This window comes from Actinomadura rugatobispora (genome assembly GCF_042656285.1).
Classification (GTDB): domain Bacteria; phylum Actinomycetota; class Actinomycetes; order Streptosporangiales; family Streptosporangiaceae; genus Spirillospora; species Spirillospora rugatobispora.
In genome coordinates, this window is the sequence record NZ_JBHSON010000076.1 from 1 (window position 1) to 111,138 (window position 111,138).

General features: G+C 74.2%; 86 protein-coding genes, 3 tRNA genes and 1 pseudogene. 33 read left to right on the plus strand and 57 right to left on the minus strand.

Annotated features, from left to right (window positions below; all coding sequences use genetic code 11):
• Positions 1-72: 72 nt before the first annotated feature.
• The 14 genes from ACFPZN_RS39865 to ACFPZN_RS39930 form a co-directional block, all read right to left on the minus strand.
• A complete protein-coding gene (locus ACFPZN_RS39865) occupies positions 73-3,447 on the minus strand; it encodes a non-ribosomal peptide synthetase (protein WP_378287764.1) in 3,375 nt (1,124 codons plus the stop codon).
• Between the two features lie 37 nt (positions 3,448-3,484).
• Positions 3,485-4,324 (minus strand): ABC transporter ATP-binding protein, encoded by an 840-nt coding sequence (locus ACFPZN_RS39870; protein ID WP_378287765.1) that lies wholly within the window; start codon positions 4,322-4,324, stop codon positions 3,485-3,487.
• A gap of 91 nt (positions 4,325-4,415) precedes the next feature.
• On the minus strand, positions 4,416-5,486 hold the full coding sequence (locus tag ACFPZN_RS39875) for a FecCD family ABC transporter permease (RefSeq protein ID WP_378287766.1): 1,071 nt from the start codon (positions 5,484-5,486) through the stop codon (positions 4,416-4,418).
• Positions 5,483-6,523 (minus strand): FecCD family ABC transporter permease, encoded by a 1,041-nt coding sequence (locus tag ACFPZN_RS39880; RefSeq protein WP_378287767.1) that lies wholly within the window; start codon positions 6,521-6,523, stop codon positions 5,483-5,485. Before ACFPZN_RS39880 ends, ACFPZN_RS39875 begins: the two co-directional genes overlap by 4 nt.
• Before the next feature lie 65 nt (positions 6,524-6,588).
• Positions 6,589-8,103, minus strand: coding sequence for a caspase family protein (locus tag ACFPZN_RS39885; protein ID WP_378287768.1), 1,515 nt, complete (start codon positions 8,101-8,103; stop codon positions 6,589-6,591).
• The gene (locus tag ACFPZN_RS39890) at positions 8,061-8,435 is read right to left on the minus strand and encodes an effector-associated constant component EACC1 (RefSeq protein ID WP_378287769.1); all 375 of its coding nucleotides are present in this window, start codon (positions 8,433-8,435) and stop codon (positions 8,061-8,063) included. The genes ACFPZN_RS39885 and ACFPZN_RS39890 overlap by 43 nt, the downstream gene beginning before the upstream one ends.
• Before the next feature lie 174 nt (positions 8,436-8,609).
• Positions 8,610-10,730, minus strand: a complete 2,121-nt coding sequence (locus ACFPZN_RS39895) for an MMPL family transporter (RefSeq protein WP_378287770.1) — start codon at positions 10,728-10,730, stop codon at positions 8,610-8,612.
• 112 nt (positions 10,731-10,842) lie between these two features.
• A complete protein-coding gene (locus tag ACFPZN_RS39900) occupies positions 10,843-11,532 on the minus strand; it encodes a response regulator (protein ID WP_378287771.1) in 690 nt (229 codons plus the stop codon).
• A 9-nt stretch (positions 11,533-11,541) separates the two neighbouring features.
• On the minus strand, positions 11,542-12,675 hold the full coding sequence (locus ACFPZN_RS39905; RefSeq protein WP_378287772.1) for a sensor histidine kinase: 1,134 nt from the start codon (positions 12,673-12,675) through the stop codon (positions 11,542-11,544).
• Positions 12,676-12,743: 68 nt separating this feature from the next.
• On the minus strand, positions 12,744-13,901 hold the full coding sequence (locus tag ACFPZN_RS39910) for a hypothetical protein (protein ID WP_378287773.1): 1,158 nt from the start codon (positions 13,899-13,901) through the stop codon (positions 12,744-12,746).
• Entirely contained in the window at positions 13,898-17,392 is a 3,495-nt protein-coding gene (locus tag ACFPZN_RS39915; RefSeq protein WP_378287774.1) for a hypothetical protein, read from the minus strand. Before ACFPZN_RS39915 ends, ACFPZN_RS39910 begins: the two co-directional genes overlap by 4 nt.
• Positions 17,392-19,950, minus strand: a complete 2,559-nt coding sequence (locus ACFPZN_RS39920) for a hypothetical protein (RefSeq protein ID WP_378287775.1) — start codon at positions 19,948-19,950, stop codon at positions 17,392-17,394. Before ACFPZN_RS39920 ends, ACFPZN_RS39915 begins: the two co-directional genes overlap by 1 nt.
• 124 nt (positions 19,951-20,074) lie before the next feature.
• Complete coding sequence (locus ACFPZN_RS39925; protein WP_378287776.1) at positions 20,075-22,303, minus strand: beta-glucosidase; 2,229 nt, start codon at positions 22,301-22,303, stop codon at positions 20,075-20,077.
• A gap of 57 nt (positions 22,304-22,360) precedes the next feature.
• Positions 22,361-24,019, minus strand: coding sequence for a penicillin-binding transpeptidase domain-containing protein (locus ACFPZN_RS39930; RefSeq protein ID WP_378287777.1), 1,659 nt, complete (start codon positions 24,017-24,019; stop codon positions 22,361-22,363).
• A gap of 281 nt (positions 24,020-24,300) precedes the next feature.
• Here ACFPZN_RS39930 and ACFPZN_RS39935 point away from each other — a divergent pair, with 281 nt between their 5' ends.
• Entirely contained in the window at positions 24,301-25,476 is a 1,176-nt protein-coding gene (locus ACFPZN_RS39935; RefSeq protein ID WP_378287778.1) for a M20 metallopeptidase family protein, read from the plus strand.
• Between the two features lie 33 nt (positions 25,477-25,509).
• On the opposite strand, the gene ACFPZN_RS39940 is transcribed toward ACFPZN_RS39935, so the two are convergent.
• Entirely contained in the window at positions 25,510-26,556 is a 1,047-nt protein-coding gene (locus ACFPZN_RS39940; RefSeq protein ID WP_378287779.1) for a Ppx/GppA family phosphatase, read from the minus strand.
• Between the two features lie 64 nt (positions 26,557-26,620).
• Positions 26,621-27,802 (minus strand): zinc-dependent alcohol dehydrogenase, encoded by a 1,182-nt coding sequence (locus ACFPZN_RS39945; RefSeq protein WP_378287849.1) that lies wholly within the window; start codon positions 27,800-27,802, stop codon positions 26,621-26,623.
• A gap of 372 nt (positions 27,803-28,174) precedes the next feature.
• On the opposite strand from ACFPZN_RS39945, the gene ACFPZN_RS39950 reads away from it, so the two are divergent.
• Complete coding sequence (locus ACFPZN_RS39950) at positions 28,175-31,126, plus strand: hypothetical protein (RefSeq protein ID WP_378287780.1); 2,952 nt, start codon at positions 28,175-28,177, stop codon at positions 31,124-31,126.
• A 17-nt stretch (positions 31,127-31,143) separates the two neighbouring features.
• Here the strand turns inward: ACFPZN_RS39950 and ACFPZN_RS39955 are convergent, their stop codons facing one another.
• Positions 31,144-31,794, minus strand: coding sequence for a TetR/AcrR family transcriptional regulator (locus tag ACFPZN_RS39955; protein WP_378287781.1), 651 nt, complete (start codon positions 31,792-31,794; stop codon positions 31,144-31,146).
• 196 nt (positions 31,795-31,990) lie between these two features.
• Between ACFPZN_RS39955 and ACFPZN_RS39960 the strand changes: the two genes are divergently transcribed.
• The gene (locus ACFPZN_RS39960) at positions 31,991-33,331 is read left to right on the plus strand and encodes an acyltransferase family protein (protein ID WP_378287782.1); all 1,341 of its coding nucleotides are present in this window, start codon (positions 31,991-31,993) and stop codon (positions 33,329-33,331) included.
• Here the strand turns inward: ACFPZN_RS39960 and ACFPZN_RS39965 are convergent.
• Positions 33,276-35,579 carry a terpene synthase family protein gene (locus tag ACFPZN_RS39965; RefSeq protein WP_378287783.1) on the minus strand — a complete coding sequence of 768 codons (2,304 nt, stop codon included), beginning with the start codon at positions 35,577-35,579 and terminating at the stop codon, positions 33,276-33,278. The genes ACFPZN_RS39960 and ACFPZN_RS39965 overlap by 56 nt on opposite strands.
• Positions 35,580-35,761: 182 nt before the next feature.
• On the opposite strand from ACFPZN_RS39965, the gene ACFPZN_RS39970 reads away from it, so the two are divergent.
• Both ACFPZN_RS39970 and ACFPZN_RS39975 read left to right on the plus strand, forming a co-directional pair.
• Positions 35,762-36,328, plus strand: coding sequence for a TIGR03086 family metal-binding protein (locus tag ACFPZN_RS39970; RefSeq protein ID WP_378287784.1), 567 nt, complete (start codon positions 35,762-35,764; stop codon positions 36,326-36,328).
• 65 nt (positions 36,329-36,393) lie between these two features.
• Positions 36,394-36,879 (plus strand): MarR family winged helix-turn-helix transcriptional regulator, encoded by a 486-nt coding sequence (locus ACFPZN_RS39975; protein ID WP_378287785.1) that lies wholly within the window; start codon positions 36,394-36,396, stop codon positions 36,877-36,879.
• 22 nt (positions 36,880-36,901) lie between these two features.
• On the opposite strand, the gene ACFPZN_RS39980 is transcribed toward ACFPZN_RS39975, so the two are convergent.
• The 4 genes from ACFPZN_RS39980 to ACFPZN_RS39995 all read right to left on the minus strand — a co-directional run bounded on the left by ACFPZN_RS39980 (position 36,902) and on the right by ACFPZN_RS39995 (position 41,369).
• Positions 36,902-38,623 (minus strand): hypothetical protein, encoded by a 1,722-nt coding sequence (locus ACFPZN_RS39980; RefSeq protein WP_378287786.1) that lies wholly within the window; start codon positions 38,621-38,623, stop codon positions 36,902-36,904.
• A gap of 31 nt (positions 38,624-38,654) precedes the next feature.
• Positions 38,655-39,251 carry a CE1759 family FMN reductase gene (locus ACFPZN_RS39985; RefSeq protein ID WP_378287787.1) on the minus strand — a complete coding sequence of 199 codons (597 nt, stop codon included), beginning with the start codon at positions 39,249-39,251 and terminating at the stop codon, positions 38,655-38,657.
• Positions 39,248-40,372: an LLM class flavin-dependent oxidoreductase gene (locus tag ACFPZN_RS39990; RefSeq protein WP_378287788.1), complete on the minus strand. Its 1,125-nt coding sequence runs from the start codon at positions 40,370-40,372 to the stop codon at positions 39,248-39,250. Before ACFPZN_RS39990 ends, ACFPZN_RS39985 begins: the two co-directional genes overlap by 4 nt.
• A 73-nt stretch (positions 40,373-40,445) precedes the next feature.
• Positions 40,446-41,369: a MerR family transcriptional regulator gene (locus ACFPZN_RS39995; RefSeq protein ID WP_378287789.1), complete on the minus strand. Its 924-nt coding sequence runs from the start codon at positions 41,367-41,369 to the stop codon at positions 40,446-40,448.
• A gap of 57 nt (positions 41,370-41,426) precedes the next feature.
• Here ACFPZN_RS39995 and ACFPZN_RS40000 point away from each other — a divergent pair, with 57 nt between their 5' ends.
• The 4 genes from ACFPZN_RS40000 to ACFPZN_RS40015 are packed head-to-tail and all read left to right on the plus strand — an operon-like array spanning position 41,427 to position 44,377.
• Positions 41,427-42,239: a maleylpyruvate isomerase family mycothiol-dependent enzyme gene (locus tag ACFPZN_RS40000; RefSeq protein WP_378287790.1), complete on the plus strand. Its 813-nt coding sequence runs from the start codon at positions 41,427-41,429 to the stop codon at positions 42,237-42,239.
• Between the two features lie 36 nt (positions 42,240-42,275).
• Entirely contained in the window at positions 42,276-43,082 is an 807-nt protein-coding gene (gene atpB / locus ACFPZN_RS40005) for a F0F1 ATP synthase subunit A (protein WP_378287791.1), read from the plus strand.
• 28 nt (positions 43,083-43,110) lie between these two features.
• On the plus strand, positions 43,111-43,821 hold the full coding sequence (locus ACFPZN_RS40010; RefSeq protein ID WP_378287792.1) for a hypothetical protein: 711 nt from the start codon (positions 43,111-43,113) through the stop codon (positions 43,819-43,821).
• A gap of 28 nt (positions 43,822-43,849) precedes the next feature.
• Positions 43,850-44,377, plus strand: a complete 528-nt coding sequence (locus ACFPZN_RS40015) for a DinB family protein (RefSeq protein ID WP_378287793.1) — start codon at positions 43,850-43,852, stop codon at positions 44,375-44,377.
• Positions 44,378-44,395: 18 nt separating this feature from the next.
• Here ACFPZN_RS40015 and ACFPZN_RS40020 read toward each other — a convergent pair whose 3' ends face one another.
• Positions 44,396-46,753: a LuxR C-terminal-related transcriptional regulator gene (locus ACFPZN_RS40020; protein WP_378287794.1), complete on the minus strand. Its 2,358-nt coding sequence runs from the start codon at positions 46,751-46,753 to the stop codon at positions 44,396-44,398.
• A 236-nt stretch (positions 46,754-46,989) separates the two neighbouring features.
• Between ACFPZN_RS40020 and ACFPZN_RS40025 the strand changes: the two genes are divergently transcribed.
• Positions 46,990-47,898 (plus strand): LysR family transcriptional regulator, encoded by a 909-nt coding sequence (locus ACFPZN_RS40025; RefSeq protein WP_378287795.1) that lies wholly within the window; start codon positions 46,990-46,992, stop codon positions 47,896-47,898.
• 21 nt (positions 47,899-47,919) lie between these two features.
• On the opposite strand, the gene ACFPZN_RS40030 is transcribed toward ACFPZN_RS40025, so the two are convergent.
• Positions 47,920-48,510 carry a YceI family protein gene (locus tag ACFPZN_RS40030; RefSeq protein WP_378287796.1) on the minus strand — a complete coding sequence of 197 codons (591 nt, stop codon included), beginning with the start codon at positions 48,508-48,510 and terminating at the stop codon, positions 47,920-47,922.
• Between the two features lie 103 nt (positions 48,511-48,613).
• On the opposite strand from ACFPZN_RS40030, the gene ACFPZN_RS40035 reads away from it, so the two are divergent.
• From ACFPZN_RS40035 to ACFPZN_RS40060, 6 genes are all read left to right on the plus strand, one after another.
• Positions 48,614-49,402 (plus strand): universal stress protein, encoded by a 789-nt coding sequence (locus ACFPZN_RS40035; RefSeq protein ID WP_378287797.1) that lies wholly within the window; start codon positions 48,614-48,616, stop codon positions 49,400-49,402.
• Between the two features lie 145 nt (positions 49,403-49,547).
• Positions 49,548-50,522 (plus strand): CHAP domain-containing protein, encoded by a 975-nt coding sequence (locus tag ACFPZN_RS40040; RefSeq protein ID WP_378287798.1) that lies wholly within the window; start codon positions 49,548-49,550, stop codon positions 50,520-50,522.
• Between the two features lie 43 nt (positions 50,523-50,565).
• A tRNA-Gly gene (locus tag ACFPZN_RS40045) sits at positions 50,566-50,638 on the plus strand.
• 42 nt (positions 50,639-50,680) lie between these two features.
• Positions 50,681-50,751, plus strand: a tRNA-Cys gene (locus ACFPZN_RS40050).
• A gap of 22 nt (positions 50,752-50,773) precedes the next feature.
• Positions 50,774-50,845, plus strand: a tRNA-Val gene (locus tag ACFPZN_RS40055).
• Between the two features lie 885 nt (positions 50,846-51,730).
• Positions 51,731-54,304, plus strand: coding sequence for a glycosyl hydrolase family 95 catalytic domain-containing protein (locus ACFPZN_RS40060; RefSeq protein ID WP_378287799.1), 2,574 nt, complete (start codon positions 51,731-51,733; stop codon positions 54,302-54,304).
• Positions 54,305-54,400: 96 nt separating this feature from the next.
• Here the strand turns inward: ACFPZN_RS40060 and ACFPZN_RS40065 are convergent.
• The 15 genes and pseudogenes from ACFPZN_RS40065 to ACFPZN_RS40135 form a co-directional block, all read right to left on the minus strand.
• A pseudogene (locus tag ACFPZN_RS40065) lies at positions 54,401-55,348 on the minus strand (LacI family DNA-binding transcriptional regulator); the annotation flags it as partial.
• A complete protein-coding gene (locus ACFPZN_RS40070; RefSeq protein ID WP_378287800.1) occupies positions 55,345-56,421 on the minus strand; it encodes a Gfo/Idh/MocA family protein in 1,077 nt (358 codons plus the stop codon). The gene ACFPZN_RS40070 and the pseudogene ACFPZN_RS40065, both read right to left, overlap by 4 nt.
• Positions 56,414-57,316 carry an amidohydrolase family protein gene (locus tag ACFPZN_RS40075; protein WP_378287801.1) on the minus strand — a complete coding sequence of 301 codons (903 nt, stop codon included), beginning with the start codon at positions 57,314-57,316 and terminating at the stop codon, positions 56,414-56,416. The genes ACFPZN_RS40070 and ACFPZN_RS40075 overlap by 8 nt, the downstream gene beginning before the upstream one ends.
• Complete coding sequence (locus ACFPZN_RS40080) at positions 57,313-57,660, minus strand: L-rhamnose mutarotase (RefSeq protein WP_378287802.1); 348 nt, start codon at positions 57,658-57,660, stop codon at positions 57,313-57,315. The genes ACFPZN_RS40075 and ACFPZN_RS40080 overlap by 4 nt, the downstream gene beginning before the upstream one ends.
• Complete coding sequence (locus tag ACFPZN_RS40085; protein WP_378287803.1) at positions 57,657-58,136, minus strand: VOC family protein; 480 nt, start codon at positions 58,134-58,136, stop codon at positions 57,657-57,659. The genes ACFPZN_RS40080 and ACFPZN_RS40085 overlap by 4 nt, the downstream gene beginning before the upstream one ends.
• A 4-nt stretch (positions 58,137-58,140) precedes the next feature.
• Complete coding sequence (locus ACFPZN_RS40090; RefSeq protein ID WP_378287804.1) at positions 58,141-59,439, minus strand: ABC transporter permease; 1,299 nt, start codon at positions 59,437-59,439, stop codon at positions 58,141-58,143.
• Positions 59,429-61,003: a sugar ABC transporter ATP-binding protein gene (locus ACFPZN_RS40095; protein WP_378287805.1), complete on the minus strand. Its 1,575-nt coding sequence runs from the start codon at positions 61,001-61,003 to the stop codon at positions 59,429-59,431. The genes ACFPZN_RS40090 and ACFPZN_RS40095 overlap by 11 nt, the downstream gene beginning before the upstream one ends.
• Positions 60,997-61,995, minus strand: a complete 999-nt coding sequence (locus ACFPZN_RS40100) for a sugar ABC transporter substrate-binding protein (RefSeq protein WP_378287806.1) — start codon at positions 61,993-61,995, stop codon at positions 60,997-60,999. Before ACFPZN_RS40100 ends, ACFPZN_RS40095 begins: the two co-directional genes overlap by 7 nt.
• A 45-nt stretch (positions 61,996-62,040) precedes the next feature.
• Positions 62,041-63,087, minus strand: a complete 1,047-nt coding sequence (locus ACFPZN_RS40105; protein ID WP_378287807.1) for an alpha-ketoacid dehydrogenase subunit beta — start codon at positions 63,085-63,087, stop codon at positions 62,041-62,043.
• Complete coding sequence (locus tag ACFPZN_RS40110; protein ID WP_378287808.1) at positions 63,080-64,030, minus strand: thiamine pyrophosphate-dependent dehydrogenase E1 component subunit alpha; 951 nt, start codon at positions 64,028-64,030, stop codon at positions 63,080-63,082. Before ACFPZN_RS40110 ends, ACFPZN_RS40105 begins: the two co-directional genes overlap by 8 nt.
• Positions 64,030-65,379, minus strand: coding sequence for a class-II fumarase/aspartase family protein (locus tag ACFPZN_RS40115; RefSeq protein ID WP_378287809.1), 1,350 nt, complete (start codon positions 65,377-65,379; stop codon positions 64,030-64,032). The genes ACFPZN_RS40110 and ACFPZN_RS40115 overlap by 1 nt, the downstream gene beginning before the upstream one ends.
• On the minus strand, positions 65,379-66,125 hold the full coding sequence (locus ACFPZN_RS40120; RefSeq protein WP_378287810.1) for an SDR family NAD(P)-dependent oxidoreductase: 747 nt from the start codon (positions 66,123-66,125) through the stop codon (positions 65,379-65,381). Before ACFPZN_RS40120 ends, ACFPZN_RS40115 begins: the two co-directional genes overlap by 1 nt.
• A 176-nt stretch (positions 66,126-66,301) precedes the next feature.
• Positions 66,302-66,760 carry a hypothetical protein gene (locus ACFPZN_RS40125; protein ID WP_378287811.1) on the minus strand — a complete coding sequence of 153 codons (459 nt, stop codon included), beginning with the start codon at positions 66,758-66,760 and terminating at the stop codon, positions 66,302-66,304.
• A complete protein-coding gene (locus ACFPZN_RS40130; protein WP_378287812.1) occupies positions 66,757-67,302 on the minus strand; it encodes a TetR/AcrR family transcriptional regulator in 546 nt (181 codons plus the stop codon). The genes ACFPZN_RS40125 and ACFPZN_RS40130 overlap by 4 nt, the downstream gene beginning before the upstream one ends.
• A 92-nt stretch (positions 67,303-67,394) precedes the next feature.
• A complete protein-coding gene (locus ACFPZN_RS40135) occupies positions 67,395-68,108 on the minus strand; it encodes a GntR family transcriptional regulator (protein ID WP_378287813.1) in 714 nt (237 codons plus the stop codon).
• A gap of 176 nt (positions 68,109-68,284) precedes the next feature.
• On the opposite strand from ACFPZN_RS40135, the gene ACFPZN_RS40140 reads away from it, so the two are divergent.
• Positions 68,285-68,947 (plus strand): TetR/AcrR family transcriptional regulator, encoded by a 663-nt coding sequence (locus ACFPZN_RS40140; RefSeq protein ID WP_378287814.1) that lies wholly within the window; start codon positions 68,285-68,287, stop codon positions 68,945-68,947.
• A 12-nt stretch (positions 68,948-68,959) separates the two neighbouring features.
• Here the strand turns inward: ACFPZN_RS40140 and ACFPZN_RS40145 are convergent, their stop codons facing one another.
• The 3 genes from ACFPZN_RS40145 to ACFPZN_RS40155 form a co-directional block, all read right to left on the minus strand.
• Positions 68,960-70,198, minus strand: a complete 1,239-nt coding sequence (locus ACFPZN_RS40145; protein ID WP_378287815.1) for an amidohydrolase family protein — start codon at positions 70,196-70,198, stop codon at positions 68,960-68,962.
• 72 nt (positions 70,199-70,270) lie between these two features.
• Positions 70,271-70,969, minus strand: coding sequence for a TetR/AcrR family transcriptional regulator (locus ACFPZN_RS40150; protein WP_378287816.1), 699 nt, complete (start codon positions 70,967-70,969; stop codon positions 70,271-70,273).
• Positions 70,962-71,942 (minus strand): Rieske 2Fe-2S domain-containing protein, encoded by a 981-nt coding sequence (locus ACFPZN_RS40155; protein ID WP_378287817.1) that lies wholly within the window; start codon positions 71,940-71,942, stop codon positions 70,962-70,964. Before ACFPZN_RS40155 ends, ACFPZN_RS40150 begins: the two co-directional genes overlap by 8 nt.
• A 218-nt stretch (positions 71,943-72,160) precedes the next feature.
• On the opposite strand from ACFPZN_RS40155, the gene ACFPZN_RS40160 reads away from it, so the two are divergent.
• Complete coding sequence (locus ACFPZN_RS40160) at positions 72,161-72,874, plus strand: GntR family transcriptional regulator (RefSeq protein ID WP_378287818.1); 714 nt, start codon at positions 72,161-72,163, stop codon at positions 72,872-72,874.
• On the opposite strand, the gene ACFPZN_RS40165 is transcribed toward ACFPZN_RS40160, so the two are convergent.
• The 4 genes from ACFPZN_RS40165 to ACFPZN_RS40180 all read right to left on the minus strand — a co-directional run bounded on the left by ACFPZN_RS40165 (position 72,859) and on the right by ACFPZN_RS40180 (position 76,448).
• Positions 72,859-73,656, minus strand: coding sequence for an enoyl-CoA hydratase/isomerase family protein (locus ACFPZN_RS40165; protein WP_378287819.1), 798 nt, complete (start codon positions 73,654-73,656; stop codon positions 72,859-72,861). The genes ACFPZN_RS40160 and ACFPZN_RS40165 overlap by 16 nt on opposite strands.
• A 46-nt stretch (positions 73,657-73,702) precedes the next feature.
• Positions 73,703-74,833: an acyl-CoA dehydrogenase family protein gene (locus ACFPZN_RS40170; RefSeq protein ID WP_378287820.1), complete on the minus strand. Its 1,131-nt coding sequence runs from the start codon at positions 74,831-74,833 to the stop codon at positions 73,703-73,705.
• Positions 74,827-75,933 (minus strand): acyl-CoA dehydrogenase family protein, encoded by a 1,107-nt coding sequence (locus ACFPZN_RS40175; RefSeq protein WP_378287821.1) that lies wholly within the window; start codon positions 75,931-75,933, stop codon positions 74,827-74,829. The genes ACFPZN_RS40170 and ACFPZN_RS40175 overlap by 7 nt, the downstream gene beginning before the upstream one ends.
• 71 nt (positions 75,934-76,004) lie before the next feature.
• A complete protein-coding gene (locus ACFPZN_RS40180; RefSeq protein ID WP_378287822.1) occupies positions 76,005-76,448 on the minus strand; it encodes a nuclear transport factor 2 family protein in 444 nt (147 codons plus the stop codon).
• Between the two features lie 150 nt (positions 76,449-76,598).
• Between ACFPZN_RS40180 and ACFPZN_RS40185 the strand changes: the two genes are divergently transcribed.
• From ACFPZN_RS40185 to ACFPZN_RS40195, 3 genes are read left to right on the plus strand one after another with little or no spacing between them, the layout of a single operon-like run.
• On the plus strand, positions 76,599-77,951 hold the full coding sequence (locus ACFPZN_RS40185) for an ABC transporter substrate-binding protein (protein ID WP_378287823.1): 1,353 nt from the start codon (positions 76,599-76,601) through the stop codon (positions 77,949-77,951).
• Between the two features lies 1 nt (position 77,952).
• Positions 77,953-78,816, plus strand: coding sequence for an SDR family oxidoreductase (locus ACFPZN_RS40190; protein WP_378287824.1), 864 nt, complete (start codon positions 77,953-77,955; stop codon positions 78,814-78,816).
• 10 nt (positions 78,817-78,826) lie between these two features.
• Positions 78,827-79,966: an acyl-CoA dehydrogenase family protein gene (locus ACFPZN_RS40195; RefSeq protein ID WP_378287825.1), complete on the plus strand. Its 1,140-nt coding sequence runs from the start codon at positions 78,827-78,829 to the stop codon at positions 79,964-79,966.
• A 5-nt stretch (positions 79,967-79,971) separates the two neighbouring features.
• On the opposite strand, the gene ACFPZN_RS40200 is transcribed toward ACFPZN_RS40195, so the two are convergent.
• From ACFPZN_RS40200 to ACFPZN_RS40220, 5 genes are read right to left on the minus strand one after another with little or no spacing between them, the layout of a single operon-like run.
• On the minus strand, positions 79,972-81,222 hold the full coding sequence (locus ACFPZN_RS40200) for an acyl-CoA dehydrogenase family protein (protein WP_378287826.1): 1,251 nt from the start codon (positions 81,220-81,222) through the stop codon (positions 79,972-79,974).
• A gap of 6 nt (positions 81,223-81,228) precedes the next feature.
• Complete coding sequence (locus ACFPZN_RS40205) at positions 81,229-82,023, minus strand: enoyl-CoA hydratase/isomerase family protein (RefSeq protein WP_378287827.1); 795 nt, start codon at positions 82,021-82,023, stop codon at positions 81,229-81,231.
• On the minus strand, positions 82,020-83,207 hold the full coding sequence (locus ACFPZN_RS40210; RefSeq protein ID WP_378287828.1) for an acyl-CoA dehydrogenase family protein: 1,188 nt from the start codon (positions 83,205-83,207) through the stop codon (positions 82,020-82,022). Before ACFPZN_RS40210 ends, ACFPZN_RS40205 begins: the two co-directional genes overlap by 4 nt.
• Positions 83,204-84,466: a hotdog family protein gene (locus ACFPZN_RS40215; protein ID WP_378287829.1), complete on the minus strand. Its 1,263-nt coding sequence runs from the start codon at positions 84,464-84,466 to the stop codon at positions 83,204-83,206. Before ACFPZN_RS40215 ends, ACFPZN_RS40210 begins: the two co-directional genes overlap by 4 nt.
• Before the next feature lie 58 nt (positions 84,467-84,524).
• Positions 84,525-85,274: an SDR family oxidoreductase gene (locus ACFPZN_RS40220; protein WP_378287830.1), complete on the minus strand. Its 750-nt coding sequence runs from the start codon at positions 85,272-85,274 to the stop codon at positions 84,525-84,527.
• Between the two features lie 142 nt (positions 85,275-85,416).
• Here ACFPZN_RS40220 and ACFPZN_RS40225 point away from each other — a divergent pair, with 142 nt between their 5' ends.
• The 10 genes from ACFPZN_RS40225 to ACFPZN_RS40270 all read left to right on the plus strand — a co-directional run bounded on the left by ACFPZN_RS40225 (position 85,417) and on the right by ACFPZN_RS40270 (position 96,606).
• Complete coding sequence (locus ACFPZN_RS40225) at positions 85,417-86,883, plus strand: aldehyde dehydrogenase (protein ID WP_378287831.1); 1,467 nt, start codon at positions 85,417-85,419, stop codon at positions 86,881-86,883.
• Between the two features lie 10 nt (positions 86,884-86,893).
• A complete protein-coding gene (locus ACFPZN_RS40230) occupies positions 86,894-87,736 on the plus strand; it encodes an SDR family oxidoreductase (protein WP_378287832.1) in 843 nt (280 codons plus the stop codon).
• A gap of 13 nt (positions 87,737-87,749) precedes the next feature.
• A complete protein-coding gene (locus ACFPZN_RS40235) occupies positions 87,750-88,937 on the plus strand; it encodes a cytochrome P450 (protein ID WP_378287833.1) in 1,188 nt (395 codons plus the stop codon).
• A gap of 41 nt (positions 88,938-88,978) precedes the next feature.
• Positions 88,979-90,184, plus strand: coding sequence for a cytochrome P450 (locus ACFPZN_RS40240; RefSeq protein WP_378287834.1), 1,206 nt, complete (start codon positions 88,979-88,981; stop codon positions 90,182-90,184).
• 1 nt (position 90,185) lies between these two features.
• Positions 90,186-91,286: a TIGR03857 family LLM class F420-dependent oxidoreductase gene (locus ACFPZN_RS40245; RefSeq protein ID WP_378287835.1), complete on the plus strand. Its 1,101-nt coding sequence runs from the start codon at positions 90,186-90,188 to the stop codon at positions 91,284-91,286.
• A gap of 1 nt (position 91,287) precedes the next feature.
• Positions 91,288-92,328: a phosphotransferase family protein gene (locus ACFPZN_RS40250; protein WP_378287836.1), complete on the plus strand. Its 1,041-nt coding sequence runs from the start codon at positions 91,288-91,290 to the stop codon at positions 92,326-92,328.
• Positions 92,329-92,351: 23 nt separating this feature from the next.
• Positions 92,352-93,170 carry an enoyl-CoA hydratase/isomerase family protein gene (locus tag ACFPZN_RS40255; RefSeq protein ID WP_378287837.1) on the plus strand — a complete coding sequence of 273 codons (819 nt, stop codon included), beginning with the start codon at positions 92,352-92,354 and terminating at the stop codon, positions 93,168-93,170.
• A gap of 72 nt (positions 93,171-93,242) precedes the next feature.
• The gene (locus tag ACFPZN_RS40260; protein ID WP_378287838.1) at positions 93,243-94,085 is read left to right on the plus strand and encodes an SDR family oxidoreductase; all 843 of its coding nucleotides are present in this window, start codon (positions 93,243-93,245) and stop codon (positions 94,083-94,085) included.
• A 192-nt stretch (positions 94,086-94,277) separates the two neighbouring features.
• Complete coding sequence (locus ACFPZN_RS40265; RefSeq protein WP_378287839.1) at positions 94,278-95,045, plus strand: TetR family transcriptional regulator; 768 nt, start codon at positions 94,278-94,280, stop codon at positions 95,043-95,045.
• A gap of 25 nt (positions 95,046-95,070) precedes the next feature.
• Entirely contained in the window at positions 95,071-96,606 is a 1,536-nt protein-coding gene (locus tag ACFPZN_RS40270; protein ID WP_378287840.1) for a class I adenylate-forming enzyme family protein, read from the plus strand.
• 113 nt (positions 96,607-96,719) lie between these two features.
• Here ACFPZN_RS40270 and ACFPZN_RS40275 read toward each other — a convergent pair whose 3' ends face one another.
• Both ACFPZN_RS40275 and ACFPZN_RS40280 read right to left on the minus strand, forming a co-directional pair.
• A complete protein-coding gene (locus ACFPZN_RS40275; protein WP_378287841.1) occupies positions 96,720-97,322 on the minus strand; it encodes a hypothetical protein in 603 nt (200 codons plus the stop codon).
• A gap of 127 nt (positions 97,323-97,449) precedes the next feature.
• Positions 97,450-101,745: a Pls/PosA family non-ribosomal peptide synthetase gene (locus ACFPZN_RS40280; protein ID WP_378287842.1), complete on the minus strand. Its 4,296-nt coding sequence runs from the start codon at positions 101,743-101,745 to the stop codon at positions 97,450-97,452.
• A gap of 548 nt (positions 101,746-102,293) precedes the next feature.
• Here ACFPZN_RS40280 and ectB point away from each other — a divergent pair.
• Together ectB and ACFPZN_RS40290 are read left to right on the plus strand one after the other, a co-directional pair.
• Positions 102,294-103,541 (plus strand): diaminobutyrate--2-oxoglutarate transaminase, encoded by a 1,248-nt coding sequence (gene ectB / locus ACFPZN_RS40285; RefSeq protein ID WP_378287843.1) that lies wholly within the window; start codon positions 102,294-102,296, stop codon positions 103,539-103,541.
• 21 nt (positions 103,542-103,562) lie between these two features.
• Positions 103,563-103,829 (plus strand): hypothetical protein, encoded by a 267-nt coding sequence (locus ACFPZN_RS40290; protein ID WP_378287844.1) that lies wholly within the window; start codon positions 103,563-103,565, stop codon positions 103,827-103,829.
• A 49-nt stretch (positions 103,830-103,878) separates the two neighbouring features.
• Here the strand turns inward: ACFPZN_RS40290 and ACFPZN_RS40295 are convergent, their stop codons facing one another.
• From ACFPZN_RS40295 to ACFPZN_RS40310, 4 genes are all read right to left on the minus strand, one after another.
• A complete protein-coding gene (locus tag ACFPZN_RS40295) occupies positions 103,879-105,132 on the minus strand; it encodes a DUF6777 domain-containing protein (protein ID WP_378287845.1) in 1,254 nt (417 codons plus the stop codon).
• A gap of 167 nt (positions 105,133-105,299) precedes the next feature.
• The gene (locus ACFPZN_RS40300; protein WP_378287846.1) at positions 105,300-107,126 is read right to left on the minus strand and encodes a glycoside hydrolase family 3 protein; all 1,827 of its coding nucleotides are present in this window, start codon (positions 107,124-107,126) and stop codon (positions 105,300-105,302) included.
• Positions 107,127-107,216: 90 nt separating this feature from the next.
• Positions 107,217-110,576 (minus strand): DUF4132 domain-containing protein, encoded by a 3,360-nt coding sequence (locus ACFPZN_RS40305; RefSeq protein ID WP_378287847.1) that lies wholly within the window; start codon positions 110,574-110,576, stop codon positions 107,217-107,219.
• A gap of 61 nt (positions 110,577-110,637) precedes the next feature.
• Positions 110,638-111,138 (minus strand): NADH-quinone oxidoreductase subunit H (locus ACFPZN_RS40310; protein ID WP_378287848.1); only part of this gene is annotated, 501 nt, incomplete at its 5' end.

Here is a 111,138-nt window from a genome sequence, read left to right on the forward strand (position 1 = left end):
GCCGAGCCGGACCCGGAGCGCGCCTGACCGGTCCGGCCGCGCACCACCCCAGTGCGCGGCCGGACCGGAGCGTTACGAGCGGGCGAGCCGCTCGGACACCTCGTCCTCGGACATGCCCTCCACCATGAGCCAGATCTCCGCGACGGCCTCCAGCCGGCCGGGGCTCTCCTCGAGCTCGGTGAAGCGGCGCGCGATCCCCGCCACGGTCCGCTGGTTGAACACCACGCGGACCGGCAGGGACGTGGTGTCGAGGGCCTCGCGCAGCCGCGCGATGACGGACGTGGCCAGCACCGAGTCGCCGCCCAGGGCGAAGAAGTCGTCGTCGGCGCCGACGCGCTCCACCCCGAGCACGCCGGCGACGACGCGGGCCAGCACCTTCTCCACCCCGGTGCGCGGCGCGGTGTAGGCCCGGCCGCCCTCGCCGCCCGCCTCGGCGGCCAGGGCGGTCAGCGCCTTGCGGTCGACCTTGCCGTTGGCGGTGAGCGGCAGCTCGGCCAGCGGGACGACCAGCTCGGGCACCATGTGCGGCGGCAGCAGCTCGCGCGCGTGGGCGAGCAGCCCCTCGACGCCGCCGGCGTCCGGGCCGGTGACGGCGGCGGCCAGCCGCCCGGCGGCCAGCAGGCCGACCGCGCGGCCCACCTCCGGATGGCTCTCCAGCGCGGCCTCGACCTCGCCGAGCTCGATGCGGAAGCCGCGCACCTTGACCTGGTGGTCGCGGCGGCCGAGGAACTCGATCGTGCCGTCGGGCCAGTAGCGGCCCAGGTCGCCGGTGCGGTACCAGCGGGTGCCCTCGTGCTCCACGAACCGGTCGGCGGTGCGCTCGGGGTCGCCGGTGTAGCCGTCGGCGACGCCCCCGCCGCCGATCCACAGCTCGCCGGCGACCCAGTCGGGACGGTCCCGGCCCAGCTCGTCCACCACCCGGCAGGCGACGCCGCGCAGCGGCACGCCGTATGGGATCGCGTGCCGGCCCTCGGGCACGCGCGCGTCCTCGACTTCGAGCACGGTGGAGTGGATCGCGGTCTCGGTCGTGCCGCCCAGCGCGACGAACCGGGCCCCGGGGGCGCGCTCGCGCAGCAGGCCGGGCAGGTGCGCGCCGACCCAGTCGCCGCCCAGCAGCACCAGCCGCAGAGAGGGCACCGGCCCGGTCGCCAGCAGCATCTCCAGCACCGACGGCACGCAGTTGAGCACGGTCACCGACCAGCGCCCGGCGAGCTCGGCCCAGCGCGCGGCGTCGCGCCGGTCGTCCTGCTCGGGCAGCGCCACCGCGCCGCCCGACGCCCAGGGCGCGAACAGGTCGAACACCGACAGGTCGAAGTCCAGCGCGGACACCCCGAGGGTGGTGTCGGACGCGCCGAGCGCGAACCGCTCCACCAGGTCGCCGATGGTGTTCATCGCGGCGCCGTGCGACACCTCCACGCCCTTGGGCTCGCCCGTCGACCCGGAGGTGAACAGCACGTAGGCGACCTGGCCGGGACGGATCCGCACCGGCAGGTCCAGCGGCGCGGCGTCGCCGGTCTCCACGGAGGTCAGCGGGACGGTCACGCCCGCGCGCTTGCGGATCCGCTCGCGGCGGGCGGCGGGCTGCTCGGGGCCGATGGGGACGTACGCGGCCCCCGCCGCCAGCACGCCGAGCACCGCGACGGCCTGCTCCGGCCCCTTGGGCAGCTCCACCGACACGCGGTCGCCGGGGCGCACGCCGCGCTCCACCAGCCGCGCGGCGACGCGCAGCGCCCGGTCGGCCAGCTCGCCGTAGGTCAGGGTGCCGTCCAGGCCCCAGCGCAGCGCGGGCGCGTCCGGGGTGGCGGCGGCGTGCCCGAAGAAGCCCTCGGTGAGGGTGCGCGCGGGCGGGGCCTCGGTGGCGTTGAGCCCGTGCCGGACGCGCAGCTGCTCCGGCGTCGCGGCGATCCGCAGCGGCTCGTTCCAGTCGGCGTCCGGCGCACCCAGCCGGGTGATCTCGCGGGTGTAGGCGGCGAACATCGTCTCGGCGACGCCGTCGGGGAAGGCGGGATCGCGCACGTCCCAGTTGAGCAGCAGCCCGCCCGACACCTCGGTCACCTGCGCGTCCAGCAGCACCTGCGGGCCCTGCGAGACGATCCACTCCGGTTCGCCGAAGCTGCGCCGGACCCGCTCGCCGAACAGCTCGCCGAGGTTGAGCGCACTGGTGTAGACGATCGGGGCGAGGACCTGCTCGCCGCGCACCCGCGACAGGTCGCGCAGCACCTCCAGGCCGGAGTAGTCGCTGTGCGCGCCCGCGGTGTGCAGCCGCGCCTGGACGGCCCGCGCCCGCTCGACGAACGGCAGCTCCGCGGTGAGGTCGACCTCCAGCATGATCGACCCGGTGAAGTCGCCGACCACCTGGTCCACCTCGGGGTGCACCGGCTCGCGGTGGAACAGCGGCAGGTTCAGCAGGAACCGCGGCGTGGCCGACCAGGCCCCGATGACCTCGGCGAACACCGCGGCCAGCGCCATCGCGGGGGTGACGCCCTCGCCGTGCGCGCGGGCGATGAGCCGGTCCTTGTCGTCCGGGGACAGCCAGTGGTGCATCCGCACCACCCGGTCGCCGGGCTCGGGCACGACCGGCAGCTCGGGCGGGCCGGGCAGGTCGGCGAGCCGTCCGGCCCACCACTCGCGGTCGCGCTCGCGGGCCTCGGCGCGCGGGTCGGCCGCGAGGTAGCGCGCGTAGGTGTAGGTGACGGGATCGAGCGACTCGCCCTCGTACAGCGCGGCGAGGTCGGCCAGCAGGGTGCGGTAGCTCATCGCGTCCGCGGCGACCATGTCGACGTCGAGGTGCAGCCGGGCGGCGCCGCCGGGCAGCAGGCTGAGCCGGGCGTCGAAGACCCGGCCGTCCTCGATCGGGAGGCGCTGCACGGACATCTCCGCGCGCACCCGCTCAAGTTCCGCCGCCGCGCCGCCGTCGCCCGCGTCGCGCAGGTCGTGCACGGCGATGGCGGGGCCGGGACGTTCGGGCAGGACGCGCTGCGTGCCGTCGTCCGACACCGCCACGCGCAGCATCGGATGCCGCTCCACCAACGCGCGCACGGCCGCCTCGAACCGGGTCGGGTCGATCTCGCGGCCGTCGAGCTCGACGTAGAGGTGCGCGGCGACCGACCCGAGCGCCTGCCCGGCATCGCGGCCGATCCAGTACGCGTGCTGCATCAACGCCAGCGGGAACGCCTCGGCGCCGACCTCGGTCTCGGGCTCGGGCTCGGCAGCGGCCGGTTTGGGCTCGACGGCGCCGCGCTCTTCGAGGAGTTCCCACCACTGGTTCAGGGTGGGCCGTTCGGCCAGCTCGGCGAAGCGCACCTCGACGCCGCGCTTGCGCAGCCGCCCGGTCAGCCCCATGAGACGGATCGAGTCCATGCCCAGCTCGATGAGGTTGTCGTCGGGCCGGGCCTCCTCGCCCAGCACCTCGGTCAGCGCGGTGTGCAGTTCGTCCCAGGTCAGCACGGCACTCCTCTTGAAATTTAGGTAAGGCTAACCTAAATCAAGCGCCCTTGACCGTCAACGTCGCCGACGCCGGCACGGCCCCCCGCGGACGGTCCGCGCGCCGCCGGTCCACCGGCACGATCAGCGGCGTCCCGCACTCCGGATCGTCGATGACCTGGCACGGCAGCCCGAACACCCGCTCCACCAGATCCGCCGTCACCACCTCCTCCGGACGGCCCTGGTCGATGATCTCGCCGCCGCGCATCGCCACCAGATGCGTCGCGTACCGGCACGCGTGGTTGAGGTCGTGCAGCACCGCCACCAGCGTGCGGCCCTCCTCGTGCAGCCGCGAGCACAGGTCGAGCACCTCGATCTGGTGCGCGATGTCCAGGAACGTCGTGGGCTCGTCCAGCAGCATGATGGGCGTCTGCTGCGCCAGCACCAGCGCCAGCCACACCCGCTGCCGCTGGCCGCCCGACAGCTCGTCCACCACCCGGCCGGCCAGGTCGGCGACCCCGACCGCGTCCATCGCCTCGTTCACCGCGCGCTCGTCGGCCCGCGACCACTGGCGCAGCAGCCCCTGGTACGGGTACCGGCCGCGCGCCACCAGATCGGCCACCGTGATGCCGTCCGGCGTGATCGGCGACTGCGGCAGCAGCCCCAGCCGCCGCGCGACCTCCTTGCCGTGCAGCGAGGCGATCGGCGCGTCGTCCAGGAAGACCGTGCCCGCCTTCGGCTTCAGCAGCCGGGCCAGCGAGCGCAGCAGCGTCGACTTGCCGCACGCGTTCGGGCCCACGATGACCGTGAACGACCCGTCGGGGATCTCCACCCCCAGCCCCTCGGCCACCACACGCTGCTCGTACGCCAGCGTCAGGCCCTCCGCCCTCAGTCTGCTCACGCGGCCACCTCGCCTAGCGGCTCGGTGGCTGCCTCGCCTAGCGGCTCGGCCATGCGTGAGCTCCGCTGCCGTGTTTTCAAGTTCACTCCGTTCACGGCATACCCCTCCGTCCCTTCGTGGACAGCAACCAGACCAGATACAGGCCGCCCAGCACGCCGGTCACCACGCCGACCGGCAGCGCCACGGGCAGCCGCAGTGAGACCAGGTCGCCGCACACCAGCAGCGCGGCGCCCATCAGACCGGCGGACAGCAGGTGCGGCCCGGTGCGCCGGGTCAGCCGGCGCACCAGCTGCGGCGCGGCCAGCGCGACGAACGGGACCGGGCCGACCGACGCCGTCGCCGCCGCGCACAGCCCCACCCCGGCGACCACGAGCATCGCCCGCGCCCGCTGCACCGGCACGCCCAGCGCCTGCGCCGCCTCGTCGCCCAGCTCCCCCATCCCCAGCTGGCGCGCGAACAGCAGCGCCATCGGGACCAGCACCAGCAGCGCCAGGGCCAGCGGCACGGCCTGGTCCCAGCCCCGCCCGTTCAGGCTGCCGGTCAGCCAGAACGCCGCCTCGTACGCGTCGCGCAGCTCGGCCCGGGTGATGAGGTAGGAGTTGAACGCCTCCAGCATCGCGGCGGCCCCGACCCCGACGAGCACCAGCCGCATGCCGTGCACACCGCCGCCCTTGTAGGCGATCAGGTACACCGCCAGCGCGGTCACCACCGCGCCCAGCACCGAGCTGGCCGCGATGGCCACGAACCCGCCGCCGAACACCAGGATCTGCAGCAGCGCCCCGGTCGCCGACCCCGTCGTGAACCCGATGAGGTCGGGACTGCCCAGCGGGTTGCGCGACATGCTCTGGAAGACGGCCCCGCTCATGCCCAGCGCCAGCCCCGCCAGCAGCCCCACCACAGCCCGCGGCAGCCGCAGCTTCGTGACGATGAACTCGGTGGCCTTGTCGCCCTGACCGACCAGCACCTGGACGACCTCGGCCGGGGAGATGGGGAAGTCGCCCGTCCCCACCACGAAGACCGCGGCGCCGCAGGCCACGGCCAGCAGCGCGGCGCTCACCGCGGCGATCCGCGGATCGAATCGCACCGACACGCTCCCGGCGCGCACCACCCGGCCGGACCCCTTGTCCATGCGCGGCCCCGCCGAGGCACCCAGCGCCTTCATAGTTTCCGCATCCCTCCGCGCCGCACCATCAGCATGAAGATCGGCGCGCCCAGGAACGCGGTGACCAGCCCCGTCTCCAGCTCGCCCGGCGTCACGACGCGTCCCACCACGTCCGCGCCCAGCATCAGCACCGGCGCCAGCAGCAGCGAGTACGGCAGCACCCACCGCTGGTCGGGCCCGACCCACGCCCGCACGACGAACGGCACCGCCAGCCCCAGGAACGCGATCGGCCCCACCGCCGCGGTCGCCGAACCGCACAGCACCACCACCGCGACCGCGCCCAGCGCGCGCGTGCGCCCCGGCCGCACGCCGAGCGCCTGCGCGGACTCCTCGCCGAGGTCCAGCGCGTTGAGCGCCCGCGCGAGCGACAGCGCCAGGACCGTTCCCACCAGCAGGAACGGCAGCACCTTGACGAAGACCCCCAGATCGCGTCCCGACAGCGAGCCCACCTGCCAGAACCGGAACCCGTTGAACGTGCGCGGGCTCATCAGCATCAGCCCGGCCGTCAGCGCGGTGAACACCGCGTTGATCGCCGCGCCCGCCAGCACCAGCCGCCCGGGCGAGGCCCCGCCCCGGCCGTGCGCGCCGATCAGGTAGACCAGCACCCACGCCCCGGCCGCACCGGCGAGCGCGGCCCACACGTAGACCATCACCTCGTCCGTGCGGACCAGGCTCATGACCGTCACCACGGCCAGCGCGGCACCGCCGTTGACGCCCAGCAGCCCCGGCTCGGCGAGCGGGTTGCGGGTCAGCGCCTGCATCAGCGCCCCGGCCAGCCCAAGCGCGCCGCCCACCGCCACGCCGAGCAGCGTCCGCGGCAGCCGCAGCTCGCGCACGATCAGCGCGTGCTCCGAGCCGTCCGGCGCGAACAGCGCGCCGAACACCTCACCCGGCGGGATCCGCTGCGCCCCGATCGCGAAGCTCGCCGTCACCGCGACCACGAGCAGTCCCGCCAGCACGAGCAGCCCGGCCCACCGGCCGGCGCGGATCCCGCTCCGCACGGGCGGCGGGCGGTCGCTCGGGGGGGCTTTCCGCACGGACGTCAGCACAGATTTAGGCTAGCCTAAGCTAAATCGCCACGCGATCCCCCAACCCGGCATCCTCACGCGGTGCGCCGGGACCGGCGTCCCGCCAGCCGCGCCGCGACGGGCGCGAGGACCGCGATCCGCGCCGGTCTGCCCATCGCCAGGGCGACAAGGCAGTACCCCCTCAGCACGATCGGCAGCAGCAGGAACCCGGCCGTGAAGACGTTCAGGACGATGTCGTTCTCGGGCATCGGTTCATTGCCGTACCGGACCAAGCCGTAGCCGACGCCGACCATCGTGCCGACGACGGTGTAGAGGACCGTCAGCACGTCGATCGCAACGCACTGCCACGCGTGGAACCTTGCCAGGCCGGTCCTCGCCCTGACCAGCACCAGGCCGAGGAAGAACGGCAGGAAGTAGGCGGCCGCCGCCGGGCCGAGTCCTTCCCGCGCGGCGGGATGCGGCGCCGTTCCCACCGGCGGGAGAACCGGCCCGGCGCGGTGCGGAGGCAGCGGAGCACGCTGCGGCGGGACGAACGGCTGCGGAACGGGCGGGCGGGGAACGGGCGGCTGCGGAAGGGGCGGCCAGGTGGCATGGCGCCGGACGTCCTCCACCGCTTCGCGGGCCCTCGCGGAGACCTGCCGGCTGTCGTCGTGCTGCATGGCCACCAGGCGTTCGAGGGCCGTGGCCCCCGCCGGGAGGCCGTCGCGGGCGAGACGCCACAGGGCGTTCACCGCCTCCAGGCGGGACCCGGTCAGCAGGCTGCCGGCCGCGGAGAGCACCTCCTCGGGGATCGGCCGGGGCCGGGCCCCGCGCGGGCTGGAGGCGACCACCAGCTCGCCGCGCACGTCCACGAACTTGGTCGGCGTCTGGTTCGACGTCGTCTCCCGGATCCGCCCGTACGCGTACTCGTACAGCTCGTCGATGGTGACCCGGCCGTCGCCGTTGAGATCCGCCTCGCCGGTCCGCAGCCCTTGGATGACGGCGCTGGTGAAGACGGACGGGCGCGGCCCGCCGGCGGTGGGCCGGCCCGCCGACACCCGGCCGTGGTCGACCTCGAAGGAGTACTCCAGCGACGTGGACGAGCACAGCACGGCGCAGCCCGATCCTCTGAGGCGTTCGGCGACGTCCACGTTGCCGCCGGAGCGGGCGACCATGCCGCGCGTGAAGGCGCCGCTGTGGCAGCAGTCGAGCAGGAGCACGATGTTCCTGGAGCGGCTGTGCCGGAGCTGGTCGCTGACGTAGGCGGCCGGGACGGCGGTGGAGTTCGGCCGGGCGAGGCGGGTGCCCGTGGTCGCGAAGTAGAACCGTCCCGCTTCGTCCTTGTAGCCGTGGCAGGAGAAGTACAGCAGGAGGACGTCGTCGGGCTCCGCGTCGGCGAAGTGGTCTTCGATCGCCTCCATCACCAGGTGGGCCGGGTCGTTGCGCAGAACCCGCACGGAGAAGCCCCCGATGGCCTGGTCGGCCAGGACCGCCTCCAGTTCGTGCACGTCCTGCATCGGCGAGCGCAGCCGCTGGAGTCCGGGGTCGGAGTACCGATCCGACGCGATCAGGAGAGCTCGTCTCGGGTTTCGGGATGCCGCGTCAGCCATTCGATCAGTTGCTGTTCCTGCTCCGGGGACGGGTCGGAAATCTCGATGGAGTCGGCCCCGCGCGTGACCTTGATGGTCCGGTCGGGGCGGGCCGCGAGCCAGGCGAAGACGCCCTCGGCGAACGCCGCGACCACCGGGCTGGCCCCCAGGGCGACGACGAGCGCGCCCAGCGCGGCCACCGCCCCCGACTTGGCCCCCTCGGGCGCGGCGCCCATGGGACGCCGGACCCGGAGGTCGCGGTCGGCCAGATCCCGGTACAGCCGCACGGTCAGCTCGTCCAGCCGGAGAGGGTCGGCGCGGCTCTCCCTGATTTCCACGAAGGCGGTGTCCATGGTGAATTCCTGCATGCCCGTTCGACGTGGCCGCCATTGATCGCGATGGCACGAACGGTGTCTCGATTGCGAATACACTCGCAGGTAACCAAAACAAAGCCGACATTTCCGAATTGGCATTAACCATGGCGGCGGCGCCCCCCGGAGTGAGGGGCGCCGCCGTTCTTCCTTTCGTCAGTGCGCGGCCAGCGCGTCCTTCTCCGGCCCGGCGTTCGGGGCCTCGCGCGGCGGGGGCGCCTCGGACAGGGCCAGGCGGGCGTGCACGGGACGCAGCGCCCGCGGCAGCCACCAGTTCCGCCGCCCCAGCAGCGTCATGGTGGCCGGGACCATCAGCATCCGCACGACGGTCGCGTCCAGCGCCACCGCCAGCACCAGGCCCAGCCCGATCGTCTTGATGGGCGCGAAGCCCCCGGCCACGAACCCGGCGAACACGATGCCGATGAGCAGGGCCGCCGCCGTCACGATGCCGCCGGTGCGCTGCAGCCCCTCGGCGACCGAGCCGCGCGGGCCCGCCCCGGCCAGCCAGCGCTCGCGGATCCGCGACAGCAGGAACACCTCGTAGTCGACCGACAGCCCGAACGCGATCGCGCCGATCAGCACCGGGACGGTCAGGTGCACGTATCCCAGGCCCTCGCCGCCGACCAGGCCGGCGAGGTGGCCGTCCTGGAACACCCAGACCACGATGCCCAGCGCGGCGCCGATGCTCAGCAGGTTGGTCAGCACGGCCTTGACCGGCAGGATCAGCGAGCCGGTGAAGGCGAACAGCAGCAGCAGCGTGCCCAGCGCCACGACCGCGACGGCCCAGGGCAGGCGTTCGGCGAGCATCGCCCGGTAGTCCATCAGGCCCGCGGTGTCCCCGGTGACCTGGACGCGGAACGGGGCGGGCAGGTCGCGGACGGCCTCGACGGCGCGGCGGGCCGCCGGGCCCTCGGCCGAGCCGGTCGGGGTGGCCAGCACGATGGTGGTGCGCGGCGCGATCTGCTCGGCGCGCACGTCGGTGACGCCCGGCCGGGCGGCGAGCGTCCGGCGCAGCCGCTCGACGCCGGGGTCGTTCACCGGCGCGTCCGCGATCACCTGGATGTCGCCGCCGCGGCCCGACCGGTCCGGGAAGTGCGCGTTCAGGCCGTTCCACATCTGCCGGGTCTCGGTCGAGGACGGCAGCATCCGCGGGTCGCCCTGGGAGATGCGCATCCCGAACAGCGGCAGCGCCAGCGTGACCAGCACGAGGCCCGAAACGGCCAGGGTCAGCACGGGCCGCCGCTGCACGGCGCCCGCGACCCGCGCGAACACGCCGCGCCCGCCGTCCCGGCGCCTGGACGCGGAGATCCGGTGCCCGAACCGGCCCAGCAGCGCGGGCAGCAGCGTCAGCGCGACCGCCATGTCGACCACGACGACGGCGGCGCCGGCCAGGCCCATCGAGCGCAGGAACGGGTCGGGGAAGACGACGAGCCCGGCCAGCGCGACGGCCACGGTCAGGCCGGAGAACATGACGGTCCGTCCCGCGGTGGCGACCGTGCGGGCCACGGCCTCGCCCACGTCGGCCGTGGCCTGCCGCTCCTCCCGGAACCGGTTGACCATCAGCAGGGCGTAGTCGACGGCCAGGCCCACGGCCAGCATCGTGGTGATCTGGATGGAGTAGACGGAGATGTCGGTGACGGCGCTGAAGGCGAACAGGATCCCGAAGGTGCAGCCGACCCCGGCGAAGGCGACCAGCAGCGGCAGCCCGGCGGCCAGCAGCCCGCCGAACACGACCAGCAGCAGCACCAGCAGGACCGGGGTGCTGAGCAGCTCGGCGCGGACGACGTCGCGGCCGGCCTGCTCGTCGAACTCGGCGCCCGACAGCGGCCCGCCCGCGACGGTGACGCGGGCGTCCACCGCGCGCAGCCGTTCGGCGGCGGCCTCGGCGGCCCGTTCCTGGACGTCCTTGCCGGGCGCGAGGGTGATCTCGACGAGGAGCGCGGCACCGGTCGTGGCCGACGGCAGCGGCCCCTCGACACCGGTGACGCCCGGCACCGCGCGGACGGCGGCCAGCGCGGCCGACACCTCGCGGTTCAGCCGCGGGTCGTCGGCGGGCCGCCCGGTGATGACGGCGGTCAGGCTCTCGGGGCGGGGGGCGAGCCGCTCGACGCGCTGCTCGGCGCGGCTGGACTCGCTGCCGGGGACGGTGCCGACGTCGCCGACCAGGCGGCCGAACACCCCGACGCCGATGCCGAAGCCGGCGAACACGACGGCGCCCCAGAGCACGATGACGACCCAGGGCCGCCGGACGGCGAATGCGGAAACGGAACGGATCACGACAGCCTCCTACGCTTGCGTGGCTGCTCCGATGCTCCGCCGGAGACGCGTCCGGCGAATCGCCGCCAGGAGCGGACTTGCGGGCCGCTCTCAGGAGCGGCCGGCCTCACTCTCAGGAGGGGGCGGGCGGCGCGTTCTCGCCGGGCTGGACCAGGCCCGTCTCGTAGGCCAGCACCACGGCCTGGACGCGGTCGCGCAGGCCCAGCTTGCTCAGCAGGCTGCTGACGTGGGTCTTCACGGTGTGCTCGGTGACGTACAGCTCGCGGGCGATCTCCGCGTTCGACAGTCCCCGGGCCACCTGCCGGAGGGTGTCGGTCTCGCGGGCGGTGAGCGTGGCGAGCCGGGAGTCGTCGGCTGGACGCGGCGCTGCGTGCCGCCCGCCCCGTCCCACCACGTCGGCGATCAGGCGGCGGGTCACGGTGGGCGCGAGCAGCGCCTCTCCCCCGGCCACCACCCGCACCGCCTCGACCAGCTCGGCCCGCCGCATGTCCTTCAGCAGGAACCCGCTGGCCCCGGCCCGCAGCGCGTCGTAGACGTACTCGTCGAGGTCGAAGGTGGTGAGGACCAGCACCCTGGCGGCGGTGTCGCGGCAGACCGCGGCGGTCGCCTCGATGCCGTCGACGTTGGGCATGCGCACGTCCATCAGCACCACGTCGGGCCGCAGCTCGCGCGCCGCCCGGATCGCCTCGGCGCCGTCGGCGGCCTCGCCGACCACCTCCAGGTCGGGCTGCGCGGACAGGATCATGCCGAAACCGTCGCGCACGAGCGCCTGGTCGTCGGCGATGAGGACGCGGATCGGCACGCGATCAATCTAGGCCAGCGGCAGGCTGGCCGTCACGCGGTAGCCGTCTCCGCCGGGGCCCGGTCCGGCCGCCAGTTCCCCGCCGGAGGCCGCCACCCGTTCCCGCATCCCCACGAGCCCGAGCCCGGCGCCCCCGCCGCCCCCGCCGAACGCGCCGCGCCCGTCGTCGCGGACCTCCACGTCCAGCGCGCCGTCCCGCCAGCTCAGCCGCACCCGGACCTGGTCGGCCGCCGCGTGCCTGACCGTGTTCGTCAGCGCCTCCTGCACGATCCGGTACGCGGTGACGGCCAGGTCGGACGGGACCGGCCGCGGCTCCCCGTCCACCTCCAGCGTCGCCTCGAGCCCGGCGTGCCGGACGTCGTCCACCAGGGCGGGCAGCGCTTCCAGGCCGGGCGGCGGCCGCCGGGATGCCCCGCCCTCCTCCGCGCGCAGCACGCCCAGCGCCCGCCGCAACTGCGCCAGCGCCTCCCGCGCCGTCTCGGAGATGGTGTCGAACACCTCCTCCGCCTTGTCGGGATCGGTGCGCACGGCGACCGGCCCCGCCTCGGCCTGGATCACGACCATGCTCATGGAGTGCGCCATGATGTCGTGCATCTCCCGCGCGATGCGCTCCCGCTCACGGGTGGCCGCGGCGACCTGCCCCTCGGCGAGGCGCGCCGCCCGTTCCTCCAGCATCGCGATCCGGTCGCGCCGCGCCCGCGCGCCGACGCCGAGGGCGTACGCCGCCGTGAACGCGATCCCGACCAGGCCGAGGTTGAGCACCTTCTCCTGCGGCACCCCGACCGACAGCATGACGCCGACGAACGTGCCCGCCGCGGCGATCAGCCGCTCCTTCGGCGGGCACAGCGCCGCGAAGGTGTAGGTGACGACCAGCTGCGCGGGCGGCAGATCGCCCAGCGCGCCCGTCATCGCCTGCACGATCGTGCAGACGCCGACGACCTGGGTGACCCAGAACGGGTACCGGCGCCGCCACAGCAGCGCCGCCGACGCGGCCCCGGCCACCAGCGGCATGTACCAGAAGAACCGCTCGTTCACGATCGACTGGATGACCGCGTTGGCCAGGCACGCGACCGCGATGACCGCGTCCACGGCCACGGGCGGCAACGTCTGGGCCCGCGTCACAACCCGGGAGAAGAACGACACGGCCCCAAGTATCTTTTCCCGAGCCGCCCCTGTCCTCACTCCCAAGAGCGACCCCGGGCGCCCCAGAGTTAACGATCTACGCCGTAGATGACGCGGCCTCGGCGGGGGACGCCGTCGATCTCGGAGTAGAGGCGCAGGCACCAGATGACCCGGCCGGGGTGGGCCTGGCTGACCATGGGGACGTCGTCCTCGGTGAGGTCGCGGACGTCCCGGAACCGGCGGGCCGGTTCGCGTACCCGCGCCCGGCCCGGCAGTCCGGCGGCGAGCGCGAACACCAGTTCGTGGGCGCGGGACGCCAGGCCGTTCCACCAGGAGGCGGGGTCGGCGGCGGGCGGCAGGTGCGCGACCGAGCACAGGGCCTCGTCGATCGCGACGAGGGCTTCGAGCGCGCGCGACGGCCCGTCGCGGAGGGCGGCGGGGTACGCGGCGAGCCTGGTGAGCAGTTCCCTGGTGTGGTCGGCTCGGGCGGACGCCTGGGCGAGGGGGCGCGGCTGGGGGGTGAGGCTTTCGAAGTAGAGGGCCTCGGGGTCGAGCTCGGCGACGGCCAGGACCTGTGAGGCCAGCGCGGTGAGGGCCTTGCCCGTCGGGTCCTGGGGTGGGACCGGGGCCAGGGCCTGGGCCACTTCGGGGACGGGGGCGGCGCCGACGGCCGTGCGGACGCCGCGGATGCCCTGGTCGGGCCAGGGCAGCAGCAGGTCCTCCTCGGAGTCGAGCGCGGGCAGCAGCAGGGGCGCGGGGGCGTCCGGCGCCGCCGGGACGGCCCGCGCCGCCTGCTCCCGCCATGACTCGGCGGTCTTGCGGGGCAGCCGCAGCAGCGCGCAGTTGAACGCGATCCACTGCCGGGCGGGGTCGTCCTGGCGGCGGATGTCGCCGAGGTGCTCGCGGACGGCCCGGTCGGCGTGGAAGCGGTCGAGCAGGACGGCGACCGGATCGGGCGCCGGTTCGGGGGCCGGTTCCGCGACGGCCGCCGGGGGCGGCGCGGGTCCCGCGGGCACGGGCTCGGCCGGGTCGTCGAGCAGGCCGCCCAGGACGGCGCGCACGCGCGTGAACGGCTCGGCGCCCGGGTCGCCGGGATGGAGCAGGGCGGTGTGGTCGAGGGCGCGCGCGAGCAGCCTCAGCCCGTCGCGGAACGTCCCGGCAAGGTCGGAGTCGGGGGTGGCGAGCAGGCCGCGGAACGCGGCGAGGTCGTCCCCGGGGACGGTCGTGTCCGGGGTGGGTTCGTTCACTGCTCACCGCTGAACGGGTCGCGCGCCTCGTCGAGCTGCAGGGCGGGCTCGGCCAGTTCGGTGCTGAACACGGCGCCGGGGTCCTGCTCGACGTGCGGCAGGTCGTCCGCGCGGACGAACGGGGGGCCGCCCGGGTGCAGCCGCAGCAGCCCGTCCTCGTCGATGGACACCCAGCACGCCACGTAGGGCGCCTCCGGCGGCGGCCCGCCCTCGCCGACGCGCACCACGTCGGTGCTGTCGTTGAAGCGCAGGTGGAACGTCCACCCGCCCTTGCGCGGGGGGCGGCGCAGCGGCAGCGGCGACAGCAGCCCGGCGCGCACCCGGCCGTCCCGGCCGCGGAACCGGTCGGGCAGCACGGCCGGGTAGATCCGGCCGTCGGGCCCGACCGCGAGGTCGCCGAAGACGACCGATCCGCCCGCGGGTTCCTCCGGCGGGGTGTCCACCACGAGCTGGAAGCGGGGCCCGGGCTCCTCGCCCCGCGCCGCGGCCCTGCCCATGTTGGCCAGCACGTCGTGGACGTTGCCGAACGCCTCGCCCTCCACGACGTAGTGCGGCCGGTCGCCGCGCCACAGGTGCAGGGTGGGGGTGAGCTCGTGGCTCATGTCCAGCGTGGTGCGGATCTCGGCCGGCCACACCGAGGCGCTGAGGTCCTCGGCGCCCGGGCGGCTCTCGTAGCTGAACGAGCCCCAGCGCAGCGACGCCGAGCCCTCCACCTTCCGCATGATCTGGAAGCTGCGCAGCAGCGGCCCGGTGCCGTCGGTGCGGACGCGGGTGCCGTGGTCGGCGTCGACGATGTCGAGGGAGTCCCCGGCCGACAGCACCACCAGCTCCTGGCCGTCCTGCCCGGCCAGCGCGAACGAGCTGGGCAGCCCGCGGAACAGGTTCTCCACCTCGACGTCGATGACCGAGTCGTCCTCGCGCAGCCGGGCGGCGGCGTTGGCGGGCTGGTCGTGGCCGAACTGGCGCAGGCTCTCGGCCCAGCACGCGCCGATGGACGCGGCGTTCTTCGGCAGCGTCCGCTCGACCTTGATGTCGTGCGCCGACCAGGCGAAGGTCTCGTGGCCGCCGGGGCGGGCCCCGAACCCGGCGGCGAACTCCTCTTCCACCAGCGGCAGCGCGCTGGCGTTGCCGGTGAGGATCAGCTCGTCCAGCCGCTCGTCGCGGTCCCGGAACCGCTCCTCGACCAGCGCGTTGGCCAGCTCGACGACGCGCCGCACCGACGGGCGGGCCAGGTCCTCGAACTGGGCGCTCTGCAGGACCAGCTCGTCCACACCCTGCTCGGGGATCCGCGCCCGCGTGTCGGTGAGGGCGCGCAGGATCCGGCCGAGGACGGCCTTGGAGACGGTGTACGACCCGGATCCGCCGGCGGCGCCCAGCTCCCGCTTGGCCTTCTCGGCCTCGTCCCACAGCATCTCGAAGGCGCGGCGGCGGCGCGGGTGCCGCTTCCAGTGCGTCGGGACGATGTCCTCGACCAGCTCGGTGATCTCGCCGGGCAGCGGCAGCTCGTCGCCCACGTGCATGGGCAGGCTGCCGGCCAGGTAGAGGCCGTCGGGGCCGCGCAGGTCGTCGGGGAGGGAGGCGGCCAGCCGCTGGGAGTCGTGGGCGAGCAGCGCGTCGGCCAGCTTCAGCTTGAGCCAGTGGAAGACGCGCAGCGTGATGAGGTTGCCGCCGAGGTTGGCGTGGCCGCTGGAGCCGCGCAGCGTCGGGACGATCCGGTAGTAGCGGCCGGTGAAGCGCGGGTCGCCGCCGGGCAGCGGCGGTGTCTCGTCGCTGAGCACGAAGGTGATGAGCGCGATGTCGGTGGTGCCGCCGCCGATGTCGACCACCAGGACGTTGCGCTGCCAGTGGCCGGGGCGGCCGGGCAGCGGGCGGCAGCGCGCCCGCAGCGCCTCGATGCCGCTGCCCGAGCGGGCCCCGACGTCCTTCATCAGGAAGAAGAACGCCGCGCCGACCGCCTCGTCGTAGCTGGTGTAGACGGTGGAGACGCCCAGCGCCTCGCGCACGATCGGGCGCAGCTCGCCGCGCACCTTGAGCGAGGCCATCGCGGGGTAGGTGACCACGACCCGGCCGATCGGCCGCCTATCCATCAGGCGGCGGTGCTCGCGGCGGTTGGTGCGGTCGATGAGGTCGGCGTAGGAGGCGCCGATCAGGTCGCGGACGGTGAGGTCACGGCCGTCGAGGGTGGTCTCGACCTGGTCGAGGCGGTCGAAGCGGGACTTGACGCCGTAGAAGACCCGCGGGCCCCCGTCGCCGTCGCCGCCGCCGTCGGCCTCGGGGACGTCGACGGTGGCGCGGCCGAGCCGCACCCGCGGCGGGTCGACGGAGGTGACCTCGGCGCGGCTGGACAGGACGGTGTCGCCCTCGTTGGGGTCGAGCACGATCTGGTGGAGCGAGCGGGTGTCGAGGGCGGGGACCGCGAACGCCGCGTCGTAGCAGCGGTGCAGCCCGACCGCCAGCCACGACCGCAGCGGGTCGCCGGCGAACTGCAGGTCGAGGTCGAGGCGGCGCAGCATCTCGTGCAGCAGCTCGTCGCTGGTGGACCGGCGCGCGCGCAGCGCCGACACCAGGTCCCGCACCGGATCGGCGGAATCGCCGTCGCCGGGCAGGAGGGTCTCGGCGATCTCGGCGAGCAGCTCGTGCCATTCGTCGGCGGCGTCGCCGTAGGGGTCATGCCGTTCGCCCGGGACCGACTCCAGCAGCGCGACGAGCCGGTTGCGCAGCTCCTCCTGCTGGTTGGACGACATGGCGACGCGCTGCACCAGCTCGCTGTCCAGGAGCGTGACGGTGGAGTTGCTCGTGCCCAGGTCCACCGCGGCGAACCCGTGGTGCCGGTCGGTGCCGACCTCGTTCGCCACGGGCTCGGCGGCCTGCTGGGGAGCCTGCTGCGCCGCCGGCTGGGGAGCCTGCCGCGGTGGCGGAGGAGCGTGCTGCGGGGCGGGGACCGGCTGCCCGGGGACCGCCGCGAACTCCTGCACGGCCGACGGCGGCGGCGCGTACGAGGCCGGGGCGTAGGGCGGCGGGGCCTGCGCCGCCGACTGCGCCTGCGGCGGCGGGACGGGCGGCGTCCGCGACGACGACGGCCGGAAGATCACGTCGCACGCGACCCGCTGGGACATCTCGATCCCCGGGTCGCCCTTGCCCGCCGCCGGCAGCCCCCGGTAGACCACGTCCAGGACGAGCCGGACCGCGCCGGCCGCCTCCACGTCCATCGCCGGGATCGACGGGCCCGGCACCCGGATCTGCGCGTGCAGCGGCTCGGCCGGGACCCGCGCGGCGCGGTAGGCGTTCCGGACGACCTCGCGCAGCACCCGCGATCCGCTGCCGGCCTCCAGGTCGGCGGCGACGCCGGTGAGCCAGACCGGCGGGTGCGTCGGCGTGACCAGCAGGTCGGGCAGCAGGTAGCGGCCCGCCTGCTCGTACAGTTCCAGCGGCCCGCCGCCCCACTGGCCGGGCGTTCCGGCCGGCGGCGCGATCCGCACGATGAGCGGCATCAGAGATCCCCCTGTCCCTGGTCGTCGAGAAGGGCGGCGGCGAGGGCGCCCAGCGCGGCGCCGTCCGAGCGCCGCGACTGGCCGAGCGCCTCGGCCGCCAGCCTCCCGTAGTCGCCCTCCGGCAGCGCCTCCAGCCGCCGGACGAGCGCCGCGCGGACGTCGTCGACCAGCGCCCGGCGCCGCCGTTCGGCCTGGAGCATCACCTTGCGGGTCAGCGCGTTGACCAGTTCCCGGCGCACCGCCATCACCTGGATCTGGTGGCGGCGCAGCTCCAGCTCGTCGGTGGGCCAGCCGTGCGGGACCGGGTAGTCCGGGTGCCAGGGCAGGCCGTGCTCGCGGCGGAGCGGGAACTCCTGCACCTGCGCGCTCTCGCCGGGCGGCCGGTCCGCGCCGTCCGCGCCGCTCGCCGCGCTCGCGCCGTCGACGCCGTCCAAGCCGTCCGCGTCGTCCGCGGCGGCGCGGCGTGCGTGCGCGACGTCCTGCCGCACCCAGCCGAACGCCAGGAACGGCTCGACCCAGGACAGCGCCTCGGGGTCGCCCGCGCCGTCCGCGCCGTCCAGCAGCGTCCTGATCTGGCGGCGCAGGTCGTGGGCGTCGTCGTCGCGCGCCGCGATCCAGCGGTCCAGCAGCGTCCGGTCCAGGTCGACGATCTGCGACTCCAGGCGTTCCAGCGCGGCGCTGAAGCTCTTCTCCAGCTCGCCGGTGTCGTTGGGGCGCAGCTCGCGCCGGTCGAGCTGGCGGATCGGGACGACGCCGCGCTCCACCGCCTCCAGCAGCTGCCGCCATTCGGGCCAGCGGAAGACGTCGCCGACGACGCGTTCCTCCACGGCCGCGCGCAGGCCCGCGTCGCCCTCGGCCTGGTCCATCTGGGGCCGCACGTTCTGCAGCAGGCCGCGCGCGTTCCGGGCGACCTGGACGAGCAGGCGGCGCAGCTCCCGCTGCTCGGGGGTGGGGCGGCCGGCGGGGCGGCGGTCGTCGGGGCGCAGCGCGCGGGCCAGGTCGCGCTGCGCGTCGGCGCGGTCGGCGACGAGGCGGGCCATCCGGTCCAGCCGCAGCGGCATGCCGTGCTCGCCGACGTGCCGGGCGATGGTGTCGCGAAGCCGGGCGATGCCGCCGTCGGCCGCGGCGGCCTCCAGGAGGGCGCCGAGCGGGCGGCCCGGGTCGTCGGCGTTGAGCCGCTGCGCCAGCCGCCGCCAGCCGTCGGCGCACGCCCGGGTCGTCGCGGCGTTGCCCACCTCGACCGGGGACGCCTCGCCCTCCAGGCGCAGCCGCGCGTAGAGGGCGGAGGCCAGCGTGATCCGGTCGGTGTGGCCGTGGGTGACGGCCTGCTCGGCGATGCCGAGCAGGGTGCGCAGCGCGTCGGAGTGGCCGAGGACCGTCTCGGTGCGCAGCGGGTCGGGCGCCGCCTCGGCACCGTGCAGCCCGCCGGGCAGCCGGTCCAGCCGGTTGGCGACCACCAGGCAGGACGGCGCCAGCTTGGCGGAGCGGGTGCGTTCGAAACGGGTGATCAGGCCGAGCGGCGCCTCGTCGTAGGGGGACTCGGCGTCCAGCATGATGACGATCGAGGTGAGCCGGTCGATCTCCTGGTCGGCGAGGTAGGCGTCGCGTTCCTTGGAGGCCAGGCTGCCCAGCCCGGGGAAGTCGACCAGGCTCACCGACTCGGCGCCCAGGTCCCCGAGCGCCCACACGGAGGCGGGCACCAGCACGTCCAGGTGGATGCGGCGGACGAACGCGAACCCCTCCGCCAGCGCCTCCTCGGTCAGCCGGCCGCCGGGCCGGATCGGCAGGCCGGGGCCGGGCCGGGGCGGCATGTCGCCGCGGGCGGTCTCCAGGACGTCGGTGTCGAGCCGGATCGCGCTGGCGCTGAGCGTGGCGAAGTCGACCTGCTCCTCGCGGCCGAGCACCTCCCGCCCGGCCAGGCACGCGGACCGGAACGCCAGCAGCTCCAGGATCCGCAGCCGCAGCGCGGTGCTCCCGGTGGGCCAGCCGCGCTCCTCGAACCAGCGCACCAGCCCGCCCCAGCCCTCGGGGGTGAAGCGGGCGGGGCCTTCGGGCAGCAGGCCGTCCAGCTCGGCCAGGGCCCGGTCGTCGAGTTTGCCCGAGCCGCGGGCGGTGTCGCGGACCGCGTCGAAGAGCGCGGCGAGGCAGCCCGCGAGGTCGGTCTCGTTGAGGAACTCCACGCGGGCCCCGGTGAGCCGCGACTCCGCCACCTCCCCGTCGGCCGGGGCCGCCGGGCGCAGGTGCAGGACGGTCACGTTCCCGGTCGTCGGCGCGTACCCGCTGGGCAGCAGGTCGGGGCGGCCGAGCAGCATGTTGAGCAGCAGCGTCTTGCCGGTGCTGTGGACGCCCAGCACGCCGACCGTGACCGGCTCGTCGGCGCAGCGGCGGACCAGTTCGGCGCGGTCCAGGAACGCCCGGCGGGCCTCCTCGGCGCCCTGCGGCAGCTCGCCCGCCTCCGCGACCCGGGCGACCAGGGCGTCGTTGGCGCGGCGCAGCCGCTCGATCTCGGCGGCGGCCTCGGCGGGATCGCCCGCGGCGATCCTGCTCCTCGACTCCATGCTGGGTACCCCCGCGAACCCCGACGACTACGGTACGACGACCGTATCGGCTTCCGACTGACATCTCTCTCTATGTGACGCACAGTGGCAACGTCCCGATCCGGCCGATTCCGCTGCGGCGAGGTCAGCACAGGCGGTCGGTGGCGACGATGTCACGGGACGAGGTGCCGACCATGACCGACGTGCAGCCCGGGGCAGCGCGCCATGCGCCGGCGGTCTCGTCCCAGTAGGAGAAGGCCCGGTCGTTCAGGGGCATGGTGACGCGGCGGCTCTGCCCCGGGTCCAGTCTCACCTTGGCGAAGCCCTTGAGCTGCCTGGGCGGCTGGGGCGCCTCGGCCGTACCGGGCAGGCCCAGGTACAGCTGGGGGACGGCGGTGCCGCGCCGGGCGCCGGTGTTGGTCACGGTGACCTCGACGCGGTCGCGGTGGACGGCGAGGCCGCCGAACGCGAACGTGGTGTAGGACAGGCCGTGGCCGAAGGCGAACCGCGGTGTGATGCGGCGGGCGTCGTAGTGGCGGTAGCCGACGAGGACTCCCTCGGAGTAGTGGACGCTGCCGTCGCGGCCCGGGTACTGGGCGGGACCGCCGGACGCCGGGGCGTCGCGTTCGGCGGCCGGGAAGGTGACCGGGGACCGCCCGCCCGGGTCGACGTCGCCGAACAGCACCCGCGCCAGCGCGTTGCCGCCCTGCTCGCCGGGGTACCACGCCTGGACGATCCCCGCGACCCGGCCGGCCCACGGGAGCAGGACGGGGCCGCCGTTCTCCAGCACCACCACCGTCTCCGGGTTGGCGGTGGCCACGGCCTCGATGAGGGCGTCCTGGTCGCCGCGCAGCGCGTCGCCGCAGATCAGCGCCAGGCACCACTGGTCGGCGAACTCGGTGCGGGCGTCGGCCGCCACCACGACCGCCACGTCGGCGCGGCGGGCGAGCGCGGCGGCGCGGGCCCGGTCGGCGCCCGCGTCGTGGTCCACCCGGATCCCCGCGCGGGCGGCGCGCTCCCTGATCCCCTGGAGCGGCGTCACCGGCGAGCGCGCCAGGACCTGGGACGAGCCGCCGCCGCTCACGTACGCGTCCGCCGCCGATCCGATGACCGCGATCGACGCGGGCCGGTCGAGGGGGAGTACGCCGCGGTCGTTCTTCAGCAGCGTGACGCCCTCCTCGGCCAGCTCGCGGGCGGCGGCCAGGTGGGCGGGCACGTCGATGGTCTCCGGGGCGTTCGGGTACGGCGGCCGGTCGAAGACCCCGAACGCGAACATGGTCCGCAGGATCGCCCGGACCCGGGAGTCGAGGGTGGCCTGGTCGAGCCGTCCGGCGGCGATCTCGGCCCGCACCGACAGCGGGTTGAAGCGCTGCCCGATCGGCATCTCCAGATCGAGCCCGGCGCGGGCGGCGGGGGCCGTCCCGGACAACTGGGTCATCCAATCGGACACGACGATGCCGGGGAAGCGCCACTCCTCCCGCAGGACGCGTCCGAGCAGCGTGCGGTTCTCGCAGTTCCAGGCCCCGTTGACCTTGTTGTAAGCACACATGACCGTGGCGGCCCCGCCCTCCCGGACGGCGGCCTCGAACGGCGGCAGGTAGATCTCGCGCAGCGCCCGGTCCCCCACCACCGCGTCCACGGTGTACCGGTCGGCCTCCTGGTTGTAGGCGGCGAAGTGCTTGGCCGAGGCCATCACGCCCTGGGCCTGGGCCGCCCTGATCCACTCCACGCCGAGCCGCGCCGTCAGGTGCGGGTCCTCGCCGTACTGCTCGAACGACCGCCCGAACCGGGGATTGCGGATCAGGTCAAGGGCCGGGCCGAGCGTGACCTCGCTCCCCTTCCGCCGCGTCTCGTCGCCGACCAGGGCGCCGTGGCGGCGGGCCGCGGCCGGGTCGAAGGCGGCGGCGAGCGCGATCGGGGCGGGCAGCGCGGTCGCGGTGCCCTGCCGCACGCCCGCGTCGCCGCCGCTGAACCGCAGCGCCGGGACGCCCAGCCGCGGGACTCCGTTGAGCGTGCCCGCCCGGGCGTTCGGGTCCCAGCCGGAGGTGACCTGGCCGAGGAACTCGTCCCCGGCCATCAGATCGGCCTTCTCGTCCAGGGTCAGGGCGGCCAGCAGCAGCGCCGCGCGCCGGTCGGGCGGCAGCGAGGCGCGGCACCAGGGCCGTTCGGTGACGTCCCCGCACGCGGCGGACGGTGCCGCCGCGTGCGCGGGAGCGGCCGGGAGAAAGGCGGAGGCGGAAAGGGCGGGTGCGAGGAGGGCGGCGAGGGCCGTCCGGATAAACGCGGCCCTGAGAAATGTGGGGCGGAAAGATGCGCCCGGGAGGAATGGTGCGCCGGGGGGTGCGGCGCTGAGGAATTCAGGCCGGTTCCACATGTCCGGACATTAGGCCGGGACACTCCCGAATTCAATCGCCGATTGCTCCCCTTTTCCCTACAGCGAGCGGAGGAACTCCGCCGCGACGGGGGCCGCGGTCCCGGCGCCCGTGCCGCCGTCCTCGACGATGACGGCGAAGGCCAGGTCGCCCCGGTAGCCGATGAACCACGCGTGCGTGGGCGGCTCGCCGCCCTCCGGCGCGGTCCCGAACTCGGCGGTGCCCGTCTTGCCCGCCGTGCCGGCGGGGAAGCTGACCTTCGACGCGGTGCCCTCGCTGACCACGGCGGGCATCAGCGTCCGCAGCGCCTTGTGCACCGCCGGCTCCAGCCGGTGCTGCGGCTCCGGGCGGCGGCCTCCGGCGTCCACGGCCTGCGAGGCCAGCGCGGCGTCCACCAGCCGCGGCGACCGCCACGTGCCGGAGGCGGCCGCGGCGGCGACGCCCGCCATGTTGAGCGGGCTGGTCAGCACCTCGCCCTGCCCGAACGACGCCGCGGCCAGCGCGGTGGCGTCCCCGGTCGCCGGGTACGAGGCCCGCACGGCCGGCAGCCCGGTGATGAGCGGGGCGTTGAAGCCGAACTGGGCCGCCACCTGCGCCAGCCGCTTCTCGCCGAGCCGGTCCACGGTCAGCCGCGCCATGGTGGTGTTGCAGGAGTGCGCGAACGCCTCCCGGAACGGCACCGTCCCGAACGCCTCGTTCTCGGAGTTCTTGAACGTCCGTCCGCCCACGGTGGTGGTGGCCGGGCAGCCGACCGGGCTGGACACGCTCACCCCGCCCGCCACCAGGGCCGCGGCGGTGACCACCTTGAACGTCGAGCCGGGCGGGTAGCGGCCCATCAGCGCCCGGTTGTAGCCGCCCGGCTTGTTGGCGACCGCGAGGATCTCCCCGGTGGACGGCCGGAGCGCCACCATCGAGGCGGGCTTGTCCACATCGCCGAGGGCGCGGCCCGCCGCCTCCTGCACCTTGAGGTCGAGGGTCGTCCGCAGCGGCTGCCCCGGCGCGCCCCCGAACCGCTGCAGCGTCTTGACGACCGAGCCGTCCGCCCCGGTGATCTGCACGGCCATCGCGGGCGTGCCGGCCAGGCGGCGCTCGTACTGGCGCTGCAGCCCGTCGGCGCCCGCGGCGTCGCCCTTCCGGTAGGGGGCGCCGAGCTTCTTGGCGGCGTCGGCGGAGGCGGGGGCGACCGGCCCGACCAGCTGCTCGACCGAGCCGGAGGAGGAGCCGCGCAGGTCGGTGCCGTCGGCGGCCTGGATCGCGGCCCGGTCGGACCAGGCCCGGCTGGCGCGCAGCCGCTGCCCCTCGCGCAGCTCCGGGTGGAGCACCTGCGGCGACCACGCCACCAGCCACCGGCCGTCGCGCTCCACGAACGGCAGGGTGCCCTGGTAGGCCCAGGTGCGGCCGCCCGCCAGCGTGATCTCCGCGCGGTAGGAGCCGCCCGCCCGGCCGCCGTCCGGGTCGCCGACGGAGCTGACGGTGAACCGCTGCCGGACGGCGCCGAGATCGTCCCGCGTCCCGGTGACGCGCCGGTCGAAGTCGGCGGGCGGGTCGGCGGTCAGCGCGCGCATGGCCGCGGTGTCCCCGCGCTGCCAGGCGGCCAGGTACCGCTCCGCGGTCTGCTCGGGGCCGTCCCCCGAGCGCAGGAACCAGAAGATCCCCGCGCCCGCGAGCACGGCCGCCACGGCCACGGCGGCCACGATGACGGCGCCAGGTCTGCGCATTTTTGTCCCCCTTCGTCCGTCCGCTCGGCGGAGCGCCCGCGCACGTCCGGCGGGCCGCCCACAGAACACCATCTCACCAGCGGAAAGTCCAAGATCGATATCGGGGTGAGAACGATATGCGAACCCATATCACCGCAGGTGGAGCAGGAACGAGCCAGGTGAAATCCGTGTTACGGCGTGGCCGGTGTCACGCGTCCGCCATGACGATTCCGCCGCGCGCCCCTACGGTGGGTGGTCGGGCCCGCTCGCAGGAGGGTCACAGGACGGCACGGGAGGAAAGGATGCAGGTGGACAGCGTGCAGGTGGAGAAGTTCCGGGCGGCGGTCGCCGACGAGCTGCCCGCCGCGATCGAGCTGCGCCACCGGCTGCACGCCGACCCCCGCGTCTCCGGCGACGAGGGCGACACCACGCGCGCCGTCGTGCGGGCGCTGGACGCCGGCCCCGGGACGCCGGTCGCGGGCACCGGCCGGATCGTCCGGATCGGCGACGGCGGCGGCCCCCGCGTCGTGCTGCGCGCCGAGCTGGACGCGCTGCCGATCGACGAGCGGACCGGGGCGCCCTGGGCGTCCCGCACCCACGCCATGCACGCCTGCGGGCACGACGTCCACCTGGCCGCGCTGGTGGCGGTGTGCCGCGCGGCGGCCCGGGTCGGCGGCCACGCCCCGATCGCGGCGCTGCTGCAGCCGCGCGAGGAGACCTTCCCCTCCGGCGCCGCCGACGCGGTGCGGGAGGGCGCCCTGGACGGCGCGCACGCCGTGATCGGCGCGCACGTGCAGCCCCGGCTGGCCGAGGGCGTGGTGTCGGCCGTGCCCGGCCCCGTGAACGCGGCGGCCGACGAGTTCGAGATCACCATCGAGGGCCGCGGCGGCCACGCCGGCTACCCGCACACCGCCCGCGATCCGGTGCTGGCGCTGTGCCAGGCGGTGGTCTCGCTGCAGCAGGTGGTCAGCAGGCGCTTCGACCCGGTCCGCGGCGCGGTCTGCTCGGTGGGCCAGGTCACCGCGGGCAGCGCCGCCAACGTCATCCCCAGGACCGCCTCGGCGCGCGGCGGGATCCGGGTGATGGGCGACGACGAGCGGCAGATCGCCGCCGGCCTCGTCCGCGACATCGTCGAGCACACCGCCGCCGCGCACGGCTGCACGGCCGAGGTGCGGATCCACGAGATGCAGCCGTCCCTGCACAACGACCCGCCGCTCGCACTGGAGGCCGCGCGCCGGCTGACCGGGCTGGGCATCCCGGTCGACACCTCGTTCCGGTCCTTCGGCGCCGACGACTTCTCCCACTACTGCCACGTCACGCGCGGGCTCATGCTGTTCGTGGGGACGGCCGGGGAGGGCTCGCCGGACGAGGCCCCGGGCCTGCACCACAGCGAGTTCCTCCCCGACGACGCCCTGGTCGGGCGGGTCGCCGAGGCCTACCTGGCGGGTTACCTGGCCGCCTGCGACACCCACGTCTGACCGCCCGGCCGGAAGCGCCCCGGCACGGCCGGCTCAGGACGCGCCCGCCCCCACCCCGCCGACGCAGTGGAGCCGGGACCGCGGGCCGGGCATCGGGCGCAGCAGGTGGCCGATGTCGTCGTCGACGGACGGCGCCGGCCCGCCGATCTGCTGGAGGCGGCGCAGCGCGATGCCCTCGCGCAGCGCCCACGGGCAGACCTCCAGGCGGCGCAGCTCAAGCCGCCGCATGACCGCCTCGGCCACGATCGCGCCCGCCAGGAGCTGGCGGGCCCTGGTCGCCGAGACGCCCTTGAGCCCGGTCCGGTCGGCGGCGGTCATCCGGGCCAGCCGCGGGATCTGGTCGCGCAGGTCCTTGCGCCGCAGGATCCGCCGGCCCTCGGCGTCCCGCCGCCGCAGCGACCTCGCCAGCTGCGCGAAGATCTTGGACGTGGCGACCGCCCGCCCCGCGCCCGGCCCCTCGCCGGGACGCCCCTCCCACAGCCCGTCCGGGCCGTCCGGAAGCCGGTCGTCCAGATGTTCCCCAACCACGCCGCGCAACCGCTTGACGTCGCGGCGGCGGGGCGGGTCGCCGGGCAGGTGCTCGCGGGTGAGACGGCCGGCGCCCAGCGGCAGCGTCACCGCGAACCCGGGCTCGGTGCCGTCCCCGGCGGCGATCTCCAGCGAGCCGCCGCCGATGTCGGCCAGCAGCAGCGGCCCCGCCGACCAGCCGTACCAGCCGCGGGCCGCCAGGAACGTCAGGCGCGCCTCGTCCACCCCGGACAGGAACGACGGCTCCACCCCGGTGCGGGCGGCCAGCCCGGCCACCACCTCGGCGCGGTTGGACGCGTCGCGCAGCGCGGCGGTGCCGAACGCCACCAGCTCGTCGGCGCCCTCGTCCCGGGCCGCCACCAGCGCCTCCGCCACCGCCGTCGACAGCCGGCCGGAGGCCCGCGGCCCGATCCGGCCGCCCCGGGTGATCGCCTCGGCCAGCCGGGTGGGCCGCTTCACCGAGCGGATCGGCCGCACCGGCTCTCCCGGCTCGAGATCGACGACCTTCAGATGGGCGGAATTGGAGCCGATGTCCAAGATGGCAGTTCGCATGGACGGCAGTTACCCCGCCCGGAGCCGTTCCATCCCGGACCGTCCGGTCGCGGGCGGGCCGTAGTCAGGGATTGAGGACGACCTTCAGCGCGCCCTCCTGCTTCTTCTGGAAGATCTCGTAGCCGTGCGGCGCCTCGTCCAGCGGCAGGTGGTGGGTGGCCAGGCCCTCCACGCCGAGCGGGTCGGCGTCGTCGGCCACCAGCGGCATCAGCGCGTCGATCCACCGCTTGACGTGGGCCTGGCCCATCCGCAGCGTGACGCCCTTGTCGAACATCCGCAGCATCGGCAGCGGATCGGTCATCCCGCCGTACACGCCGATGACCGAGATGGTGCCGCCGCGCCGGACGATCTCGATCGCCTCCAGCAGCGCCGCCATCCGGTCCATCCCGACCCGCGACATGAGCGGGGCGGCGGCCCGGCCGGGCACCAGCCCGGTGATCGTGTGCGCGAGCCGGCCCGCCAGCGAGCCGTGCGCCTCCATGCCCACCGCCTCGATCACCGAGTCGGCGCCGCGGCCCCCGGTCATCCCGCGCACCGCGTCGCCCAGGTCGTCGGCCTCGGACTCGTCCACGACCTCGGTGCCGTGCCGGCGGGCGACGTCCAGCCGCTCGCGCACCCGGTCGATCCCGATGACGCGGAAGCCGCGGTGGCGGGCGATGCGGCAGCACATCTGCCCGATCGGCCCGAGCCCCAGCACCGCGACGGTGCCGCCCTCGGGGACGTCCGCGAACTCCACGGCCTGCCAGGACGTCGGCAGCACGTCGGACAGGTACAGGAACCGGTCGTCGGAGGGCCCCTCCGGGACCTTGACCGGGCCGAAGTGGGCCTGCGGGACCCGCAGGAACTCGGCCTGACCGCCCGGCACCTGCCCGTAGAGCTTGGTGTAGCCGAACAGGGCCGCGCCGGTGCCGTGCTCCCGCACCTGGGTCGTCTCGCACTGCGCGTACAGCTCGCGGTCGCACATGTAGCAGTGGCCGCAGGAGATGTTGAACGGGATCACCACCCGGTCCCCCGGGCGGATGCCGGTCACCGAGGAGCCGGTCTCCTCCACCACCCCCATGGCCTCGTGGCCCAGGATGTCGCCCTCGCCCATGAACGGGCCCAGCACCTCGTACAGGTGCAGGTCCGATCCGCAGATCCCGGTGCTGGTGACCCGGATGATCGCGTCGGTGTCCTCCTTGATCACCGGGTCGGGCACCTGCTCCACGCGCACATCGCGCTTGCCATGCCAGGTGAGCGCCTTCATCATCGTCCTCCCGAGAGGGCCCGCGGCGTCACCGCGCCGGGCCCGTCGCGTCGCGATCGCCGACCGGTCGTGGTCGGCCCTACCCGGCCGCCCGGACCGAAACACGACATCGGGACGGCATCGGGGCAGATCAGGGCAGATCGCAGACATCGTCCGGAAGGAAGGTGTTTGAAGCGGATGCGTCCGGTTAGAAGGGGCGGAGCGGGTCCCGCAAGGGACTCCCTCCGGCAGGCCGCCGGTCCCGTAGCGCTGCCACGGAACGGGACCGGCGGCTCTCCGCCACTCCTTCACCCCTTCTTCGCGGTCGCGCCCCCGGACGTCGGTCCCGAGCACTACCCTCCTGGCGAAGATCACCGCCAGAGGGGGACACGCATGGCCGATGAGGGCACGCAGGGCAGCACCGCCATAACGCAATGGCCGGACATCGCGGACGCGCTGGGGAGCGCCGCCGGCGATCCGCGCGGAGCGGAGGACCGGGTCGTCGCCCTGGCCGCCGGGCTGCCCGTCCGATCCCTCCCGGAGTTCTTCGAGCACGCCTGCCGCGCCTTCCACGCCGCCGGGCACACCGGCCTGGCCTCGACGTTCCTCGGCAGGGCCCGCAAGGTCGAGGAGGCCCACCGGACGCTGCTGGGCCTGGCCCCCGACACGGCGCGGGCGCACCGCACGCTGCTGGAGCTGGTGCCGACCGGCGTCATCACCCCGAGCCTGCTGCACGACCACCTCGCCGGCCTCGCCGCCCGCGTCGACCGCACGGGCTCCCAGGCCGAGGCCCGCGAGATCGTCGAGGCGTTCCTCGCCGGCGGCGTCCTCCCCTACCCCAACCTCATGGCCGACCTGGTGGCGGTGGCCGCCGCGGCCGGCGCGGCCCGCGAGGCCGAGGAGGACTGGTTCGCCGAGCGGCTGCTGCGCGGCGGCCTGCTGAGCCGGGCCGCGCTGCCGGTCTGGGAGGCCGCCGGCCCCGCGCTGCAACGGCTGTGCAGGGGCTCCGCCGAGCTGCTCGACCTGCTGGTCGCGGCCGAGCCCGCACCCGGCGTGTACGACGACGCCGACCTCGACGCCCGCCTCCGCCTGGAGTGGCTGGAGCTGCTGGACCGCGCCGGGGCGGGCGCACGGCTGTCCCGGGACTGGTTCGTCTCCCTCGGCCCCGCCCCGATCCGCCCGCTCGTCCGGCTCGCCGGCCAGGCGGCCGACCGGCTCTTCCCGCCGCCCTCGGGCGTGCGGCTCGACCCGGGCTCGGACCCGATGGTGTCGTGGGCGGGCGCGCACCCCCTGGCCTTCCGCAACCTCGACAAGAACCGCCCCCGGTTCAGCGAGGGCGGGCCCCAATGGGACCGGATCAAGGACCTCGACGAGCTGGCCGGGCGGCTGCGGGACGAGCCCGCCCGGTTCGCCGACGACATGGACTGGTTCGTCCGCACCCTCAACCACTACGCCAACATCGACTACCCCGCGGCGCTCCGCCGCGTCTGGGGGCGGCCCGAGCTGCGCGACGCGCTGTCGGAGCACGTCCGGGACTGGATCGCGGAGGCCTCGGCCGGCGACCTGCTCGGCCTGGAGATCGCGCTGCCCCACCTGGTGCCGCTCGCCGACGCCGGACACGCCGGCCTCGCCCCCGAGGCGTTCGGCGACCTGACGCTCACCGACCCCGTGGACGTCCTGTACCGGGCACTGCGCACCGGCATCCCCGAAGAGCTCGACCTCCCCGTCGTGAAGGCGGCCGACGGGGGACGCGTGTCGGCCGTCCAGCACGGCGACCTGCTCACCCTCGCGACAGACCAGGGGAAGGCCGAGGTCCACGGCCCGGACGGCGTCGTCCACCGCGCCACCGTCCCGAACGCCGGCGGCGGGACCCCCTGGTACGACGGCGAGTCCTTCTACCTCTCCGACTTCGACCGGGTCAGCAGCCTGCGCAAGACCTTCCGCCTGGTGGATGGAAAGGAGATCAGCTTCGACACCGGCGCGCTCGCCCGCTGGCCGGACGCCCCGCCCGCCGCCCAGGTGACCTTCCCGGGCGCCGCCGAGCCCGCGTTCGTCCGGCTGCACCGGGCGATGATCCACATCACGGCGCCGGACGGGACGCTGACCTCCCGCACCGCCTACAGCCCGTCCGGGCCCGCCCAGGAGCCCGTGCTGCCGCCGCCCGGCTGGTGGCCCAGGCTCGGCCCGGCCGACCCCGCCGGGTCGGCGGCGCTGCGCGGGCTCACGCGCGAGACCGCCGAGGAGCTGGTGAACGCGGCGCTGCGCGGCCCGGAGGAGCGCGCGGCCGCGATCGACCGGCTGCTCCCCTCGGTCACCGCGCCCCGCCTCAAGCAGGCGATCGAGACGCTGGTGACGCGCGCCACCGCGCTCCTCCCCCAGACGCTGCGGCTGCACGACCGGCTCGGCACGGACCGTCCGGAGCGGGTCCCGGCGCTGATCCGCAGCGAGTCGGGCCTGCGTTCGGGACGGGGGATCTCCCAGGTCGTCACGGTGCGCGTCCTGGCCGAGGCGCTGGCGGAGGCCGCCGAGGCGTCCGGCGCGGGCACGGTCCGCCCGTCGTCCGGCACGGCCACCGCCTACCCGCTCGGCACCATCGCACTCCCGCCCGGCACCGGGGGCATCTGGTTCCCTTTCGGCGAACTCGGCGGCAAGGCCCTGCTGGCCGCCTGGCCCTGGACGGTCGAGTACGAGCGCGCCCGCCTGTTCGACACCCTCCGCGCCTGGGGCGACACCCCCTGGGGCGACGGCAGCGGGCGGTGGCGGCTGCACTCCTTCACCTCGCGCGGCGGAACGCAGAAGCCCCAGGGCGAGCTGTGGCGGACCCCGTCCGGGTCACTGATCATGCTGTCGTTCCAGGGGCACCCCGACCGGGAGTCCAAGGCGGTCGAGTACTCGCCGGACGGGCGCTTCGAGCCGTTCGACATGCCCGGCTGGGCGACGCTGCGTCCCGTCGTCGCGCAGGGCTGGGGCGGCGCCGGGCGGATCGCGGAGTTCGACCGGCTGCGCGCCGAGCGCGGGCCCGCGCCCTACGACATCGACGGCGTCCGCGGCCTGGCCGCCCGCACCGGCCTGCTGCTGCCCGAGGTGGCGTCCGCGGCGTTCGGCTTCCCGTTCTTCGCGGGCCGGGAGAACGAGCGCGAGGCCTACCCGCAGGAGATCCTCGATCTCTACGACGACCCCGAGACCGGCGAGCCCGGCTCCAAGACCAAGCGGTCCTACCGGCTCGACCGCGAGCTCCGCGAGTTCCTGATGCCGCTGGACCCGGCCGACCTGTGGACGACCGGCCTCGACCACGACCGCGCCGCCGAGTGGTGGGAGACCGTCGGGAGCAAGGACGACGACTGACGCCCCTCCCCCGGCGGTCAGCTTGGGGTGCCCGTCGTGCCGGTGGTGAACGCGGTGAGCGGGTCCAGACGGCGGATGAGGCGGATGGCGGTGTCGACCACCGCGGCCGCCTCCTCCGCCGTCTCGCACGCGGCGACCTCGCGCCCCGCCTCGCCGATGACGGTGGTGAGAACGGTCACGGTCACCCGGTCCTCCGGCCCGGTGCCCGCCCCGAGCAGGACGGCGTTCTGCCGGACCCACTCGCGGCTGCGGGTGCGGCGCATCAGCTCGAACCCGGGCGGGGCGTCGCCGTCCATGAACAGCAGGATCAGGCGGCGGCGCTCCCAGCAGTCCCGCAGGAACGCCCGGGCGCCCTGGACGAACAGCTCCAGCGGGTCCTCCTCGCCCGCCGCGCGGGCCTTGGCGACGGCGCCGGCCGCGCTGCTCTCGTGCGCGTCCTGGTGGTCCTCCCACAGGGCCAGGAACAGCTCGCTCTTGCCGCCGAAGTGGTGGTAGAGGCTGCCGACGCTGGATCCGGCGCGTTCCACGACCTCGGCCACGCTGGACTCGGCGAAGCCGTGCTCGACGAACACGTCGCGGGCCGCCCGCAGCATCACCCTGCGGGTCTCGGCGGTACGGCTCCACTGCCAGGACGCCTCGCCCGTACGGCCGCTCGACTTGCGTGCCATCAGATCCCCATGTCCGTCTCTCCCGGCTCCGGCGCGCTCCGCCGGCACCGCTCACCAGATTACCGAATCGGATTCCAGAATCCCTCGGCGGCGCCCCGGATCCTGACTCCCGGCCGAACTCCCGGAAGGTCAGGATTCAGGAAGTGTTCAGGTTCGCCGGAGCATTCACGCAGCGACATGCCCTAGCGTGGCCGGGATGCCCGCAAGCACCTCGCCCTCCGCCACCGTCCCGTCCGCCTCCCGGCCCGCACCGGCCTCGACAGCGCCGCCGCCCTCGACCTCGTCACCGCCCGCCCCGGGCGGCGCGCGGCTGGAATGGCTGGACGCCCTGCGCGGCCTGGCCGCCATCGTCGTGGTCTTCGAGCACTCCCTGGACGTGCTGTTCCCCGAGATCCGCGCGGGCGCGAGCCCCTGGTTCGACTTCGGCCGCTACGGCGTCTTCGTGTTCTTCATCGTCAGCGGCTACATCGTGCCCGCCTCGCTGGAGCGGCGCGGCAGCGTGCGGCGGTTCTGGATCGGCCGGATGTTCCGCCTGTACCCGCTGTGGGCGGTGGCCGCCGTCATCGGCGTCGGGATCGGCCTGGCCGGCCTCACCTGGAGCCCGCCGCAGCAGCTCACCGACCGCCCCGGGCTGTCCGCGCTGGCGCACCTCACCATGCTCCAGGACCTGCTGTCGGTGCCCAACGCGGTCAACGTCTTCTGGACGCTGTCGTACGAGATGGCGTTCTACCTGCTCATCACGGCGATGTTCGTCGCGGGCGTGCACCGGGCCAGCGCGGGGACCGCGCTGTCGTTCGCGGCCGGCGCCGCGGTCGTCGGGGCCGTGCTGCCGACCGGCCTGCTCACCTCCCGCTTCCCGCAGGGCGGGATCGTGGCGGCCGCGGTGCTGATGGCCGCGGGCCTGCTGGCGGTGATGAGCGGCCGGCCGGCCGCCCGGCGCTGCGGCGTGGTCGTCCTCGGCGTGCTGGCGCTCGCGCTGGTCACGGTCAACAGCCGGGTCGGCGGGGTGGAGAGCCTGGCCATCATCGCCACGATGTTCGCCGGGACCGCGATCTACCGGATCCAGAGCGGCCAGGCCACCGGACGGCGCCCGGTGGCGATGGTCGTGCTGGTGCCCGTGCTCACCGTCGGCGCCGGGGCCGGGCTGGCGATCGCCGGCCGCACCGGCGCCTGGCAGGCCACCGGGGTGTGGGGGTGGCCGACGGCGGTGGCCGCCGCCTGGCTGACGTTCCTGGCCGGGCTGCTGCTGCGCCACCGCCGCTTCCCCCGCTTCCTGCCCTGGCTCGGGGTGATCAGCTACTCGGTCTACCTCCTGCACTTCCAGGTGCTGCAGATCATCTGGCAGGTCACCGACGAGCCGGAGACCCTGGGCACGCCGGTGCGGCTGCTGTGGCTGACCGTGCTGATCATCGCGGTGCTGGTGTTCGGCACGCTGGCGCACCGCCATGTCGAGCTTCCGGCGCAGCGCCTCGGCCGGCGCGTCATCCGGATGCGCCAGGACCGGCGGAGACGCCGCGCGGAAGCCGGATCCGGGTAGCGGAGGTGCCGAGCCCGTTGGGCCCGATCGGCCTGCGGAGCGCCCCGGGGGCCAGGGCTCCCGCCGTCCCGGGCCGCTCCGCGGACGCGGCGCCCGGCGAGGCGGCGGGCACGCGGGGGCCGTACCGCTCCAGGAGCTCCTCCTCCCCGTAGCGGCGCGTCTCCCGGTGCCACTTGAGGATTCCGGCCATCCAGTTGCGCAGGTCGTCCACGTAGGCGTCGAGGGACTCGCGGGCCTCGGCCTCCAGGCCGTACTCCTCGGCCAGGACGGGCAGTTCGTCGGCGACCGTCCGCTCGAACTGCCGCAGCCGCGAGGCCATCAGATCGTCGACGATCGCCACCGCCGTGTCGCGCCCGCAGCCCAGCAGGTGCTCCACGGCCACCACCCCGTTCGACCGGGCGCCCTCGAACTCGATCTCCTTCTGGTACGAGAACACGTCGTTCAGCAGGCAGGCGTAGTCCATGACCGCGTTCTCGACGCCCTCGATCGTGCGGCTGCGGTAGAGCTCGGGCGGGATGCCGCGACCGCGCCGGATCCGGGTGAGGTTCAGCGTCAGCTCCGACCCGAAGGCCTGGCGCCGCATCTCCAGGTAGTCGACCGGGTCGGGGATGCGGTCCTGCATGTGGTTGTGCAGCTCCCAGAGCCAACTATCGACCATCGCCTCCACGGCGGCGCGGAACCACGCGCGGTCCTCCCTCGCCATCGGCTCCGCCGTACGGCGCCAGAGGTCGGCCAGCCCGGTCTCAACGGGGCCGGTCGGCGGAGGGACGGCGCCGCAGTCCAGCGGCATGAACAGCGGCAGCCGGGCCGCGAACACCTTGGCCCCGGCCATGTCGCGGTCGCGGTGGAAGACGGCCGGGAAGTAGTCGTCGCCGTAGGTGCCCCAGGCCAGCCACTGCGTCGACAGGTCGAGCTCGCCGGCGGTGGAGTCGGGGTCGATCGAGGCGGCGCAGATCTCGAACGCGAACCCCTCCAGGTCGCTCCGGCTCCACAGGGGCTCGGGCAGCCGCGCCACCGGCTCGTACATGCCCACCTCCCCGCACCAGGCGATGGTGGCGCGGCGGGCGCGCGCACGGTTCGGGTTGACCCGCGCCGTGTACGGCATGGTGAACTCCGGCAGCGCGGTCGGCCCCACCCGCCGGTACGGGGCCGCCAGCGGGGACGGCGCCGCCGCCCGCAGCACGGTGGCGATGCGCGCCGCCGCCGTGCCCAGGCCGCTGGGCCCGCCGCCCGCGCCGGACGCGGAGCCGCCGCCCTTGTTCATGTAGCGGCTGGAGCGCAGGTGCCACTCGTGGCCGCCCGACTGCCAGTCCTGCAGGCCCTTGACGTAGGCGGCCACCGCGGCCCGTTCGGCCGGGTCGAGGCCGTACTCCTCGAAGATGTGCGGGACCTCGGTCAGCGCGGTGTTCTCGAACTGCCGCAGCCGCGAGGTCAGCGCCTCGTTGACGACCTCGGCGGCGCGCTGCGCGTCCACCTCCAGGAACCGCTCGACCACCAGCACGCAGTTGTTGACCTCGCCCTCGGTCTCGGTCTCGCGCTGGTAGGAGAAGATGTCGTTGCGCAGGTGCACGCCGTCGGAGAAGGCGTCCTTGAGCACCCGCAGCGGCCGGGAGGCCGCCACCCGCGCCGGCACCTCGGCGCCCACCGCGTGCTCGACCAGGTCGGCCGACCAGGGGGCTCCGCCGACCCGGCGCCGCACCTCGATGTACTCGACCGGGTTGGGCACCCGGTCCGCGCTGATGTTGGCCAGCTCCCACAGGGACTCGCGCAGCAGCGCCTCGGTGCTCTCGGCGAACCGCGCGCGCCACTGCGCCGACCTCGCCGGGACGGTGCGCGCCCACAGGTCGGCCAGGCCGCGCTCGCACGCGTTCTCCGGCGCGGGCGGCTCGGGGCCCATGAACGAGCACAGCCGGTCGAGGTAGGCCCTGGCGCCGTCCCGGTCGCGCGGCTTCTTGTAGACCTCCAGGAAGTGGTCGTCGAAGTAGAACACCCACACGTACCAGTCGGTGATCAGGTCGAGCTCGGGGGCCGCGCAGTCGGGATGGGTGTAGGCGCACAGCAGCGCGTAGTCCATCGCGGCGAGCTGCCTCTCGCTCCAGATCTCCGGGGTGCCGGGGTCGCGGGCGTCGTCCAGCATGCCCATCGTCCGGGCCCACCGCGTGCTGTGCGTGCGGGCTCCCTCGACGTGCGGGTTGAGGCGGGCGGGGTGGACGACGTAGAACTCCGGAAGCTCGAACGGCTGCTGCATGGGGCGGTTCCGACCTCTTCTCTGCGTCTTTCCTGCGGTCTTGTCGGCGTTCGCGTCCTGCGTCAGCACAGCAACGTACGGCACTCGTTCAGCGACAGAAAGTAATACTTTCGTGGCGCCGATGAGTTTTCGGGGATGACCGGGTCCGCATCCCCGGAACCACCTCGAAGGAGACGAACACGATGATCGATCTGACGCCCGCCGCGCGGCGCACCGCCGCGCTGCTCGCCGCCGTGCCCGACGACGCGCTGGGCGCCGCCACGCCGTGCGAGAAGTACACGGTCGGCGATCTGGTCCACCATGTGGGCGGCCTGTCGCTGGCGTTCACCTGGGCCGCGACGAAGGACCCCAAGACCGCGCTGTCGGCGGGCGGCCCGTCCGCGGACGCGTCCCAGCTGGAGGAAGGCTGGCGCGAGCTGTACGCCGAGCGCCTCGAGGCCCTCGCCGGGGCCTGGCGCGACCCGGCGGCCTGGACCGGCATGACCCAGGCGGGCGGGGTCGACCTGCCCGGCGAGGTCGCGGGCCTGGTCGCGCTCGACGAGCTGGTCGTGCACGGCTGGGACATCGCCCGCGCGACGGGCCGCCCGTACACCGTCTCGGAGGAGGAGGCCGACGCCTGCCTGGCGTTCGTGTCCCAGGCGCCGGCGGACTCGGGGCTGTTCGGGCCGGCGGTCGGCGTGCCCGAGGGGGCGCCGCCGCTGGACCGGCTCATCGGCCGGACGGGTCGCGACCCCTTCTGGACGGGATGAACCCGCAGGAAACCGAACAATTGCGGGCAATTCAATCGCCGTCCAGGTAACGGTAGAATCACGCCATGAGCGTCCCGGACCCCGATCTCGCGGCGCTGCCCCCGGGGGAACTGCTGCGGCTCGACCACCAGGTGTGCTTCGCGCTGCACACGACCTCGCGAGCGTTCGACGCGCTGTACCGGTCGCTGCTGCGCGACCTGGGCCTGACCTACCCGCAGTACCTGCTCATGCTCGCCCTCTGGGAGTCCGACGGGCCGACCGTCAAGGAGCTGGGCGCGCGCCTGCGGCTCGACTCCGGCACGCTGTCCCCGCTGGTCAAGCGGATGGAGGCGGCGGGCCTGGTGGAGCGGCGGCGCGGGCGCAGCGACGAGCGCTCGGTCTCGGTGCACCTGACCGGGCGGGGCGCCGCGCTGCGCGAGCGGGCCGCGGGGCTGCCGCTGCGGATCATGGAGGCGACCGGTCTCGGCGTCGACGAGCTGCGCACCCTGCACGCGCTGCTGGGGCGGGTCACCGAGCGTCTGGACGCCGCCGTCGCCTCCGCCTCCCCCTGACGGCAGGCCCCGTTCCGCCCCCTCAGTCGTCGGCGAGGAGGGCGGCGGCGTCGGCGCGCAGGGCGGCGTCCTCGTCCACGGCGCGGAACCCGTCGTGGGCGCGGTGCCGGCGGTCCGAGGCGAGGATCTCCTCCAGGATCGGCCGCATCCTCGGCTGGGCCGGGCCCGTCTCGGTGAGGTGGCGCAGCGCCGTCCACGCCACCTCGCTGTGGGAGCGGGCGGCGATCGGGTGGACGGCCTCCCAGAGGATGTCCCTCGCCTGGCCCGCGTCTCCGGTGATCTTGAAGAGCGCGTAGGCCGCGGCCACGCGCTTGAGGAGGTCCCGGTGTGCGAGCAGAGGGCGGAGCCGGCCGGTGAAGGCGGCGGCGTCCGGGCCCAGCGCGGCGAGGTCCCGCCAATGCGCCTGGACGTGCTCCGGCCGGAACACCGCGTCGAGCGCCGCGGCGAAGCGGCCGGGGTCTCCGGTGAGCCTCCAGTGCGCCCTGGCCTCCCCGAGCCGTGACAGCCCGGGGTTCCAGGTGGGAAGGCGTCCGGGCGGGCGGTCGAGAAGTCCTTCGAGCACCGCGGCGGCCTCGGCGGACCCGGTGGCGGCGAGGGCGGACACCGCCGCGTCGTGCGCCCCGGTCTCCAGCAGCGGCATGATCTCCGGCAGGGCCGGGGCGGCGTCGTCCTCCCATCGCGCGAGGACGCGCAGGAGCGTGGCGGCGCCGTCCTGGTGGTCCCGCAGCCTCGCGCGGAGGGGCGGGAGAAGCGCCGCGGCGTGCGCGCGCATCGGCACGAGCGCTGCCGCGATGCCCGGCGGGACCGGCGAGTAGCCGTAGGGGGCGGCGCCGCCGTCCCCACCCTGGCCGAGCTCCCGGCCGGTGTCGAGCCGTTCCACCAGGTGCGGGACGCAGCGCGGATCGCCCTGCCTGGCCAGTCCCCAGGCCGCGATGTCGGCGACCTGGTACCTCAGATCGGGTGAACGGGCGGCGCGGTCGCCGAGGCGTCCGGCGAGCGCGTCGGCGCCTGCGCGCAGGGCGGCCAGCACGTGGGTCGCGTACTCGCGGACCGCGACGACCGGATCGCCCGTCCACTCGGTCAGGGCGGGCAGCAGCGGCGCGGCCGGGGACCGCCACCGCGTGACGAGCTTGGCGGCGACCTGGACGGCGCCGGTCCGGCGGTCGCCGTCCGGGTGCCCGGCCAGCGTCAGGCACAGCTCGGTGCGGGCGGCCACGCCGAGCGCGTCGCCCGCCCACCTGACCAGCGCGGCGCCGGTGCCGCCCAGCAGCCCGGTCAGCTCGGCGGGCATCACCCCGACCCACGGGACCTCCCGCCACACCTCGGTGTCGGGGGCCTCGGCCAGGGCGCCGATCGCGGCGCCGGGCCGTTCGGTCTCGACAGCGAAGGCCAGCGCCATCGCGGCGGCGAGCCGGACATGCGGATCTCCGCCTCGCGCGTCCCGCAGTCCGCGCAGCCAGATCAGGGTCTCGGGCAGCACGGCGGCGGAGCAGCCGCGCGCCAGCTCCCCGGCCGCCAGCAGGACGCCGAGGCGGGCGGCGCGGTCGTGGACGCCGGGCCGGCGGGCGCGCAGCCCGGCCACCAGGCGGTCGGCGTCGTGCACGCCGCCGCCCGCGATCTCCGCGGCCTGCGCGGAGATCGCGTTCCCGGGCGCGCGCCGCTCCTCGACGTCGCCGTCCTCCAGGAGGGACAGCACCGGCTGCGCGAACGCCGGTCCGTCCCCCTGCCGCGCCGTCTCCCGCATCCCCCAAGGATGGCACCGGCGCGGCCGGAGATCATCCGGCCAGCAGCTCCTCGAACGGCGTCGGGTCGGCGTACGGGTCCTCCCGCGTCACCGGGGGCCGGTCGGCGACCGCGGCGGCCAGCTCGCCGCCCGCGGCCGCGATCCGCTCGGTGAGCAGGCCGGGGCTCGCCCAGTCCTCGGACGCGGCGTACACGGCCGTCGGGACGGGCCGCGCCCGCAGGTAGGCGAACAACGGCCGCACGGCGAAGTCCAGCGCCAGCGAGTGCCGGGCGGTGCCGCCGGTGGCCCCCAGCAGGACGGGCCGCGCCTCCAGCGCGTCCTTGTCCAGGACGTCGAAGAAGGTCTTGAACAGCCCGCTGTAGGAGGCGTTGAAGATCGGCGTGACCGCGATGAGGCCGTCCGCGCCGGTCACGGCCTCGACCGCGCCGCGCAGCGCGGCCGGGGCGAACCCGGTGACCAGGTTGCTCGCCAGGTCGTGGGCGTGGTCGCGCAGCTCGACGGTGACGATCCCGGTCTCGCCGGGCAGCGCCGCCGCCGCGGCCCCGGCCAGCCGGTCGGCCAGCAGGCGGGTCGAGGACGGCTCGCTCAGCCCCGCCGAGACGACGGCGAGAGTGCGGTGGTCGGTCATCGGACGGCCTCCTCTTCCTCTTCCTTCGTTCCCGGCGCCGCGGCCGGGCGGGCGGCGGCGACGAGGTCGGCGTGGGTGGGCGCGGTGGCGGGGACGTGCGCCGGGCGCAGCGCCTCGAACTCCTTGCGCAGCACCGGCACGACCTCCTCGCCGAGGATGTCGATCTGCTCCAGGACGGTCTTGAGCGGCAGGCCCGCGTGGTCCATCAGGAACAGCTGCCGCTGGTAATCGCCGAAGTGGTCGCGGAACGACAGCGTCCGGTCGATCACCTGCTGCGGGCTGCCCACGGTCAGCGGGGTCTCCTCGGTGAACTCCTCCAGGGACGGCCCGTGCCCGTAGACCGGGGCGTTGTCGAAGTACGGCCGGAACTCGTTCACGGCGTCCTGGGAGTTCTTGCGCATGAAGACCTGCCCGCCCAGGCCCACGATGGCCTGGTCCGCGGCGCCGTGGCCGTAGTGCTCGTACCGCCGCCGGTACAGCTCGATCAGGCGCATGAAGTGCTCCTTCGGCCAGAAGATGTGGTTGGCGAAGAAGCCGTCGCCGTAGTAGGCGGCCTGCTCGGCGATCTGCGGGCTGCGGATGGAGCCGTGCCAGACGAAGGGCGGCGCCCCGTCCAGCGGGCGCGGGGTCGAGGTGAACGACTGCAGCGGGGTGCGGTACTTGCCCTCCCAGTCGACCACGTCCTCCCGCCACAGCCGGTGCAGCAGGTGGTAGTTCTCGATGGCCAGCGGGATGCCCTCGCGGATGTCCTTGCCGAACCAGGGGTAGACGGGGCCGGTGTTGCCGCGTCCCATCATCAGGTCGACCCGGCCGTCGGCCAGGTGCTGCAGCATCGCGAAGTCCTCGGCGATCTTCACCGGGTCGTTCGTGGTGATCAGCGTGGTGGACGTCGACAGGATCAGCCGCTCGGTGCGGGCGGCGATGTAGCCCAGCATGGTGGTCGGCGACGACGGCACGAACGGCGGGTTGTGGTGCTCGCCGGTCGCGAAGACGTCCAGACCCGCCTCCTCGGCCTTCAGGGCGATGGTCACCATCGCCTTGATCCGCTCCGCCTCGGTCGGCGTGCGGCCGGTCGTCGGGTCGGTGGTGACGTCGCCGACGGAGAAGATTCCGAACTGCACGCCGCCTCCTTCAAGTAGTAGAAGTTTCAACTATGCTACCGGAACCCGGCGCCCCGGCCATCTATTCCACCCCCTACACGGCGGCCGCCAGGCCCCTCACCAGCCAGCCGTGGGCGGCCCCGAGCGTGACCGGGTCGCCGGTCACCTCGGCGGCCAGCCGCCAGTAGCGGTCGATCTCCGGCTCGGCCTGCGCGACCAGGCGGTCGTACAGCGCCCGCCGGAACTCCGGGGTGTCGCTCCCGCCGCGCACCTCCGCGTGCGCCATGACCAGCCGGTCGAGCGCCGGCCCCGGCCCCGGCGGCTCCCCGGCCAGGAAGCCCGGCGCCGCCATGGCGCACGCCTCGTCGATCCCGGTCAGCAGCGCGGACTCGTCGGCGATGTGCGGGGCGTTGGCCTTGGCGCGCTCGTGCAGGCGCCGGCGCAGCGCCCGGTCGGCGGTCAGGACGACCAGCTCGGCGTACGCGACGACCTGCCCGGGGGCCGGCTCGGCGGGCGGCTCCGGCACCACCCCCGCCACGAGGGCGTCCATCATCGCGGGCGGCATCGGCGCCACGGCCAGGTCCCGCCACAGCGACGCGACCGCCTCGTACGCCGCCCGCCCGCCGCCCTCGACCACGGCCAGCAAGCCCAGCCGCGCGGCCCGCTCGGCCGGAGCGGCCTCCTCGACGGCCCGCAGCGACGCCCGCCGCCACGCCAGCCCGGCCATCTCCAGATCCAGCGCCGCGCGCTCGGCCGCGATCGTCTCGTCCAGCGCCCGCTCGCCGGTCAGCACCCCGACGATCGCGGGCAGGCCCAGCCCCAGCGCGCGCAGCCGCCGCACCAGCCGCAGCCGCTCCACCGCGCCCCGGTCGAAGCGCCGGTGCCCGCCCGTGCTGCGCCGGGCCTCCAGAACGCCCTCGTCGCAGTAGAAGCGGACGGTCCGCACCGGAACGCCCGCCAGCCGCGCCAACTCCCCGATCCCGATCGTGTCGTCGCCCACGGCCACTTGAACCTCCACCCGACTGGAACTCCTACGGTACGGCCAGCGACGGAACAGCGACCTCTGGAGGCGATCATGAAGACGTCGACACCGCCGGTGGAGCGGCTCGCGGCCGGGCTGCGGGAGCAGACCGCCGCCCTCGCGGCCGCCGTGGACGGCGCCGACCCCGCCGGCCGGGTGCCCACCTGCCCGGAGTGGACGATCACGGACCTGGTGGTGCACGTCGGCGCCGCGCACCGCTGGACGCGCGACCTGGTCGAGGCCCGCGCGGCGGGCCCCGAGTCGCTCGTCCCGCCCGCCACGGACGTGGAACCCGCGGACTGGGCGTCCTGGCTGAACGAGGGCGCCGACCGGATGGCCGAGGCAGGCGTGCGCGAGGCCGGCACGGAGGTGTGGACCTTCCTCGGGCCGCGCCCGGCCGCCTTCTGGGTGCGCCGCATGCTGCACGACACCGCCGTCCATCACGCGGATGCCGCGCTGGCGCTGGGACGCCCGTTCGCGCTCGCGGACGATCTCGCCGCCGACGCGCTCGGCGAGGGCCTGGAACTGCTGGCCTGGCCGGGCGCGCAGCAGGCGCGGCCCGCCCTGGCCGGGCTGCGCGGCGACGGGCAGACGCTGCGGCTCCAGCCTCGGGACGGCGACGGCTGGCTGATCACCCGAACCCCCGAGGGCATCGCCTGGGAGCGGGACGGGGGCGGCCCGGCCGTGCAGGAAGGCGACGTCGTCCTGGGTCGCCGACCTGCTGCTGGTCTTCACGCGCAGGATCCCGCCGGAGGACCCGCGCGTCCAGGTGAAGGGCGACGCGGGACTGCTCGCCCACTGGCTCGAGCGCACCGCGTTCTGAGTCAAGGGACCCCAAAACGGCGGCGGGATTCCATTCCGGGATAATGGGATCCCGTCGGCCTCCTGGAAAGGGACCGCAACGTGATCATCGCCCACGCGCTCGTGACCACCGGTTCGGATTTCCAGGCCCCCGACAGCGGAATCTTCGAATGGGGGCCGCTGTTCCCGGACGGGCCGCCGTGGCTGCGCTGGCTGACCAAGCCCGTGCTGCTGGTGGGCCTCGCGGCGGTGCTCGTCATCGGCTTCTTCCGGGCCGCGTTCCGCCGTCCGGCCCTCGTCCCGGGGACCTTCCAGAGCCTGGGCGAGCTGGCCTACCTGTTCGTGCGGGACCAGATCGCCAGGCCGACGATCGGCAAGGACGGCGACCGCTTCATGCCGTTCCTGGTCTCGGTCTTCTTCTTCGTCCTCGCCATGAACCTGATGGGCACGGTGCCCGTCCTGCAGTTCACGGCCACCTCGCATTTCGCGATCCCGCTGCTGCTCGCCCTCGCGGTCTACGGCCTCTACCTGTACCTGAGCGTGCGCACGCAGGGCCTGACCGGCTATCTGAAGAACGTGATGTTCCCGCCCGGCCAGCCGTGGTGGGTGTACCTCATCCTCGCCCCGATCGAGCTGCTGCAGCACCTGGTGCTGCGCCCGGCCACGCACTCGATCCGGCTGTTCGCGAACATGTTCGCCGGGCACCTGCTGCTGGCGTTCTTCGCCTCGGTGGCGTACTGGTTCCTGATCGAGAAGCTCACCCTCGCCGGCGTCGGGGTGGGCCTGCTCGGGCTGGTGATGACCGTCGTCCTCACCGCGTTCGAGATCTTCGTGCAGGCTCTGCAGGCGTATATCTTCACGCTGCTGGCCGCGTCGTACATCGACGGCGCGCTGCATCCGGATCACTGAGCCCGGCGGCGGGAAACGGAGCGTGCCGATGGCGGCGGACGGCGCCGGTTCGTGGCGGCTGATGTGGAGCCCGGTACCGCGCCGGGACGGGCTGCGCGCCTTCACCCGGATCGAGGAGGACCGCGCCGGGTCGCATCCGGGCGTCCCGCACATCAGGGCGCTCGGGACCATGTACCGGTTCGACATCCATTACCCCGGCGATGTGGACACCTATCCCGACCGGCAGCGCCAGGAGGTCAAGGACATGCGCGTCGACGGCCGCGAACGGCGCGCCGCCGAGGGCGAGACCTGGCGGTTCGGGTGGTCGTGGTACCTGCCCGCCGCGCTGCGCGCCACCACGAGCTTCACCCACGTGCACCAGCTGTTCGCCTCCGGGCCGGGCGGCGGGCCGCTGATGATGATCTCGCTGCGCCGCCGCCAGGGCCGCGACCTGCTGGAGCTGAACGCCCACCACGCCGGGGTGGTCGTCGGCGCCACCGACCTGCGGCCGCTGCGCAGCCGCTGGATCGGCGTCGACCTGGAGGTCGGCTTCGCGCGCGGCGACGGCGGGCGGGTCCGCTGGCGCGTCACCACCGAGGACGCCACCGCGGTCGAGGTGGAGCGCGACGGCCTGGACACCTGGCTGGGCACGCAGGGCATCTCCCCCAAGTGGGGCATCTACCGGTCGCTGAAGGACACCGCGCGGCTGAACGACGCGCACCTGCTCCTCAAGGACCTCCGCGCCCACCTCCGCACCTGACCTGAACGAATATGACTAGCCTCCACGTATGGTCACAGACGGCACCGTTCCGCCCGCCGAGCCGCCCGACCGGCTCACCGATCCCCGGGAGCTGCTGGACGGCTACCTCGACTACTACCGGGACGCGCTGCTGCGCAAGCTCGACGGCCTGACCGACGAGCAGCTCCGCACCGCGCCGCTGCCGTCCGGATGGACGCCGCTGGAGCTCTTCAAGCACCTGACCCACGTCGAGATCCGCTGGCTGCAGTGGGGGTTCCAGGGCGAGCCGGTGGAACGGCCGTGGGGCGACCGCGGGCCGGACGGAGCCTGGCACGTCGACGGCGACGAGACCTTCGCGGACCTGCGCGCCGCGTTCCTGAGCACGTGCGAGCGGTCGCGGGAGATCGTCGCGGCGGCCGACCTGGGCGGGTTCGCCCGCCCCGGGCCGCGGTTCGACGACCCGGAGCGGCCCGCGTCGCTGATCTGGATCCTGTTCCACCTGCTCCAGGAGTACGCCCGCCACCTCGGGCACCTGGACGCCGCGCGCGAGCTCATCGACGGCGGCGTGGGCGAGTGAGCCCGCCCTCCGGACGGGTCAGGCGCGCTGGGAGAACCAGGCGGCGATCTGCGTGCGGGAGGTGAACGCCAGCTTCGACAGGATGTGCTCGACGTGCGAGTCGACCGTCCGCTTGGCGATGACGAGCCGTCCCGCGATCTCCCGGTTCGTCAGTCCCTCGGTGACCAGCGCGGCGATCTCCAGCTCGCGGGGCGTCAGGGGGGCGTCCCCGTTCCGCGGCGCGGGCACCGCGACCGGCGCCGCGGGGACGGGCGGCGCCTCCGGGGCGGCCGGCTCGCCCAGGGCCTCGGCGACCGCGGCCTCGAACGGCAGCGCCACCCCGCCGTCGTAGGCCTTCCGGAACGCCTCCTCGCCGATCAGCTCCTCGCCGCGCCGCCAGTACGCCTCCCGCAGCAGCCGGTGCTTGAGCCCGAACAGCGACACCCCGGTGAACCGGAGCGCCGCGTCGCCCGCGCCGAACACCCGCGCGGCCGGCTCGACCTCGCCGAGCGCGACGAGCGCCGCGCCGATGACGTCGAAGGCCAGCCCGACACCGAGCCGGTCGCCGAGATCGAGCTTGATCCGTAGCGCGGGGCGCAGGTCGTCCAGGCCCCGCTCGGGGTCGCCGGCCACCACCAGCGCCAGCCCGCGCACGCACAGCCCGTACGAACGGCACCACAGCTCGCCGGCGGCCTCGGCGGCGGCGACGACCTCGGTGGCGTCCCGGACCGCGCCGTCGATGTCGCCGGCCAGGGCCTTGGCCGCCGCGAGGAACACGTCGCTGAGCGGGGCCAGCACGTCGTCGTTGCCCGCGAGCCGGTGCAGGTCGCGGGCCTCGCCGAGCAGCCGGCCCGCGTCCTCCATCCGGTCGAGGCCGAGCGCCGCGACGCCCTGCACCTCGCGGACGTAGGCCAGCCCGCGCACGTCGTCGCCGGACGCGCGGGCCCGCGCCTCGGCCTGGTCGACCAGCTCCCGGCCCTGCGCGAGGTCGTCCTGGACGACGGCCAGCAGCCCGAACAGCGCGAGGAGCTCGGCGGACTCGCGGATCCGCAGCGCGGTCAGGTCGCGGGAGGCGAACACCCGGGTGCCCCAGTAGCGCGCCTCGCCGATGAGGCCCTGGAGCGCCAGGATCCGGCCCAGGCCGAGGAAGGCGCGCGCGATGTCCTCGTCACCGGCCGCCCGCAGGCCGTGCTCCATCGCGGCCCGCACGTTGGCCTGCTCGCGGCGGAACCACTCCAGCCAGCGCGGCTGGGCCTCGGTGCCCAGTTCCGCGGCGGCCCGCCGGATCGCCCCGCTGAAGCGCTCGAACGCCCGGCCGCGGACCGCCTCGTCCTGGCCCAGCAGCTCCAGCATCTCGGCGCCGTACTCGCGCAGCGTGTCGAGCATCCGGTAGCGGGCGGCGCCGTCGGCGTCCACCCGCAGCACGATCGACTGGGCGACCAGCCCGGCCAGCAGCTCGACGATCTCCTCGGCGGGCAGCTCGCCGCCGGCGCAGATGTGCTCGGCGTCCTCCAGGTCGAAGGCGCCGGCGAACACCGACAGCCGCGCCCACAGCAGCCGCTCGCCGGGCGAGCACAGCTCGTGGCTCCAGTCGATGGCCGCGCGCAGCGTCTGGTGCCTGGGCATGCTGGTGCGGCGGCCGCGCAGCCGCAGGATCCGCCGGTCCAGCCGCGCCACCACCTGCTCGATCGACAGCGCGCGCAGCTGCACCGCGGTCAGCTCGATCGCCAGCGGGATGCCGTCGAGGCGGTGGCACAGCAGCGCCACGGCGCCGACGTTGCGCTCGGTGATCGTCCAGCCGGACACCACGGCCGCCGCCCGCTCGGCGAACAGCGTCATGGAGTCGCAGGACGCGGCGAGCGGGACCGGCTCGGCGTCGGCCGCCGGCTCGTCCGGCACGGCCAGCGGCGCCACCATCAGCGTGTACTCGCCGGTGATGTCGAGCGGCTGGCGGCTGGTGGTCAGCACGCGCAGCCCGGAGGCGTTCTGCAGCAGCACCTCGGCCAGCATCGCGCAGCCGTCGATCAGGTGCTCGCAGGTGTCGAGGACCAGCAGCATCCGCCGCTCGCCGAGGTAGTGGACGAGCGCGTCCAGCGCGGCGGCGGGCGCCTGGTCGGGCAGCCCGAACGCCTCCCCCACCGCCTGCGCCAGCAGGCTGGACTCGCGCAGCCCGGACAGGTCGACGAAGCACACGCCGTCCTCGAACGAGGCGGCGAGCCGGTTGGCGGCGCGGATCGCCAGGCGGGTCTTGCCGACGCCGCCGGGGCCCATCAGCGTCACCAGGCGGCACTGCCCGAACAGCCGTCCGATCTCCGCCAGCTCGTCGCGGCGGCCGATGAAGCTCGTCAGCTCGGCCGGCAGCCGGCCCGAACGTTGCTCCGATGTGGTTAGCGACACCGCCGCCTCTGCTCGCCTCCCGCCGGCCCGGGCCGACGCTTCTTGGGGACGTCAGGCAGCATCGTACCCAGAGCCGAACGTATCGCAACCATTCCATTACGCGACGGCGTAAGGGCTCCAGTCAGGGAAACGGGACGGGAACGGGCTCGTCACGGACCCTCCATGACACTTGCCGGTCGGGGACATCTCCGTACGAGCACATAAGAACGCCTTATGGGCGCTCTTAGGATGGGGCCATGGCCGCCACCCATCGCGTGCCCGATCTGGGCGCCCTTGAGTTGCTGCTGGCGGTGGTGCGGCTGGGCAGCGTCGGCAAGGCGGCGGCCGAGCTCGGCGTCACCCAGCCCGCCGCCAGCGCCCGGATCCGGTCGATGGAACGGCAGATCGGCGTGGCGCTGTTCGAACGGTCCCCGCGCGGGTCCCGTCCCACCCGGGCGGGGGCCCTGGTCGCCGAGTGGGCCCAGCAGGTGCTGGACGCGGCCCGGGCGATGGACGCCGGGATCGCCGCCCTTCAGGAGCGGCAGGACGCGCGGTTGCGGGTGGTGGCGAGCCTCACCGTCGCCGAGTACCTCATGCCCGGATGGCTCGTCGCCTTGCACGAGGCGCGCCCCGGTACGGCGGTGACGCTGCGCGCGGCCAGTTCCACGGAAGTGGCCGAGCACGTCAGGGCCGGCAAGGCCGACCTGGGGTTCGTGGAGGGCGCCCGTACGCCGGCCGGTCTCAGCGGCACGGTGGTCGCCTCCGACCGGCTCGTCGTGGTGGTCGCCCCCAGGCATGCCTGGGCGCGCCGCCGTGACGGTGTGACGGCCGAGGAGCTGGCGGGCACGCCTCTGATCCTGCGAGACAGGGGTTCGGGCACCCGGGAGGTGCTCGACAGGGCGCTGTCCTCGTTCGGGGGCACCGCTCCCCCGCTGCTCCAGCTCGCCTCCACCACGGCCCTCAAGGCGGCGGCGGTGTCGGGCGCGGGCCCGGTCGTGGTGAGCGAGCTCGCCGTGGCGGACGAGCTGTCGGGCGGGCGGCTGGTCGCGGTCCCCGTCCGGGACCTGGATCTGGGCCGTCCGCTGCGCGCGGTCTGGCCGTCCGGGCAGCACCCGGCCGGGCCCGCCCGCCACCTGCTGGGCCTCACCCGGCAGTCACGCGCGTGACGGTCGCGGCCTCGGGGGCGGTCAGGTCTCGTCGAGCGCGCCGGCGGGCGCGTCCAGCACCGCCTGGACCTCCAGCTGGATGGCGATGGTGTCGCCCAGCATGACCTTGTCGCCCTGCAGCGGGACGTTGAACTCGATGCCGAAGTCGCGGCGGCTCAGCGAGGCGGTCGCGGTGAATCCGGCGCGGGTGCCGCCCCACGGGTCCCCCTCGACGCCGTGGAACTCCACCAGGAGCCGCACCGGGCGGGTGACGCCGCGGATCGTGAGGTCGCCGTCCAGGTGGTAGCGGGGGTGGCGGGCCCGCCGGCCGATTGTGGCACGTTCCACACCCGTGCCGACGAAGGTCATCGCCGGGTGGTGCTCCACGTCCAGGAAGTCCGCCGACCGGACGTGCGCGTCCCGCTCGGCGTTGCGGGTGTCGATCGACGCCATCGAGATCTCCGCGCGGGCGGAGGACGCCGGCAGGTCCTCCGCGACCCGGATCTCCCCCTCGAACCCGGTGAAGGAGCCGCGGACGGTGGTCATCAGATGCCGCACGGTGAAGGTGATCTCCGAATGCGCCGGATCGATGCTCCAACGGCCGGCGGCGAGGTCCGGTGCCGCAGTGGTCACTGTACTGATCCCCCCAGATCAAATTCGCTCAAGAGGTCAGAATGTACCCGAAAGACCCAAAAGGGGACGTGACCCGGTCCCTCGAACCGGGAACGATGCGGACATGATCGGAGAGCACGTCCTGGCCGGCTACACCACCGGCCCCGGCGCCCGCGAGGCCCTCGCCCTGGCCCGCGGGATCGCCGCGCTCAGCGGCGGGCGGCTCACCGTGGCCACCGTCCACCCGCCCGGCCGCCCGGCCGCCGCCGGCGAGGCCCTCACCCTCCTGGAGCAGGCCGCCGCCGAGGCCCCCGAGGCCGAGACCGCCGTCCAGGAGAGCCGCGGCGTCGGCCGCGGCCTGTCGGTCCTGGCCAGCCGGATCGGCGCCGACCTCATCGTCGTCGGCTCCACCGAGGGCGGGGCGCGCGGCCGCATCGCCGTCGGCTCCACGGCCGACAACCTGCTGCACTCCGCCCCCGAGGCCGTCATGATCGCCCCGGCCGGGCACGAGCCGGCCGAGCGGCCGGGCCGGATCACCGTCGCCTACGTGCGCCGCCCCCAGTGCGACGAGGCCGTGGTCCGCGCCGCGCTGGTCGCCGCGCGCCTGGAGGTCCCGCTGCGGCTGCTCACCCTGGCCGTGGGGGACGACTCGCGGCACCGCCTCCGCGACGACCTGGCGCTGGCCGTGCGGCTGGCCGCCGAGACCTCCGGCCTGGAGGCCGAGGCCGAGCTCGCCGAGGGCGACGACGTCGCGGACGCCGTGGCCCGCACCGGCTGGTCCGAGGGCGAGCTGCTGGTCTGCGCGAGCAGCGAGGACGCCTCCGCCCACCGGGTGTTCCTGGGCGAGATGGCCCTCAAGGTGCTGCGCGCGGCCCCCTGCCCGGTCACCGTCCTCCCGCGTGGCTACTCCTAATAGTCCGAATTGACCGTTTCTCGGGAACCGCTTGCCGCCCCGTCTTTACCTCGGCTACATTCCGTCGATATCGGAACGTGACCTTGGGACGGGTCGCGGGCCGACCGGGGACGGGCGCCGCCCGCACCAGGAACGGGGAGGCGCCATGGACACCATCGGGCAGAAGCTGCTCGAGATCGCCAAGGACAATCTCGGCTATACCGAGAAAGGCGACGGTTACACCAAGTTCGGCAACTGGTGGACCGAGAAAATGGACGCCGACCACAATCCGTACTTCAAGACCGCGCCCTGGTGCGACATGTTCCTCGCCTGGGCCGCCGACCAGGCCGGGGTCGCCGACCAGGCCGGCCAGTTCGCCGCCACCGTCGACCACGCCAAGTGGTTCAAGAAGCACGACGCCTGGGGCACCGAGCCCGTCCCCGGCGCCCTGGTCTTCTACGACTGGAACGGCTCCGACGACATCGACCGGATCGATCACGTCGGCCTCGTCGAGAAGGTCGACGGCAAGACCCTGCACACCATCGAGGCCAACGCCGACGGCTACAAGCTCATGCGCAAGACCCGCGACATGGACTCGGTCGTCGGCTTCGGCTATCCCGGCAAGGTCAAGACGGAGAAGTACGTCCCCAAGCACGCCGCCCCGGCCCCCAAGGTCGAGTCCCTCACCGGTCCCGGGACGCAGACCGGCAAGACCGAGACCACCGAGCCGGCGGCCTCCGTCCCCGACCTCCCGTCCCAGGAGGTCCTCCTCACGGGCGTCCTGGCGTTCGTCCTGTGCGGCACCGTCGCCCTGGCCGCCGGCCGCGCCGCCGCCGCCAAGGCCCCCACCAACTCGCCCATCCGCGTCCGCAAGCGGGGCAAGCACCACCGCGTGCCCGTCGAGCTGCCCGCCGACCTCACCCCGGCCGACCTCGACGCCGCCGACGCCGGCACCACCGTGATGCCCGCCCTCTCCCTGGCCGCCGCCCACGAAGCCGAGGACCGCGAGTTCTGGGGCCGGATCGCCCATCTGGAAGAGGACGCCGAGCTCGCCTTCTGGAACTCCCTCCACTCCGACGCCGCCCTCTCCGACGCCCCTGCCGAGGAAAGCAAGTACGCAAGCACTCCAACCTTCCGCTAGAGTTAACCGTGCGAGCCCAGGGGAAAACCCCCCGGGAGCACACGCGGACGTGGCTCAGTTGGTAGAGCATCACCTTGCCAAGGTGAGGGTCGCGGGTTCGAATCCCGTCGTCCGCTCTGAGGAGGCCTTGACGCCCAGCGAAGCCGACGGCCTCGCTCGGTGGAGTGGCCGAGAGGCGAGGCAACGGCCTGCAAAGCCGTGTACACGGGTTCAAATCCCGTCTCCACCTCACTTCACCCCCCTCGTTCCAAGGGCGATTAGCTCAGTGGGAGAGCGCTACCTTGACACGGTAGAGGCCACTGGTTCAATCCCAGTATCGCCCACTCGATCCCTGGGCCCAGTGTGGTCGGAGGCTGCGCCTCCTTCCCCACTGGGCTCTCGTCGTGTTGACCCAGGGGGCGACCCCCTGGAACCCCCGACGCGGTCGCTCCGCTCCCACCTGCACGTGGTACGGAAGCTCGATCCCTGGGCCCAGTGCAGCCGGGGACTGCACCTCCCTCCCCACCGGGCTCTCGTCATATCGCCCCAGGGGGCGACCCCCTGGAACCCCCGACGCGGTCGCTCCGCTCCCACCGGCACGTGGTCCGGAGGCTCGATCCCTGACCCATGGTCAGAGGCTGCGCCTCCGGCAACGCCACGGTCGCCGGCCACCCGGCCGCAAAGCCGCTGACAAGCACATCGGCAACATCTTCGCCAAGCTCGGGCGCCGCTGACGACCACGGTGCGCCCGGCCGTTCTGGACGCGTGTTTGTCAGGTGGGCGGGCTTCCCGGCGCTCGGTCGCGAGCCGGAGGGCGCCTGACGGCTGTGTGATCCAGATCACTTTCGCGTCGTCGAGCGTACCCCGTCCACCGCGCTGACCTGCATGGATGTGATCGGCGTCACCGGGGGTGGGCGCTGCGGCCGGGGGCGGGGAGCGGGTGCCATTCTTGCCGGAATTTCGGCGTCATGGGAAAATTTGGTCAATCGATTGACCAACCCGAGGAGGGTCCCCTTGAAAAGACGGCGCCCATGAGGCGAAGCGGGATCGCGATACTCGCCGCCGCCGCGCTTTCCACGACGCTCGCCGCCGTTCCGGCGGTCGCCGCGGAACCCCATTCCGGCGGCACCACGGCTTGGCGGAACGGCGCACTCCGCGTCGACACCGGCGGAGTCGTCTCACGTTCTGACTTGGTCCTGGAAAAACCGTCGTGGCAGGCGTACCAAAGCATGCCCGCGGGCAACGGAACGCTCGGCGCCGCGGTCTGGGCCGAGGACGGTTTCAGCGCGCAGCTCAATCGCGCCGACACCTTTCCCAACCTGAAGTCGGCCGGGCGGCTGACCGTCCCCGGGCTGTTCCCGCTGATGCGGGCGTCCGACTACCGGGGGCGGCTGCGCCTGCACGACGCCGACCTCGTCCAGCAGGGCGGCGGCATGTCGGCCCGCAGCTACGTGCGCGCGGACAAGGACCAGTTCGTCCTGGAGGTCACCGGCGCGGACCCGAACGTCACGCAGACCGCGGAGCTGCGGCTCTGGGACGGACGCACCCCCACCGCCCACGCCGCCAAGGGCACCGCGGCGCTCGCCGAGACCTTCACCGACGAGGAGTCCAAGGGCAGGACGGGCGCGGTCGCCGCGGTCACCGCGCTGGGCCGGGACGTCAAGGCCGAGGTCGTCGACGCCCGCACCGTCCGGGTGAGCTTCAAGCCGCGGCCGGACGGCGGGTTCCGCATCGTCACCGGCGTCCCCTCCTACACCGGCGGTGACCTGGGCAAGGCGGCCCGCACGGCACTGGCCGGGTCCGGGGGCTCCGGGATCGACCGGGCGCACCGGACGTGGTGGCACCGGTTCTGGGCGGGCGCGGCGCCGATGCGGATCACCTCGGCGGACGGCTCCGGCGAGTACATGGAGAACCTGCGCGCGCAGCAGCTCTACATGACCGCGGCCACGATGCGCGGCCCCGTCCCCAGCAGCCATGGCGGCGTGATCAACATGTTCTCGCCGTGGAAGGACGCGGTGCACTGGTCCGCCGACCACTGGTGGCACTTCAACCTGCGGCAGCCCGTCTACACCAACTTCGGCGCGGACACCGAGGAGTTCAACACCCCGTACTTCCGGCTGTACCTCGACCGGCTCGAGGAGATGCGGGCGTGGACCCGCGCCCACTGGAAGGGCTCCGAGGGCGTGTGCGTGGCCGAGTTCCTGCGCTACACCGGCACGGCCGAGGCCTGCGACAGCACCAGGCCGCCCGACTGGCTGAACCGGATCGTCACGACCGGGCCCGAGGTGGTCTACAACCTCTGGCTGCAGTACCGGTACACGGGGGACCGTTCCATCCTGGACGAGTCCTATCCCCTCATGCGGGACGTGACGCGCTTCTACCTGTCGATCCTCGAGGAGGGCGACGACGGGAAGCTGCACCTGCACAACGTGAACGCGCTGGAGACCCAGTGGGACACCTCCGACCCCGCCCCCGACCTGGCGGCCATGCGGGTGATCTTCCCGATCGTGGCCGGGCTGGCGGACGGGCGGGGCGACCGGACGCTGGCGCGCGACCTGCGCGCGACGCTGCCGAAGATCCCGGACTTCCGCACGGTCACCCGCAACGGCGAGCAGGTGATCGCGTGGTCGGGCACCGACGAGCAGGGCCGCAACACCCAGAACCCCGACACCGAGGTGCTGTTCCCCTGGGGCGTGTACGGCCAGGACTCGGCGCTCATGCAGTCCACGTTCCGCAACCGCGTCTACGTCCAGACCCGGGAGTGGTCGGAGGACGCGCTGCAGGCGGCCCGGCTGGGCCGCGGCGAGGACGTGAAGAACCTGCTCATCCAGGGCACCAAGGACTTCCAGGTCTTCCCGAGCGGGTTCACCGCGCACGGGAAGAACGCCGACGCGCTGCGGGAGAGCAACTACTACAACGGCTGGGGCGCGGTGGTGTCGTCGGCCGTGCAGGAGTCGCTCGTCCAGTCCTACGAGGGCGTGGTGCGGGTCGCGTCGGCCTGGCCGAAGGGCTGGGACGTGGCCGGTTCGGTGCAGGTCCAGGGCGGGCACCGGGTCAGCGCGGAGGTGAAGGGCGGTGAGACCGGCGTGGTCGGCGTCCAGGCGGCGCGCGACGACGACCTCCGGATCCAGAACCCGTGGCCGGGGCGGAAGGTGCGGGTCGCGGACGGCGTCAGCGGCAGGCCGCTGGCCGGTCCGACCGACGCCGGGGTGATCCCGCTGCGCGTCAAGAAGGGCCACTCCTACCTGGTGGAGCGGGTCGACCGCCCGGTCTCCTCGTTCCGGTTCCAGGGCGTCACCGGGGAGCCGGCGACGGAGGTCCGGCACCTGGGCAACCGGACGCTGGGCGTCGAGACGAGCGTGCCGCAGATCCCGGGCGAGCTCGTGAGCGTGGTGGCCCCGGACAAGCTGCGCCCGCTGGTGCGCGCGGAGCAGGGCGCGACGACGCACGTCGACCGCCATTACGTGATCTCGGAGCTGCCCGCGGAACTGAACGGTGCGGAACTGATCCGCGGTGCCAACAACGATTCCAAAATGACCTCGCCCGCCGGCTACCTGACCTTCGACCTGAAGGCGCCGGCGACCGTCCACGTCGCTTTCGACGCACGCGGCAAAGGCACCTGGTGGCCCGGATGGCTGGAAAAGGACGGCTTCACGGAAACGGGCGCGACCGTCAAGACGACCGACACCACGTTCGTCATCCTCAAGAAGGACTTCCCGGCCGGGCGCGTCACCCTCGGACCTAATTCCGGGGTTTCGGGGCAGGGCAGCTCGAGCTATTTCACGATGGTCGGGAGGCGATAGCCGGAAATGACGGAGCGGCCGCGGCACCCGGAAGACGACCAGTTCGATCGGGTCGCGGACGACCTCCTCGACGGGGTGGTCGGCCGGCACCGACAGCAGCAGCTCGGTGGCGCGGGCGCCCAGCGCCTGCAGCGGCATCCGCACCGTGGTCAGCGGCGGGACGAGGTGCTCGGCCAGCGGCAGGTCGTGCACCGCGACGACCGACACCTCCCCCGGCACCTCCAGCCCGTGCGCCTGGAGCGCGCTCAGCACCCCGATCGCCGAGGTGACGTTGGCGACGAACACGGCGGTCGGCCTCTCGGGCCCCTCCAGGAGCCGGTGGACGGCCTGGGCGCCGCCGCCCGGCCCGTAGTCGCCCTGGACGATCAGCCGCGGGTCCTCCTCCAGGCCGCCCGCGCGCAGCGCCGCCGCGTAGCCCTCGCGGCGGCGGAACGCGGTGTCGGCGCCGGCCGGGCCGCCGACGTGGGCGATGCGGCGGTGCCCGAGCTCCAGCAGGTGCTCGACGGCCATCCGGGCGGCGAGCCCGTCGTCCAGGATGACGTGCCGGCCGGAGGTGCGGCCGCGCCGGTTGACGAACAGCCACGGCAGGCCGCGGTCGGCCAGCATGGCCTGCTCCTCGTCGGTGATCGCGCCCCCGGCCAGCAGCAGCCCGTCCACGCGGCCGGGGCCGAGCAGGTCGAGGTAGCCGCGGGCGCCGCCGCCGGCGGTGGAGGAGCCGACCATCAGCGCGCAGTCGCGGGTGGCCGCGGCGGCCTCCGCCCCGGTGATGATCTCGGCGTAGACGGGGTTGGCGAAGTCGGGGATGAACAGGCCGACCGTGCCCGTCCGGGCGGTGCGCAGGCTGCGCGCCGCCGCGTTGGGCCGGTAGTCCAGCTCCTTGAGCGCCGCGTGCACCCGGGCGCGGGTCTCGTCACGGATGTTGAGCCGCGGGTCGCCGTTGACGACGCGCGAGACCACGGCCTTGTCGACCCCGGCCCTGCGCGCGACGTCGGCGAGCGTCACCCGGCGGGTGCGCCGGACGCCATCCTCGGTGGACCGGGTCACAGTGGCCGAGCCTCGCCGCTTTCGATGGAGTCGTACAGAGCCTGGACGAGGGCCAGCGTACCGAGATTGTCGCGCGCCGACGTGGGAGACGGCTCGTCCTCGGCGATCCAGCGCAGCAGCGCCGCCATGGGCCCGGCGAACGCGCCGGGGATCCAGCGCTCGGTCACCGGGTAGGGGGCCCATCCGTCGGTGGGCGCCACGGCGCTGCTGACCTCCAGGGTGTCGGGGCGGCCGTGCGGGTAGTCGTACAGCAGCCCCAGCGTGCCGCGGATCGCGCCCTTGTCGCCGTCGATCCGGAACTCCGCGCGCTGGTCGCCGGTGCGGTTCTCGTGGTTGACGTGCAGCACCGCGCGGGCGCCGCCGCCGAACAGCAGGGTGCTGATCGTGCGGGTCTCCCCCGCCGCGGCCTGCCCGGGGGTGCGGGACGCGGCGGCGAACACGCGCACCGGGTCGCCGAGAATGGAGCGGACCGCGTCCAGGTAGTGGATCGAGTGGTACATGATCTCCAGCCGGTCCGAGCGCATCAGCCACCCCCAGCCGCTCCAGTCGGTGCTGATGTCGACGGTGAACGACATGGCGGTGGGGGTGCCGATCCAGCCGGCGCGCACCATGGCCCGCGCCGCGGCGATCCCCTCGTCCCAGCGCAGCTGCTGGTTGACGGCGACGCGGCGGCCGGCCTTCTCGGCGAGGTCGGCGATCTCGCGGGCCTCGTCCATCTCGGGGGCCAGCGGCTTCTGGCACAGCAGGTGCCGGCCCGCGTCGAGGGCGGCGCGGGCGACCGCGGACTGCGCGGTCGGGACGACCGCGATGTCGACGACCTCCACCGCCTCGTCGGCGAGCAGTTCGTCGAGCGAGGCGTAGACGCGCTCGACGCCGTGCCGGGCGGCGACCTCCCGCGCCCGGTCCTGGTCGAGGTCGAAGAGGCCGCGGACGGGCAGGCCGTGCGCGCGGTAGGCGGGCAGGTGCGCGACGTCGACGATCGCGCCCGCGCCGACGACGGCGATCGGGCGGCGGTGGTGCTCGGGCACCGTGATCCGCGCCTGGTCGGCGATCGGGGTGAACAGCTCAAGCATGGGTCGGGCCTCGTTCGGGCTTCTCGTGCGGTTCGGGGATGCGGTACACGTCGATCGCGGTGCCGCCGAGGAGGCGGGCGCGGTCGGCGGGGGTGAGCGCGAGGCCGTCGAGGAGCCCGGCGGTCTCGTCCCACACCTTGCGGTAGCCGCCGGCCAGGACGGAGATCGGCCAGTCGCCGCCGAACATCAGGCGGTCCGCGCCGAAGAGCTCCAGCGCGTGCTCGACGTAGGGGCGCAGGTCGGCCGCCGTCCAGGTCTCCCAGTCGGCGGCCGTGTTCAGGCCGGACACCTTGGACGACACGTTGGGGAAGGCGGCGGCGTCGGCCAGCAGGTCGGCCCACGGCCGCCGGCCCCGCTCCTTGATGGGCGGCTTGGCCAGGTGGTCGATCACCAGCCGCAGCCCGGGGTGGCGTTCGGCGAGCACCGGCACGTGCTCCAGATGGCGCGGCCGCACCGCGACGACGTCGAAGGTGAGGCCGCGCTCGGCCAGCGCGTCCAGGCCGTCGCGCAGCTCGGGGCGCAGCAGCCAGTCGGGGTCGGGCTCGTCGTGGATCAGGTGCCGGACGCCGGCGTAGCGGGGATCGCGGCGGTAGCGGTCGAGGGCGCGCGCGGCCTCGTCCGGGCGCAGCAGCGGCACCCATCCCACCACGGCGCGCACGCGCGGCCACCGGTCGGCGACCTCCAGCATGTAGTCGGTGTCCTCGTAGGAGTCGGCCGACTGGACGAGCACCGTCCCGTCGACCCCGCACGCGTCCAGGTGGGGCTGGAGGTCGGGCTCCTCGAACGTCCGGTGGATCGGGCCCTGGTCGGGGGTCAGCCACGGGTAGGCGACCCGGTCCAGGTTCCAGAAGTGCTGGTGGGCGTCGATGATCGGCGTGCGCGCCGTCGCGGTCATGTCGCCTGCTCCTCTCCTCCGGCGCCGCTCTGCTCGCGCAGGTTCCAGACCTTGGACAGCGCGCCGGTCCGCTCGTCGGCGCCCGGCTCGAAGCCTTCGACGAACGCGGCCATGTGCCGCTGCCAGGCATGGTCGGCGGGGTCGCCGGCCAGGACGTCCAGGGCGCGGGCGAAGTCGTCGGCGTCGACCAGGTGGAACAGGTGGCGGCCGCTGCGCCAGATCGTCCAGTCGCGGACGCCCGCGCGCAGCAGCGCCTCCAGCAGGTCGCCGGGGACCGTCGCGTGCTCCCGGTCGTAGTCCTCCTCCCGCCCCTCGCGCAGGACGCTGTGCAGGGCGATCCTCATCCGGCCCTCCCCTCGCGCGGGGGCGGCTGGACGAGTTCCAGCGTGATCTCGTCGGGGTCGAGGAAGTAGCAGGCCGCGCCGCCGGCGTTGACCCCGGCCGTGATCCGGTTGGGCGGGGAGACGAACCGGACGCCCAGGCCGGTGAGCCGGGCGTGCTCGGCGTCGATGTCGTCCACCGCGAACGCCATGTGGGCGGCGCCGGGGTGGTGGCGGGCGGGGTCCTGGCGCTCGCCGCGCGGGACGACGTACTCCACCAGTTCCAGGTCGTGCGTGCTCACCCGCGCCGGATCCCGCCTCGGGACGGCGAGCTGGGCGACCCGCAGGCGCGCGTCGGGGTAGCCGACCAGCGCCCGCGTGTACTCGTTGTCCTGGTCCTGGACGTGCACCAGCTCCATGCCCAGCACGTCGCGGTAGAACGCGACCGAGCGGTCGAGGTCGGCGACGTGGAAGCTGAAGTGCCAGACGGCGGTGAGCATGCCCTCACCCCTCCTTGCGCTCGGCGGCCGTGGACGCCACCACCTTCTCAGGCGGCGGCTCCTTTTCCTTTCCCGGCGGGCCCTGCCCGCCCGGTGGTCCCTGCTCGCCCGGTGGTCCCGAGGCGGCGGGCGTCTCGGCCTCCCGGATGCGCCGGGTCTGGCGGCGCCGCAGCGACACCGTGTAGACGCCGGCGGCGACGATCAGGACCACGCCCTCGACCAGGCCCTGCCAGTTCGCGCCCAGGTTGAGGATGTTGAAGCCGTTCTTCAGCGTGGTCAGGATCAGCGCGCCCACCAGCGACTTGGACACGCTGCCGAGCCCGCCGAACAGCGAGGTCCCGCCGAGGATGGCGGCGGCCAGCGCGGTGAGCTCGAACCCCGACAGCCCGGTCGGGTTGATCGAGCCGAGCCGGGCGGCGTAGAGCACGCCGATGAACGAGGCGGCCGTGCCGTTGAGCACGAACGCCACCACGCGGTACCGGTCGACGGCGATGCCCGACAGCCGGGCGGCCTCGGCGTTGCCGCCGCTGGCGTACAGCCGCCGCCCGATCGTGGTGTAGCGCAGCACCCAGGCCGCCACGACCGCCAGCACCAGCAGGTACAGGGTGCGCTGGGTGATCCGGATCGTGAAGATCAGGAGAGGCGAGGCCGCGACCAGCGCGATCCCGGCCGCCAGCGGCACCAGCGCCCGCGGCGCCTTCCAGTTCCGCGTCCGGGCCGCCCGCCAGGCGCCCGCGGCCAGCAGGACGAGCCCGGCCAGCAGGTACAGGTTCGGAGTGATCCACGATCCGCCGTCGATGGCGCGCAGCCCCTCGCGCGCCGCGCCGTCGGGGGCGGTCACGGTGCGGCCGTCGGTGACGATCAGCACGAGCCCGCGCACGGCGGTCATGGTGCCGAGCGTGACGATGAAGGCGTTGATGCCGACGTACTGCACCACCACGCCGTTGAACAGCCCCACCAGCGCGCCGGAGCCCAGGGCGAGGGCCAGCGCGGGCCAGAACCCGATCGCGTCGGACAGGCTCAGGCACACCGCGGCGCCGAGCGCGGCGACCGCGCCCACCGACAGGTCGAAGTTCCCGCTGATCAGCACGATCGTCGTGGTGATCGCCAGGATGCCGATCAGCGTCGTCTGGTCGAGGATGTTCGCGACGTTGGTCGGCCCCAGGTAGGACACCCGTCCCTGGGCCTGCCCGGCGAAGGTCAGGACCATGACGAGCAGGGCGAAGGCGTAGACGACGCCCGCGTTGCCCAGCCGCAGCGCGGCCGGGAGCCGCCACCGGCCCGGGGTGGCTTCAGCGCTCATGGCGCACCTCTTCTTCCTGTTCCGTTCTCGGCTCCGCCCGCAGGCCGTGGGCCAGCATGAGCAGTTCCTCCTCGCCGGTGTCCGCCGCGCGCCGCTCGGCGACGATCCGCCCGCCCCGGACGACCAGCACCCGGGTGGCCACCGACAGCAGCTCCTCGAACTCCGAGCACACGATGACGACCGCCCTGCCCTGCGCGGCGAAGCGGCGGACCAGCTTCAGCAGGTCGGCCTTGGCGCCGACGTCCACGCCCGCGGTCGGCTCGTCCAGCAGCCACACGCGCGGGTCGGCGTACATCCACTTGGCGAACACCACCTTCTGGGCGTTGCCGCCCGACAGCTCGCCGGGCACCGCGTCCACGCCGGCGGTGACGATGCCCAGGTCGGCGACCGCGCGCGCGGCCCGCTCCCGCTCGTCGGCGGTGCGCGGCACCAGCCGTCCCCGCGACAGCCGGGCCAGGTCGGGCAGGCTGACGTTCTGCCAGATCGGCAGGCCGCCGTGCAGCCCCTGGCCCGCGCGGTCCTCGGGCACGTAGGCGATGCCCGCCGCCACGGCGGCCCGCGCCGACCGGCCCACCGCGGCGCCGTTCACCCGGACCGCGCCCGTGGCGGACGGGTCGTCCCGGAAGACGGCCCGCATGATCTCCGACCGGCCCGCGCCCAGCAGCCCGGCGATGCCGACGATCTCGCCCGCGCGGACCTCGAAGGAGACGTCCCGCAGTCCCACCGACGACGACAGCCCGGCGACCTCCAGCACCACCGGCGCGTCCGGGTCGGGCTCGGCGCCGCCGGCGCGCTCGACGGCCAGCAGCTCGCGGCCGGTGACGGCGCGGACCAGCATGCCCTCGGTCACCTCGGCGGTGGCCTCGGCCAGCACGGTCGTGCCGTCCCGGACGACCGTCACCCGGTCGGTCAGCTCGAAGATCTCGTCGAAGAAGTGGGAGATGTACAGGAACGCGGTGCCCTGGGCCGACAGCCGGCGGACGGCGCCGAACACCACCTGCCGCTCCTGCTCCGACAGCGAGGCGGTCGGCTCGTCCATGATCACCAGCCGGGCGCCGGCCGCGAGGGCCTGCAGCACGCAGACCATCTGCCGGACGCCGATGGGCAGGTCGTCCACCACGGCGTCCGGGTCGACGGGGTAGCCGAGCCGGTCGACCAGCGCGGCGAACTCCTCCCGCAGCGCGGGCGGGGTCCGCCAGGCGCCGCGCCGGTCCAGGAAGACGTTCTCCAGGACGGTCAGCGTCGGCACCAGCGGGACGTGCTGGTGGATGGTCGCGATCCCGGCCTGCCGCGCCGCGCCGGGATCGCGCCAGCGCCGGTCGCGGCCCGCCCAGCGCAGGGTCCCGCCGGTCGGCGGATGCGTCCCCGAGATGATCTTGACCAGGGTGGACTTGCCCGCCCCGTTGGCGCCGATCAGCCCGTGCACGCTGCCGGGGCGCACCTCCAGGGAGACGCCGCGCAGCGCCCGCGTCCCGTTCGGGAACGTCTTGGTGACGCCGTCGAGGAGCAGCAGCGGCTCGTCCCCGTGGTGGCCTGCGCCGTTGTGGTCGGTGCCCGTCACCATTGCGGCTGGCAGTCGCCGACGTTGTCCTTGGTGATCGGCGGGGTCTCGTAGGTGACGAACTGCGCGTTGTACTTCTTGGTTCCGGTGAGCTGCTCGTGCAGCACCTGCATCGCGCGCTTGCCCAGGTCCTCGGGCTTGTAGCAGACGGTCCCGTACAGCTCGCCGGCCTTGACCGCGTCGGTGCCGAGCTTGGAGCCGCCGACCCCGATGACGACGGCGTCGGAGTTCGCCGCCTTGACGGCCTTGGCGCAGCCCACGCCCATGTCGTCGCTCTCGGCGTAGAAGAGCTTGATCTGGGGCTGGGCGGCCAGCATGTTCTGGCAGGCGGACTGGGCCTTGTCCGGCACCCAGTCGCCGGGCTGCCGGGCGACGACGTTGAAGTTCACGCCCGCCTGCTTGGCCGGGGCCAGGAAGTCGCGGAACCGCTGCTGGGTCTCGGCGAACCCGGCGGCGCCCTCCACGACCGCGATCGCGCCGCCCTTGGGCACGGCCTTGACCGCCAGCTCGCCGGCCTTGCGGCCCGCGCCGTACTCGTCCTGCGTGACCAGCGCGGCCAGGCCCGGGTAGACGTCGTTCAGCTGCCGGGTCTTGGGGTCGCCGACCTGGGACGCGACCGCCACCGTGGGGATGTCGGCGTTCTTGAGCTGGTCGGCCATGCCGGTGGCCACGCCCGAGTCGACCGGGAGCAGCAGCACCCCGTCCGGGCGCTGGCCCGCCAGGTCCTGGACGTCGCTGGACTGCTTCTCCGCCTTGCCCTGCGCGTCCACCTCGGTCACCTTGACGCCGAGCCGGGCGGCCTCGGCCTTGATGCCCTTGCTGATCGCGGCGGGGAAGGGGAAGCTCAGGCCGAGCGTGGAGATCCCGACCGTGAGGTCCTTCTTGCCCGCGGCCGCCGGCGTTCCGCCGCCCTCCTCCGCCTGCCCGCAACCCGACGCCAGGGCCACCGCCGCCAGCGCGGCCGCCACGGCCGCCACGACCTGTCTGCGTGCCATCGCGGCACCTCCGTTCTAACGATTGACTAATGCGGCCGGGCCCGCTCAGCGCGCGGACCCGGAGACCTGTCCCGACACGTGCGCGGAGATCCGCGCGGCGATCGACCCCGCGTCCGGCAGCAGCGGCTCCGCCAGCACCGGCGCCGCGGGGATCCGCACGTCCGGGGCGCCGACGCGCAGCGGCGCCGCGTCCAGGGCGATCCCCGCCTCCGCGACCCGCGCCACGATCTCGCCGCCGAAGCCGCCGGTGACGTTGGCCTCGTGCACCACCGCCAGCCGCCGGGTGCGCGCCACGCTGGCCAGCACCGCGTCCAGGTCGAGGGGGTTCAGCCAGGTGAGCTCGAGCACCTCGGCCTCGATCCCGCCCGCGGCGAGCGACTCGGCCGCCGCCAGCGCCTGCGAGGTGACCGTGCCCCAGCTCACCACCGTGACGTCCCGGCCGGGGCGGCGCAGGTGCGACCAGCCCATCGGCCGCGCCGCCCCGCCCAGCTCCACCTCGGCCTTGTCGCCGAAGTACAGCGAGCGGTTCTCCACGACGATCACCGGGTCGTCCGCGTGCACCGCGCTGACCAGCGCGTCGTGCGCGTCCTGCGCGGTCCGCGGCATCGCCAGCCGCAGCCCCGGGACGTGCAGGAACAGCGCCTCCAGCGACTGCGAGTGCTGCGCGCACGCGCCCGGCGCGTTGCCCTGCTGCGTCCGGACGACGATCGGGGCGGGCGCCGCGCCGCGCGAGACGTACCGGGCGTTGGCCGCCTGGTTGACCAGCTGGTCCAGCGCGACCAGCGAGAAGTCCGCCCACATGATCTCCACGATCGGGCGGGCGCCCATCAGCGCCGCCCCGACCGCGCTGCCCAGGATCGCGGCCTCGCTGATCGGCGTGTCGAACACCCGGTCGCCGAACTTCCGGCGCAGCCCGCGGGTCACGCCGAAGACGCCGCCGGGCTTGCCGACGTCCTCGCCGTACAGGAGCGTCTCGGGCAGCTCCGCCAGCACCCGGGCGAGCGCCGCGTTGACGGCCTCGCCGTACTTGAGCCGGCGCGTCTCGGCCACCGGGGCCTCTCCCTTGGGCCTGGTGGCGGTGAGCTCAGGCATACACGTGGTCCTTCGCGCTCTGAGGGTCGGCCGGGGGAGCGGCCAGCGCGGCCGCGGCGGCACGTTCCATCTCTGCTTCGGCGCGCGTCCGCGCGTCCTCGATCTCGGCGGACGGCACGCCCGCCGCCTCCAGTTCCCGGGCCAGCCGGGCGATCGGCTCCTCCTCGCGGGCCCGGTCCAGCTCGCCCGGCCGCCGGTACTGCTCGGCGTCGCCGATGTAGTGGCCGACGAGCCGCTGCGTCATCAGCTCCAGCAGGGTGGGGCCCTGGCCGTCCCGGGCGCGCGCCACGGCGGTCCGGACGGCGGCGCGCACCGCGGACGGGTCGTTGCCGTCCACCCGCTCGCCCGCCATGCCGTACCCGGCGGCCCGCCGCCACAGCTCCGGCTCCCCGACCATCTCGTCGATCGGGGTCAGCTCCGACCAGTAGTTGTTCTCGCAGACGAACACCACCGGCAGGCGGAACGCGGCGGCCATGTTGAGCGCCTCGTGCGAGGCGCCCTGGTTCAGGGCTCCGTCGCCGCACACCGTCAGCGCGACCCGGCCGCTGCCGTCGAACCGGCCCGCCAGCGCCGCGCCCACCGCGATCGGCAGCCCGGCCCCGACGATCGAGTTCTCGCCGTGGAACCCGTGCTCGGGCGCGGTGAAGTACGCCGAGCCGCCCCGGCCGCCGTTCACGCCGGTGGCCCGCCCCGCGAACTCGGCGAGCATCGCCTCGGCCGGGACGCCGCGCGCCAGCGCCCACCCGTGCCCCCGGTAGGTGGCGAACAGCGCGTCCTCGGGCCGCAGCTCCGAGCACGCCCCGACCGGTCCGGCCTCCTGGCCGACGCTCAGGTGCACCGAGCCGACGACCGAGCCGTCCAGCCGCATCGCGCGCAGCTTCTCCTCGAGCGCGCGGATCCGCCACATGGCGTGCAGGTCGGCCAGCCTCCCCTGGACCTCCATCAATCCCCTCCTCCGTTCCGTACCGTCTTCCACTCCCGCACCGCGCCGGACGCGACCGCGGCGGCCTCGCCCAGGTAGCCGGACGGGTCCAGCGGGCCGATCTCCTCGCGCAGGTCGTCGGGCAGGTCCCGGGCGCACACGCTGACCAGGTCCTCCCCCTCGGCCCGGGCCCGGACGGCCGCGGCGTACACCAGGTCGTGGGCCTTCTCCCGGCCGAGCGCCGGGGCCAGCCGCATCATCAGCGCCTCGCTCATCAGCAGGCCGCCGTCCAGCCGCAGGTTGGCGCGCATCCGCTCGGGGAACACCCGCAGCGACTCCGCCGTCCCGGCCGTCAGCCGCACCGCCGCGGCGGTGTACTCCGCGACCTGCGGCACGGCCAGCCACTCGATCTGCCACTCCCCCGAGCTGCGCTCGTGCCCGGCCTCCATCGCCCGCGCCAGCAGCCCGGCCGCGCCCGACGCCGCGACCCCGTACCCGATCACCGCCTCGGACGAGATCGGGTTGGCCTTCTGCGGCATCGTGGACGAGGCGCCGCGGTGGTGCCCGTCCTGCTCGGCGACCTCCCCGACCTCGGTCCGGGACAGGTCCACCACCTCCCGCGCGAACCGCACGCAGGTCGCGGCCAGCAGCGAGCACACCTGCCCGAACCGGGCCACCCGGTCGCGCGCCACGTGCCAGGGCACCTCGGTGTCGACCAGGTCCAGCCGCCGGGCCAGCCCCGCCCGCACCCGCGCCGCGTCCTCGCCCATCGCCGCGTTGGTGCCGCCCGCGCCGAACAGCGACACCACGCCCACCACCGGCCGCAGCCGGCGCAGCTCGGCCAGCTCCCGGGTGACCTCGCCCAGGAACACCGCCGTCTTCGCACCGAAGGTGGTCGGGACGGCCTGCTGCGCGTGCGTCCGCGCGGCCACCACCAGGCCGGCGCCGGACTCGGTCAGCGCGGCCAGCGCGTCCCCCAGCTCCAGCGCCAGCTCGACCAGCCGGTCGCAGGACCGGACGAGCTGCAGCGCCAGGCCGGTGTCCATGATGTCCTGGGTCGTGGCGCCGTAGTGCACCCGCCCGTCCGGGCCCGGCGGCAGCTGCCCGGCGATCTGCCGGACCAGCGGCAGGATCGGGTACCCGACCGTGCGGGCGCCCTCCCACAGCTCGTCCAGGTCGATCAGCTCCGGGCGGCAGGCCGCCGCGATGGCCTCCGCGTCCTCCCGGGCCAGCAGGCCGGTCTCCGCCTGGGCCAGCGCCAGCGCCGACTCCACCCGCAGCCAGTCGGCCACGGTCGCCTCGGGCGACCAGATCTCCAGCATCGGCTCGTCGTGGTACAGCGCGGACAGCAGCCGGAACGCCTGCCCCATCAGTCCATCTCCAGTCCGCCGTCGACATTGACCGCCTGCCCGGTCACGTACGAGGCCAGGTCGCTGAGCAGGAACGCCACCACGCCGGCCAGCTCGGCGGGCCGCCCGTCCCGCTTCAGCGCGCTCGCCGCGGTCACCTCGTCCAGGTACCGGCGGCCCGCGCCGGCCCCGAACCTCCGCTCGCGCTCGGCGATGATCCCCTCCCACATCGGCGTCATGAACACTCCCGGGCACACCGCGTTGACGCGGATCGCCGGGCCGTAGGCCAGCGCCGCCGACTTGGTCAGCGACAGCAGCGCCGCCTTGGACGCCGCGTAGTGCGCCGCGTCCGGCCGTCCCGACCGCGCGGCCACCGACGCCAGCGTGACGATCGCCCCGCGGTCCATGACCTCGGCGGCCCGCTGGACGACGTGGAACACCGAGGTCAGGTTGAGGTCGATCACCCGCCGCCACTCCTCGGGGTCGAGCTGCGCCAGCGGCTTGGTCTGCATGACACCGGCGCAGTTGACCAGCCCGTCCAGGCCGCCGAGCGCCTCGGCCGCCCGTCCGGGCAGGGCGCGGGCCTGGTCGGGGTCGGCGAGGTCGGCCGCCAGCGGCACCGCCCCTGCCCCGGCGAGCCCGTCCTCGCGCAGGTCGGCCGCCGCCACGCGGGCTCCGGCACCGGCGAGGCCTTCCGCGATCGCCCGTCCCAGTCCCCCGGCGGCCCCCGTCACGAGGATCCGGCGCCCACTGAGTGCCAGCTCCACGGCCACCTCCGTTCAATCGTTTGACTGCCGCAGCAAGGTAACCGAGGACACACATCCGACACAAGCCCCCGACGACGTCGAATCTGTCGAATCCTGCGTCACCCGCGGCGGACGGGCATCAGATGTTCTGCCCCGCCCCGGACGGGCTCCGCCCGGCACCCTGCGGGCAGGGCCGATCAGGCGGGCGGGAGGGGCTCGTCCACGACGACGCGCAGGGGCTGGGCGAGGGGCCTCCGAGCGCGCGCCAGCTCCTCCAGCGCGCGGTCGACGGCGCGGTAGAAGCGGATCGCGGCCTCCTGCTGCGGCGCCCGCGGCTTCCACAGATCCCAGCGCATCCCGGCGATCCGCTGGACGAGGGCGGCCACCTGGCACCGGGTGAGGGAGATCTCCACCAGGCCGCCGGCGAGCGGGCCGGCGGGCTGGCCGGGACCGTCGTCCAGCAGCGCGTTCAGCGTCCGCCAGGTGGCGGGCCGGCACACCAGGTGCACCCGGTCCGGCGCGGCTCCCCCGTCGCAGAGCTCCCACATGGGCGGGTGCTCCCCGCGCCCCCGCCTCCGCTCCCGCACGGCGCGCAGGCCGCGCGAGACGAGAAGGCGCGCCAGCCGGCGACCGCTCCGCCCGCCGGGGCCGGTCATGCTTCCAGGGCCAGCAGCGCCCGCAGGGAGGCGGCCAGCGCGTCGCGGTCCGGGGGCTCCTCGTGCAGCATCACCCGGATCCACATGCCGTCGAGGTAGGTCGTGACGGCCACCGCCACGGGCCGGGGCACGTAGCCGGCCAGCAGGCCGGCCATCTCGTCGAACCAGCGGCGGGCCACCGGCCGCAGTTCGGGACGGTAGGCGGCGGCCAGGTACATCTCCGCCACCAGCACCGCCTGCCTGGTCTCCCGGGAGTACTCGGCGAACACCTCGGCCAGGGTGGCGGCCACGTCACCGCCGTGCGCCAGGCGCTCGCCCAGCATCCTCAGGTCCTGCGCCGCCCGCTCGCCGACGTACTCCACCGTCTGGGCGACCAGGTCCTCCAGGGAGGAGAAGTAGTAGGTGGTGGCGCCCAGCGGAACCCCGGCCCGTTCGGCCACCAGCCGGTGGGTGAGCCTGCCGGCGCCGACCTCGGCGAGCAGCTGGCCCGCCGCCTCGATGATGGCGCGGCGGCGCCCCTCCGGATCACGGGAAGCACCCACGGCGCGCCTTCCGTCCAGGCGATGTGTACATCAGTACTAGTATCAACGTACACAAAGGTCCCGCAACGCCCTCCCGGCGCGTGCGCGCGGGGTCAGCGGGAGGCGGCGCCGGCCTCGGCGGCGGGCTCCTCGAACATGCCCCGGCCGCGGAAGAGCTTGACCACCAGGTCGCCCTGGTTGCGCAGCATCTTGGCGTACTCCTCCTCCGCCTTGGCCGCGTCGCCCTTCTTGATCGCCCGCACGATCGCCGCCGTACCGCGCTTCTCCACGCCGTGCGCGCCGGGCACCAGCTCGAAGAAGTTGCCCGGGACGATCCCGGTCATCTGCTTGAGCATGCTCTTGAGGCGGGGCGACTGCGCGCCGTCCACCACCAGGCGGTGGAACCGCATCGTCAGCTCCTGCAGCGACTCCGGGCTCTCGGCCTTGGCGATCTCGCGCTGGACGGTGGCCAGCCTGGCGCCCAGTTCCGCGCCCTGCCGCTCCACCGCGCGCCGCACCGCGAAGCCGTAGAACAGCCCGTACAGCTCGTAGTGGTCGCGCACCGCCGACTCGTCCAGCGCGTTCACGAAGGCGCCGCGATGGGCGATGATCGTCATCCAGCCCTCGCGCTCCAGCGCGATCAGCGCCTCCCGCACCGGGATCCGCGACACGCCCAGCGCCTGCGCGATCGCGTCCTGCGGGACCCGCTGCCCCTGCCGCAGCACCCCGTCGAAGATCAGCCGGCGCAGGTAGAGCCGCACCTGCTCGCCGCTGCTCATCCGGGAGAGATCGTGCCCCGGCAACACCTCGCCCCAGTCCTGCATCATGCCCCCCTGCGGTCGTGGTCCGTCCGTGCCGGCCGACGACGGCGGCCCCGTCCATCACCCAGAAGATATACTTTAGTCGGTATCCAATCACTCCGCGTACGGACGGGTCCGCCGGTCCCCCGGGGTGGCGCGCGGTGACGATGCACTCTGCCGCCAGAGGGGAGACGCCACCACCGATGACCGAGCGCAGTCTGCGGGAACAGCGCCGGGAGCGGCGCCGGGCGCTGAGCAGGGACCAGATCCTCGACTCGGCCGAGCAGGTGTTCGCCCGCGCCGGCTACCACGAGGCGTCCCTGCGCGAGATCGCCGAACTGGCGGAGTTCTCGGTCGGGACCGTGTACGGCCTGTTCACCGGCAAGGACGAGATCTACCGCGAGGTCATGCTGCGCCGCGCGGCCGAGTTCCTGCCCGGCATGCGCCGCATCGTGGCCTCCGACCTGCCGCCGCGGCGCCGGCTGCTGGACCTGGCCGACTGGCAGGTGGGGTTCTTCCGGCGGTTCCCGCAGTTCGGGCGGCTGGTGCTGCGCGGCGGGGCGATCGCGCCGCCGCTGTCGGAACCGCCCGGCGACGGCCGCATCCTGGAGAACTTCCGCGCCGCCCAGCGGATGCAGGCCGAGCTGTTCCGGCTCGGCCAGGAGGCCGGGGACCTCAGGGACGGCGACCCGGTGCTGCTCGCGCGGATGTTCACCGGCCTGGTCAGCGCGTTCCAGATCACCGAGCTGGACGCGGGCGCGCCGCCCTCGGAGGCCGAGGGACGGCTCGCCCTGGGCCGGCTGCACGAGGTCCTCGGCGCCGCCTTCGCGGTGGAGGGCCCGCCCGCCGGGGGCGCTGGACGGTGACGCCCGGCGGCCTCAGCCTTCGGGGAGGTCGAGGCCGAGGAGGCGGATGGCGTTGCCTCGGGCGATCTTGTGGACGGACTCCCGGTCGAGGTGGCCGAACTGGAGCGCGGCCGCCTCGCGCGAACGCGGCCAGGTGCCGTCCTGGTGCGGGTAGTCGGTCTCGAACATCACGTTGTCCAGGCCGACCTTGTGCAGGATCTCCACGCCCACCTCGTCCTTGAAGAAGCAGCTGTGGATCTGCCGGTGGTAGTACATCGAGGGCGGCTCAGGGCAGTTGTCGCGGGTGTGCGCCCAGCCGCGGTGGGTCTCCCAGACGTCGTCGATCCGCTCCAGCAGGTACGGGATCCAGCCGATCTGCGCCTCCGCGTACAGCAGCTTCAACCGCGGGAAGCGGTGCAGCACGCCGGAGAACAGGAAGTCGGTCATGCTGGCCACGCTGTTGCCGAAGATGATGGTGGCGCCCACCGCGGGCGGGGCGTCCGCCGAGGTCTGCGGGGTCTTGGTGCCCGAGCCGATGTGCATGCACAGCACCGTCCCGGTCTCCTCGCACGCGGCGAAGAACGGATCCCAGTAGCGCGCGTGCAGGCTCGGCAGGCCGAGGTAGGCGGGCAGCTCGCTGAACGCCACCGCGCGGACGCCCCGGGCCGCGTTGCGGCGGACCTCGGCGACGGCCAGCTCCACGTCCCACAGCGGCACGACGCACAGCGGGATGAGCCGGCCCCCGGACGAGCCGCACCACTCCTCGACCATCCAGTCGTTGTAGGCCTCGACCGACAGCCTCGCCAGCTCGCGGTCCTTGCCCCACAGGAAGATCTGCCCGCAGAACCGCGGGTAGTTGGGGAAGCACATCTGCGCCTGGACGCCGTTGACGTCCATGTCGGCGAGGCGTTCGGAGGGCTGCCAGCACCCGGCGCGCATGTCGTCGTAGGTGATGCCCTCGTTGGTCACCTCGTCGGCGGGCACGCCCGCCGCGGCGATGTAGCGCTTGATCTGGCTCCGGGCCCCCTCGTAGACCCACCAGGCGACGTCGGGGCCCTCGGTTCCCGGGGTCTCGACGTACCGGCCGTCCACCAGCTCGACCTCGCCGGCGGGGGCGTACTCGATCCGCGGCCCGGCCTCGCGGTGGCGGGCGGGCAGCCGGGTGCTCCACAGGTCGGGGGGCTCGACGACATGGGCGTCGACGTCGACCAGCGGCGGGATCTTCGCCAGCCGCTCCCCCAGGAGGTCCGGGCGGGCCACCTGTTCGGTCACGGGCTTCTCCTTATACTGGATTCTTTATACATGTTACGTGTCGAGGGAACCTTTGACGAGCCCCCGGGCGGCTCAGACCGCGCCGAGGGTGCCGGCGGCCTCCTCGCGGGTGGCGGCGCCGACCGGCGCCAGGAGGGCCGCGACGGTCATGTCGACGAGATTGCGCGCCACCAGGGGCAGCGGCAGCGGCTCGCGCCGGCGCTCCGGCGCGTCCTCCAGCACCGCCCGGTCCGCGAGCACGTGCATGGCCGACTGCGACGCCACGACCAGCCGCTCGACCGCCAGGTCGCGGGGCATGTCCGCGGCCATGATCTCCACCAGGGCGCGCCCGGCGAGAGTCAGGGACGGGTCCACGACGGACCGCACCTCCTCGATCGCCAGCCGCGGCTGGGCCAGCACCGAGGTCCAGACCCGGACGCCGTGCCGCTGGCGGGCGCCCAGGCCGATGTACTCGGCCACCGGGAGGACGATCACCTCGACCAGCCCGCGCACGTCCCGCCCGGTCCCGGTCGCGGTCGCGGCGACCCGCGCGTACAGCTCGTCGTGCCGGTCGCGCAGCCAGTCGCCGTGCCGGCGCATGATCGCGCGGAGCAGGCCGTCCCGGCCGCCGAAGTGGTAGTGCAGGGCGGCGGTGTTGCGCTGGCCCGCGGCGGTGTTGATCTCGTTGAGCGACACCCCGGTGATGCCGCGCTCGGCCATCAGCCGCTCCGCGGCGTCCAGGATCCGCTCCCGCGTCTCCGCCCCGCGCGGGCCGGGGGACCGTTCAGACACCGCTGCCTTCCAGCCGCTTGACCCGGGGCGGCAGCCACGGCCGCTCGGGGACGCCCTCGCCGTAGAACTGCCCGGCCCAGTGCCGGAACTCGATGACCGGGCCGTCCCCGCGGATCAGCAACGGCTTCTCGACGTAGACCTTGTTCTCCCAGATCGGGATGTCCTCGGCCACGGCGTCCACGAACGTCTTGATCATCTTCGCGGAGAAGTCCTTCATCGACTCCGGCACGGTGAAGACCCAGCGGATGTGCACGTTCTCCTCGTCGACCGGCGTCACCGAGGACACGAACGACATCACGCCCTTGAGCCGCAGCGCGCCCAGCCCCAGCCCGTAGGACTTGCGGGTGAAGTCGAGCGGGTAGAGCTTGCCGCTCTTGCTCCTGAACTCCTGGCGCTCGGTGACGGTCTTGACGAAGCCGTCGTACTCCACCTCGCCGCCGGGCACGGTGTCCATCCCGTGCACGTACTTGAAGTGCACGTAGTCGGCGTTGTTCTCGGCCATCTCCTGGCAGCAGGTGGCGATCTCGAACTCGTGGAAGACCGGGTCGGTCCAGTCCTCCTCGTCGAACTCCTCCATCACCGGCATGTCGATGTACGGCTCGGCGCCGCCCAGGTGGTGCCAGGCGAAGACCAGCCCGAACCGCTCCACGACCGGGTACGCCCGCACGACCGCCTTGGGCGAGGGCTCGGCGTCGGTGTAGGGCACGTCCAGGCACCGGCCCGACACGCCGTCGAAGCGCCAGGCGTGGAACGGGCACTCCAGCAGCTCGCCGGCCACCTTGCCGCCGTGGGCGAGGCTGGCGCCCAGGTGCGGGCAGTAGGCGTCCATGACCCGGGCGTCGCCCGAGGCCGTGCGGTACAGCACCAGGTCGCGGCCGAAGTAGCGGGCGGGTTTGACCTCGCCGGCCGCCAGCTCGTCGCTGCGCGCGACGGCGAACCAGCCGTTCGGGACGGGGAACGGGAAGCGCGGCATGCGTTCCTCCTCGGAAATAAAGAGGTCTCTTCAATCGACGGTAACACCGGCTCGCGGGCCCCGGCCAGCCGGGGCGGCCGACCACACCTGCGATTCACACTTGATTTTATATATAATAAAACGTCAGCGGTGTCCGTGGAACGGAGGGCGAGGGTGGCGGAACTGGTGCGGCTTTCGGTGCGGGACGGCGCCCTCGTCAGAGCGGACGGGAGCGCGCCGTGAGCCCCGTACCGCCCGGCTCGCCCCTGCCGGCCCCCGACGACTCGCTGGTCCGGCGCAGCAGCGGCGAGCAGGCGGCGCTCTACATCCGCAGGCTCATCTTCGACGGGCGGCTGCGGCAGGGCGACCGCGTCCCGCAGGGCGACATCGCGCGCGCCCTCGGCGTCAGCCGGATCCCCGTCCGGGAGGCGCTGCTGTCGCTCGAACGCGAGGGCTGGATCACGATCAGGCCCCATCGCGGCGCGTTCATCGGCTCGCTCGACGAGGCGGCCGTGCGCGACCACTACGCGCTGTACGGGCTGGTGTTCGGCTTCGCGGCCCGGCGCGCCACCGAGCGCCGCACGCCGGAGCTCGCGAACCGGCTCTCCGATCTGTGCGCGGCGCTGCAGCGCGAGGACGATCCCGCGGCCGTGGCCGAGCTGAACCGGGAGTTCGACCGGCTGATCCTGGAGACCGCGAGCTCGCCGCGGCTGCGGGCGGTGCTGCGGGCAATGGTCGGGGTCGTGCCCGGCAACTTCTTCGCGCTGGTCCCGGGGGCGATCGAGGCCGAGCGGGCAGGGAGCCGGGCGATCCTGGACGCGGTCCGCGCGGGCGACCCCGGCCGCGCCGCCGACGCGTACGCGCGGATGCTGCGGCGCCAGGGCGACCTGGTCGCGCTGCTGTTCCGGGAGCGCGGCCTGTTCGCCGCGTCCGGCCCTCAGCTGCCGGTGTAGCGCGGCTCCCGCCCCTCGGCCCGCGCGACGCGGAACTCGCCGTAGTCGCGGGACCCCTGGACGAAGGTCTGCGCGATCAGCTCCTCCGCCATGGACGCCCTCACCTGCGGCTCGCCGAGGCTCCGGATCGTCCGGCGCGCCATCCGGACGGTCAGGAACGGCGCCGCGGCGACCTTCTCCGCCATCTCCCGGACGGTCGCGTCCAGGTCCGCGCGCGGCACGACCCGGGACACGATCCCGTGCCGGAGGGCCTCCTCGGCGTCCATCGCGCGGCCGGTGAGGACCAGGTCGGAGGCGACGCCGTGCCCGCAGATCTGGAACAGGCGGGCCACCCCGCCGGTGTCGGGGATGACGCCGTGCGCGACCTCGGGGAGCATGAAGCGCGCGTCCTCGGCCGCCACCCGGACGTCGCACAGCAGGGCGCGCTGGAACGAGGCGCCGATCGCCCACCCCTGCACGGCCACCAGGACCGGGACCTCCAGGTCCAGCAGCCGCTGGATGCCGCGGTGCCCGCGGGTCATCAGCTCGTGGTGGGTCAGTTCCGCGGTTCCGGCGCCGATCGCGCCGACGTCGCGTCCCGAGGAGAACGAGCGGCCCTCGCCCCGCCAGATCACCGCGCGGATCCGCGCGTCGGCGGCGATCTCCTCCAGGATCTCGAACAGCCTGAGGTCCATCGCGTCGTCGAAGGCGTTGTGCTTGCCGGGATGGTCGTTGGTGATGACGGCGACGGGTCCGTCGGTCTCGTACCGGATCCGGTCCCCGGCGGGTGGCGCGTCCGCCATGCTCGCCCCTTTCAGCGTCGTGGGGTCGTGGGGTCGTGGGCTTCCCTCATCTGGCCCGCGGCAGGTGCAGCAGGCGCTCGGCGACGATGGAGCGCTGGATCTGGCTGGTCCCCCCGGCGATGGAGGCGGCCCTGGAGTAGAGGTAGTCGAACAGCGCCGGGCCCTCGTCGCCGAGGAGCGGCGCCGTGCCCAGCGCGTCCATGGCCACCTGGTACAGCAGCTGCTCGGTGCGCGTGGACAGCAGCTTGTCCACCGAGCTCTCGGGGCCGGGCGGCGCGCCGTCCGAACGCGCCGACAGGCTGCGCAGGACGTGCAGCCTGAGCATCTCGGTGTGCACGAAGGCCCGCGCGACGGCGCGGCGCACCGCCGGCGGACGGTCCGCGTGCGCGGCCTGCCCGGCCAGCCGCCGGATGGCGCGGGCGTACCGGGAGGAGAACCCGATGTCGGCGGGCCCGCGCTCGTAGGCGACCGTCGTCATGGCCACCCGCCAGCCGTCTCCGGGGCGTCCGACGACCCGTCCCGCGGGGACCCGCACGCCGTCCAGGAGGACCTCGTTGAACTCCTCGTCCCCGTTGGCCTGGCGGATCGGCCGGACCGTCACCCCGGGTTCGCCCATGTCCACGACCAGGGCGGACAGCCCGCGGTGGCGGGCGGCGCCCGGGTCGGTGCGGGCGACCAGCAGGCAGCGGTCCGCCCAGGCGGCGTCGCTGGTCCAGATCTTCCGGCCGGTCACGACGTAGCCGGTCCCGGCCGGCTCGGCGCGGGTGGACAGGGCGGCGAGGTCGGAGCCGGCGTCCGGCTCGCTGAAGCCCTGGCACCAGATCTCCTCCCCGCTGAGCAGGCCCGGCAGGAAGCGGCGGCGCTGTTCGGCGGTCCCGTGGTGGAGCAGCGCCCTGCCCAGGAAGGCCGAGTGCGGAACGGGCGGGGCGCCGGCGGCCCCCACCTCGTCGGCGAGGACGGCCTCGTAGACCGGGGGCAGGCCGCGGCCGCCGTAGTCGGCGGGCCACGACAGCCCCATCCAGCCGTCCCGGAAGAGGGCGCGGTGCCAGGCGGTGTCGAAGGCGGCGCGTTCGGGGCCGCCGAGCGGGCGCGGACCGGCCGGGGTGTGCCCGGCGAGCCAGGCGCGCAGCGCGGCGCGGAAGTCGGCCTCCTGCGGGGAGTCCTCGTAGGTCAGCATGCACCGGCTCCGGATGCGCCGGCTCCGGATGCACGGGCTCCGGCGGGGACGGCGCCCAGGCGGTCGGCGAGCACGCCGAAGTGGTGCTCCTCGTCGCCCAGGGCCCGGCGGTCAAGGAGCGCCCGCCTGAGGTAGAGGTGGGCGACGCACTCCCAGGTCATGCCGAGCCCGCCCCAGATCTGCAGGGCGGCCTCGGCGACCGGGCGGGCGATCTCCGAGCAGAACGCCTTGGCGACGCGCGCCGCGTCGCGGGCCTCCTCGGGGCCGAGCGCGTCCACCGCCCACGCGGCGTGCCAGGCGCAGCTGCGGGCGCCCTCGATGAGCGCGTGCTGGTCGGCGGCCAGGTGCTGGACGGCCTGGAACGAACCGATGGGCCGCCCGAACTGGTGCCTGGTACGGGCGTGGACGAGGGCCGCGTCGAGCGTCCCCGCGAGGGTGCCGACCAGGTCGGCGCAGAGCAGGGCGAGGGCGAGGGCCTCCCAGCGCACCAGGTGGTGCGGTTCCACCGGGCCGAGGCGGGGGCCTTGGACGGCGCTCGCCGTCCTCGCGAGCCCTCGGGTCGGGTCGGCGCTCTCGGCGGGCCCGGTCGTGGCGGTCTCGGCGAGGCCGGGGCCGTCCACGGCGACGACGAGGGCGCCGTCGCTCCAGTCCCAGGCGATGCCGTGGGCGGCGGGGGCCAGCAGGTCGCCGTCGAGGACGACGCTTCCGGGCCGTTCACCGCGGGCCAGGGCGCGTGCCGCCTCGGCGGCCCTTCCCGAGGGGTCTTCGGCAGCGGCGGGGGCGAGCAGGGCGGTGGCCAGGAGGGTGCCCATCAGGGGCGCGCGCACCAGCCCCCGCGCCAGCTCCTCCACCGCGAGGGCGGCGGCGAGGGTCGCGTTCGCCATGGGCCGGGACGTGGCGGTTCCGGGGCCGTCGCCCGGTTCCTCGGACAGCAGCATGCCCGGCAGGCCCATCTCCACCACGGCCCGCCACGCCCGGTCGGGCCCGGGACCGGCGATCGCCGCGCCGTCCCGGTGCCCGCCGGTGGTGGCGTGGCGGCGCGCCAGCGACGCGACCGACTCGGCCAGCAGGCGCAGCTCCTCGGTCAGGCTGACGTCCACCCGCACCTCCGCGCCGCCGCGTGCCCGGCATCCCTTAGATTGCAGAAAATATATAACATAAAGAAGGCGGGTCAACCGGGGGTGATCTCCCGGCGGGCCAGCCGCCAGCCCGCCGGCTCCCGGCGGAAGGTGTCGCGGTAGTGGCCCATCGACCGCAGGTGCGGCTCGGCGCCGGTGCGGACGTAGAACTGCCAGTACGACTCCGCCACCGCCGTCCCGCCGTCGCCGCCGACCTCCACCGCGGTGGTGCCGATGACGTGGCGGGTGCCGCTGCCCGGGCCGGTGGCCCCCTCGGCGCGGCGCGCCGCGCCCGCCGCCCGGATCTCGGCGCGGCCCCGCTTCACCGGGACGCCGGGCATCTCCCAGACGGCGTCCTCGGTGAACTGCGCCGCGTAGTCGTCCAGGTCGCCCATGTCCGACAGCATCGCGATCCGCGCGAGGGCGCCCCGGATCTCCAGCTCGTCCCGGACCGCCCGGAACTCCCCCGCGCCGTCGGCGCCCGCCGCACCGGTCATCGCCGCCCACCTCCGCCCCGCGCCCGTCCGGGCGATCCGGCTGCTTGTCTGATTCTGGATTTTATATATAAGTTGACGACGGCTGTCCACGAAGACCAGGCCCGGCAGGGCGCCGCCGGCGCGGTGCCGGCCCGAAGGAGGGATCACCCGATGACCGAGCAGGACGGTGCCCGCCACGCGGAACGCATGTTCCCCGCCCCGGTCGACCACGGCATCGCCCGCCCGGACCGGGCCGTCGCCACGGTCCGCTCGGGCACCGACACCGAGGCCGGCGGCCACCGCAACGAGCTGTGGTACCAGGGCAGCGGCCGGATCGGCGAGAAGGCCGTGGAGTCGATCGTGATCTACCCGCCCACCCGCGGCGTGGTGGGCCAGGGCGACCCGTTCGAGCCGGTCCGGATCGGCCTGCTGATCGACATGGACCTCGGCCAGCTGCTGGCCGACACCATCGACCCGATCATCCTGGCCGTCGAGGACGCCCTCAACGAGGGGGTCTACGACCGTCCCGTCGAGATCCTCACGGTGGACGCCCGCGGCCTGCCCAGGGAGAACTACCGCAAGGTCCGCCAGGGCTACGAGAAGCTGGTCGAGGCGGGCTGCACGGTGGTCATCGGCCCGTTCATCTCCGACAACGCGCTGAACCTGCGCGACACCGTCAACGCCGCCGGGGTGTCCGCCCTCAGCTGGACCGGCACCACCCTGTTCCACGGCGAGTACTGCTTCACCGTCGCCAACGGCGACATCCCCACCGAGGGCGCCATGGCCGCGAGCTGGTGCTTCCAGAACGGCCTGGAGAAGATCGGCTTCTTCTGGGAGCAGGGCTCCTCCGGCGACCTGTACGCCGACTACTTCCGCACGGCCGCGCGGCAGTACGACCTGGAGGTCATCAAGGAGGTCCGGCTCACACCCAACCCCAGGAACTTCCAGCAGAACCTGGCGACCATGCGCGACCAGGGCGCCCAGGCGATCGTCTACATGGGGTACGGCTACTCGACCTTCCACTTCGCCGAGGCGTTCAAGGCCCTCGACTGGGACCCGCCCCGCTTCATGGGCACCGCGTTCATGTTCTACTCCAACTCCAACAAGTGGGCCGAGGGCCTGGAGGGCTGGCACGGCGTCGACCAGCTCGGCGAGGACGGCGCCAACCCCAACTACGAGGCCATGCTGGAGCGCTTCGAGGCCCGCTTCGGCCGCGTGTCCCGCAACGTCGTGGTGGCGCTGTCCTACGACAGCGCCCGCGCCGCGATCCACGGCATCGCCAACGCCCGCATCGCCACCCCGGAGGAGGTCAAGACCGGGCTGGAGAAGATCAAGTGGATGCCGTGCACCAACGGCGGACCCGGCTGCTACCTGACCTTCGCCGAGTACGACCACCGCGGCTACAAGGGCGACTTCCTCACCGTCCGCGAGCTGCGCGGCGGCGAGCTGCACTTCCGCGGCTACCACCGGCCGGCGTGGCCGTCCAACACCCGCTCCCCGCTGCTGAAGCAGGGCGAGCGCTGAGATGCCCGTCCCCCCGCCGCCGCTGGGCCGCTCCGCCCTGCACCCGGGCGCGTTCACGGGCACGGGCGTCGTCGTCACCGGCGGCGGCACCGGGCTGGGCCGCGCGATCGCGGTGGAGTTCGCCCGGCTCGGCGCCGACGTGGCCGTCCTGTCGCGCAAGGACGAGCACCTGCGGGCCGGGCTCGCGGCACTGGCGGAGTTCCCCGGGACGGCCACCGCGCACCCCTGCGACATCCGCGACCCGGACCGGATCGCGGCGGCGCTGGACGCGGTGGAGGAGGCGTTCGGGGGACGGCCCCGGGTGCTGGTCAACAACGCCGCGGCCAACTTCCCGGCCGCGGCCGAGGAGATGAGCCCGAACGCCTGGCGCACCGTCGTGGACATCACCCTCAACGGCACGTTCCTGTGCGCCCGCGAGTTCGCCCGCCGCCACCTGGCAGCCGACACGCCCGCCACGATCATCAACGTGGGCGCGTCGTACGCCTGGACGGGCGGGCCGGGGTTCGCCCACTCGGCGGCGGCCAAGGCCGGGGTCAAGAACCTCACCGAGTCGCTCGCGGTCGAGTGGGGCCCCTACGGCATCACCGTCAACGGGCTCGTCCCCGGGATGTTCCCGCACCGCGACATGACCGCCGACATCCGCGGCAACCTCGACCGGGCGCACGACAAGGACGACCGGCAGCCCGTGGGCCGGGTCGGCAGCCCGCACGAGCTCGGCTGGGCCGCCACGTTCCTGGCCTCGCCCTACGCGGGGTTCATCAGCGGCCACACGCTGGTCGTCGACGGCGCGAACTGGCAGCGCCGCACCCTCACCAACCCGCCCGTGGTGCCGGTCCGCGAGCAGCTCGGCCTCGGCCCGCACTAGGGGGATGCGCATGGACCTCATCTTCAGCCCGGAGCAGGACGAACTGCGCCGCACCGTGCGCGCGTTCCTCACCGAGACCTCGCCCGAGACGGAGGTCCGCCGGCTGATGGTCTCGGCCACCGGCTACGACCGGGACGCCTGGACGCGGATGGGCGCCCAGCTCGGCCTCCAGGGCCTGGCCGTGCCCGAGGAGTACGGCGGCGGTGGCGGCGGCGCCGTGGAGACGGGCATCGTGCTGGAGGAGATGGGCCGGGCGCTGCTGTGCGCGCCGTACCTGGCCACCGGCGTCATGGCCGTCCGCGCCGTCCTGGCCTCGGGCGACGAGGGCGCGGCCCGCGAGCTGCTGCCCGGCATCGCCTGCGGGGTGACCGTGGCGACGCTGGCCTTCCAGGAGCCGGGGCGGGGCTGGGAACCGTCCGCCCGGGACGTCACGGTGCGGCGGTCGGGCGGGCGGCTGCTGCTGCACGGCGTCAAGGACCTCGTCCTGGACGGCTGCGCGGCCGACCTCGTCCTGGTCACCGCCGCCGGCGAGGAGGGCACCGGCCTGTACGCGGTGGCCGGTGACGCCGAGGGCATGACCCGGACCGGGCTGGACGCGCTGGACCCGACCAGGAGGCTGGCGCGCCTGGAGTTCGAGGGCACGCCGGCGCTTCCGGTGGGCGCCCCGGGCGCCGGGACGGCGATCGTGGCCCAGACGCTCGACCACGCGGCCGTGGCGCTGGCGGCCGAGTGCGTCGGCGGCGCCCAGCGGATGATGGAGACCGCCGTCGAGCACGCCAAGACCCGCGTGCAGTTCGGCCGCCCGATCGGGGCGTTCCAGGCCGTCAAGCACGCGTGCGCCGACATGTACATCGACGTCGAGTCGGCGCGGGCGACGGCGCACCACGCCATGTGGACGGCGGCCGGGCCCGGCCCGGACGCCGTCGCGGATCCGCGTGCGGCGGCGGCGCTCGCCAAGTCCTGCTGCGCCGACGCCTTCATGCGCGTCGCCACCGAGACGATCCAGGTGCTGGGCGGGATCGGCGTCACCTGGGAGCACCCCGCGCACCTGTACTTCAGGCGGGCGAAGAGCTCCCAGCTCCTCTTCGGCGACACCGACCACCACCGGGAGAGCCTGGTCGCCCGCCTGGAGGCCGCCGCCACCGGCTGAGGCCCTCAGGCGTCGCCAGGGGCCTTCAGGGCGTCGCGGAACGGCAGGTCGCGGTCGGCCGCCCGCTCCCTGGGCAGGCCGAGGATGCGCTCGGCGATGGCGTTGCGCTGGATGGAGTCGGTCCCGCCGCCGACGCGCAGCCCCTGGGCGCTCAGCAGCTGCTGCTGCGGATCGCCTCCGCCGGGGGCGCCCGTCCCGGCGAGCAGCCCGCCGGGGCCGTCGATGGCGAGGCCGAGCTCGGCGGCCTGGTGGGCGCGGCGCGTCACCAGCAGCTTCATGATCGATCCCTCGGGGCCGGGCCGCTCCCCCCGGTCGAGCGCGGCGCGCATCCGCAGGCCCAGGATCCGCAGGACCTCGTCCAGCGTGTGCACCCGGGCGAGCGCCTGGCGGACGAGGGGGTCGCCGTCGCGCCCGCGCGCCCGCGCCCGCGCCAGCAGCTCGGCCGCCCTGGCCCCGCCCCCGCCGCCGATCATGGCGCGCTCGCTGGCGAGGGTGGTGTGGGCGACCGCCCAGCCGCCGCCGGGCTCGCCGACCACGTCGCCGGCGGGGACGCGGACCTGGTCGAGGAAGACCTCGTTGAAGTGGTACGACCCGTTCATCTGCCGCAGCGGCCGCACCTCGACGCCCGCCGAGCGCATGTCGAGCAGGAAGTAGGTGATGCCCTGGTGCTTGGGCACGTCGAGGTCGGTCCGGGCGAGCAGGATCGCCCAGTCGGCCGACCTGGCCTGCGAGCTCCACACCTTCTGCCCGGTGACGACCCAGTCGTCGCCGTCCCGGACGGCGCGGGTGCGCAGCGCGGCGAGGTCGGACCCCGCCTCGGGCTCGCTGTAGAGCTGGCACCAGACCCGTTCGCCGCGCAGCAGCGGCGGCAGGTGCGCGGCGCGCTGCTCCGGCGTGCCGTGGCGCATGAGGGTGGGCCCGACCATCGACAGCCCGATCAGCAGCGGGCCCACGGAGACGTCGAAGGCCGCCGCCGCCTCGGCGAAGACCGCCTCCTCGGCCGGGGTGCGGCCGCGCCCGCCGAACGCCTCGGGCCAGGAGATCCCGGCCCAGCCGCCCTCGTGCAGCCGGGCCTGCCACGCCTGCGCGGCGCGCACGCTCTCGGCCTCGGCCTTCTCGTACTCCTCGGCGGACGGCGCGGACTCGAAGTGCAGCCGGTGCCGGACCGTGCCCGCGAAGGCGGGGGCGTTCGCGGCGAGCCAGGCGCGGGCCAGCTCCCGGAAGGCCGTGCGTCCGGGGGTGTCCTGGTGGTTCATGGTGTCCTACTCGGCCTTCCAGCGCGGCTCGCGCTTCTCCGCGAAGGCCGCCGGGCCCTCGGCCTGGTCCGGGTGGCCCCACAGCCCCGTCAGCTCGGCGGCGCCCGCCCTGCACGCGTCGGTGAGCCCCTGTTCGAGGGCCCCCCACAGCGCGCGCTTGGTCGCGCGCAGCGCCGCGGGCGAGTTGCGCGCGACCTTCTCCGCGAGCTCCGCCGCCGCCTCGCGCAGCCGCTCGGGCGGATCGACGACCTCGCTCACCATGCCCAGCTCGCGGGCCCGCGCCGCGGACATCCGCTCGTACCGGCCCACCAGCGCCATCCGCAGCACGGCCTCGGCCGGCATCTTGCGCATCAGGCCGATCATCTCGATGGTGCTGGCCTGCCCGACCGACACGTGGGGGTCGGTGAACGTGGCGTCGGAGGCGGCCAGCACGATGTCGGCGTCGGCGACGAAGTGCAGCCCGCCGCCCGCGCAGACGCCGTTGACGGCCGCGATCACCGGCTTGTCGATGCCCAGGAACCAGGAGGTGAAGCCCAGGTCCCAGCGCTCCACCGACTCCCGGTAGCGCTCCATGCCCACGCCGTCGCTCGCCAGCTCCATCACGTCGGCGCCGGTCTGGAAGGCCGGGCCGTTGCCGGTGTTGACGATGACCCGGACCTCGGGGTCCTCGGCGAGCTCGGTCCAGGCGGCGCGCAGCTCGTCGCGCATCTGGTTGTTCATCGCGTTGCGCCGGTCGGGACGGTCGAAGATCAGCCAGCCGACATGGCCGCGCCGCTCGACGACGAGGGTCTCGTAGGTCATGGGGAGTCAGTCCGTTCCGCCGGATGGCTGTGTTCCAGGTGCCGGGCGAGGCTCTCGAGGTGGTCGGCCGGCCTGCCGAGCAGCTCGCCGCTCGTCCAGGCGCGCTTGTAGTACAGGTGGGCGTCGTGCTCCCAGGTGAAGCCGATGCCGCCGTGCAGCTGGATGGTCTCGGCCGCGACGAAGGCGTACGCCTCTGAGCAGTACGACCCGGCGACCGCGGCGGCCACCGCGAGCCCCGGCAGGTCGCGCAGGTCGCCCGAGCCGCGGCCGGACCCGGCGAGCGGGTCCTCCGCCGCGGCCTGGGCGGCGGCCATCGCCGCCGACCGCGCCGACTCGACCCGGATGAGCATCTCCGCGGCCCGCTGCTTGACCGCCTGGAAGGAGCCGATCGGACGGCCGAACTGCACGCGCGAGCCGGCGTGCTCGACGACCGCGTCCAGGCAGCGGGCCGCCCCGCCCGCCTGCTCGCAGGCCAGCAGGGCGCGGCCGACGTCCAGGGCCCGGCGCAGCGCCCCGGCCGCGTCCGCCTCGCCGAGCCGCCGCGCGGACGCGCCGTCGAAGGCCACCGCGGCCTGCTTCCTGGTGGGGTCGAGCGTGACGAGCGGCGTCACGGTCAACCCGGGCGCCCCGGCCCTGACCGCGAACACCGCCGTCTCGCCGCCGTCCAGCCGCGCGGGCACGAGCAGCAGGTCGGCGGACGCGCCGTCGACCACGAACCCGGCGGCACCGTCCAGCACGTGGCCCTCCCCCCGCGCCGACGCCTCCGCGACGGCGCCGTCCGGCAGGAGCCGACCGTCGGGGTCCGTCAGCGCCACGGTCGCCACCAGCGATCCCGAGCACAGGTCCGGCAGGAACTCGCGCCGCGCTGGCGGGTCGTCGAGGCAGAGCAGCAGCGGGATCGCGAGTCCGGTGGTGGACAGCAGCGGGGCGCACAGCAGCGCGCGCCCGGCCTCCTCGAACACCGCGCCCAGCTCCACGTAGGAGAAGCCGGCCCCGCCGTGCTCCTCGGGGACCACCAGCCCGGCCAGGCCCAGCTCGCCGCACAGGCGCCGCCAGGTCTTGGGGTCCCAGCCGCGCCCGGTGTCCATCTGCCGCCTGACCTCCGCCGGAGGCGACAGGTCCCGCAGCGCCTCGCGGACGGAGTCGCGCAGCAGGGCCAGCTCGTCACCGGACGCCGCGCTCACGCCCGCTCCCGGGCGAACCGCTCGATGGTGGCGTCGAACGCCCCCTCCAGCGTGGTGGCCCGGCCGGGCGGGTCGGGGAGCCGGACCGGGCCGTGCTCGCGGCTGGGCAGCAGCACCGTCGCGGTGGCGGGCGAGGTGATCTCGCCGCGCTGGTTGCGGGTGCGCAACTCCAGATCGACCGCCGGGCGGTCGCCCTCGGCCAGGTAGCGGCGGGTCACCTCGCCCTCGGCGAACTGGACGTCGCCGACGTAGTTGAAGCGGCGGAACTCCACCCGCAGCCGCCACAGCCACCCGTCATCGCCCATCCAGTCCGTGCACGCGTGGATCAGCCAGGTCTCCCGCATCCGCCCGTAGTCGAACGTGGTCGGATTGCCCGACTTGCGGGCGAAGGCCGGATCCCAGTGCACCCGCTGCATGGCGTCCGGCACGCCCAGCTCGTCGCGGTGGTAGAAGCGCGGGATCCGCCGCCGGTTCTTGTACGCCAGCCGCAGCGGCGCCACGTCGTACATCCCCATGCCCATGCCGACGTGCCAGCAGACCATGTCGGTGACGGTCAGCGGCCCCTTGACCAGCGGCCCCACCGGGTCGCCGACCTGGACGTCCTCCCACCAGCGCGGCTCGGCACCGCGCGGGGCCTCGGCGGCGTACCGGGAGTCGAGGTCGGCGACGGCCTCCTCGCTCCAGGGCTCGATCGCGACGTCGTCGTACTTCTTGCGCTCGCGGGCCTTGCCCCGCTCGGTGCGGAACATCATCCGGTACTGGGCGCCCAGCAGCGTCCCGGCATCGGTCTGGAACGCCTGGGCGGTCCACTCCTGCACGCCGCGCCCGCCGAAGTCGCTGGGCTTGTCGACCACGCCGACCAGGGCCGTGCGGCGCAGGATCTCGTGGTCGGCGGTCAACGGCGCCCACCACTCGCGCTCACTCGCGGCATAGAAGGCGTGCACGCCGCGCAGCGGATCGCCCTTCAACTCCCCCTGGCGCTCCAGCTCGGCGTCGTTGAGGGCGTCCTCGCCGATCAGGCTGTCGCCGCCGACCAGGGCGGGCGGGGCGATGGCGCCTTTCCAGCGCGTGCCCGCCGCGTACCCGGGATCCGACCACAGCGGGTTGTCGTCCCCGTAGGCCCACGCCACGTGGCGGAAGGCGTCCTCGCCGGGACGGCGGTAGTGCGGCGGCGCGGGGTAGACCTGGGGGACGCCGATGCGGGCGCGCAGCCGCTCCACTCCCTCGTCCGTGATCGTGCCGGTAGCCAAGTCGCTCACCAAACTATTTTATACAATATTGATCTCTGGCTTCAAGGGCGGCCGCCCGGCGCTCCGCTCAGATGCGCACGATGTGGCCGCCGTCGACGGCCACGATCTGGCCGGTCATCCAGGGCGCGTCGTCGGAGAGCATGAAGAGCAGGGCGCCCACGTGGTCCTGCGGCGTGCCCAGGCGCTTGAGCGCGAGCCCCTGGACCATCGGGTCGATGAACTCCTCGGGCACGACGCCGCGGGTGGCGGCGGTGTCGGTCGGGCCGGGCGCGAGGGCGTTGACCCGGATGTTCATCCAGCCCAGCTCCGCGGCGAGATTGACGGTGAGGCTGTTGAGGGCCGCCTTGGCGATCGAGTAGAAGCCGCCCGCCATCCAGGCCGCCGTCGACGACTGGTTGACGATGGAGCCGCCGCCGCGTTCGCGCATCGAGCGGTACACGGCGCGGGTGCAGTGCAGCGCGCCGTTGAGGTTCACCGCCATGAACCGCTGGTAGTAGTCGAGGTCGACCTTGGTCAGCGCCTCGACCTTCATCCCCCCGTAGATCGCGGCGTTGTTGACCAGGTGGTCGATGCCGCCGTAGGCCTCCACCGCCGCGTCGGCCATCGCCCGCGCGCTCTCGGGGTCGGCCACGTCCGTCACGACGGCGCGGGCGGTGCCGCCCGCGGCCTCGATGTCCTTGGCGACGGCCGCGGCGCGCTCGCCGTTGAGATCGGCGACCACCACCCTGGCGCCCTCGGCGGCCAGGGCCTTGGCGTAGGCCTCGCCGATGCCCTGACCCGCACCGGTGACGACGGCGACCCGTTCCTCGAAGCGCATGGGCGCACCCTTCGACGCTGCGCGGGAGCCCCGTCCGCGGCCCGTGCCGGCGGGCGGCGCTGGCCCGGCATTGGCTGTTCTGAGTTGTGCGGATAATATATATCATCAAGTCTACAAAACGGCCGAGCACCCTGGAGGCCCCATGCCGGAGGTCGAGTGCGAGGAGCGGATGCTGATCGGGGGCCGGCTCGTCCCGGCGTCCGGCGGCGGCACGTTCCCCGACGTCAACCCGGCGACCGAGGAGCGGATCGGAGTGGCCGCCGACGCCACCGCCGCCGACATGGACGCCGCCATCGGCGCGGCGCGCGCGGCCTTCGACGGCACGGACTGGGCCGCCGACCCCGCGTTCCGCGCCCGCTGCCTGCGCCAGCTCCAGCAGGCGCTGGCCAAGCACGCCGAGGAGCTGCGCGCGACGATCGTCGCCGAGGCGGGCGCGCCGGTGGCCCTCACCCACGGCGCCCAGCTCGACATCCCCGTCGAGGGCCTCGGCTGGGTCGCCGACCTCGCCGAGCGGTACGCCTGGACCACCGACCTGGGCGTCGCCGAGCCGTATGGCATCCGCTCGCACCGCTACCTGCGCCGGGAACCCGTCGGAGTCGTGGGGGCCATCACCCCGTGGAACTTCCCCATGCAGATCAACCTGGCGAAGGTCGGACCCGCGCTGGCGGCGGGGAACACGGTCGTGCTCAAGCCCGCGCCCGACACCCCGTACACCGCCACCCTCCTCGGCCGCCTCGCCGCCGAGGAGACCGACCTGCCGCCGGGCGTGCTCAACGTCGTGACCTCGTCCCGCCACGAGATCGGCCAGCTCCTGGCCGAGGACGAGCGCGTCGACATGGTCTCCTTCACCGGGTCCACCGCGACCGGACGCACCGTCATGCGCGCCGGGGCGGGCACCATCAAGAAGGTCTTCCTGGAGCTGGGCGGCAAGTCGGCCCTCCTCGCCCTGGACGACGCCGACCTCAAGAAGGCCGTCGGCAACGCGGCGTTCCAGATCACCACGCACGCCGGTCAGGGCTGCGCCATCCTCACCCGGCTCGTGCTGCCCCGGTCCCGCTACGAGGAGGGGCTGGAGATGCTGGTGGAGACCCTGCGCGGCTGGCCGTACGGGGATCCGACCGATCCGGGCAACCTGATGGGGCCGCTGATCAGCGAGCGGCAGCGCGAGCGCGTCCGCGGCCACATCGCCACCGGCCTCCGGGAGGGGGCCCGGCTCGCGCTCGGCGGCGGCGTGCCCGCCCACCTGCCGACCGGCCACTACGTGGAGCCGACCGTGCTGGCCGACGTCCATCCCGACGCGACGGTCGCCCAGGAGGAGATCTTCGGCCCGGTCATCGCGGTGCTGGCGCACGACGGCGACGACGACGCCGTCCGGATCGCCAACAACTCCCGGTACGGCCTGTCCGGCATGGTGGTCAGCGCGTCGGACGAGCGCGCCCGCGCGGTCGCCCACCGGGTCCGGACCGGGACGATCTCGGTCAACGGCGGCCTGTTCTACGGCGCCGACGCCCCCTTCGGCGGATACCGGCAGAGCGGTGTCGGGCGGGAGAGCGGCGTGGCCGGCTTCGAGGAGTACCTGGAGATCAAGACGATCGCGGAGACGGGGTGACCGGCGGACCATGGACGACGACGACGCCGTGACGGACGGCGGCTCCCTGGCGGGCAGGCGGATCCTGGTGGCGGGCGCGTCCGCGGGCATCGGGCGGGCGCTGGCGGTGCGGGCGGTCCGGGACGGCGCGCGCGTCCTGCTGACCGCGCGCCGGGCCGAGCTGCTCGAATCGGCGGTGGCGGAGGCGGGCGGCGGCGAGCGGCTGGCCGCCGACCTGTGCCGCGACGACGACTGCGCCCGGATCGCGGCGACCGCGCGCCGCGCGCTGGGCGGGATCGACGTCCTGGTCTTCTGCGTGGGCGCCGCCAAGCTCCGCATGATCGCCGACACCACCGGCGAGGAGCTGCGCGGGCTGTTCGACGCCAACGTGCTGAGCGCGCACCGCCTGCTGCGCGCCTGCCTCCCGGAGCTGGCGCCCGGCGCCATGGCGATGGTGCTGTCGTCGGAGACCGTCGGCCAGCCCCGCACGGCGCTGGGCGGCTACGCCACCACCAAGGCGGCGCTGGAACGGCTGGTCGAGGGGTGGCGGACGGAGCATCCCGGCCTGCGGTTCACCGTCGTCAAGGTCGGCGCCACCTTCCCCACCGACTTCGGCACCGGCTTCGAACCGGGCCTGCTGCACCGCGCCCTGGAGGACTGGAGCGTGCGCGGGCTGGCCCAGGAGGAGTTCATGTCGCCCGAAGAGGTGGCCGACGTGCTGGCCGAGGTGATCGCGGCGGCCGCGGGACGGCCCGCGATCGGCCTCGACCATCTGACCGTCCGGTCGCCGTCCCCGGTCGTCGGCGCCTTCGGCGGCGCCATCTCCCGATCGGCCGCGGGCCGTACCGCCCCGGCCGGCTCCCCGACCCCCTGACCAGGAGCGCTCAATGGTCGAGTACAACCCCTTCGTGAAGGAAACGGTGCACAACCCGTTCCCCATCTACCGGCGCCTGCGCGACGAGGCGCCCGTCTACCACAACGAGGACCTGGACTTCTGGGCCCTGTCGCGCTACCAGGACGTCATCGACGCCCATCTGGACACCGACGTCTTCTCCAGCGCCCACGGCGTGACGATCGAGGGCGCCGACCAGGGCGCGCCGTTCCTCATCACCAAGGACCCGCCCGAGCACACCATGCACCGCAAGGTGGTCGCGCGGCTGTTCACCCAGCGGCGGATCGGCCTGCTGGAGCCGTTCATCCGCCGCACCGCCGCCAGGCTGCTGGACCGGCTGCTGGACGCCGACCGCTTCGACCTGGTGCAGGACTTCTCGTTCCGGCTGCCGCTGGACGTCATCAGCGAGCTGATCGGCATCCCGGAGGACCGGCGCGAGCGGATCCACGAGCTCAGCGACCGGATCGCCGCGCGCACCGAGGACATGAGCATGCCGCCCGACGGCTACGAGGCCAGCGCCGAGCTGTGGGCGCTGCTGGCCGAGCTGGTGAAGGACCGGCGCGCCAACCCGGGCGACGACGTGATCACGCTGCTGATGAACACGCCGGTGGAGGACGAGGACGGCGGCACGCGCTCGCTCAGCGACGCCGAGCTGGCCTCCCGGTTCCTGGAGCTGGCCTTCGCCGGGCACGAGACGGTCGCCAAGCTCATCCCGAACGGGGTGATCGCGCTGAGCTGGTACCCCGACCAGCGGCGCGAGCTGGTGGCCGACCCGTCGCTGATCCCGGGCGCGGTGGAGGAGATGCTGCGCTGGGACCCGCCCTCGCACTACCAGGGCCGCTGGACGCTCAAGGACGTCGAGCTGCACGGCACCGTCATCCCGGCCGGGCGGCGGGTCGTCCTGGTGACCGGGTCGGCCGTCCACGACGAGCGCAAGTACCCCGACCCCGAGCTGTTCGACATCCACCGCGCCATCGACCGGCACGTCAGCTTCGGGTTCGGGCGGCACCTGTGCCTGGGCGCGTCGCTGGCCCGGCTGGAGACCCGGGTCGCGTTCGAGGAGCTGCTCCGGCGCTTCCCCGACTTCACCTTCGACGAGACCGGCGTCGAGCGGCACTACTCCAGCAACGTGCGGGGCCTGTCCAGCCTGCCCCTGCTGGTCGAGCGGTCCGCGGCCGTCTGAGTTCGCCGAGTTCGCCGAGATCCCCGAGAGGAGCGGCGGCGATGACCGACCACCCCGTCAACGACGCCATCAACCTGGTCAGCGGCGAGTTCTGGGGCCGCGATCCCCACGAGGAGCTGCGGTGGATGCGGGAGAACGCGCCCGTCTACCGCGACGAGAACGCCGGCGTGTGGGGGATCTCCCGGCACGCCGACGTCCGGCGGGTCTCCCGGATGCCCGAGGTGTTCTCCAGCGCGCACGGGATCCGGCCCGACTCCGGCCCGCTGTCGATGATGATCGACATGGACGATCCCGCGCACAAGGTCCGCCGCAGGCTGGTCAGCGCCGGCTTCACCCCGCGCCGGGTGGCGGCGCAGGAGGACTACCTGCGCCGGGTCTGCGACGAGATCATCGACGCGGTCTGCGAGCGCGGCGAGTGCGACGTCGTCGCCGACCTGGCCGCCCCGCTGCCGCTGATCGTGATCGGCGACGCGCTCGGCGTCGCGCCGGAGGACCGCGCGAGGCTGCTGACCTGGTCCGACGACATGGTGCGCGCCCTGACCGGGGGCGACGATCCGGATCTGCTGGTCAGGGCGGGCGAGGCGTTCGCCGGGTTCACCGGGTACGCCTCCCGGGCGGTCGAGGAGCGGCGGGCCGCGCCGCGCGGCGACCTGCTCAGCGTGCTCGTCCACGCCGAGATCGACGGCGACCGGCTGGACCGGGACTCGCTGGTCCAGGAGTCGCTGCTGATCCTCATCGGCGGCGACGAGACCACCCGGCACGTGATCTCCGGCGGGATGTACCAGCTGTGCGTCCATCCCGGCCAGCGGCGGGCGCTGATCGAGGATCCGGGCGGGATCCCGGCCGCGGTGGAGGAGATGCTGCGCTGGGTCTCGCCGATCAAGAACATGAACCGGACGGCGGTCCAGGACGTCGAGCTGGGCGGGCGGCGGATCCGCGAGGGCGACAAGATGCTGCTGCTCTACCCCTCGGCCAACCGGGACGAGGAGGTCTTCGACGACCCGTTCCGGTTCGACGCCGGGCGGTCCCCCAACGACCACGTCGCCTTCGGCAACGGCCCGCACTTCTGCCTGGGCAGCAGCCTGGCGCGGCTGGAGCTGAAGGTGATGTTCGAGCGGCTGCTGGCCCGGCTGCCCGACATGGAGCCGCTGGAGGACGGCGAGCCGGCCCGCCGGCCCGCCAACTTCGTCTCCGGCTACGAGACGTTCAAGGTGAGGTTCACCCCGACCGCGGCGCAGGCAGGCTGACATGAGCGAACTCCCCGAACTCCCCGAACTCCCTGAGATCGGCTTCTACGGGCTGGCGGGCCATTCCGGCACGCCGCGCGACCTGCTCGGGCAGGTCGCCTACGGCGAGCGGCTGGGCCTGGGCGCGGTGTTCCTGTCGGAGCGCTTCAACGCCAAGGAGGCCGCGACGCTGTCGGGCGCGGCCGGCGCGGTGAGCGAGCGCCTCGGGATCGCGACGGCGGCCACCAACCACAACACCCGCCATCCGCTGCTGACCGCCACGTTCGCCACGACGATGCACCGGCTGACCGGCGGCCGGTTCGCGCTGGGCCTGGGCCGCGGGTTCGACCCGCTCTTCGACGTGATGGGGCTGCCGCGGGTGACGATGGCGCGGATGGAGGACGCCATCGGCATCCTGCGGCGGCTCTGGAAGGGCGAGGCCGTGGTGGACCACCACGGCCCGGCCGGCGACTTCCCGTACCTGATGCAGGACGCCTCGTTCGACGAGGACATCCCGATCATGCTGACCGCCATCGGCGGGCGGACGCTGGAGTTCGCCGGGGCGGTGGCCGACGGGGTCGTGCTGCACACCTTCTTCACCGACGAGACCCTGCAGCGCTCGGTGGCCGCCGTCCGGCGCGGCGCGGAGCGGGCCGGGCGCGACCCCGCCGCCGTCCGGGTGTGGTCGGTGCTGGCCACCGTCGGCGACCATCTCGACGAGGAGGCGCGGCTGCGCAAGCTGGTCGGGCGGTTGACCACCTACCTCCAGGGGTACGGCGAGCTGCTGGTCCGCGTGAACGGCTGGGATCCCGCCGACCTGGCGCGCTTCCGCGACGACGAGCTCGTGCGGGGGTTCTCCGGCGCGTTCGACGCCGTCGCGACGCCGGAGCAGCTGGAGCACCTGGCCGGGCTCCTCCCGGACCACTGGCTCGCGGCCTCGGCGACGGGCTCGCCGGACCGGTGCGCGCGCCGCGTCCTCGACCAGTTCGGCGCCGGGGCGGACGGCGTCATCCTGCACGGCGTGACCCCGGCCGAGGTCGAGCCGGTCGTGGCGGCCTACCGCGAGGTGCGCCCGGCGGGCCCGGCCGCCAAGAGCGCGGTCCTCAACCCTGGAAGGAGCTGAGATGGGCGCTTCCGTGGTCGCCGACGCGGCGGACCTCACCCCGGAATGGCTGAGCGAGGCCCTCGGCGGCACCGTGACGGCGGTGGACCGGCGGCGGGTCGGCTCGGGCCAGATCGGCGCCTGCTACCGGCTGGAGCTGGAGGGGGCCGAGGGCGTGCCGCGGCGGCTGGTCGCCAAGCTGGCCTCCGAGGACGTGGCCGTCCGCTCCTTCCTCGCCTCCGCCTACCGCGCCGAGGTGTCGTTCTACGAGGAGCTGGCGGCGACCGTCGCGGTGCGCACGCCGCGCTGCCACTACGCCGCCCTGGCCGAGGACGGCGCGACGTTCGTCCTGCTGCTGGACGACCTGTTCCCCGCAGCGCAGGGCGACCAGCTCACCGGGTGCACGCCGGAGCGGGCCGCCGACGCGGTCGTCAACCTGGCGGGGCTGCACGGGCCCCGCTGGTGCGACCCGGCCCTGCTCGACCTGCCCTGGCTGAGCGCCGTGAGCGAGGACGACGCCGCCGGTCTCGGCGGGGCGTTCGGCCCGGCGGTGGAGACGTTCGTCGAGCGCTTCACCGGACGGCTCGCGGAGCGTGACGCGGGCACGCTCCGGGACACCGCGGGCGCCATAGCCGCGTGGGTGCTGGCGCGCGCCGACCGGTTCGGGCTCGTGCACGGCGACTACCGCCTCGACAACCTGCTCTTCCCGCCCGCGCCGGGGCGGGGCGTGACGGCGGTCGACTGGCAGACGCTCAGCATCGGCCATCCGGCGCGCGACCTGGCGTACTTCCTGTGCACGAGCCTGGATCCCGGTGACCGGGCCGCGCATGAGCGGGCGCTGGTGGAGGCGTACCACGCGGCCCTGGCCTGGTACGGCGTGAAAGGGTACGACCTGGACACCTGCTTCGAGGACTACCGTTTCGCCGCCCTCCAGGGACCGCTCATCACCGTGCTGGGCTGCGCGTACGGGACGCGGACCGAGCGCGGCGACGAGATGTTCCTGACCATGGCGGCCCGCTCCTGCGCCGCGATCCGGGAGCTGGGCTCGCTCGACCTCATTTGACCGACCGACGGAGGAAGCGCCGCATGCCGGACTACAAGACCATCCGCTGCGAGACCGAGGACGGTGTCGCGTGGGTGACGCTGAACCGCCCCGAGGTGCACAACGCCTTCGACCTGGAGATGATGCGCGAGGTGCACGCGTGCTGGCGGGCGCTCCGGGAGGACGACGAGGTCAGGGCGATCGTCCTGACCGGTGAGGGCGACAAGGCGTTCTGCACGGGACTCGACCGCGGGGCCGTGAGCAACCCGGACGCGCCGAAGGAGTTCGGGCAGCAGCGCGGCGCCACCCCCCTGCACGCCAACGACCCGGTCGACCTGCTGCCGCCCAAGACCGGGGCGCAGCTGTGGAAGCCGGTGATCGCCGCGGTCAACGGCATGGCCTGCGGCGGCGCGTTCTACATGCTGGGCGAGGTGGAGTTCATCATCGCCGCCGAGCACGCCACCTTCTTCGACCCGCACACCACGACCGGGATGGCGGCGGTGTTCGAGCCGATGCTGATGCTGCAGCGCATGCCGCTGGGAGAGGTCATGCGCATGTCGCTGATGGGCGCGCACGAGCGGCTGACCGCGCGCCGCGCCTACGAGATCGGCCTGGTCCAGGAGGTCGTGCCCGCCGGGGAGCTGCGGGAGGCGGCGGCGCGGGCGGCGAAGGCCATCGCCAGCCAGCCGGCGCTCGCCGTCCAGGCCACCGTGCGGTCCGTCTGGTACGCCCAGGAGCTGGGGCACCGGCAGGCGCTGGACGTGGGCAAGACGCTCGTCCAGCTCAGCATCGACGAGGACACCATGGCCGAGGGGCAGCGCGCCTTCGCCTCGGGGCGCCGCCCCGAGTGGCGGCTGCGCTGAGCGTCCGCCGTACCGGGTGCGGCGGCCGGTCGCCGCCGCACCCCCCGTCCCCGACACAGAGACGAGGCGAGCATGGACGATCCCGGCGGCGGCAAGGCCCTGGAGGGCACGGCCGCGCTGGTGACCGGCGGCGGCAGCGGCATCGGGCTGGGCTGCGCGGCCCGGCTGGCGGCGGACGGCGCCGCGGTCACCATCTGCGGCCGGACCGAGGCCCGGCTGCGCGAGGCCGTCGCGGCGGCGCCCGGCGGCCTGTCCTACGTCGTCGCGGACGTGACCGACGAGGAGCAGGTCGCCGCCGCGGTGCGGGCCGCGGCCGAGCGGGGCCCGCTGCGCGCGGTGGTCGCGAGCGCGGGCGGCTCCGGGTCCATCGGCCCGGTCGGCATGCTCGACGCCGCCGCCTGGCGCGACACCCTGGACCTCAACGTCACCGGCACCATGCTCACCATCAAGCACGCGGCGCGGGCGATGGCGGCCGCCGGCGGCGGGGCGGTCGTGGCGATCTCCTCGATCGCCGCGTCCAGCACCCACCGCTGGTTCGGCGCCTACGGGGTGTCCAAGGCCGCCGTCGACCACCTGGTCCGGCTGGCCGCCGACGAGCTGGGCGGCGCGGGGATCCGGGTGAACGGCATCCGGCCCGGCCTGGTGCGCACCGAGCTCGTCGCGGGGATCACCGGCCCCGGGCCCGTCCTCGACGACTACCTGTCCTGCATGCCGATCTCCAGGGTGGGCGAGCCCGAGGACATCGCCGCCGCGGCGCGCTTCCTGGCCGGGCCGGAGTCGTCCTGGATCACCGGTCAGGTCCTCAACGTCGACGGCGGGCACCACCTGCGGCGCGGGCCGGACTACTCCGCGCTCTTCGAGCCGCTGTTCGGCGAGTCCGCGCTGCGCGGGCTGACCTTCGAGCCGCCCTCCTGAGCCGTGGTACCCGGGGTCTTGACAGGGGCGCCGCGTCGATGCATTTTTGAACGGATTTCGAAAATGCATCCGGTAAGGGAGGCGGCGATGGTCGTCCAGCACCCCGAGGGGCGAGGAGCCCACGGTCGCGGGCGGCCATGGCATCCTCGACACGGACCGGCATGGGCCGGGCACGAGTGACGAGGGGATGCGGTGACCGAGGGCGGCGACGCGCCGGCACGACCGGCGGGCGGGCGGTCCGGCGGGGGCTCCCGCCGGGTGGGCCGGCCGCCGCGCATCGACCGCGCGGCGATCGCCCGCGCGGCGGGCGAGCTGCCGCTGGAGGAGCTCACGATGCGCTCGGTCGCCGAGCGCCTGGGGGTGAGCGTCGCGGGGCTCTACCACCACGTGTCGGGCCGCGACGAGCTGCTGCGGCTGGCGGCCGAGCAGTCGGGGCTGCGCATGACGCTGCCCCGGGACGAGGGCCGGCACTGGGCGGCGTGGTGCTACCAGTGGGCCGACTACACCCGGCGGGCGTTCGTCGCCGACCCGGAGCTGCTGAAGCAGTACATCGACGGTGCCCTCGGCGCCACGGTGATGGCCGACCACATCGAGGCGGCCATGGGCCTCTGCGTCCGGCAGGGGTTCTCCGAGCAGGACGCCTTCGACCTCTACGAGCTGGTCTCCGAGTGCGCGCTGGGCGGTGCGATCTCGGAGATCCGGGACGGCCGGGACGCGCAGGCGGGCGAGCCGCTGGACCTGGCCCTGCGCCGGGTGCTGGCGGGGCGTCCGGAGGCCGCGATGCCGCGCGTCCGGCGGCTGCTGGAAGGGGGCTCGCTGAGGCGCGCTCCATTCGCCGAGCGGGTCGCGACCGTGCTGGCGGGCGTCGCCGCCCGGCGGGGCGAGGAGGGCCCGGAGGTCGTCCGGCAGGTGCTCGCGGCCGCGGCGTCGTCTCCGGAGGGGACGAGGGCCCGGCACTGACCGTCCACGGCTCCGAGGGGGCGGCATGAGCGGCGACGGCCGGCGGCGGTTCCCGGACCCGAACGGCCTGCACGCGTGCTTCGACGCCGTCCTGCGGGAGGCGCCCGGCGCCGAGGCCGTCGTCGACGGCGAGCTGCGCCTCACCTTCGGCGCGTGGTGGCGGCGGTCGGGGATCGCCGCGGCCGCGCTGTCCGGCCTGGGGGTCCGGGCGGGCGACGTGGTCTGCCTGGTCCTGCCGTCCTCCGCGGACTTCGCCGTGTGCTACGTGGCGGCGATGCGGCTGAACGCGATCGTCACGGCCGCCAACCCCCGGCTGGGGCCGGACGAGATCGCCCACATCATCGGCAGGACGTCGCCCGCGGTGATCGTGACCGACGCTCCGGGATCGCTGCCGCCGGCCGGCGCGGCCGCCGTCCGGAGTCCCGCCGAACTGCTGGAGGGCGGCGCGGAGATGGCGGGCGCGGCGCCGTCGTCCCCCGCGGACCCGGCCGTGATCGTCTGGACGACCGGGACGACCGGGCGGCCCAAGGGCGCCTGGTTCGACCACCGGTCGCTGCAGATCATGGCGCGCGAGATGGGGCCGCTGAGCCGGCCCGGCGACCGCAAGCTGATGCCGGTGCCGTTCGCCCACGCGGCGTTCATGACCCGCGTCCACGACCAGCTGATCCACCGCAGCGCGCTGGTCCTGACGCCGCGCGAGTGGACGGCGCGCGGCATGCTGGACCTGCTCGTGCGCGAGCGCGTCACGGTCGGGCAGGGCGTGCCCACCCAGTGGGAGAAGCTGGTCGCGCTGGAGGAGCTGGCGGGCGCGGACCTGTCGCGGCTCCGGCTGGTCTCCACCGGGGCCGGCCGCGTGCCGCCCTCGCTGGTGCGCGCGATGCGCGAGCGGCTGGGCTGCCCGGTGGTCGTGCGGTACGCCTCCACGGAGGTGCCGCTGTGCTTCGGGACGGATCTGGACGATCCCGTCGAGCTGGTCGCCTCGACCGTGGGACGCGCCCTGGGGGGCGTCCGGGCGGAGATCCGCGCGGGGGACGGCACGCGGCTCGGCCCGGGCGTGACCGGCCGGGTGTACCTGCGGTCGCGGGGGTCGATGCGCGGGTACTGGCGGGAGCCCGGGCCGACCGCCGAGACCATGGCCCCCGACGGCTGGATCGCCTCCAGCGACCTGGGCTCGCTGGACGCGGCCGGCAACCTCACGATCGTCGGGCGAGCGGACGACGCGTACATCCGCGGCGGCTACAACGTGCATCCGTCGGAGGTGGAGCCGGTGCTGCTGGCCCATCCGCGGATCCAGCGGGCCACGGTCGTGGGCGCGCCCGCGCCGGTGATCGGGGAGCTGGGCGTCGCCTTCGCCGTCCCGGCCGGCGCGGGGCCGCCCCCGGAGACCGCGGAGATCCGGGCGTGGTGCCGCGGCCGGATCGCGGACTACAAGGCGCCCGACATCGTGGTGTGGCTCGACGACCTGCCGGTGAACGCCACGTACAAGATCGACCGCACCGAGCTGCGCCGCCGCGCCGAGGACGCCGTGGCCCGGCAGCGGCGGCCGCATCCGCGCGACTGACCTTCGGACCAGAGCGCCGAGGCGGCGCTCCGGTCCTGGATCAACACGGCCCTGCGCGTGCCGCTGGACGAGGGAGATCGCCGCCCTCCTCCCGCGTCCCTGAGCCGCCCCGGTCAGCCGCGCACGGCGACGATCACCATGGCCACGGCGGCCAGCGCGTCCAGGACGAAGCAGAACTCGGCCAGCGAGCGCACCACGACCTTGCCGGTCCGGTGGTGGCGGACGTCCCACGCGGCGTGGCCGAGCAGCCCGGCCGCCACCAGGTACGCCCCGAACTCGGCGCCGGCGACCACGGTGACGGCCGCGACCAGCCCGAAGCCGGCCATCGCGACCGTCTGCAGCGGCAGCCCCTCGGCCGGGCGGGCCGCGCCGGTGAGCAGGCCGTACACCACGGCGGCGAGCGCGGTGCCGAGCAGGACCCACGTGGGGTCGACGGCGGGGACCATGACCTTGGCGAGGGCGATGACGGCGAACGCTCCCCAGAACAGCGGCCACGCCGCCGCGGGCTTCCGCAGGGCGGCGGCGGCGAGGTAGACCAGCGCGGACGCGGTGAGGACGGGCGCCAGCTCGGCACCCTCGGCCAGGCCGTACGCGGTGAGGCCGGCCGCGACCATCCCCGCCAGGACGGGCCACCGGGAGCGCAGCCGGCGGCCGTGCGAAGGGGCGCCGGACGGCGCGTCGATCCGGGAACCGTGGCCGGAGCACGTGTCGATCATGAATGCCTCCCTGACTGGATACGGTGGAGGGGTATCTCCGTATCCAGGCTGGAGGACGCGGACGGCCGCCGGTAGTGCCGGACCACAGGGGAAGACGTGGGCCCGTCACAAGGTCACATGACAGATGTCACGGGAAGGCCCGGCGGAGGCCCCCGGCCGGGACCGGGACGGTGACCGGGGGCGGCGGGGCCACCTCGCGGGCGGACGCGCGGATCTGCCCGGCCGGGTTCCCGCGCCACACGGCGTTGGGCGGGACCTCCTCGCCCTTCATGAGGAAGGAGTCGGCGTCGACCGTGGCGCCCTCCCCCACCGTCACCCCGTAGTGGATGAAGGACTCGACCCCCAGCGTGCAGCCAGCGCCGAGCGCGATGCGGTCCAGCTTGAAGACGCCCTCCTCCAGGGAGTGGCACTGGATCGTGCAGCCGGCGTTGAGCGTGGCGTCGTCCCCGATGGTGACCGTTGTCCGCTCCGGCATCTGGCAGCCGTCGTCGAAGACCCGGCGGCCCATCCGCACGCCCTGGAGGCGCCACACCAGGTTCCTGAACGGGGTGCCGTTGAACGGCGTCGGCCCGCTCAGCTTCCACAGGCGCTCGTGCCACCAGAAGTACGGGTCGTAGATCGAGCACAGCCGGGGCCTGAGCGAGCGGAACCCCGCCACGGCGCGCTCGACGAGCGCGGCGTAGACGACGGCGGACACCAGGCTGGTGAGGACCGCCGTGACGATCGCCAGCGCCCGGTTCCCCTGGAACATCTCCTCGGAGACCGTCCACAGCGTGGTCACCACGAAGAAGCCGAACCACCTCACCAGCAGGAAAAGGCCCATCGTGGCGAGGTTGTAGCGGTTCTTGCCGGAAAGGCGCCGGCGGAACTCCGCCCCCGTCTCCAGGTGCTCGAAGGCGCGGTCGCGCTGGACGAACCGGGGGATCTCGAAGGGCGGCGAGCCCAGCAGCCCGATGCCCTCGCGGGGCCGGCCGTCCACGGGCAGCGCCGTCTTCGTCCCGAGCAGCACGTTGTCGCCGATGGCGGACTGCGGTGTCAGCACGATGTTGTTGCCGAAGAAGGTCCGCGCCCCGATCCGCACCTCGGCCACCCGGAACGAGGTGCTGGAGTAGTCGGCGTTCATGATCGACAGCCCGTCGGAGACCATCGTCCCGCTGCCGACCGTGGTCCGGTACGGCGAGTGGTGGCGCAGCTCCGTGCCGAAGTTGGTGCCGGTCTGCACGATCGGGCGCGCGAAGCGGTACCCGAGCACGCGCAGGTAGGGAACGATGTAGGAGCTGTCCCCGAACAGCAGGGTGTAGAACTTCGCGTTCGTGGCGCGCCTGACCGCGTTCTGGGCCCAGAAGTGGATGCCGTAGAGCCGGTAGACCCGGCCGGGCCTGACCAGGAGGCCGACCAGGCGCGGCAGGGTGACCACCAGCACCAGCCCGGCCAGCCCCCCGCCGAAGAACAGCACCAGCGACATCACCAGGGCGTCCCGGAAGAACGCCACGCTGGCCAGCCCCGCCGGATGCGGGCCGATCACCCGGTCCAGCACCGGGACGTACGAGAATCCCTCGACCAGGATCACCGTCGCCAGCGGCATGGTGACCGTGAGCATGACGAACAGCTGCGTGAACCCGTAGGCGAACCTCCTCAGGGTGCCGCAGCGGGCCCCGGGGATCGGGACGTAGTCGGTGGCGGACCCGGTGGGCCGGGCCGGGCAGCCGTGCCAGCGCTCGCCCGCGGGGATGACCTGCGAGGCGTGCAGGGAGGAGGCGTGGCCCAGCTGGGCCCGGTCCCCCATGGCCGTGCCGATGTCGAGCACGGTCTGCTCGCCGGCGAACGCGCCCGCGCCGAGGGTGACGCGCCCCGTGGTGATCACGCCGTCGTCGGCGCGGTAGCCGGCCATCGCGACGCGCTCCCGGATCACCGTCCCGGCGCCGACGCTGATCAGGTCGGTGCACACCGGGGTGCGGGAGAAGATCACCGCTCCGCGGCCTATCCTGGCCCCCAGCATCCTGAGGTAGAGCACGTACAGCGGGGACCCGGCGAAGAGCATCAGCGGACTGGTCCGGACCAGCGTCTTCACCGTCCAGAAGCGCACGTAGGACAGGCTCCACACGCGGATCTCGCACGGTTTCCAGCGTCCGATGAGCGCCCATTTCGCCAGGACCGGCACGACGCACAGGAACCCGAAGAACACGCAGCCGTAGAGCACGCCCCGCTGGTAGATCTCGACGGGCCCCGACGCGGCGGTCACCCACTGGTACCCGAGGGCGACCTGGGCGCTGAGGAAGACGGTCCCGAGGAACAGCAGCAGTTGCAGGACGCCGCACAGCACGTACTGCGAGGTCCGCCTCGGCGCCCGCACCACCGCCGTGGCCCCGCCCTGGTCCGCGCCGCTCGCGTGTTCGGCCGCCGCTCCGGCGGCCGCCGGGCCCGGGGCGTCCAGCATCGCGGCCAGCTTCCTGACCGTCGGGTTCTTGTAGACGTCGGCCATCGAGAGCGCCGCCGGGCCCGACCGCTCCCGCAGCGCGGCGAGGGAGCGCGCCATCAGCAGCGAGTTCGCGCCCAGGTCCTCGAAGAAATGGGCGTCGGCCGGGACGCTCTCCAGGTGCATGACCTCGCAGAGGATGGCGGCGAGGAGCCGCTCGGTCGCGGTCGACGGAGCGGAGTGGCCGTTCCCGGAGACGGCCATGCTGCGCGGGCCCTTGGGCACCGGAAGCCGTTTGCGGTCGGCCTTGTCGCTGGGGAGCATCGGGATGACGTCGAGCTCCTCGAAGTACGCCGGCACCATGTAACCGGGCAGCCGTTCCCGCGCGCGCCGGTGCAGGCGCTCGCGGTGGCCGTTGGCGTGGTGGCCGCCGGCGTGGCCGTTGCCGTGGACGTGGCCGTTGCCGTGGGCATGGCCGTTAGCGAGGGCGTGGCCGTTGCCGTGGCCGTTGCCGCTCCCGTGGCCGTTGCCGTGGCCGTTCTGGCAGGTGTAGTACGCGACGAGCTCGATCATTCCCGGCTCGGGCTCGTAGGTGCCCACCACCGCCTGCGCGATCCCCGGCACCTCCGACAGCACCGACTCGATCTCCGACAGCTCGATCCGGTAGCCCCGGATCTTGATCTGGGTGTCGATGCGCCCGTGGTACTCGATCTCGCCCTCGGCGTTGAACCGGCCCAGGTCCCCCGTGCGGTAGATCCGCCCCGACGGGTTCGGCTCGATCCCCAGGAAGTCGCGCACGAACCGGCGCCGGGTCAGATCGCCGCGGTTGACGTACCCGACCGCCAGCCCCGGCCCCGCGATGCCGATCTCGCCGCTCCGCCCCGGCTCCAGCGCCCGGTCCTCCACCGGGTCGAGGATGACCACCGAGTACGTGGGCAGCGGGACGCCGATCGTGACCGGCCGGTCCGGACGCAGCTCCGTCCAGGTCGCGGTGACGGTCGCCTCCGTCGGCCCGTAGACGTTCAGGAACCTGCGGCCGGGCCGGTGCCACCGCGCCACCAGGTCCTGCGGGCACGCCTCGCCCGAGACCAGCAGGAAGCGCAGCCCCGGAACGTCGCGGTCCAGCGTGGCCAGCAGCGTCGGGACGCAGCACAGCGCGCTGATCCGCCGGTCCCGCAGGAACTCGCCCAGCTCGGCGCCGACCAGCGCGGCGCCGGGCGGCCTGGGCACCAGGGTCGCCCCCGCCGCCAGGGGCACCCAGATCTCCTCGACCGAGAAGTCGAAGGCGATCGTCATCCCCTGGTACACGCGGTCCGACCCCTCGATGCCGTACACCTCGCCCGCGACCCGCACGAAGTTGCAGATGGCGGAGTGCTCGATCGCCACGCCCTTGGGGCGTCCCGTCGAGCCCGAGGTGTAGACGATGTAGCACAGGTCGTCGGCCGGGACGCCCTTCTCCGCGTCCGTGAGGCGGTGGCCGGGACGCTCGGCGACCCGCGGCTCCGCCTCGTCCAGGCAGAGGACCTCGGCCCCGGCGTCCCGCAACTGGTCGCGCAGGTGCGCCAGCGACAGCACCGTCCGGACGCCCGCGTCCCCGGCGATGAAGGACAGCCGGTCGGGCGGGTAGCCCGGATCCAGCGGCACGTACACCGCGTTGATCTTCAGGACGGCCAGCATGCCGACGTAGGAGTGGACGGCCCGGTCGAACAGCAGGCCGACCCGGTCACCGGGCCCGACCCCGCCCGCCAGCAGGTGGCGGGCCAGCCGGTTGGCCCGGGCGTCCAGCTCGCCGTAGGTGAGCGTGAAGTCGCCGGCGTCGACGGCCGGTTGGCCGTGCGGGCCCTCCGCCCGCAGCAGATCGCAGCGCTCCTCGAACAGGTGCTCCAGGCGCTCCCCGTTCCGCCAGCGCGTCCCCTGCCCGCTCCTCGAGCAGGCCAGGACGTGCCCGGCCGAGATGTGGCCGATCGCCCTCCCGAGGGTGGCACAGTCGATGCCGTTCGCCGTCATCCTCGCTCCCCAGGACTGGTAACCCATCAATTACCACTCGTGATTCGTGACGATGTCGGGCCCGCGGGGTGGTGCCCACCAACACCATTGCGAGTCTAGTTGGCCCAACCCCGGACGAACCTACCCCCAGTGGCCGGTAATCGCCTTCACGGCCGATCCCGACCGGCAACTTGACTCCTGGAGTCACCGCGCTTTTCCTCGGCTTTGACAGCGCCGCCGCGCCGTCGGCTCCGGATGGCCGGAACGTGACCGATCATGTCCTCGGGATTTCCGGATTCCGGACCGGGCGGCCGCCCCCGCGGGAAGCCCCCGGAACGCCTCGCCGCACTCGGCGGTCCGGGCATCCGGCCTGCTCAGCGCCCCGGGAGCCGCCGCTACCCTGCGGTACGCTGACCGGAAGGCGCACGGGGGCGCCTGGGGCACCGCACCGTCACGGCCCACCGCGACCGCGACGGGCCGGAGGCCCCGTTCACAACCAGGGCAGGTGATGGCCCATTGAAATGGCGACACTCGAACGGTCCTTGACGTCGACTTTCACGGTGCTTGCCATGGATGTTTTCGATCTGCTCGAATCCGAGGTCCGGAGCTATTCCCGGAGCTGGCCAGCGGTCTTCGACACCGCCCTGGGAAGCCGTCTCTACGACGAGACCGGCCGCCCCTTCCTCGATTTCTTCGCGGGGGCGGGGGCGTTGAACTACGGCCACAACAACCGCCACCTCAAGAAGCGGCTGCTGGACTACCTGAACGGCGATTCCGTCGTGCACAGCCTCGACATGCGCACGGTCGCCAAACGACGGTTCCTGGAGGCCTTCCAGGAGATCGTGCTGGCCCCCCGCAAACTCCGGTACAAGGTCCAGATGCCCGGCCCGGCCGGAACCAACGCGGTCGAGGCCGCGCTGAAGCTGGCCCGCAAGTACACCGGCCGCCAGACGGTCGTCAGCTTCACCAACGCCTTCCACGGCATGTCCCTCGGCTCGCTGGCCGTCACGGGCAACGCCATGAAGCGCGGCGGCGCGGGCGTCCAGCTCGGGCACTCGGTCACCATGCCCTACGACCACTACCTCGACCGGCCCTCGCACCTCCCCCTCCTGGAGCGCATGCTCGACGACAAGGGCAGCGGGCTGGACCAGCCCGCGGCCGTGATCGTCGAGACCCTCCAGGGGGAGGGCGGAGTCCACACGGCCGGCCCGCAGTGGCTGGGCGACCTGGCCGACCTGTGCGAGCGGCACGACGTCCTGCTGATCGTGGACGACATCCAGATGGGCTGCGGCCGCACCGGCCCCTTCTTCAGCTTCGAGATCGCCGGGATCGTCCCCGACATCGTCTGCCTGTCGAAGTCCCTCAGCGGCTACGGCCTGCCGCTGGCCCTCACCCTGCTCCGTCCCGAACTGGACGTCTGGGAGCCGGGCGAGCACAACGGTACCTTCCGCGGGACGGACCCCGCCTTCGTCACCGCCACCGCCGCGCTGGACTTCTGGACCGGCGACGGCCTGGAAGGCCAGACCCTCGCCAAGGGCGAGCGGGTCAGGACGGCCCTCGAGCGGATCGCCGGCGACCACCGCGACGCCGTCGCCGAGGTCCGCGGCCGGGGGCTGGTCTGGGGCCTCGCCTTCGCCGACCCCGCCCGGTCGTCGGCGGTGTGCCGGGCGGCCTTCGAGCGCGGCCTGCTGATGGAGACCTCCGGGCCCGAGTCCGAGGTCGTCAAGCTGCTCCCGCCGCTCACCACCACCGATGAGGAGCTGGCCGAAGGGCTGGAGATCCTCGCCCGGTCGGTGGACGCGGCCTGCGCGCGCTAGCCCGCGGCTAGCGTTGGCGGGGTGCAACCCGATCTGGACGAGATCGAGGAGCGCTTCGTCGCGCTCCTGGAAGGCCGCGAGACCCGGGACGCCGTCGACCGCTGGGCGGGCCGATGGTTCGCCGACGACTCCCTGGAGTGGGACGAGGTCAGCCTCTGGGCGCTCGACAAGCTCTACGGGATCGACATGGGCCACGGCCCCGGCGGCGCCTACCTCCACGACGAGGAGCAGATCCGGGGCTGGCTGGACCGGCTGCGCGAACTGCGCCGGCAGGAACGGCAAGGGTGAGGCCCGGAGACCTTCATCGGTCTCCGGGCCTCACCGGTCACGGCAGGGGTCAGGGCGTTCCCCCCTGGGGATTCATCTGGGGCTGAGGCTGCGGCACCCCACCGGGCTGCTGCGCCCCACCGGGCTGGCCGGTGCTGCCGGACTGCCCCGTCCCGCCGGTCTGGCCGGAGCCGGTCTGGCCGCTCTGGCCGGGGCCGACAGGCTGTGCGGGCTGTGCGGGCTGCGTGCCGCCGGTCCCGGTGCTACCGCCGGTACCGCTGCCAGGGAGCCGGCCACCGGACCCGGGCCCGGTCTGCCCCGGCTGCTGCCCCTGCTGGCCCGGCTGCTGCTGACCGGTCTGGCCCGGCGGCGGGGGCGGCGAGGTGCAGTCGACGTCCGGAGCGGGGCCCTTCACGCCCTTGCACCAGGCGATGTACTCCTGATAGGTGCGCGGACGCTTCTTCGTCGTCCACGTGCCGTTCCCGTTGCCGTTGCCGTTGCCGTTCCACGTGCCGTGGCCGTTGCCGTTGCCGTTGTTGTTGTTGCTGTTGCCGTTCCACGTGCCGTTGCCGTTGCCGGTCTGGCCGCCGTAGGGCTTGGCGACGTGCTCCTTACTGAACCCGTTCCACATCGGGCCGATGTACGTGGCGTCCTTTGTCGATATGTCCTTGGACGGCCGGGTGAGCGGATTACCGCAGTTGCACTTCACCACCGGCGCGCCGGACTGGTCCACCAGGACGCCCATGCCGGCCTGGAGCACGGCGGTGGTGCTGGTGTCCTTGCCGCTCTGGTACGAGTGGTTCATCACCAGCGTGTCGGTCTTCAGGTACGTGGGGGTGAGATGCGACAGGTAACCGGGGATCTGCTGGGTGCTGATGCCGTGGGCGTCCGCCCAGGCCTGAGCCTTGGCGGGCTGCGCCTGGAGGGTGGCCGCCAGCTTGACGGGGTCGCAGGGGGCCGAGTGCCCGACGCTGCCCGTCGCAGGCCCGGTACCAGGCAACTCGGTGCCCGGAGTCTGCCGGTAGCCGGACGCCGGCCCGGTGCCCGGCAGCTCGGTGCCCGGCGTCTGCCCGCTGCCCGTCGCCGGCCCGGTGCCGGGCAGGCCGGTGCCCGGCGTCTGCGCGCTGCCGGACATGTGGTCGGTGCCGGCGGTGGGCGTGTACGGGGCGGCGCCCGGGGTGCCCACGGTCATGCGGGTGATGGTGTCGGCGTTGGCCTGCCCGTCGGCGAAGGCCGAGTAGGCCGTGGAGACTCCGCCGATGGCGAACACGCCGGCCAGCGACCCGAGGGCCACGCGGCGACCGATGTTCTTAACCGTGCCCAATTGCACTCCTCTTCAAGGGCCATTTTTTCGGACACCTACTCCGATCCCGCTCCGGCCGGATTTGTGCGTAATTCGACGCCCATATGGCGGCAAAAAGCAGACCAGCCATAGAGAAACGCCGTGCGGGCAAGGGATAGGGCGTCCGAGCCGGGGCCCGGAAGGGGAGATCAGCGCTGGTAGCCGAGCCCGTGTCCGAACGGGTAGAGGGTGCCGGCCTGGTCGCGGACGGGAATCGTCACCGGCAGCCGTCCCACCGGATCGAGCTCGCCGAACAGCACCTTGGCCGCCGATCGCAGCGCCTCGGCGGTGTGGGAGTAGGTCGCCACGAAGGTGGTCGCCTCGGTGAAGTAGGCGATGTCGTACGGGTCGCGCGCGGCGATGACCACGACGGGCTTGCCGGTGGCGACCAGCGCCTTGACGAGGTTCATCTGCCCGGGGCCGTTGTGCGGGCTCTCGGGCTTCACGTCCCAGGCCCGGTTGGTGACGGCGACCACCAGGTCGGAGTCCCGCGCGGCGGCGACGGCCTGGTCGATCTGCGCCTGCCCCGGGCTGAGCCCGCTCTCCCGTACCGCCGTCGTGGCCCCGCGCCTGGCGATCTCGGCCGCGAGGGCGCCGGTCGGGGCGGCGCCCCATCCGGCCACGAGCACCTTCCGCGCTCCCGGGCGCAGCGGGAGGACGCCGGCGTCGTTCCTGACCAGGGTGGTGGTGCGGTCCGCGGCGCTCTGGGCCGTCGCGAGGTGCCGCGGCGCCCCGACGATCTCGTCGATCCTCGACTCGTCGGCGTAGGGGTCGCGGAACAGCCCGCGGCGCTGCTTGAGCTCCAGGATCCGGTAGACCGACTCGTCGACGCGGCGCTCGGTCAGCTCCCCGCTCCGGACCGCGGCCACCACCGCGGCGAGCTGACGCGCGAACACGCCGTTGCCGGCGGCGTCGGCGGGGGGCTTGAGGAGCACGTCGACCCCGGCCTTGAGCGCCAGGACGGGGACGCGCTCGTCGCCGTACTTGTCGCGGACGCCCTGCATGTCCAGGGCGTCGGTGACGACCACGCCGCGGTACCGCAGCCGCTCGCGCAGGATGCCGGTGAGGATGGGCCGGGACAGGGTGGCCGGGTCCCGCGAGGCGTCCAGCGCGGGGACGATGATGTGCGCGGTCATGATCGAGTCGACGCCCCGCTTGATCGCCTCGCGGAACGGCGGCAGGTCGAACCGCTCCCACTCCTCGCGCGTGTGGCCGATCTCGGGGACCCCGATGTGGCTGTCGGTGGTGGTGTCGCCGTGCCCGGGGAAGTGCTTGATCGTGGCGGTCACCCCGCCGTCCCGGTACCCGGCGGCCTGGGCGGCGACGAAGTCCGACACCAGCGCCGGATCGGAGCCGAACGACCGGACGCCGATCACCGGGTTGGCCGGGTTCACGTTCACGTCGGCGTCGGGCGCGTAGTTCTGGTTGATGCCGATCGCCCGCAGTTCCCGGCCGGTGATCCGGGCGAGGGCCCGGGCGTCGGCCGTGCGGCGCCCGGCGGCCAGCGCCATGCTGCCGGGCGACTGCGTCGCGGGCGGCGGGACCCGGGCGACGACGCCGCCCTCCTGGTCGGTCGCGATCGTCGCGGGGATCGGGACGCGCTGCGCCATGGCGGCGCGCTGGATGCCGTTGGAGAAGGCGGCGAGCTGCCGCGGGCTCGCCACGTTGGCGGGACTCGCGGCGTAGTAGATGAACCCGCCGGGACGGTACCGGGCCATGACCTGGCCGGCGTTGTCGACGCCGTACAGCTTCCGGTTGGCGGCGACGTCCGCGGGGTCGGCGGTGTCGGCGCTCTTGCCGTACACCTGGAGGACGAACAGTTGCGCCGCCTTCTCCTCCAGCGTCATCGACCGCATCAGCCTGAGCAGCCGCGGGTCCTTGCCGTCGGCACGGGCACCGGGCGCGGCGAGGCAGCTCGCCGCGACGGCCGCGGCGGTGAACGCGGCCAGGCACCGGTGTGCACGGGAACCGGCCATGTCGGCTCCTTCCGCCCCCCGAAAGATGATCACTTTCCTCGCACGCTAGCCCGGCGCGGACCGCCCGTCCACGGCAAGGATCGACGACGCTCAGCCAGGTACCGCCAGATCGGCGAGGTCGGCGAGGATCTCGGAGGCGGTCACCGGGTCGAGCGCGCCGAACGGGCGCGCGTCCCGGCCGTCCGGGGCGCGGTCGCCGGGCGCGTCGCCGAGCCAGATCTCGCGGAGGCGCTGCTCGGGGTCGTGGTCCAGGTTGCCCACCAGGAAGCCGGGGTCGAGGTTGACGACGAGGTGGAGGCCGCCGGGCAGGGGCCGGGAGATCCATCGTTCGACGCCGTTGTCGAGGGGCATGCCGCGCTCCCAGCCGCGCCGCGTCAGGCCGAGGACCTTCCCGAACGGCACGCTCAGCCCCTCGAAGCGGGACAGCCGCACGGCCTCCCTCTCCTCCTCGGACAGCTCGTGGACGGGACGGGCGAGCTGCGGGAACGGCTGGACGATCTCGTAGTCGGCGAAGACCCGCGACCAGTCCCGCACCGCCGTCCCGAGCGTCACCGGATGCGCCAGTCCGATCGCGGCGCCCGCGTCCGGCGTCAGCGTGTCGTCGGCGGCGTCGGCGAAGGTGCGGTCCTCGGCGAGGCGGAACGCGACGCCGTCGCACGTCCACACCAGCCGCCGGGCGATGTGCCAGACCAGGGGATGGCGGACGACCAGGTCGCCGAACTCCCGCGGCGTCCAGGTGCGGCCCGTGACCATCGCCCGCTCCAGCCGCCCGACCTGGTCGGCGGCGACCGTCCTGACGTTCTTCTTCAGCTCGCCGAACGCCCGGTGCGCCTCGGGCGCGAGGACGGGGTCGTCCTTGGCGCCCGGTTTGGGCAGGGCCTTGCGGCGCGTGCCGTCCTCGTCGGTGACGTACGGCTTGAGCGCCTCGTCGAAGCCCACCCGGAACCGGCGCGGCCCGTAGTCGAGCGTCATGCCGCCGGCGGCGTCGAGGCCGAAGTCCGGCACGAGCCGGTCGGCGAGCTGCTCGCCGCTGAGGCCGAGGCCGTCGGCGACCGCGCCCATCTTCCACCGGGCGTAGTCCTTGAGCGCGGTGAACTTCGCCTTCCGCGCGATGCCGTCCAGCAGCGTCAGCGCGGTCTCGGAGCCGATCAGCGCGAGCGCGTCCACGCCCTTGACGGCCTTGGAGTGGCCGTTCTGGCCGGGCCAGGCGCCGATCAGCGGGGCCAGGGCGCGGGCCGCGTCGTCGTCGCCGAGCAGGCCCAGCGCGGTGAGCGCCCACGCGTCGCCGGCCTGTTCGCCGTGCTCCCGCCAGCGTCCGAACAGGTCGCGGGCGAAACCGGCCAGCGACCCGGCGTCGCAGGTCTCCCGCAGGACGGCGGCGCCGGGGTGGGGTTCCTCCGGCGTGGACATCGCCAGGATCGTCAGCGCGTGCCGTACCGCCGGGCCCGGCAGGGCCCGGCGCCCGTCCTTCAGCAGGACCTGCGGCAGCACCGCCGGATCCGCCCAGCCCGGAAGCTTCGGGATCTTGGGCGCGGGCGCGTCCTCCGCGCCGTCGGCCAGCAGCGTCTCCACGGCCTCGGCGGCCGCGTCCCCGTGGACGCGTGCCTCGGCGACGACCGCCGGGCCGCCCAGGTCGTCGGCCAGCAGCCGCAGCGCGGCCTCGGCCGCGCGGCGCCTGCGGCCCGGCCGTCCGAGGGCGTCCGGCACCAGCAGCGGGACCGCGTCCCCCCGGTGGCGGGCCAGCCACGCCCCCGCGTGCGCGCGGGCCGTCTTGAGCCGCACCAGCCAGTCGGCCATCATCGCCGCCACCTCGGCGGTCAGGAAGGGGACGAGCAGCGGGCCGCAGTCCCTCGGATCGCTCCTGGCCTCGGCGACCAGGATCGGGAGGGCGTCCAGCTCGTAGCGGGCGGCCAGGACCCTGCCCCAGTCCTCGGGCGCGTCGGTGTAGCTGTGGGGGTCGTTCAGCGACCAGCCGGCCAGGAGGGGGCGGGTCAGCTCGTCCGGGCCGATCACCAGCACGCCCAGTTCGAGCCGGCCGGTCAGGCGCCCGGCGGCGAAGTCGGCGGCGTGCCGGTCCCATCGCGGGGTCCTGTCGCACACCGGGGGACTCCCCCAGGTGTTGCTGACGCCGCCTCCCATCAGCTCCGTCGGGTAGAGCAGCTTGGTCCGCGCCCAGCGATCCCGCTCGTCCCGGGCCCAGCGGACGGCGTGCCGGTCCGGGACGGCCAGGCCCTTGACCACGACGGCCCCGGCCTTGGCGGGGGCACGCGTCCACGGCGGGTCGGCCAGCAGGGCAGGCAGGTCGCCCGGGGCGGCCTCCGGCACCCGGGACGTGCTCCCGATGATCGCCTCGACCGCCGCGCGGGCCGGAGCGGGAAGTACCGGCAGCGCCGCCTCGGCCAGCTCGCGGTTGCCGTGCACGTGCTCCTCGAGCAGGTCCGAAGCCCCGGCGGCGGCCAGCTCCCGCAGCGCCCGGACGGGGAACCGCTTCATCGCCTTCATCAGCTCGGCGCTCACCTGCTTGCTGGAACGGCGCTCGACCAGCGCGCGGAACGCCTCGTCCGACGGCAGGACGCCCAGCACCTCCAGCAGCGCCTTGCGCCGCGGCGCGGAATTCGACATCCGGTCCAGGGCATCGGCCATGAGCGGAGCCACGGCCGGGCCGACGCCCTCGGCGAACGCGCGCAGCGTCTCCGGGTGGTAGCAGTCGGGATAGGTCAGCGTCGCCCAGTCGCCGAGCAGGACGAGTTGCTCCACCGAGCCGAGGGAGCTGAGCAGCAGGTCGCGCGGCACCGCCGTACCGGGATCCTCGCAGAGCTCGGTCACCCAGTCCTGGCGGGTCGGGACCAGGTAGGCGGTCAGGACGCGCTGCCTGAACAGGGTGCGGTACCCGGCGAGCCGCTCGACGGCCTCCGCGTACTCCGCGTCGGTGGCGGCGGCCAGCAGCGTGCGGGCGCGCAGCGCGCCGTCCTCCAGCAGCACGCCGTCGGCCCTTCCCGGCTCGACCGCGCGGACGGACTCGCTCCGCCACCCGCCGGGCGCCTGCACGATCTTCACGTCCAGGGCCGCCATCTCGGCGAGCGCGCAGGCCGCGAACACCACGCCGTGCGCGAACGTCCAGGCGTCCACGTGGTCCTCGCCCAACCGGGCCCAGCCCGTGGTTCCCAGCGCGATCAGCGCGACGACGGCCGCGCCGCGCGGGTCCGGGTCGCCGCCAAGGTGGGCACGGGTCGCTGCGGCCAGTGCCGGGTCGGTGCCGGGCGCGCCCAGGACGCGGTCGATGTCGTCCCGGGCCTCCTCCAGGAACGCCGCGACGGTCTTCGCCGCGCCCCCGTCCAGCGTGATCTTGGGTCCGGGGGCCCCGCCGCGGCGAGGGTGGATGCGGCGCCGCCAGCCGCTCGGGATGACCAGGTCGTCCTCATCGGGGAGCGACGGGAGGTGATCGTTCATGGCGCCTCACCGTAGGCCCGGCCGCCGACATCCCACCGCGATTCGCCCCAATCCCCAGGCGCTATCGGTGGCCGTGGTAGTGCGGGGCGTCCATCGGGGGGACGGGGAATCCGGCCGTCGGAGTGACCTCGCGGACGATCTGCTCGTCCTTGTCGCCCTCGCCGCGCAGCAGTTCCCACAGGACCGTGGCCACCAGCACCACGCCGGCGACGATCGCGGTGTACAGCGCGATCTGCCGCATGTCGTAGCCCTCGTTGCGCAGCGCGCGAACGGTGGCCACCAGCAGGATCCAGCCGAGGGAGGCCGGCATCAGGACCTTCCAGCCCAGCCGCATCAGCTGGTCGTAGCGCACCCGCGGCAGCGAACCCCGCAGCCAGATGAAGAAGAAGATGAACGCCCACATCTTCACCAGGAACCACAGCACCGGCCACCAGCCCGTGTTCGCGCCCTCCCACACCGTGGAGATCGGCGCCGGGGCCCGCCACCCGCCCAGGAACAGCGTCGTCGCCAGCGCCGACAGCGTGGCCAGGTTGATGTACTCCGCCAGGAAGAACATCGCGAA

Excerpts from the sequence above, each read along its gene's own strand:
- ACFPZN_RS39930 (WP_378287777.1), bottom strand. The coding sequence starts at position 24,019 with ATGCGCAGACCTGGCGCCGTCATCGTGGCCGCCGTGGCCGTGGCGGCC.
- ACFPZN_RS40300 (WP_378287846.1), bottom strand. The coding sequence starts at position 107,126 with ATGGCCGGTTCCCGTGCACACCGGTGCCTGGCCGCGTTCACCGCCGCG.
- ACFPZN_RS40140 (WP_378287814.1), top strand. The coding sequence starts at position 68,285 with ATGACCGAGCGCAGTCTGCGGGAACAGCGCCGGGAGCGGCGCCGGGCG.
- ACFPZN_RS40230 (WP_378287832.1), top strand. The coding sequence starts at position 86,894 with ATGGACGACGACGACGCCGTGACGGACGGCGGCTCCCTGGCGGGCAGG.
- ACFPZN_RS40070 (WP_378287800.1), bottom strand. The coding sequence starts at position 56,421 with ATGCTTGAGCTGTTCACCCCGATCGCCGACCAGGCGCGGATCACGGTG.
- ACFPZN_RS39985 (WP_378287787.1), bottom strand. The coding sequence starts at position 39,251 with ATGACCGACCACCGCACTCTCGCCGTCGTCTCGGCGGGGCTGAGCGAG.
- ectB (WP_378287843.1), top strand. The coding sequence starts at position 102,294 with ATGGATGTTTTCGATCTGCTCGAATCCGAGGTCCGGAGCTATTCCCGG.
- ACFPZN_RS39885 (WP_378287768.1), bottom strand. The coding sequence starts at position 8,103 with ATGGCTGACGCGGCATCCCGAAACCCGAGACGAGCTCTCCTGATCGCG.
- ACFPZN_RS39955 (WP_378287781.1), bottom strand. The coding sequence starts at position 31,794 with ATGGCACGCAAGTCGAGCGGCCGTACGGGCGAGGCGTCCTGGCAGTGG.
- ACFPZN_RS40135 (WP_378287813.1), bottom strand. The coding sequence starts at position 68,108 with ATGATGCAGGACTGGGGCGAGGTGTTGCCGGGGCACGATCTCTCCCGG.
- ACFPZN_RS40305 (WP_378287847.1), bottom strand. The coding sequence starts at position 110,576 with ATGAACGATCACCTCCCGTCGCTCCCCGATGAGGACGACCTGGTCATC.
- ACFPZN_RS40260 (WP_378287838.1), top strand. The coding sequence starts at position 93,243 with ATGGACGATCCCGGCGGCGGCAAGGCCCTGGAGGGCACGGCCGCGCTG.
- ACFPZN_RS40040 (WP_378287798.1), top strand. The coding sequence starts at position 49,548 with ATGGACACCATCGGGCAGAAGCTGCTCGAGATCGCCAAGGACAATCTC.
- ACFPZN_RS40275 (WP_378287841.1), bottom strand. The coding sequence starts at position 97,322 with ATGATCGACACGTGCTCCGGCCACGGTTCCCGGATCGACGCGCCGTCC.
- ACFPZN_RS39875 (WP_378287766.1), bottom strand. The coding sequence starts at position 5,486 with ATGAAGGCGCTGGGTGCCTCGGCGGGGCCGCGCATGGACAAGGGGTCC.
- ACFPZN_RS40235 (WP_378287833.1), top strand. The coding sequence starts at position 87,750 with ATGGTCGAGTACAACCCCTTCGTGAAGGAAACGGTGCACAACCCGTTC.
- ACFPZN_RS40095 (WP_378287805.1), bottom strand. The coding sequence starts at position 61,003 with ATGGTGACGGGCACCGACCACAACGGCGCAGGCCACCACGGGGACGAG.
- ACFPZN_RS40015 (WP_378287793.1), top strand. The coding sequence starts at position 43,850 with ATGGTCACAGACGGCACCGTTCCGCCCGCCGAGCCGCCCGACCGGCTC.
- ACFPZN_RS40270 (WP_378287840.1), top strand. The coding sequence starts at position 95,071 with ATGAGCGGCGACGGCCGGCGGCGGTTCCCGGACCCGAACGGCCTGCAC.
- ACFPZN_RS40080 (WP_378287802.1), bottom strand. The coding sequence starts at position 57,660 with ATGAGGATCGCCCTGCACAGCGTCCTGCGCGAGGGGCGGGAGGAGGAC.
- ACFPZN_RS40205 (WP_378287827.1), bottom strand. The coding sequence starts at position 82,023 with ATGACCTACGAGACCCTCGTCGTCGAGCGGCGCGGCCATGTCGGCTGG.
- ACFPZN_RS39945 (WP_378287849.1), bottom strand. The coding sequence starts at position 27,802 with ATGAAGGCGCTCACCTGGCATGGCAAGCGCGATGTGCGCGTGGAGCAG.
- ACFPZN_RS40115 (WP_378287809.1), bottom strand. The coding sequence starts at position 65,379 with ATGGGGCAGGCGTTCCGGCTGCTGTCCGCGCTGTACCACGACGAGCCG.
- ACFPZN_RS40195 (WP_378287825.1), top strand. The coding sequence starts at position 78,827 with ATGGACCTCATCTTCAGCCCGGAGCAGGACGAACTGCGCCGCACCGTG.
- ACFPZN_RS40000 (WP_378287790.1), top strand. The coding sequence starts at position 41,427 with ATGAAGACGTCGACACCGCCGGTGGAGCGGCTCGCGGCCGGGCTGCGG.
- ACFPZN_RS39965 (WP_378287783.1), bottom strand. The coding sequence starts at position 35,579 with ATGCAGCAGCCGTTCGAGCTTCCGGAGTTCTACGTCGTCCACCCCGCC.
- ACFPZN_RS39960 (WP_378287782.1), top strand. The coding sequence starts at position 31,991 with ATGCCCGCAAGCACCTCGCCCTCCGCCACCGTCCCGTCCGCCTCCCGG.
- ACFPZN_RS40125 (WP_378287811.1), bottom strand. The coding sequence starts at position 66,760 with ATGACCGGCCCCGGCGGGCGGAGCGGTCGCCGGCTGGCGCGCCTTCTC.
- ACFPZN_RS40190 (WP_378287824.1), top strand. The coding sequence starts at position 77,953 with ATGCCCGTCCCCCCGCCGCCGCTGGGCCGCTCCGCCCTGCACCCGGGC.
- ACFPZN_RS39935 (WP_378287778.1), top strand. The coding sequence starts at position 24,301 with ATGCAGGTGGACAGCGTGCAGGTGGAGAAGTTCCGGGCGGCGGTCGCC.
- ACFPZN_RS40075 (WP_378287801.1), bottom strand. The coding sequence starts at position 57,316 with ATGACCGCGACGGCGCGCACGCCGATCATCGACGCCCACCAGCACTTC.
- ACFPZN_RS39925 (WP_378287776.1), bottom strand. The coding sequence starts at position 22,303 with ATGTGGAACCGGCCTGAATTCCTCAGCGCCGCACCCCCCGGCGCACCA.
- ACFPZN_RS39890 (WP_378287769.1), bottom strand. The coding sequence starts at position 8,435 with ATGGACACCGCCTTCGTGGAAATCAGGGAGAGCCGCGCCGACCCTCTC.
- ACFPZN_RS39975 (WP_378287785.1), top strand. The coding sequence starts at position 36,394 with ATGAGCGTCCCGGACCCCGATCTCGCGGCGCTGCCCCCGGGGGAACTG.
- ACFPZN_RS40105 (WP_378287807.1), bottom strand. The coding sequence starts at position 63,087 with ATGCCTGAGCTCACCGCCACCAGGCCCAAGGGAGAGGCCCCGGTGGCC.
- ACFPZN_RS39915 (WP_378287774.1), bottom strand. The coding sequence starts at position 17,392 with ATGCCGCTCATCGTGCGGATCGCGCCGCCGGCCGGAACGCCCGGCCAG.
- ACFPZN_RS40185 (WP_378287823.1), top strand. The coding sequence starts at position 76,599 with ATGACCGAGCAGGACGGTGCCCGCCACGCGGAACGCATGTTCCCCGCC.
- ACFPZN_RS40255 (WP_378287837.1), top strand. The coding sequence starts at position 92,352 with ATGCCGGACTACAAGACCATCCGCTGCGAGACCGAGGACGGTGTCGCG.
- ACFPZN_RS40060 (WP_378287799.1), top strand. The coding sequence starts at position 51,731 with ATGCCCGCGGGCAACGGAACGCTCGGCGCCGCGGTCTGGGCCGAGGAC.
- ACFPZN_RS39980 (WP_378287786.1), bottom strand. The coding sequence starts at position 38,623 with ATGCGGGAGACGGCGCGGCAGGGGGACGGACCGGCGTTCGCGCAGCCG.
- ACFPZN_RS40170 (WP_378287820.1), bottom strand. The coding sequence starts at position 74,833 with ATGCTGACCTACGAGGACTCCCCGCAGGAGGCCGACTTCCGCGCCGCG.
- ACFPZN_RS40025 (WP_378287795.1), top strand. The coding sequence starts at position 46,990 with ATGGCCGCCACCCATCGCGTGCCCGATCTGGGCGCCCTTGAGTTGCTG.
- ACFPZN_RS39920 (WP_378287775.1), bottom strand. The coding sequence starts at position 19,950 with ATGGAGTCGAGGAGCAGGATCGCCGCGGGCGATCCCGCCGAGGCCGCC.
- ACFPZN_RS39970 (WP_378287784.1), top strand. The coding sequence starts at position 35,762 with ATGATCGATCTGACGCCCGCCGCGCGGCGCACCGCCGCGCTGCTCGCC.
- ACFPZN_RS40180 (WP_378287822.1), bottom strand. The coding sequence starts at position 76,448 with ATGACCGGTGCGGCGGGCGCCGACGGCGCGGGGGAGTTCCGGGCGGTC.
- ACFPZN_RS40085 (WP_378287803.1), bottom strand. The coding sequence starts at position 58,136 with ATGCTCACCGCCGTCTGGCACTTCAGCTTCCACGTCGCCGACCTCGAC.
- ACFPZN_RS39950 (WP_378287780.1), top strand. The coding sequence starts at position 28,175 with ATGGCCGATGAGGGCACGCAGGGCAGCACCGCCATAACGCAATGGCCG.
- ACFPZN_RS39940 (WP_378287779.1), bottom strand. The coding sequence starts at position 26,556 with ATGCGAACTGCCATCTTGGACATCGGCTCCAATTCCGCCCATCTGAAG.
- ACFPZN_RS40035 (WP_378287797.1), top strand. The coding sequence starts at position 48,614 with ATGATCGGAGAGCACGTCCTGGCCGGCTACACCACCGGCCCCGGCGCC.
- ACFPZN_RS40280 (WP_378287842.1), bottom strand. The coding sequence starts at position 101,745 with ATGACGGCGAACGGCATCGACTGTGCCACCCTCGGGAGGGCGATCGGC.
- ACFPZN_RS40220 (WP_378287830.1), bottom strand. The coding sequence starts at position 85,274 with ATGCGCTTCGAGGAACGGGTCGCCGTCGTCACCGGTGCGGGTCAGGGC.
- ACFPZN_RS40090 (WP_378287804.1), bottom strand. The coding sequence starts at position 59,439 with ATGAGCGCTGAAGCCACCCCGGGCCGGTGGCGGCTCCCGGCCGCGCTG.
- ACFPZN_RS40225 (WP_378287831.1), top strand. The coding sequence starts at position 85,417 with ATGCCGGAGGTCGAGTGCGAGGAGCGGATGCTGATCGGGGGCCGGCTC.
- ACFPZN_RS40200 (WP_378287826.1), bottom strand. The coding sequence starts at position 81,222 with ATGAACCACCAGGACACCCCCGGACGCACGGCCTTCCGGGAGCTGGCC.
- ACFPZN_RS40250 (WP_378287836.1), top strand. The coding sequence starts at position 91,288 with ATGGGCGCTTCCGTGGTCGCCGACGCGGCGGACCTCACCCCGGAATGG.
- ACFPZN_RS40010 (WP_378287792.1), top strand. The coding sequence starts at position 43,111 with ATGGCGGCGGACGGCGCCGGTTCGTGGCGGCTGATGTGGAGCCCGGTA.
- ACFPZN_RS40165 (WP_378287819.1), bottom strand. The coding sequence starts at position 73,656 with ATGGCGGACGCGCCACCCGCCGGGGACCGGATCCGGTACGAGACCGAC.
- ACFPZN_RS40245 (WP_378287835.1), top strand. The coding sequence starts at position 90,186 with ATGAGCGAACTCCCCGAACTCCCCGAACTCCCTGAGATCGGCTTCTAC.
- ACFPZN_RS40110 (WP_378287808.1), bottom strand. The coding sequence starts at position 64,030 with ATGGAGGTCCAGGGGAGGCTGGCCGACCTGCACGCCATGTGGCGGATC.
- ACFPZN_RS40100 (WP_378287806.1), bottom strand. The coding sequence starts at position 61,995 with ATGGCACGCAGACAGGTCGTGGCGGCCGTGGCGGCCGCGCTGGCGGCG.
- ACFPZN_RS40240 (WP_378287834.1), top strand. The coding sequence starts at position 88,979 with ATGACCGACCACCCCGTCAACGACGCCATCAACCTGGTCAGCGGCGAG.
- ACFPZN_RS40155 (WP_378287817.1), bottom strand. The coding sequence starts at position 71,942 with ATGCCGCGCTTCCCGTTCCCCGTCCCGAACGGCTGGTTCGCCGTCGCG.